Source organism: Montanilutibacter psychrotolerans, from assembly GCF_003719825.1.
GTDB classification, from domain to species: domain Bacteria; phylum Pseudomonadota; class Gammaproteobacteria; order Xanthomonadales; family Xanthomonadaceae; genus Montanilutibacter; species Montanilutibacter psychrotolerans.
The window spans coordinates 747,939-860,631 of sequence record NZ_RIBS01000001.1; the positions used below are offsets into that span (position 1 = coordinate 747,939).

Annotated in this window: 93 protein-coding genes, 1 tRNA gene and 1 pseudogene (1 of these 95 running past the window's edge); 59 read left to right on the forward strand and 36 right to left on the reverse strand. The window is 67.5% G+C overall.

Annotation, left to right across the window (positions count from 1 at the left end; genetic code table 11):
• The 9 genes from EER27_RS03125 to EER27_RS03165 all read left to right on the forward strand — a co-directional run.
• Positions 1 to 827, forward strand: the 3' portion of a protein-coding gene (locus EER27_RS03125) for an argininosuccinate synthase (protein WP_123086682.1). Its footprint begins 367 nt before the window's first position; the window shows 827 of its 1,194 coding nt (coding positions 368-1,194); the start codon falls outside the window, past its left edge; its stop codon occupies positions 825 to 827.
• A 137-nt stretch (positions 828 to 964) separates the two neighbouring features.
• Entirely contained in the window at positions 965 to 2,074 is a 1,110-nt protein-coding gene (locus tag EER27_RS03130) for an acetylornithine deacetylase (RefSeq protein WP_123086683.1), read from the forward strand.
• Positions 2,071 to 3,402: an acetylglutamate kinase gene (locus EER27_RS03135; RefSeq protein ID WP_123086539.1), complete on the forward strand. Its 1,332-nt coding sequence runs from the start codon at positions 2,071 to 2,073 to the stop codon at positions 3,400 to 3,402. Before EER27_RS03130 ends, EER27_RS03135 begins: the two co-directional genes overlap by 4 nt.
• Complete coding sequence (locus EER27_RS03140) at positions 3,399 to 4,007, forward strand: GNAT family N-acetyltransferase (RefSeq protein ID WP_123086540.1); 609 nt, start codon at positions 3,399 to 3,401, stop codon at positions 4,005 to 4,007. The genes EER27_RS03135 and EER27_RS03140 overlap by 4 nt, the downstream gene beginning before the upstream one ends.
• The gene (gene argC, locus EER27_RS03145; RefSeq protein WP_123086541.1) at positions 4,000 to 4,977 is read left to right on the forward strand and encodes an N-acetyl-gamma-glutamyl-phosphate reductase; all 978 of its coding nucleotides are present in this window, start codon (positions 4,000 to 4,002) and stop codon (positions 4,975 to 4,977) included. The genes EER27_RS03140 and argC overlap by 8 nt, the downstream gene beginning before the upstream one ends.
• Complete coding sequence (gene argH, locus EER27_RS03150; protein ID WP_123086542.1) at positions 4,970 to 6,262, forward strand: argininosuccinate lyase; 1,293 nt, start codon at positions 4,970 to 4,972, stop codon at positions 6,260 to 6,262. The genes argC and argH overlap by 8 nt, the downstream gene beginning before the upstream one ends.
• The gene (proB, locus tag EER27_RS03155) at positions 6,259 to 7,422 is read left to right on the forward strand and encodes a glutamate 5-kinase (RefSeq protein ID WP_123086543.1); all 1,164 of its coding nucleotides are present in this window, start codon (positions 6,259 to 6,261) and stop codon (positions 7,420 to 7,422) included. Before argH ends, proB begins: the two co-directional genes overlap by 4 nt.
• Positions 7,419 to 8,717, forward strand: a complete 1,299-nt coding sequence (locus EER27_RS03160) for a glutamate-5-semialdehyde dehydrogenase (protein ID WP_123086544.1) — start codon at positions 7,419 to 7,421, stop codon at positions 8,715 to 8,717. The genes proB and EER27_RS03160 overlap by 4 nt, the downstream gene beginning before the upstream one ends.
• 74 nt (positions 8,718 to 8,791) lie before the next feature.
• Positions 8,792 to 9,079 carry a DUF6916 family protein gene (locus EER27_RS03165; RefSeq protein ID WP_123086545.1) on the forward strand — a complete coding sequence of 96 codons (288 nt, stop codon included), beginning with the start codon at positions 8,792 to 8,794 and terminating at the stop codon, positions 9,077 to 9,079.
• A gap of 66 nt (positions 9,080 to 9,145) precedes the next feature.
• On the opposite strand, the gene EER27_RS03170 is transcribed toward EER27_RS03165, so the two are convergent.
• The 4 genes from EER27_RS03170 to EER27_RS03185 all read right to left on the reverse strand — a co-directional run bounded on the left by EER27_RS03170 (position 9,146) and on the right by EER27_RS03185 (position 11,452).
• Positions 9,146 to 9,721: a GNAT family N-acetyltransferase gene (locus tag EER27_RS03170; protein ID WP_123086684.1), complete on the reverse strand. Its 576-nt coding sequence runs from the start codon at positions 9,719 to 9,721 to the stop codon at positions 9,146 to 9,148.
• Between the two features lie 13 nt (positions 9,722 to 9,734).
• Entirely contained in the window at positions 9,735 to 10,265 is a 531-nt protein-coding gene (locus EER27_RS03175) for a phage tail protein (protein WP_123086546.1), read from the reverse strand.
• A 73-nt stretch (positions 10,266 to 10,338) separates the two neighbouring features.
• On the reverse strand, positions 10,339 to 10,869 hold the full coding sequence (locus tag EER27_RS03180) for a phage tail protein (RefSeq protein WP_123086547.1): 531 nt from the start codon (positions 10,867 to 10,869) through the stop codon (positions 10,339 to 10,341).
• A gap of 52 nt (positions 10,870 to 10,921) precedes the next feature.
• Positions 10,922 to 11,452, reverse strand: a complete 531-nt coding sequence (locus EER27_RS03185) for a phage tail protein (RefSeq protein ID WP_123086548.1) — start codon at positions 11,450 to 11,452, stop codon at positions 10,922 to 10,924.
• A 355-nt stretch (positions 11,453 to 11,807) separates the two neighbouring features.
• Between EER27_RS03185 and EER27_RS03190 the strand changes: the two genes are divergently transcribed.
• Entirely contained in the window at positions 11,808 to 19,820 is an 8,013-nt protein-coding gene (locus EER27_RS03190; RefSeq protein WP_190285618.1) for a putative Ig domain-containing protein, read from the forward strand.
• A gap of 360 nt (positions 19,821 to 20,180) precedes the next feature.
• The gene (pgi, locus tag EER27_RS03195; protein WP_123086550.1) at positions 20,181 to 21,701 is read left to right on the forward strand and encodes a glucose-6-phosphate isomerase; all 1,521 of its coding nucleotides are present in this window, start codon (positions 20,181 to 20,183) and stop codon (positions 21,699 to 21,701) included.
• A 498-nt stretch (positions 21,702 to 22,199) separates the two neighbouring features.
• On the opposite strand, the gene EER27_RS03200 is transcribed toward pgi, so the two are convergent.
• Positions 22,200 to 22,276, reverse strand: a tRNA-Pro gene (locus EER27_RS03200).
• A gap of 139 nt (positions 22,277 to 22,415) precedes the next feature.
• Here EER27_RS03200 and hisS point away from each other — a divergent pair.
• Together hisS and EER27_RS03210 are read left to right on the forward strand one after the other, a co-directional pair.
• Positions 22,416 to 23,801, forward strand: coding sequence for a histidine--tRNA ligase (gene hisS / locus EER27_RS03205; protein ID WP_123086551.1), 1,386 nt, complete (start codon positions 22,416 to 22,418; stop codon positions 23,799 to 23,801).
• 121 nt (positions 23,802 to 23,922) lie between these two features.
• On the forward strand, positions 23,923 to 25,812 hold the full coding sequence (locus EER27_RS03210; protein ID WP_123086552.1) for an HAL/PAL/TAL family ammonia-lyase: 1,890 nt from the start codon (positions 23,923 to 23,925) through the stop codon (positions 25,810 to 25,812).
• 78 nt (positions 25,813 to 25,890) lie between these two features.
• Here EER27_RS03210 and EER27_RS03215 read toward each other — a convergent pair whose 3' ends face one another.
• Positions 25,891 to 27,714: a sensor domain-containing diguanylate cyclase gene (locus EER27_RS03215; protein WP_123086553.1), complete on the reverse strand. Its 1,824-nt coding sequence runs from the start codon at positions 27,712 to 27,714 to the stop codon at positions 25,891 to 25,893.
• 252 nt (positions 27,715 to 27,966) lie between these two features.
• On the opposite strand from EER27_RS03215, the gene EER27_RS03220 reads away from it, so the two are divergent.
• The 11 genes from EER27_RS03220 to EER27_RS03270 all read left to right on the forward strand — a co-directional run bounded on the left by EER27_RS03220 (position 27,967) and on the right by EER27_RS03270 (position 38,038).
• On the forward strand, positions 27,967 to 28,281 hold the full coding sequence (locus tag EER27_RS03220) for a YerC/YecD family TrpR-related protein (protein WP_123086554.1): 315 nt from the start codon (positions 27,967 to 27,969) through the stop codon (positions 28,279 to 28,281).
• A gap of 17 nt (positions 28,282 to 28,298) precedes the next feature.
• Positions 28,299 to 29,213: an ATP phosphoribosyltransferase gene (gene hisG, locus EER27_RS03225; RefSeq protein ID WP_123086555.1), complete on the forward strand. Its 915-nt coding sequence runs from the start codon at positions 28,299 to 28,301 to the stop codon at positions 29,211 to 29,213.
• Positions 29,210 to 30,511, forward strand: a complete 1,302-nt coding sequence (hisD, locus tag EER27_RS03230; RefSeq protein WP_123086556.1) for a histidinol dehydrogenase — start codon at positions 29,210 to 29,212, stop codon at positions 30,509 to 30,511. Before hisG ends, hisD begins: the two co-directional genes overlap by 4 nt.
• Before the next feature lie 41 nt (positions 30,512 to 30,552).
• The gene (gene hisC, locus EER27_RS03235) at positions 30,553 to 31,635 is read left to right on the forward strand and encodes a histidinol-phosphate transaminase (protein ID WP_123086685.1); all 1,083 of its coding nucleotides are present in this window, start codon (positions 30,553 to 30,555) and stop codon (positions 31,633 to 31,635) included.
• Positions 31,632 to 32,777: a bifunctional histidinol-phosphatase/imidazoleglycerol-phosphate dehydratase HisB gene (hisB, locus tag EER27_RS03240; RefSeq protein ID WP_123086557.1), complete on the forward strand. Its 1,146-nt coding sequence runs from the start codon at positions 31,632 to 31,634 to the stop codon at positions 32,775 to 32,777. Before hisC ends, hisB begins: the two co-directional genes overlap by 4 nt.
• A 13-nt stretch (positions 32,778 to 32,790) precedes the next feature.
• The gene (gene hisH / locus EER27_RS03245) at positions 32,791 to 33,390 is read left to right on the forward strand and encodes an imidazole glycerol phosphate synthase subunit HisH (protein WP_123086558.1); all 600 of its coding nucleotides are present in this window, start codon (positions 32,791 to 32,793) and stop codon (positions 33,388 to 33,390) included.
• A complete protein-coding gene (locus EER27_RS03250) occupies positions 33,387 to 34,160 on the forward strand; it encodes a 1-(5-phosphoribosyl)-5-[(5-phosphoribosylamino)methylideneamino]imidazole-4-carboxamide isomerase (RefSeq protein ID WP_123086559.1) in 774 nt (257 codons plus the stop codon). Before hisH ends, EER27_RS03250 begins: the two co-directional genes overlap by 4 nt.
• On the forward strand, positions 34,154 to 34,951 hold the full coding sequence (gene hisF, locus EER27_RS03255) for an imidazole glycerol phosphate synthase subunit HisF (protein ID WP_123086560.1): 798 nt from the start codon (positions 34,154 to 34,156) through the stop codon (positions 34,949 to 34,951). The genes EER27_RS03250 and hisF overlap by 7 nt, the downstream gene beginning before the upstream one ends.
• Positions 34,948 to 35,577, forward strand: coding sequence for a bifunctional phosphoribosyl-AMP cyclohydrolase/phosphoribosyl-ATP diphosphatase HisIE (hisIE, locus tag EER27_RS03260; RefSeq protein WP_123086561.1), 630 nt, complete (start codon positions 34,948 to 34,950; stop codon positions 35,575 to 35,577). The genes hisF and hisIE overlap by 4 nt, the downstream gene beginning before the upstream one ends.
• Positions 35,578 to 35,787: 210 nt before the next feature.
• The gene (locus tag EER27_RS03265; RefSeq protein ID WP_123086562.1) at positions 35,788 to 37,437 is read left to right on the forward strand and encodes a calcineurin-like phosphoesterase C-terminal domain-containing protein; all 1,650 of its coding nucleotides are present in this window, start codon (positions 35,788 to 35,790) and stop codon (positions 37,435 to 37,437) included.
• A 4-nt stretch (positions 37,438 to 37,441) separates the two neighbouring features.
• Positions 37,442 to 38,038, forward strand: a complete 597-nt coding sequence (locus tag EER27_RS03270) for a YdeI/OmpD-associated family protein (RefSeq protein ID WP_123086563.1) — start codon at positions 37,442 to 37,444, stop codon at positions 38,036 to 38,038.
• Between the two features lie 68 nt (positions 38,039 to 38,106).
• Here the strand turns inward: EER27_RS03270 and mtnC are convergent, their stop codons facing one another.
• The 4 genes from mtnC to EER27_RS03290 all read right to left on the reverse strand — a co-directional run bounded on the left by mtnC (position 38,107) and on the right by EER27_RS03290 (position 41,812).
• Positions 38,107 to 38,799 carry an acireductone synthase gene (gene mtnC, locus EER27_RS03275; protein ID WP_123086564.1) on the reverse strand — a complete coding sequence of 231 codons (693 nt, stop codon included), beginning with the start codon at positions 38,797 to 38,799 and terminating at the stop codon, positions 38,107 to 38,109.
• Between the two features lie 178 nt (positions 38,800 to 38,977).
• Positions 38,978 to 39,535 carry a 1,2-dihydroxy-3-keto-5-methylthiopentene dioxygenase gene (locus tag EER27_RS03280; RefSeq protein ID WP_123086565.1) on the reverse strand — a complete coding sequence of 186 codons (558 nt, stop codon included), beginning with the start codon at positions 39,533 to 39,535 and terminating at the stop codon, positions 38,978 to 38,980.
• Positions 39,532 to 40,167: a methylthioribulose 1-phosphate dehydratase gene (locus EER27_RS03285; RefSeq protein WP_123086566.1), complete on the reverse strand. Its 636-nt coding sequence runs from the start codon at positions 40,165 to 40,167 to the stop codon at positions 39,532 to 39,534. The genes EER27_RS03280 and EER27_RS03285 overlap by 4 nt, the downstream gene beginning before the upstream one ends.
• Positions 40,168 to 40,264: 97 nt before the next feature.
• Complete coding sequence (locus EER27_RS03290; protein WP_123086567.1) at positions 40,265 to 41,812, reverse strand: amino acid permease; 1,548 nt, start codon at positions 41,810 to 41,812, stop codon at positions 40,265 to 40,267.
• Positions 41,813 to 41,963: 151 nt separating this feature from the next.
• Between EER27_RS03290 and EER27_RS03295 the strand changes: the two genes are divergently transcribed.
• Entirely contained in the window at positions 41,964 to 42,539 is a 576-nt protein-coding gene (locus EER27_RS03295; RefSeq protein ID WP_123086686.1) for an NUDIX hydrolase, read from the forward strand.
• A gap of 582 nt (positions 42,540 to 43,121) precedes the next feature.
• On the opposite strand, the gene EER27_RS03300 is transcribed toward EER27_RS03295, so the two are convergent.
• The 9 genes from EER27_RS03300 to EER27_RS03340 all read right to left on the reverse strand — a co-directional run bounded on the left by EER27_RS03300 (position 43,122) and on the right by EER27_RS03340 (position 52,460).
• Positions 43,122 to 43,448 (reverse strand): hypothetical protein, encoded by a 327-nt coding sequence (locus EER27_RS03300; protein ID WP_123086568.1) that lies wholly within the window; start codon positions 43,446 to 43,448, stop codon positions 43,122 to 43,124.
• A gap of 37 nt (positions 43,449 to 43,485) precedes the next feature.
• Complete coding sequence (gene yeiP, locus EER27_RS03305; RefSeq protein ID WP_123086569.1) at positions 43,486 to 44,052, reverse strand: elongation factor P-like protein YeiP; 567 nt, start codon at positions 44,050 to 44,052, stop codon at positions 43,486 to 43,488.
• Between the two features lie 108 nt (positions 44,053 to 44,160).
• Positions 44,161 to 44,931, reverse strand: coding sequence for an SDR family NAD(P)-dependent oxidoreductase (locus tag EER27_RS03310; protein WP_123086570.1), 771 nt, complete (start codon positions 44,929 to 44,931; stop codon positions 44,161 to 44,163).
• Between the two features lie 162 nt (positions 44,932 to 45,093).
• Entirely contained in the window at positions 45,094 to 45,522 is a 429-nt protein-coding gene (locus EER27_RS03315; RefSeq protein ID WP_123086571.1) for a GNAT family N-acetyltransferase, read from the reverse strand.
• Between the two features lie 56 nt (positions 45,523 to 45,578).
• Positions 45,579 to 48,212: a sensor domain-containing protein gene (locus tag EER27_RS03320; RefSeq protein WP_123086572.1), complete on the reverse strand. Its 2,634-nt coding sequence runs from the start codon at positions 48,210 to 48,212 to the stop codon at positions 45,579 to 45,581.
• Positions 48,209 to 49,108: a hydroxymethylglutaryl-CoA lyase gene (locus tag EER27_RS03325; RefSeq protein WP_123086573.1), complete on the reverse strand. Its 900-nt coding sequence runs from the start codon at positions 49,106 to 49,108 to the stop codon at positions 48,209 to 48,211. The genes EER27_RS03320 and EER27_RS03325 overlap by 4 nt, the downstream gene beginning before the upstream one ends.
• A 1-nt stretch (position 49,109) precedes the next feature.
• The gene (locus EER27_RS03330) at positions 49,110 to 51,140 is read right to left on the reverse strand and encodes an acetyl/propionyl/methylcrotonyl-CoA carboxylase subunit alpha (RefSeq protein ID WP_123086574.1); all 2,031 of its coding nucleotides are present in this window, start codon (positions 51,138 to 51,140) and stop codon (positions 49,110 to 49,112) included.
• Between the two features lie 70 nt (positions 51,141 to 51,210).
• Positions 51,211 to 51,612, reverse strand: coding sequence for a VOC family protein (locus tag EER27_RS03335; RefSeq protein ID WP_123086575.1), 402 nt, complete (start codon positions 51,610 to 51,612; stop codon positions 51,211 to 51,213).
• 65 nt (positions 51,613 to 51,677) lie between these two features.
• Positions 51,678 to 52,460, reverse strand: coding sequence for an enoyl-CoA hydratase-related protein (locus EER27_RS03340; protein WP_123086576.1), 783 nt, complete (start codon positions 52,458 to 52,460; stop codon positions 51,678 to 51,680).
• Positions 52,461 to 52,609: 149 nt separating this feature from the next.
• On the opposite strand from EER27_RS03340, the pseudogene EER27_RS03345 reads away from it, so the two are divergent.
• The 3 genes and pseudogenes from EER27_RS03345 to EER27_RS03355 form a co-directional block, all read left to right on the forward strand.
• Positions 52,610 to 52,855, forward strand: a pseudogene (locus EER27_RS03345) (FeoA family protein); the annotation flags it as partial.
• A 65-nt stretch (positions 52,856 to 52,920) separates the two neighbouring features.
• Positions 52,921 to 54,804: a ferrous iron transport protein B gene (gene feoB / locus EER27_RS03350; RefSeq protein WP_123086687.1), complete on the forward strand. Its 1,884-nt coding sequence runs from the start codon at positions 52,921 to 52,923 to the stop codon at positions 54,802 to 54,804.
• A gap of 2 nt (positions 54,805 to 54,806) precedes the next feature.
• Entirely contained in the window at positions 54,807 to 55,055 is a 249-nt protein-coding gene (locus EER27_RS03355) for a DUF6587 family protein (RefSeq protein ID WP_123086578.1), read from the forward strand.
• Between the two features lie 199 nt (positions 55,056 to 55,254).
• Here EER27_RS03355 and EER27_RS03360 read toward each other — a convergent pair whose 3' ends face one another.
• The 4 genes from EER27_RS03360 to EER27_RS03375 all read right to left on the reverse strand — a co-directional run bounded on the left by EER27_RS03360 (position 55,255) and on the right by EER27_RS03375 (position 59,378).
• A complete protein-coding gene (locus EER27_RS03360; protein WP_123086579.1) occupies positions 55,255 to 56,865 on the reverse strand; it encodes a carboxyl transferase domain-containing protein in 1,611 nt (536 codons plus the stop codon).
• A 260-nt stretch (positions 56,866 to 57,125) separates the two neighbouring features.
• Positions 57,126 to 57,506, reverse strand: a complete 381-nt coding sequence (locus EER27_RS03365) for a hypothetical protein (RefSeq protein WP_123086580.1) — start codon at positions 57,504 to 57,506, stop codon at positions 57,126 to 57,128.
• 183 nt (positions 57,507 to 57,689) lie between these two features.
• Positions 57,690 to 58,079: a hypothetical protein gene (locus EER27_RS03370; protein ID WP_123086581.1), complete on the reverse strand. Its 390-nt coding sequence runs from the start codon at positions 58,077 to 58,079 to the stop codon at positions 57,690 to 57,692.
• Between the two features lie 123 nt (positions 58,080 to 58,202).
• Positions 58,203 to 59,378, reverse strand: a complete 1,176-nt coding sequence (locus tag EER27_RS03375; RefSeq protein WP_123086582.1) for a thiolase family protein — start codon at positions 59,376 to 59,378, stop codon at positions 58,203 to 58,205.
• 362 nt (positions 59,379 to 59,740) lie between these two features.
• Here EER27_RS03375 and EER27_RS03380 point away from each other — a divergent pair, with 362 nt between their 5' ends.
• Positions 59,741 to 63,541: a sensor histidine kinase gene (locus EER27_RS03380; RefSeq protein ID WP_123086583.1), complete on the forward strand. Its 3,801-nt coding sequence runs from the start codon at positions 59,741 to 59,743 to the stop codon at positions 63,539 to 63,541.
• A 191-nt stretch (positions 63,542 to 63,732) separates the two neighbouring features.
• On the opposite strand, the gene EER27_RS03385 is transcribed toward EER27_RS03380, so the two are convergent.
• The 3 genes from EER27_RS03385 to EER27_RS03395 all read right to left on the reverse strand — a co-directional run bounded on the left by EER27_RS03385 (position 63,733) and on the right by EER27_RS03395 (position 67,711).
• Positions 63,733 to 64,890 (reverse strand): isovaleryl-CoA dehydrogenase, encoded by a 1,158-nt coding sequence (locus tag EER27_RS03385; RefSeq protein ID WP_123086584.1) that lies wholly within the window; start codon positions 64,888 to 64,890, stop codon positions 63,733 to 63,735.
• 122 nt (positions 64,891 to 65,012) lie between these two features.
• The gene (locus EER27_RS03390; RefSeq protein WP_123086688.1) at positions 65,013 to 66,116 is read right to left on the reverse strand and encodes a Glu/Leu/Phe/Val dehydrogenase dimerization domain-containing protein; all 1,104 of its coding nucleotides are present in this window, start codon (positions 66,114 to 66,116) and stop codon (positions 65,013 to 65,015) included.
• Positions 66,117 to 66,421: 305 nt separating this feature from the next.
• Positions 66,422 to 67,711 (reverse strand): 2OG-Fe(II) oxygenase, encoded by a 1,290-nt coding sequence (locus EER27_RS03395; protein WP_123086585.1) that lies wholly within the window; start codon positions 67,709 to 67,711, stop codon positions 66,422 to 66,424.
• A gap of 156 nt (positions 67,712 to 67,867) precedes the next feature.
• On the opposite strand from EER27_RS03395, the gene EER27_RS03400 reads away from it, so the two are divergent.
• The 11 genes from EER27_RS03400 (at position 67,868) to EER27_RS03455 (ending at position 82,638) form a co-directional block, all read left to right on the forward strand.
• Complete coding sequence (locus tag EER27_RS03400) at positions 67,868 to 71,380, forward strand: methylmalonyl-CoA mutase family protein (protein WP_123086586.1); 3,513 nt, start codon at positions 67,868 to 67,870, stop codon at positions 71,378 to 71,380.
• A 216-nt stretch (positions 71,381 to 71,596) separates the two neighbouring features.
• Complete coding sequence (locus tag EER27_RS03410; protein WP_223807139.1) at positions 71,597 to 72,145, forward strand: REP-associated tyrosine transposase; 549 nt, start codon at positions 71,597 to 71,599, stop codon at positions 72,143 to 72,145.
• A 203-nt stretch (positions 72,146 to 72,348) separates the two neighbouring features.
• Positions 72,349 to 72,879 carry a hypothetical protein gene (locus tag EER27_RS03415; RefSeq protein ID WP_123086587.1) on the forward strand — a complete coding sequence of 177 codons (531 nt, stop codon included), beginning with the start codon at positions 72,349 to 72,351 and terminating at the stop codon, positions 72,877 to 72,879.
• Positions 72,880 to 73,124: 245 nt separating this feature from the next.
• Positions 73,125 to 73,553 carry a VOC family protein gene (locus tag EER27_RS03420; RefSeq protein ID WP_123086588.1) on the forward strand — a complete coding sequence of 143 codons (429 nt, stop codon included), beginning with the start codon at positions 73,125 to 73,127 and terminating at the stop codon, positions 73,551 to 73,553.
• Between the two features lie 132 nt (positions 73,554 to 73,685).
• Positions 73,686 to 74,540: an amidohydrolase family protein gene (locus tag EER27_RS03425; protein ID WP_223807140.1), complete on the forward strand. Its 855-nt coding sequence runs from the start codon at positions 73,686 to 73,688 to the stop codon at positions 74,538 to 74,540.
• Between the two features lie 491 nt (positions 74,541 to 75,031).
• Positions 75,032 to 75,661, forward strand: coding sequence for an REP-associated tyrosine transposase (locus EER27_RS03430; RefSeq protein ID WP_223807141.1), 630 nt, complete (start codon positions 75,032 to 75,034; stop codon positions 75,659 to 75,661).
• Positions 75,662 to 75,910: 249 nt separating this feature from the next.
• Positions 75,911 to 76,894, forward strand: a complete 984-nt coding sequence (locus EER27_RS03435; protein WP_123086589.1) for a hypothetical protein — start codon at positions 75,911 to 75,913, stop codon at positions 76,892 to 76,894.
• Between the two features lie 454 nt (positions 76,895 to 77,348).
• Positions 77,349 to 78,734: a DUF2867 domain-containing protein gene (locus EER27_RS03440; RefSeq protein ID WP_223807142.1), complete on the forward strand. Its 1,386-nt coding sequence runs from the start codon at positions 77,349 to 77,351 to the stop codon at positions 78,732 to 78,734.
• A gap of 285 nt (positions 78,735 to 79,019) precedes the next feature.
• Positions 79,020 to 79,451, forward strand: coding sequence for an SRPBCC domain-containing protein (locus tag EER27_RS03445; RefSeq protein ID WP_123086591.1), 432 nt, complete (start codon positions 79,020 to 79,022; stop codon positions 79,449 to 79,451).
• A 505-nt stretch (positions 79,452 to 79,956) separates the two neighbouring features.
• Positions 79,957 to 81,648: a hypothetical protein gene (locus tag EER27_RS03450; protein ID WP_190285620.1), complete on the forward strand. Its 1,692-nt coding sequence runs from the start codon at positions 79,957 to 79,959 to the stop codon at positions 81,646 to 81,648.
• 681 nt (positions 81,649 to 82,329) lie between these two features.
• Positions 82,330 to 82,638, forward strand: a complete 309-nt coding sequence (locus tag EER27_RS03455) for a putative quinol monooxygenase (RefSeq protein WP_123086593.1) — start codon at positions 82,330 to 82,332, stop codon at positions 82,636 to 82,638.
• Between the two features lie 51 nt (positions 82,639 to 82,689).
• Here EER27_RS03455 and EER27_RS03460 read toward each other — a convergent pair whose 3' ends face one another.
• Positions 82,690 to 82,986 (reverse strand): hypothetical protein, encoded by a 297-nt coding sequence (locus tag EER27_RS03460; protein ID WP_123086594.1) that lies wholly within the window; start codon positions 82,984 to 82,986, stop codon positions 82,690 to 82,692.
• 101 nt (positions 82,987 to 83,087) lie between these two features.
• The gene (locus EER27_RS03465) at positions 83,088 to 84,092 is read right to left on the reverse strand and encodes a trypsin-like serine peptidase (protein WP_223807143.1); all 1,005 of its coding nucleotides are present in this window, start codon (positions 84,090 to 84,092) and stop codon (positions 83,088 to 83,090) included.
• Positions 84,093 to 84,594: 502 nt separating this feature from the next.
• Here EER27_RS03465 and EER27_RS03475 point away from each other — a divergent pair.
• The 3 genes from EER27_RS03475 to EER27_RS03485 all read left to right on the forward strand — a co-directional run bounded on the left by EER27_RS03475 (position 84,595) and on the right by EER27_RS03485 (position 88,742).
• Entirely contained in the window at positions 84,595 to 85,149 is a 555-nt protein-coding gene (locus tag EER27_RS03475) for a YdeI/OmpD-associated family protein (protein WP_123086596.1), read from the forward strand.
• A 991-nt stretch (positions 85,150 to 86,140) separates the two neighbouring features.
• Positions 86,141 to 88,129 carry a M13 family metallopeptidase gene (locus EER27_RS03480; RefSeq protein WP_190285621.1) on the forward strand — a complete coding sequence of 663 codons (1,989 nt, stop codon included), beginning with the start codon at positions 86,141 to 86,143 and terminating at the stop codon, positions 88,127 to 88,129.
• 25 nt (positions 88,130 to 88,154) lie between these two features.
• On the forward strand, positions 88,155 to 88,742 hold the full coding sequence (locus EER27_RS03485) for a DUF6151 family protein (RefSeq protein ID WP_223807144.1): 588 nt from the start codon (positions 88,155 to 88,157) through the stop codon (positions 88,740 to 88,742).
• Positions 88,743 to 89,208: 466 nt separating this feature from the next.
• Here EER27_RS03485 and EER27_RS03490 read toward each other — a convergent pair whose 3' ends face one another.
• Complete coding sequence (locus EER27_RS03490) at positions 89,209 to 89,778, reverse strand: dihydrofolate reductase family protein (protein WP_190285622.1); 570 nt, start codon at positions 89,776 to 89,778, stop codon at positions 89,209 to 89,211.
• Between the two features lie 348 nt (positions 89,779 to 90,126).
• Between EER27_RS03490 and EER27_RS03495 the strand changes: the two genes are divergently transcribed.
• Positions 90,127 to 90,684, forward strand: a complete 558-nt coding sequence (locus EER27_RS03495; protein ID WP_123086600.1) for a DUF3228 family protein — start codon at positions 90,127 to 90,129, stop codon at positions 90,682 to 90,684.
• 345 nt (positions 90,685 to 91,029) lie between these two features.
• Here the strand turns inward: EER27_RS03495 and EER27_RS03500 are convergent, their stop codons facing one another.
• Entirely contained in the window at positions 91,030 to 92,343 is a 1,314-nt protein-coding gene (locus EER27_RS03500) for a hypothetical protein (protein ID WP_223807145.1), read from the reverse strand.
• Between the two features lie 290 nt (positions 92,344 to 92,633).
• On the opposite strand from EER27_RS03500, the gene EER27_RS03505 reads away from it, so the two are divergent.
• The 4 genes from EER27_RS03505 (at position 92,634) to EER27_RS03520 (ending at position 97,842) form a co-directional block, all read left to right on the forward strand.
• Entirely contained in the window at positions 92,634 to 93,677 is a 1,044-nt protein-coding gene (locus tag EER27_RS03505; RefSeq protein ID WP_123086601.1) for a helix-turn-helix domain-containing protein, read from the forward strand.
• 91 nt (positions 93,678 to 93,768) lie between these two features.
• On the forward strand, positions 93,769 to 94,980 hold the full coding sequence (locus EER27_RS03510) for a nuclear transport factor 2 family protein (RefSeq protein WP_148040913.1): 1,212 nt from the start codon (positions 93,769 to 93,771) through the stop codon (positions 94,978 to 94,980).
• A 37-nt stretch (positions 94,981 to 95,017) separates the two neighbouring features.
• Positions 95,018 to 96,133, forward strand: a complete 1,116-nt coding sequence (locus EER27_RS03515) for a serine hydrolase domain-containing protein (protein ID WP_123086603.1) — start codon at positions 95,018 to 95,020, stop codon at positions 96,131 to 96,133.
• Positions 96,130 to 97,842, forward strand: a complete 1,713-nt coding sequence (locus tag EER27_RS03520; RefSeq protein WP_223807146.1) for a serine hydrolase domain-containing protein — start codon at positions 96,130 to 96,132, stop codon at positions 97,840 to 97,842. The genes EER27_RS03515 and EER27_RS03520 overlap by 4 nt, the downstream gene beginning before the upstream one ends.
• A 100-nt stretch (positions 97,843 to 97,942) precedes the next feature.
• On the opposite strand, the gene EER27_RS03525 is transcribed toward EER27_RS03520, so the two are convergent.
• Entirely contained in the window at positions 97,943 to 98,353 is a 411-nt protein-coding gene (locus EER27_RS03525; RefSeq protein ID WP_123086604.1) for a winged helix-turn-helix transcriptional regulator, read from the reverse strand.
• 122 nt (positions 98,354 to 98,475) lie between these two features.
• Between EER27_RS03525 and EER27_RS03530 the strand changes: the two genes are divergently transcribed.
• Entirely contained in the window at positions 98,476 to 99,366 is an 891-nt protein-coding gene (locus EER27_RS03530) for an NAD(P)-dependent oxidoreductase (RefSeq protein ID WP_123086605.1), read from the forward strand.
• 72 nt (positions 99,367 to 99,438) lie between these two features.
• Here the strand turns inward: EER27_RS03530 and EER27_RS03535 are convergent, their stop codons facing one another.
• The 4 genes from EER27_RS03535 to EER27_RS03550 form a co-directional block, all read right to left on the reverse strand.
• Positions 99,439 to 101,394: a M66 family metalloprotease gene (locus EER27_RS03535; RefSeq protein WP_223807147.1), complete on the reverse strand. Its 1,956-nt coding sequence runs from the start codon at positions 101,392 to 101,394 to the stop codon at positions 99,439 to 99,441.
• Positions 101,395 to 102,007: 613 nt separating this feature from the next.
• Positions 102,008 to 102,475 carry a hypothetical protein gene (locus EER27_RS03540; RefSeq protein ID WP_123086606.1) on the reverse strand — a complete coding sequence of 156 codons (468 nt, stop codon included), beginning with the start codon at positions 102,473 to 102,475 and terminating at the stop codon, positions 102,008 to 102,010.
• Between the two features lie 3 nt (positions 102,476 to 102,478).
• Complete coding sequence (locus EER27_RS03545; protein ID WP_123086607.1) at positions 102,479 to 102,700, reverse strand: helix-turn-helix domain-containing protein; 222 nt, start codon at positions 102,698 to 102,700, stop codon at positions 102,479 to 102,481.
• A gap of 3 nt (positions 102,701 to 102,703) precedes the next feature.
• A complete protein-coding gene (locus tag EER27_RS03550; RefSeq protein ID WP_190285623.1) occupies positions 102,704 to 103,237 on the reverse strand; it encodes a DUF2975 domain-containing protein in 534 nt (177 codons plus the stop codon).
• A gap of 471 nt (positions 103,238 to 103,708) precedes the next feature.
• On the opposite strand from EER27_RS03550, the gene EER27_RS03555 reads away from it, so the two are divergent.
• From EER27_RS03555 to EER27_RS03575, 5 genes are all read left to right on the forward strand, one after another.
• Positions 103,709 to 104,242 (forward strand): helix-turn-helix transcriptional regulator, encoded by a 534-nt coding sequence (locus EER27_RS03555; RefSeq protein WP_123086609.1) that lies wholly within the window; start codon positions 103,709 to 103,711, stop codon positions 104,240 to 104,242.
• Positions 104,239 to 104,643, forward strand: a complete 405-nt coding sequence (locus EER27_RS03560) for a VOC family protein (RefSeq protein WP_123086610.1) — start codon at positions 104,239 to 104,241, stop codon at positions 104,641 to 104,643. Before EER27_RS03555 ends, EER27_RS03560 begins: the two co-directional genes overlap by 4 nt.
• 92 nt (positions 104,644 to 104,735) lie before the next feature.
• Entirely contained in the window at positions 104,736 to 104,954 is a 219-nt protein-coding gene (locus tag EER27_RS03565) for a hypothetical protein (protein ID WP_123086611.1), read from the forward strand.
• Positions 104,955 to 105,118: 164 nt separating this feature from the next.
• Entirely contained in the window at positions 105,119 to 105,616 is a 498-nt protein-coding gene (locus tag EER27_RS03570; protein WP_425480806.1) for a DUF1801 domain-containing protein, read from the forward strand.
• 119 nt (positions 105,617 to 105,735) lie between these two features.
• Positions 105,736 to 106,107 (forward strand): hypothetical protein, encoded by a 372-nt coding sequence (locus tag EER27_RS03575; RefSeq protein WP_123086612.1) that lies wholly within the window; start codon positions 105,736 to 105,738, stop codon positions 106,105 to 106,107.
• A 48-nt stretch (positions 106,108 to 106,155) separates the two neighbouring features.
• On the opposite strand, the gene EER27_RS03580 is transcribed toward EER27_RS03575, so the two are convergent.
• Positions 106,156 to 106,551: a hypothetical protein gene (locus EER27_RS03580; RefSeq protein WP_148040914.1), complete on the reverse strand. Its 396-nt coding sequence runs from the start codon at positions 106,549 to 106,551 to the stop codon at positions 106,156 to 106,158.
• A gap of 497 nt (positions 106,552 to 107,048) precedes the next feature.
• Between EER27_RS03580 and EER27_RS03585 the strand changes: the two genes are divergently transcribed.
• The 5 genes from EER27_RS03585 to msrA all read left to right on the forward strand — a co-directional run bounded on the left by EER27_RS03585 (position 107,049) and on the right by msrA (position 112,516).
• Entirely contained in the window at positions 107,049 to 107,723 is a 675-nt protein-coding gene (locus EER27_RS03585; RefSeq protein ID WP_148040915.1) for a carboxypeptidase regulatory-like domain-containing protein, read from the forward strand.
• Positions 107,724 to 107,739: 16 nt separating this feature from the next.
• Entirely contained in the window at positions 107,740 to 110,085 is a 2,346-nt protein-coding gene (locus tag EER27_RS03590) for a putative bifunctional diguanylate cyclase/phosphodiesterase (protein WP_123086615.1), read from the forward strand.
• On the forward strand, positions 110,085 to 111,332 hold the full coding sequence (locus tag EER27_RS03595) for a hypothetical protein (RefSeq protein WP_148040916.1): 1,248 nt from the start codon (positions 110,085 to 110,087) through the stop codon (positions 111,330 to 111,332). The genes EER27_RS03590 and EER27_RS03595 overlap by 1 nt, the downstream gene beginning before the upstream one ends.
• A gap of 216 nt (positions 111,333 to 111,548) precedes the next feature.
• Positions 111,549 to 112,010 (forward strand): peptide-methionine (R)-S-oxide reductase MsrB, encoded by a 462-nt coding sequence (gene msrB, locus EER27_RS03600; RefSeq protein ID WP_123086617.1) that lies wholly within the window; start codon positions 111,549 to 111,551, stop codon positions 112,008 to 112,010.
• Entirely contained in the window at positions 112,007 to 112,516 is a 510-nt protein-coding gene (msrA, locus tag EER27_RS03605) for a peptide-methionine (S)-S-oxide reductase MsrA (protein WP_123086618.1), read from the forward strand. Before msrB ends, msrA begins: the two co-directional genes overlap by 4 nt.
• Positions 112,517 to 112,693: the final 177 nt, after the last annotated feature.

Sequence of the window (112,693 nt, forward strand, 5' to 3'; positions counted from 1 at the left end):
ATCAGGTGCGCTTCGACCTGGCGGTGAAGGCGCTGGGCGACTACGAGATCGTGGCGCCGATCCGCGAGATCCAGAAGGAAAACACAGAGGTCCGCGCCTACGAACAGAAATACCTCGAACATCGTGGCTTCGGCGTGCGCGCCAAGCAGCAGGCCTACACCATCAACGAGAACCTGCTCGGCCTGACCATGTCCGGTGGCGAGATCGACCGCTGGCAGGCGCCGGGCGAGGGTGCGGCGGGCTGGTGCAAGCCGCGCGGCGAATGGCCGTCGGCGCCGCTGCGCGTGCGCATCGGCTTCGAGAAGGGTGAGGCCGTCACGCTGGACGGCGAACGGATCGACGGCCACACGATGCTGGCCAAACTCAATGGGCTGTTCGCGCAATACGGCGTCGGTCGCGGCCTGTACACCGGCGACACCACGATCGGTCTCAAGGGGCGGATCATCTTCGAGGCTCCGGGCCTGACGGCGTTGCTCGTGGCGCATCGTGCGCTTGAGGAAGCGGTGTTGAGCAAGCAGCAGAACCGCTTCAAGCCCGACATCGCGCGCAAGTGGGTGGAGCTGGTGTACGAAGGCTTCTTCCACGACCCGCTGAAGGCCGACCTGGAAGCGTTCCTGGCGTCGAGCCAGGCCACCGTCAACGGCGAAGTGGTGCTGGAAACCCAGGGCGGCAGCGTCGGCGCGGTGGCGATCGACTCGCCGCACATCCTCAACGCCAAGGGCGCGACCTACGCGCAGGCGGCCGATTGGGGCGTGGCGGAAGCCGAGGGCTTCATCAAGCTGTTCGGCATGAGCAGCACGCTGTGGGCGGAGATCAACCGCAAGTAGTCGAGCCCGGTCGTGCGAGCGGCCGGGGCGCGTGCTTGCTGCGCGATCCGTCCGCCCCACACCGCAGTCACCCACACCATGGCAAGCCGCTGGCCGACATCGCGGCTGGGGCCGCTCCCACGGAAATGGAACAGAACATGCTTTCCGACGTCACGCTTTCCGACGTACTTCGCCATCTCGAAGCGCTGGTGTCGTTCGACACACGCAACCCGCCGCGTGCCATCGGTACCGGCGGCATCTTCGACTACCTGCGCGCGCAGCTGCCGGACTTCCGCGTCGAGGTCACCGATTTCGGTGACGGCGCGGTGTCCCTGCTGGCCGTGCGCGGCAATCCGACGCGCCTGTTCAACGTGCACATGGACACCGTGCCGTCCTCGCCGGCGTGGACGGCCGACCCGCACACCCTGCGCGTCACCGCCGATCGCGCCATCGGCCTGGGCTCCTGCGACATCAAGGGGGCCGCGGCCGGTCTGTTGGCGGCGGCGTCGGCGACGCAGGGCGATGCCGCGTTCCTTTTCAGCAGCGACGAAGAGGCCAACGACGCGCGCTGCATCGCGGGCTTCCTGGCCAGCAGCCACGGTTTCAAGGACGTGATCGTGGCCGAGCCGACGAAGTGCGAGGCGGTGCTGGCGCATCGCGGCATCAGCTCGGTGCTGATGAAGTTCCGTGGCAGTGCCGGGCACGCATCCGGTGCCAACGCGATGCACGCCAGCGCCCTGCACCACGTGATGCGCTGGGGCGACGCCGCGCTGGATTTCGTGGAGTCGCAGTCGCACCAGCGCTTTGGTGGACTCACCGGCCTGCGCTTCAACATCGGACGGGTCGAGGGCGGCATCAAGGCCAACATGATTGCGCCGACAGCCGAAGTGCGCTTTGGTTTCCGGCCACTGCCGTCGATGTCGATCGACGCTTTGCACGAGCGCCTGGGCACGCTCTGCGCGCCCGGAGCGATCGAGCGGTACGAAGAAACCTTCCGCGGCGACGCGCTGCCGTCCGGGGACGTGGCCACGGCCGAGGACCGCCGCCTCGAAGCGCGCGACCTGGCCGATGCGCTCGGCCTGCCCATCGGCAACGCGGTCGACTTCTGGACCGAGGCGGCCTTGTTCTCGGCCGGTGGCCTCAACGCGATCGTCTATGGCCCGGGCGACATCGCCCAGGCCCACACCGCCGACGAATGGGTGGCGCTCGACCAACTCCAGCGCTATGCCAGCAACGTGACCCGCATCCTGGGCGAAGCCAAGCAATGACCAACGTGCACGACCTCCAGACCCGCCAGACCATCGTGCGCCTGCTCTCCAGCATGGGCAGCGCGAAAGAGATCTCGCAGTACCTCAAACGCTTCTCGCAACTGGACGCGGCGCGATTCGCCGTGGTCAAGGTGGGCGGCGCGGTGCTGCGCGACGACCTCGAGGCGCTGACTTCGTCGCTGGCCTTCCTGCAGGACGTCGGCCTGACTCCGATCGTGATCCACGGCGCGGGTCCGCAGCTCGACGAGGAACTCGCCGCGGCCGGCATCGAGAAGCAGACCGTCAACGGCCTGCGCGTGACCTCGCCCGAAGCATTGGCGATCGTTCGTCGCGTGTTCCAGGCGCAGAACCTCAAGCTGGTCGAGGCCCTGCAGGCCAGCGACGCGCGCGCGACCTCGATCGTGTCCGGCGTGTTCGAGGCCGACTACCTCGACCGCGAGGTCTACGGCCTGGTCGGCCAGGTGCGGCGCGTCGACCTCGCGCCGATCCAGGCCAGCCTGCACGCCGGCTCCATCCCCGTCATCGCCAGCCTTGGCGAAACCGCCGGCGGGCAGATCGTCAACATCAACGCCGACTTCGCCGCCAACGAACTGGTGCAGGTGCTGCAGCCGTACAAGATCGTGTTCCTCACCGGCACCGGTGGGTTGCTCGACGCCGACGGGAAGGTCATCGATTCGATCAACCTGTCGACCGAGTACGAGCACCTGGTCGCGCAGCCGTGGATCAACGGCGGCATGCGCGTGAAGATCGAACAGATCAAGGACCTGCTCGACACCTTGCCGCTGTCGTCGTCGGTGTCGATCACGCGTCCGGCCGAGCTGGCCAAGGAACTGTTCACCCACAAGGGCTCGGGCACGCTGGTGCGGCGCGGCGAGCTGGTGCGCGAGGCGACGTCGTGGGATCAGCTGGACCTGGTGCGGCTGCGTTCGCTGATCGAGTCGGCATTCGGTCGGCCGTTGTACGCCGATTACTTCGACACCACCCCACTCAAACACGCCTACGTCAGCGAGAACTATCGCGCTGCAGTGATCCTGACCGACGAGGGCGGGCACACCTACCTCGACAAGTTTGCCGTGCTCGACGATGCGCAAGGCGAAGGCCTGGGGCGTGCGGTCTGGCAGATGATGCGCGAGCAGAACCCGAGCCTGTTCTGGCGCTCGCGGCGAGGCAATCCGGTCAACGCGTTCTACTACGCCGAATCCGACGGCTGCATCAAGCAGGAGAAGTGGAAAGTGTTCTGGTATGGGCTGCAAGGCTTCGAGGAGATCGGCCATTGCGTGGAGCATTGCCGCACGCGCCCCGCGTCGCTGAAGGAGCAGCAGGCATGAGCGGCACCGGTGCCTGGTCCGCCGCACCACGCCTCCAGGGCAAGCATGTGCTTTTGGAGCCTCTGCAGACGGCGCACGCACAAGCGCTGCGCGAGGCGGTCACCGACGGGGAACTGTGGAACCTCTGGTACACCAGCGTGCCAAGGCCGGAGGCCGTCGACGCCTACGTCGATGAAGCCCTGGCGATGCAGTCGGCCGGCAAGGCGCTCGCCTTCGCCGTGCGTGATGTCCACGGCGTGGTGGTCGGCACCACGCGTTACTACGATCTCGACGCGGCCACGCCGCGGCTGCAGATCGGCTACACGTGGTACGCGCGCAACGCGCAACGCACCGGGCTGAACACCGAGGCCAAGCAACTGCTGCTCGCACATGCGTTCGAGACCCTGGGCTGCATCGCCGTCGGCTTCCAGACCAGCTGGTTCAATCACGCCTCGCGCGCGGCCATCGCCAGGCTGGGCGCGAAGCAGGACGGAGTGATCCGCAATCACCTTCGCCATTCCGACGGCAGCATCCGCGACACGGTGACGTTCTCGATCATCGATTCGGAATGGCCAGCGGTGAAGCGCCACCTGCAGGCGCGCCTGGAGGAGTACGCCCATGGCTGAGCACGACAGGCCGATCCGGATCGGGCTGGTTGGCGCGCGCGGCTACGTCGGCGGCGAGCTGATCCGCCTGCTGGCCGCTCACCCGCGGTTCGAGCTGGGCTTCGTGTCCTCGCGCGAGCGCGATGGGCAGCGACTGGCCGATCACGAAGCGGGCTATTGGGGCGATCTTCGCTACGTGGCCCACGGGCCGGCCGAGGCGGCCGGGCAGGGCATGGATGCGCTGGTGCTGGCGTTGCCCAACCAGAAGGCGGCACCGTTCGTGGCGGCGGTGGATGACATCGCGCCCGGCACGTTGGTCGTGGATCTTTCGGCTGACTACCGCTTCGACGACAACTGGTTCTACGGCCTGCCGGAGCTGACGCGCAGCCGCTACGCCGGGCAGCGTCGCATCAGCAACCCGGGTTGCTACGCCACGGCGATGCAGCTGGCGATCGCGCCGATGCTCGACGCACTCGAAGGCCCGGTGCAGTGCTTTGGCGTGTCCGGATGGTCGGGCGCCGGCACCACGCCGTCGGACAAGAACGACCCCGACAAACTGCGCGACAACCTCATGCCATACGCGTTGGCTGGCCACGTGCACGAGCGCGAAGTCGCCCGACAGTTGCGTCATCCGATCGAATTCATGCCGCACGTCGCGCCGCATTTCCGGGGCATCACGCTCACCGCCAACCTGCATCTGGCGCAGGCCATGGCGCGCGACGACGTGCTGACTCGTTATCGAATGCGCTACGCCGGCGAGCCTTTGCTGCAGGTGATCGACGACGCGCCGTGGGTCAGCCGCATCGCCAACGCCCACCACGTCGAACTGGGTGGATTCACCCTGGCCGACGACGGTCGCCGGCTGGTCGTCGTGGCCACCGTGGACAACTTGCTCAAGGGCGCTGCGACGCAGGCGTTGCAGAACCTCAACCTGGCCTTCGGGCTCGACGAAATGGCGGGCATCCCCGCCGCGGAGCATCGCAATGGCTGAGCTGCTTTGGCAGAAACCCGGCGTCAAGGTCGACGACCGCATCCAGCAGTTCTGCGCTGGCGACGACGTGATCCTCGATCGCGAGTTCTTCCTGTTCGACATCGACGCCAGTCGCGCGCATGCCCAGGGCCTGCAGCAGATCGGCATCCTCGACGCGGACGAGCTGTCGGGCCTGGAGCACGAACTGGGCGTTCTGGCGCAAGACTTCCGCAGCGGCGCGTTCGTGCTGGATGGGCGCTACGAAGACGGTCATTCGGCGATCGAGGCACGCCTGATCGAACGACTCGGCGACGCCGGCCGCAAGATCCACACCGGCCGCAGCCGCAACGACCAGGTGCTGGTTGCGACGCGGCTGTGGCTGCGCGACCGGCTGGCTACGCTTGCCGCGTTGTGCCGTGAGACCGCGCAGGTCGCGCTCGCGCGGGCGCAGGCCGAGGCATCGCTGCCGCTGCCGGGCTACACCCACCTGCAGCGCGCCGTGGTGTCGTCGGCAGGCATGTGGTGGGCCGCGTGGGCCGAGGGCTTCATCGACAACGCCGTGCGTGCGCGGCAGACGCTGGCGTGGGTGGACGCGAATCCGCTCGGCAGCGCCGCCGGATACGGCGTCAACCTGCCGCTGGCGCGCGAGCACACCACCGCCGCGCTTGGGTTCGGTCGCATGCAGGTGTCGGCGGCGTATGCGCAGCTGTCGCGCGGCAAGTTCGAGATGGCGGCGATCGAGGCGCTGGCTTCGGCGTTGCTGGACCTGCGCCGGCTGGCGTGGGACCTGAGCCTGTTCACCACGGCCGAGTTCGGCTTCGTCGCACTGCCGGCGCAGTACACCACCGGCAGCTCGATCATGCCCAACAAGCGCAATCCCGACGTGATCGAGCTGATGCGCGCCAGCTACTCGGCCGCGGCCGCCGCGCGCACCGAGATCGAACAGCTGCTGTCGCTTCCCTCGGGCTACCACCGCGATCTGCAGTTCTCCAAGGGCGCGATCTTCCACGCCTTCGGCCGGGGCCTGGGCGCGCTGGAACTGCTGCCCGACCTGTTGCGCAACCTGGAGTGGAAGCCCGACGCGATGCGTGCCGCGCTCGATCCGTCGATGTACGCCACGGACCTCGCGGTTGACCTGGCCCGCGACGGCCTGCCGTTCCGCGAGGCCTATCGACTGGCCGCCGATCCGGCGCGCTGGTCGCAGGGCGATCCCGCGGCGAGCCTTGCCGCGCGCGTGTCGCCCGGTGCCGCGGCGGACCTGCGCCTGGACGCATTGCGGCAGCGCCTGGTCGAACTGGAGGCATGACCGTGCACGGCAATGGATTGCATGCATTCGGCGAACAACCGTTGCCGCCGTGGCGGCGGGCCGTGCTCAAGGTGGGCAGCAGCCTGCTGGCTGCCGACGATGGCGGGCTGACGGATCGTTTCGCGGCCGACCTGGCGCGCTTCGTTGCCGATTGCCGCGCGCAGGGACGGGAAGTGGTGATCGTCTCGTCGGGCGCGGTGGCCGCCGGTCGCGGCCTGCTGCACACCGATGCCGCGGGCCTGACCCAACGCCAGGCGCTGGCCGCGCTCGGGCAGGCGCCGATGATCGCGCTGTGGCAGCGGTTGTCCGACGTGCCGGTAGCGCAGGTGCTGCTCAGCCACGACGACGTGCGCAATCGCCGCCGCTATCTCAACGCGCGCGCCACCTTGCGCGAGCTGCTGCGCCTGGGTGCGCTGCCGGTGGTGAACGAAAACGACACCGTCGCCGTGGACGAGCTCAAGCTCGGCGACAACGACAACCTAGCCGCAGTGGTAGCCGCGCTGGTGGATGCGGAGGTGCTGTTGATCGCCACCGACATCGCCGGGCTGTACAGCGGCCATCCGCTGCGCGATCCGCACGCACGACCGGTACCGCGGGTCGACGCGATCACCGCCGAAACCCACCGCATGGCCGCTGGCGACGCCGGCGCCATCGGTACCGGCGGCATGCGCACCAAACTGGAGGCTGCCAGCAAGGCGGCTGCCGCCGGCATCGGCACGGCGCTGTTCTGTGGTCGCGACGCGGACACGGTGGCGGCGCTGTCGCGCGGCACCCTGCATGGTACCTGGATCGCCGCGCACGGGGATCGACTGCTCGCCCGCAAGCTGTGGATGCGCCATGCGCCTGCCGGCTTGCACGGCGTCGAGGTGGACGCAGGCGCGGCGCAGGCGCTGGGCGTGCGCGGCGCATCGTTGCTGCCCGGTGGCGTGGTCGAGGTGAAGGGCGAGTTCGGCCGCGGCGACCTGGTCGAAGTGCGCCTGGCCGGTGACGCCACGGCGCGTGTGCTGGCGCGCGGCCTGGTGCAGTACAACGCGACCGACCTGCGCCGCATCGTCGGTCGCCACAGTCGCGACATCGAATCGATCCTCGGCTATCGCTATGCCGAATCCGTGATCCACCGCGACGACCTCGTCGTGCTGCCGCAAGAGGATGCCGCATGACCTCGAACATACCGCAGGGCCCCGTCCGCAAACTCGCCGAGGCCGCACGCGATGCGTCGCATGCCGTTGCGGCACTGCAGCCCGCCCAGCGCCGGCACCTGATCGAAGCGATGGCTGATGCGGTGGACGCGGACCGCGATACAGTGCTCGCCGCCAATGCCAGCGATCTCGCGCAGGCACGCCGCAACGGTGCCGGCGCGGCGATGCTCGATCGCCTCGCGCTGGATGCCGCGCGCATCGACGGCATCGTGGCCGGACTGCGCGAGATTGCCGCGCTGCCCGATCCAGTCGGTCAGGTGACGCGAAGCCAGACGCGGCCCAATGGGCTGATCGTCGAACGGGTACGCGTGCCGTTGGGCTTGATCGCGATGATCTACGAAGCGCGCCCCAATGTGACCGCCGACGCGGCCGCGTTGTGCCTGAAGGCCGGCAACGCGGTGATCCTGCGCGGTGGCTCCGAGGCGCTGTCCAGCAACCGTGCAATCGCCGCGAGCCTGCACCGCGCATTGCGCGCCTGCGACCTGCCCGAGGCGGCGCTGGTCCTAGTCGAGAACCCGGCGCGCGAGCACGTGCTGGAGCTGCTGCAGCTGACCGACCTGGTCGACCTGGCGATTCCGCGCGGCGGCGAGGGACTGATCCGCTTCGTCGCCGAGCACGCGCGCGTGCCGGTGATCAAGCACTACAAGGGCGTGTGCCACCTGTATGTCGACCGCGCCGCCGACACGGCGCGCGCGACGCGCCTTCTGCTTGACGGCAAGGCCTCGCGGCCCGCGGTGTGCAACGCGCTGGAAACGCTGCTGGTGCATGCCGACATCGCCGGGGAGTTCCTGCCCGATGCCTTGGATGCCCTGCAACGTCGCGGCGTCGAAGTGCGCGGTTGCGAACGCACGCGCGCACTGTACCCCGCAGCCGGCATCGCCGAAGACGCCGACTACGCCGCCGAGTTCCTGGACCTGGTGATCGCCGTGCGGGTGGTCGACAGCCTCGACGCGGCACTGGCGCACGTCGCGCGTTACGGCTCGGACCACACCGAGGTGATCGCCACCGAAGACACGCAGGCCGCGGCGGCGTTCGTGCGTGGCACGCGCAGCTCGGCGGTGATGGTCAACGCCTCGTCGCGTTTCAACGACGGCGGATCGCTCGGTCTGGGCGCGGAGATCGGCATTTCGACCACGCGTCTGCATGCCTACGGGCCGATGGGGCTCGAGTCGCTGACGATCGAGCGCTACGTCGTGCGCGGGGCAGGGCAGGTGCGGCATCCGGATCTGCTCGAGGCGTTCACCGACGCCCCGTGACGCAGGTCCTCAGGCCGACTGGCTTGCATCAAACGGCAGGCGCGGCGACGATGCCGGCCTGACCGGGAGAGGCCATGGAACTGCTGACGCTGCAACACTTCAGTGCGCATGTGAACGAAACCTTCAATGCACAACTCAACGACAGCGAAGTGCCGTTCGTGCTCGTCGAGGCGCGGAGCGTGCAGGGTTCGCCGGGCGCGATGCGCGAGCCGTTCTCGCTGTTGTTCCGCAACGGCTCGTCGTTCCTGTTCCCGCAGCAGACCTACGTGATGCGACATCCCGGCCTGGGCGAGGTCGGGATCTTCCTGGTGCCGGTGGCGCGCGAACGCGAAGGTTTCCTCTACCAGGCGGTATTCAACTGATCGTCTGATCGTCCGGACGGGCGGGGTCACCGCCCGTTGACCGACAACGCGTCGCCCGGCCGCCGATCAGCCGCGTGGGTCCCAGCGCAGCCGCTGGTAGGCGCCCTCGTCGGCGACGACGGAAAACCCGAGCCGCTGGTAAAGGCGCGCAGCGCCAGTGTTGTCGCATTGCACGTGCAACTGCATGCCGCGGCCGTGGCGTGCAGCCTGCCGCTGGCTGTCGCCGATCAACGCGGTGGCCAGTCCCTGCCCACGCACCGCAGGGCCCAGGCTGATGTCGATCAGCAGATCATCGCCGGGCACCTCGTCGTGGTGTGCCCGCGATGCGTCGCCGCGCTGCAGGTAGTAGCGACCGACCGGGTCGCCGTGTTGCTCGATCACCAGGAAGGCGGCCTGCGGGAAGTGATTGACGTAGTGCAGGTGCTGCAGCGCGAACTGGCTGTCGAGAAACGCCTGCCTGGCCTGAGGTGGCCACGCGACCTGGGCGAGCTCCTGCTCGCGGGTGCTGGCGTACAGCTCGCGCAGGTAGGGAAGGTCGCTGGACTGCGCGTGCCGCAAGGCGATCCCGCGTCCGGTCAGGGACGCGGGAGTCGCGATGCCGTCATCGCGGTGCGCGGGAAACGCCAGCGATGTCGGTGCCATCATTCGCGTGACTTCAAGGGAACGACGGGAAGATGCCCTGCAACGCGATGCAGAAGTTCAGCGCGAGGTAGGGCTGCTGGTTCTCGTGTGGTTGCCCGCCGCCGCTCAGGCCCACCGCGTTCGGCGCGAAGCCCGCGGGAGTTCCTGCGGCGATGAACGGCGAGCTGGAGTTGGGGTTGCTGAGTGAGTTGCCGGCGCTTGGGCCGCTGGCGCGCTTGGTCGGATCGGTCTGCGCGTACAGCGTGACGCCGTGTACGTGCGCCGGCATTTCGGTGATCAGCACGGTCACGGATTGCTCGCCGAACGTCTCGCCGATGAGGCGGTTGGTGAGGCCGGGCGCCTGGCCCTGGTTGCAGCCTCCGCGGCTGGCCAGGTTGGGCAGCGCGAACGTGGTCGTCCCGTTGCCCCCGTACTGCGTGCCCAGCAACGCGAACAGCGCGGTGTTCTGCTGGATCGCCAGGACGGCGCCGTTGCATTGCGCCCAGCCGCGCGGCGGGAAGTTGAAGCCGTAGATCTGAATCTCGCCGATGAATGGTTCGGTCATGGAATTCCCCTTGTCTATGGACCGCAGCGGATCGCCACGGTATGCGCCGTCATGGCGCTCGAGCCTGTGGCGGTCAGCTTTGCGACGGGAAGATGCCGGCCCACGCGATGCAGTACTGCACGGTCAGCGTGGGCATCAGGTTGTCGTGCGGCTGGGTGCCGCCGGCGGGGGTAACCGACGCCGGTGCCAGCGTGACCTGGGTGGCGCCGGCCAGGTCGGTGACGTACATCGTGTCGGGGCTGATCGAACCCAGGGTCACCGTCGGACCAATCGCCGTGGCGCTAGCCGTGGCCGTGGTGGCCATGACCGCGTGCGAGTGCGCGGGCATCTGGTTCTGGGTGAGGGTGACGCTTTCGCTGCCGCCTCCTTCGCCAATCACTCGGGTGGTGAGCCCCTGGCCGGTGCCCCAGTGCAACGGCAGCTGGCCGCGCAGGTCGGGAAGGGCGAACGTGGACTGGCCGTCACCGCCGTAGGTGGTGCCGATCAGGGTGAACAGGACCTCGTATTCGGAAATCGGTTGCAGGCTTCCATCACAGGAAAACCAGCCGTTGGGAACGCGGGAAAAGCCAAAGATCCGGATCTCGCCGACGTAGGGTTGGCTCATGGCAGTACTCCATTTTTGGGCGCTGGCGCGCGGCCGAAGGTGATCGAGGGTTTCAGTTGCGCGACGGGAAAATGCCCTGCAGCGCGATGCAGAAATTGATCACCTTGTACGGCTGCATGTTCTGGTGCGGCTGGGTGCCGCCGGCGGGTGCCAGCGTGTCGGCATTGAGCGCCACCAGTGCACTGCCCGACGAGGCGTACAGCGAGGCGGTGTTGGTGCCGTAGAGCTTGTCGGTGGGATTGCGCGACGTGCCCGCGACACTGGTGCCCTGCAGCAGGTGGTTGTGCGTGGGCAACTGGGTCACAAGCAACGTCACCGACTCGACGCCCCCAGTCTGGCCGATCGACAGCACGGGTGGCTGCCATGCGCCATCCACCGACGATCCGAACCCGACCGGTACGCGCCCCTGCAGGTTGGGCAACGCGAAGTTGGTCTGCCCGTTGCCCCCGTACTGCGTGCCCAGCAGCGAGAACAACGCGGTGTTCTGGCTGATCGCCAGGAGCTGTCCGTTGCACAGCGCAAAGCCGCGCGGCGCGAACTGGAACCCCGTCATCATGATCTGCCCGAGAAAAACCTCAGTCATCGTCCATCCCCCAATTGAGGCGATCCGTCATGGATCGCGTCGGCACTGTCGCCTTCGCGTTTTCAAATGACAATAGAAAAGTTTCGTGAAGCCGGATGCGGAAAGTGTGATCCGGTAGGCACTTTCGTCCGGCCGGATTTCCTGTTGGAATGCGTGGAAGTGTGGGAAGGGGTGCAGCCCGGTGCTTGCCGGTGCCTGCCGGACACGGATCAGTTCGACACCGACGACGTCGGTGAGGGTGCGTCCACTCGACGCGACCCTAGAATCAGGGGAAGCAGGTATGCAGCAGCACCGGTCAGCGCAGCGCGCGGGCACGCCGATGGTTTCGCGTGCCGGTGGTTCACCATGGATGGCGATGCTGCGGTGGTTCGCGGTGTTGTTTCTGGCCATCGGCATGTCGGGCAACGCATCGGCCGCCTGCGCGCCGGTGGAGACGGCCTCGATCGCCTCCGGCGGCACCGCCACGTTCGGCTGCTCCCTGTTCGGGTTCAATTTCACGCCCGTCACGGCCCCCAGCCACGGTTCGCTGACGTTCGGGACGCCGACCAACGTATCGGCCGTCGTCTACACCAACAACGGCGACGGCGCGCCGTCCGACACCTTCGTGCTGTTCGACTTCGACGACGACACGAACGTCACCTTCAACATCACGGTGGGGCCGGCCAGCTCGATCGTCGTCAGCCCCGCGAGCCTGCCCAACCCCTTGGTGGGCGTGGCGTACAGCCAGACCTTGAGCACGACCGGCGGAACGTCGCCGTACACGTATTCGCTGGGGTCGGGCAGCATTCCTCCGGGCATCACGCTGTCGTCCGGCGGCGTGATCTCGGGTACCAGCACCGCTTCGGGCCCGCACACCTTCACCGTCAGCGTGATCGATTCGGCGCTTCCGACGCCGGCGACCGCCAACAAGACCTACGCGGTCACCATCCCGGCGCCCGTGCTCGACCTGCTGCCGGACAATCCGCCTGCCGGCGTCATCGGCGCGGCGTACAGCATGCAGTTCTCCACCACGGGTGGCACGGCGCCTTACACCTACACCATCGAGTCTGGCCTCGGCACTTTGCCGCCGGGCTTGAGCATGTCGACCGCCGGCCTGGTATCAGGCACGCCGACGGCGCTGGGAACCTACACGTTCTCGCTGCGCCACGATGACAGCACCACCATCTCGACCGGCGGTGAACACTTCCGCGCGCAGATGGTGTCGATCACGATCAATCCGCCGCCCACCATCTCGGTCAGCCCGACCAGTTTCCCGGCTGCCACCGTGGGCACGGCCTACAGCCAGACGGTCACTGCCAGCGGCGGCACTGCGCCGTATACCTTCGCGGTGACGGCCGGCGTGCTGCCGGCCGGACTCAGCCTCAACGGCACCAGCGGTGCGGTGACGGGCACGCCGACGGCGGCGGGCACGTTCAATTTCACGGTCACGGCCACCGACAACAACAGCTTCACCGGATCGCGGGCCTATGCGCTGACGGTCAGTGCGCCGACCATTTCGATCGCGCCCACCACGCTGCCTGGGGCAACGGTTGCCGCCGCGTACAGCCAGACGATCACGGCCAGTGGTGGCACCGCGCCTTATTCGTACGCTGTCACCGCAGGCGCGCTGCCTGCCGGGCTCAGCCTGGCCAGCAACGGTGCGCTCACCGGCACCCCGACAGCCGGGGGCACGTTCAATTTCACCGTCACGGCAACCGACAGCAGCACCGGGACCGGCCCGTTCACCGGCAGCCGCGCGTACTCGCTCACGGTCAGCGCGCCCACGATCGCGGTGGCGCCCACCACGTTGCCCGGCGGCACGGCCGGCACCGCCTACAGCCAGACGATCACTGCCAGCGGCGGTACCGCGAGCTACTCGTTTGCCGTGACCGCTGGCGCCTTGCCGGCTGGCCTGGCGTTGTCGTCCGCAGGTGCCCTGTCGGGCACGCCGACGGCAAACGGCACGTTCAACTTCACCGTTACTGCCACCGACAGCAGCACAGGCACTGGCCCGTACACAGGATCGAGGGCGTACTCGCTGAGCATCGCCGAGCAGGCGCCGGTGGCGAATCCGGTCTCGGCAACCGTCGCCCAAAGCAGCGGTGCCAATCCGATCACACTGAACATCACCGGCGGTGTGCCGACGTCGGTTTCGATCGCCAGCGCGGCCAGCAACGGCACGGCCATTGCCTCGGGCACGTCGATCACCTACCAGCCCACGGCCGGTTACGCCGGCCCCGACAGCTTCACCTACACCGCGACCAACGGCGCAGGCACCTCGGCGCCTGCAACGGTCACCATCACCGTCAGCAACCCGACGATCTCGGTCGTCGCCTCCGGACCGCTTGCCGCGCAGATCGGCGTCGCCTACAGCCAGACATTCACCTGGTCGGGCGGCACGGCGCCGTACACCGGCTTCGACGTGACCGGCCTGCCAGCCGGCTTGGCGATCACCAGCAGCACCACCGACAGCGTCACCGTCTCGGGCACGCCGACCCAGACCGGATCGTTCGCGCTGATTGCCAGTGCCACCGACAGCAGCACCGGCAACGGTCCGTTCTTCCAGTCGCAGGGCTTCACCCTCGACGTGATCCCACCGACGTTGGTGCTCACGCCGCCGACGGGCACGCTGACGGCGCCCTACGGCGCTGCCTACAGCCAGGCCTTCACCGCCAGCGGCGGAACCGCGCCCTACAGCTATGCCCTCAACAGTGGCTCGCTGCCCACCGGCATGACGTTCAACGCCGGCACCGGAACGCTGTCCGGCACGCCAACCCAGACCGGCAATTTCCCGATCACGGTGATGGCCACCGACAGCAGCACCGGTGCCACCGCACCGTACTCGGTGACGGTTGGCTACACACTGGAGGTTCCGGCACCGACGATCGTCATCGCGCCGGCGGCGTTGCCGGATGGCACGGCCGGGACGGCTTACAGCCAGACGATCACCGCCAGCGGCGGCATCGGCCCGTACACCATCTCGCTGGCGGCCGGGACGTTGCCCGCGGGCGTGACGTTGTCCTCCGGCGGTGACCTGAGCGGCACGCCCACCGACTCGGGAACGTTCAACATCACCGTCCAGGCGCAGGACGCCAACGGCGAGACCGGATCGCGGGCGTATTCACTGACGATCGCCGCGCCCACCCTGACCCTGTCGCCGGCAACCCTGCCCAATGGCACGGCGGGCGTTGGCTACAACCAGGTGTTCAGCACCACCGGCGGAATCGCGCCCTACAGCTACGCCGTGACCGCTGGCGCGCTGCCCGCGGGCCTGACGTTGTCTGCCGCGGGAACGCTCTCAGGCACCACCACCGCAACCGGAACGTTCAACCTCACCGTCACCGTCACCGACAGCACGGGCGGAACCGCGGCGACGGCCAGCAATGCCTACGCCCTGGTGATCGACGCACCGGTGATCACGCTGAGTCCGGCCACGTTGCCTGACGGCTCCACCACCGCCGCCTACAGCCAGACGATCACCGCCAGTGGCGGCACCGGCCCGTACACCTTCGCGCTGCTGTCGGGTTCGCTTCCGGCGGGCATGAGCTTCAGCTCGGCCGGCCTGCTGTCGGGTACGCCCGTCAATGCGGGCGCGTTCTCGCTGACGGTGCAGGCGACCGATGCCAACGGTTTCACCGGAACGCTGGCCTACACGCTGACGATCGCTGCGCCGACAATCACCCTGGCGCCGGCGGCACTGCCCGATGGCCTGGCGGGCACCGCGTACAGCCAGACGATCACCGCCAGTGGCGGCACCGGTCCGTACACCTTCGCGCTGCTGTCGGGTTCGCTTCCGGTGGGCACGAGCTTCAGCTCGGCCGGCCTGCTGTCGGGTACGCCGATCAGCGCAGGCGCGTTCTCGCTGACGGTGCAGGCGACCGATGCCAACGGCTTTACCGGAACGCAGGTGCACACGCTGACGATCGCCGCGCCGACGATCACCCTGGCGCCGGCGGCACTGCCCGATGGCCTGGCAGGCACCGCCTACAGCCAGACTGTCACGGCCAGTGGCGGCACCGCGCCGTACACGTACTCGTTGCTCAGCGGTTCGTTGCCGGTGGGGATGTCCTTCTCGTCGGCGGGCGTGCTGTCCGGAACGCCGGTGATGGCCGGTACGTTCAATTTCACGGTAAGGGCCACGGATGACAACGGTTTCACCGGTGACCACGCCTACAGCGTGACGGTGGCGAGCGCGACGATCACGATCGCCCCGCCCACGGTGCCATCGGGCACGGCCGGCGTCGCCTACAGCCAGGCGTTCAGCGCCGGCGGCGGCGTCGCGCCGTACACGTTTGCACTGGGCGGTGGAGCGCTGCCGCCAGGGCTTTCGCTGTCCGCTGCCGGTGCGCTTACCGGCACGCCCAGCGTGGCCGGCAGCTATTCGTTCGACGTGACTGCCACCGACAGTTCCGTGGGCACCCCGGCAACCGCCTCGCGCAACTACACGCTGGCGATCGCGACTGGAGTCACGGCCGTCGGCGACGCCTTCGCCACGGCTCAGAACGTCGCGTTGAGTGACAACGTGGGCACCAACGACACGTTCCCGGTCGATTCGACGTTCGCGTTGGCCACCGCGCCGACCAATGGCACCCTGGTGCTTAGTGCCGATGGCAGCTTCACCTACACGCCCGCCACCAACTTCAGTGGCAGCGATGCGTTCACCTACCAGTTGTGCCTGCCCGCGCCCAACACCGGCGTGTGCGATGTCGGCAACGTGACCCTGACGGTTGGCGGCAACACGGTGGTTGCCAATGACGACGCGGCCAGCACGCCGCGCGACACCGCGGTCAGCGTGGCGGTGCTCGGCAACGACACCGTCACCGGTGCGCCGTTCGATCTGTCTTCACTGTCGGTGTTGACCAACCCCGGCAACGGCACCGCCGTCTGCGATGGCGCAGGCAACTGCGTCTACACGCCGACCACCGGCTTCTCGGGCGTGGACAGCTTCCGCTACCAGATCTGCGACAGTTCGGTCCCGACGGCGGTCTGCGTCGACGCGCTGGTGTCGATCACCGTCGACAACGCTGTCATCGACGCGATCAACGACAACTTCAGTGGCACGCCGGTGAATGGCAGCGTCGGTGGCACGGCCGGCAACGCCTTCGTCAACGACACGCTGGACGGACTGCCCGTCAGCGCGGCCAACACGGAGGCCACCGTGCTGACGCCGGCCACGGATCCGGGCGTCAGCCTGGACGTCGCTTCCGGCGATGTCACCGTGGCAGCGGGATCGGGCGCGGGTAGCTACACGATTGTCTACCGCCTGTGCGAAACGGGCGCCCCGGGCAATTGCGACGACGCGACCATCCAGGTGGAGGTCGCGGTGAACGTCCTGACCGTGGTTGCTGACTCGGCCAACACGACGCAGAACACCGCCGTGGCGATCAACGTGCTGGCCAACGACAGCAGCACCGGCGCACCGCTCGACCCGGCAACCGTCACCGCACCCACGCCGCCGGGCAACGGCACGCTGAGCATCGACGCCGGCACGGGCGTGATCACCTACACGCCGGCCACGGGCTTCAGCGGCAACGACAGCTTCACCTACCGGGTCTGCGATGGCAGCAGCCCAGGCGCGGTCTGCGGGACCGCCACGGTGTCGATCGTGGTGGCCGATCCGACCATCACCGTGACCGCGACCGGCCCGCTCAACGCGACGGTGGGCGTGTCCTACAGCCAGACCTTCCGTTGGTCTGGCGGCACGGCGCCGTACAGCGGTTACAGCGTCACCGGCCTGCCTGCGGGCCTGACGGTGACCGCCAGCGACACCGACAGCGTCACCGTCAGTGGCGTGCCGACCGCGGCCGGCAGTTTCACCGTGCTGGCCAGCGCAGACGACAGCAGCACCGGCAACGGTCCGTTCACCACGGCCCAGTCGTTCACCCTGGTGGTTGCCACGCCGACGCTGGTACTCGACCCTCCGGGCGGGCCGTTGAACGCGGCTTATGGCGTGGCCTACAGCCAGGTGTTCAGCGCCAGCGGTGGCATTGCGCCGTACAGCTATTCGCTGACCGGCACGCTGCCGCCGGGTCTGACATTCGACGCGGCCAGCGCCACCTTGTCGGGCGTGCCGAGTCAACCGGGTACCTTCGCGTTCTCCGTCAGCGTCAGCGATGGCAGCACGCCGCTGGTGGGGCCGAGCTTCACGACGGTCAACAACTACACACTGACCGTCGCGGCCCCAACCATCGTGCTGGCGCCTTCGACCTTGCCTGACGGCACCGTCAACGCCGCGTACGACCAGACCATCACCGCGACCGGTGGCATCGCCCCGTACCAGTTCACCGCATCGGCCGCCAGCCTGCCCAGCGGACTGGTTCTGTCGCCGGGTGGCGAATTGACCGGCACGCCGACGACCAGTGGTGTGTTCACCGTCCTCATCACCGCCACCGACAGCAACGGTCAGGCCGGCAGCCGTGCCTACACGCTGACCATCGCCGAGGCCGTGCCGGTTGCGGTCGACGACGCGGCCAGCACGATCGCCGGGCAGCCTGTCACGGTTGCGGTCACCGACAACGACGAAGGCGTGATCGCCAGCGTCGCCGTCGCCACCGCGCCGGCAAACGGCACTGCCGTGGTCAGCGGCCTGGGCATCGTCTACACGCCCAATCCGCTGTTCTTCGGAAGCGACAGCTTCACCTACACGGCCACGGGCCCGGGCGGCACGTCCGCTGCGGCAACGGTGGCCGTGACGGTGGCGCCGCTGCCGGTGCCGGTGGGTGTTCCGCAGACGGTCAGCACGCTGGCCGGGCAGCCGGTCACCATCGAGGCGTCGACCGGCGCGAGCGGTGGTCCGTTCACTGGCGTCACGGTGCTCGACGCCCCGGCGACCGGAACCTTGGTGGTTACCGGCACCGCGCTGGTCTATACGCCGGCCGCGGATGCCTCGGGCAGCGTGTCGATCCGGTACACGCTCAACAACGCGTTCGGCGCATCGGCGCCGATCACCTCGACGGTCAACATCAATCCGCTGCCGGTGGCGCTGTCGCGCCGGATTCCGGCGATCTCCGGCATCGCCGTGCAGGTCGAGCTCACCGACGGCGCGCGTGGTGGTCCGTTCACCGGCGCCGACCTGGTGTCGGTGCTGCCGGCCGACGCAGGCACGGCGGCGATCGAGGCCAGCGGCAGCGGCGGATTCCGGTTGACGTTCAAGCCAGCGGCCGATTTTGTCGGAGCGGCCGAGGTCGTGTTCACCCTCGACAATGCCTTCGCCACGTCCGAACCGGCGACGATCACCATCGACGTCACCAACCGTCCCGACCCGTCGGCCGACGCCGAAGTGCTCGGCGTGCTCGGTGCCCAGGCCTCGGCAACGCGTCGTTTTGCCAACGCGCAGATCGGCAATTTCCAGCAACGCATGGAAGGTCTGCACGACGGCGGCAACCGTGGCGGGTTCCAGAACGGGATCAGCCTGTCCATCGACCCGCATTGCGAGCAGGGGCCGCGGCGTGCTGCGGGCGAGACCTGCCGCCGCGAGCCGCTCGCGGACGAGGATGCGCCGGTTTCGGCGCCGGCCGCGACGGGCAATGGCTCTGGCTACGGGGCGACCGGCTCGGCTGCCACGTTCTGGACGGCGGGTGTGATCAGCAGCGGCGACCGCACCGACCGCCGCGGCGGCGACGCAGGCTACGAGTGGGAGACCAGCGGCCTCAGCGCAGGCGCGGACTATCGCGTCAGTCCGGGGTTCGCGATCGGTGGCGGCATCGGTTACGGCCGCGACGACACCGAGGTGGGCGAGAACGGCACCCGCAGCGACGCCACCGCCTACAGCATCGCGGCGTATGCGAGCTGGCACCCGGGCGAGGCGTTCTTCCTCGACGGTCTGCTGGGCTACCAGTGGCTGTCGTTCGACTCGGTCAGGCACGTCACGGGCACCAGCAGTTCGGTCCGTGGCGAGCGCGACGGCACGCAGTGGTTCGCGTCGGCTTCGGCCGGCTACGATCACCGCAACGACCGGCTCACCGTCTCGCCGTACGCGCGCCTCGACCTGGCCCGTGCACGTCTGGATGCATACACCGAGCAGGGCGATCCCACCAACGCGCTGCATGTCGGCGACCAGGATGTCGACACCACCACCGGCAACCTCGGCGTGCGCATGGACTACCGCATCCCGACCGGCTGGGGTTCGATCTCGCCGCAGTTGCGCCTCGAGTACCAGCACGACTTCGACGACGACAGCTTCGCGACGCTGAACTACGCCGACCTGATGACCGGGCCGTTCTACCGGGCACGAATTGCCGGCATGGACCGCAGCCGATTCATGTTCGGGCTGGGAGCGATCCTGCAGACCGAGCGCGACTGGCTGCTGCGGGTGGAGTACCGCGGTCTGTTCGGCGTGGAGAACGGATCCGACCAGTCGATCCAGCTGAACATCGAGAAGAAGTTCTGATCCAGCCCCGGGCGCGCCATCGCGCCCGGGGTGTTTCCGGTGTGACCGGCGGCCCCGCAGCCCACAGGGTCATGGCCGTGCCACCGGGTCCCGGCGACATGACGGCGAGACGCTGCCGGCTTCGCCTTGCGTGACATGAACGCGTGGCAGGGGCGATGAGAACATCGGCGTGCCCATCGGTGCCGTGATGTGAAGTGTCGGCGGCGGCCCGGAGTGCCCGCCCAAAGGTGCGGGCCCGGCGCATTCGCGGGGGGTAGTCCGTGTACCGTCCGGCAACGGCCAGGGCGCATACCTGTTGACCGCGGCGCGCCCGGTCGACACCCTTGCTCGCCTGCGGCCAAGGGGTCGACGGAGTCCTGCATGACCAATCCTGCTGCATCGCACGATGCGATGCGTACCCACGCTACGCGCCTGCAGACGACATCCCTGCGATCGCTGGTCGAAGGCGACCCGGCGCGCGCGACGGATTTCGCGTTCCGGATCGGTCCGCTCTACGTCAATTTCGCCCGCCAGGGCTATGACCGCGAGGCGCTGGATCAGCTGTTCTCGCTTGCCGAAGCGAACGATCTGGCGGGGCGCATCCGTGCGCTGTTCGATGGCGAACCCGTCAACACCACCGAACACCGGCCGGCGCTGCACACCGCGTTGCGCAGCGATCTGTCGGACGCGCCCGTGGCCAAGGCGGCCCATGCCCAGGCCATCGATGTGCGAGCGCGCATGCGTGGCTGGGTGCAGGCACTGGCAGCGGGACCGGTGACGGACATCGTCAGTATCGGCATCGGCGGTTCCGACCTGGGTCCCAGGCTCGCGGCAGGTGCTCTGTCCGAGCCCGCCGCAGGCCGTTTCCGCCTGCATTTCCTTTCCAACATCGACGGCAACGCCGTCGAACGCATGCTGGCCGAACTGGATCCGGCCCGAACCGCGGTCCTGCTGGTCTCCAAGAGCTTCGGCACCCGCGAAACCCTGCTCAACGGCGAGATCCTGCGCGACTGGCTAGACGACGCCTCGCGTCTTTACGCCATCACCGCCAACGTCGATCGCGCCCGCGAGGCCTTCGACATCCCGGCCGAACGCGTGCTGCCGATGTGGGACTGGGTGGGCGGGCGTTACTCGTTGTGGTCGGCCGTCGGTTTGCCGGTGGCGCTGGCCATCGGCATGGACGGCTTCGAGGCCATGCTGGCCGGCGCAGCCGAAATGGACGCGCACGTGCTGCGCCAACCGTTGCGCCAGAACGTCGCCGTGTGGCACGCGCTGACGGCGGTGTGGAACCGCAACGCGCTGGGCCTGTCCACGCAGGCGGTGCTGCCTTACGACGACCGCCTCAAGCTGCTGCCCAATTACCTGCAGCAACTGGTGATGGAGAGCCTGGGCAAGTCGGTGCGTGCCGACGGCAGTCCGGTGACCTGCGACACCGTTGCGGCGTGGTGGGGCGGCGTCGGCACCGACAGCCAGCACAGCTTCTTCCAGGCGCTGCACCAGGGCACCCAGGTCGTGCCACTCGATCTGATCGGCATCGCGGACCCGGGCCACGACTACCGCGCCAACCGTGATGAACTGCACGCCAACCTGCTGGCGCAGTCGGAAGCGCTGGCCAACGGCGATTCGCACGATGATCCGCACCGAGTGTACCCCGGCGGTCGGCCAAGCACGTGGCTGCAGCTCGATCGCCTGGAACCGCGGGCGCTGGGCGCGTTGCTGGCCTTGTACGAGCACAGTGTCTATCTGCAGGGCGTGATCTGGGGCATCAACCCGTTCGATCAGTTTGGCGTGGAGCTGGGCAAGCAGCTCGCCAGCCAGTTGCTTCCGGCATTGGCCGGTGACGCCGATGCCTCCGATCCGGTCACGCGCGAGCTGCTGGCCCAGTTGCGCGGCAGGGCGTAACGCGAGGATAGGCACGGGCACGCGAGAACTAGACGCGGGGAGTAGCCGGACCGGAGCATGCCCGACCAGAGCATGCCCGACGGGAGCGGGGCGATTGGCGGGACGGGCCGGCGCGTTCCCGCCACGGCGGCGCCGCTGTTCATCAATGCACCGACGTGACCGCGGGTTTTCCCGCGGCGAGCCCGAGCGGGCTTCAACACCGTCGCGCGCGGATGCCCAGCTTCGAACGGTCTGCGCATCCTGCCGGTACGCCGCGGACGCAACCGGTAGCGCGGGACATGGCCGGGAGCAGGGCGGGCCACTGCAGCCGTCATCGTGGAGGGGCCGGTCGATCCGGCCGGTGACCTTTGCCAATGGCAAGGTGCATGGGCGACACCGGCCGGCCAGACAAGCCTGCGCCACAACGACGATGTGACCGGAATGCACCGCAGATACAAAAAAACCGCCTCGAGGGCGGTTTTTTGTGGCGATCGTCATATCGACATCGCTTGCCAGCATTGGTCGGGGAGACAGGATTCGAACCTGCGACCTCTACGTCCCGAACGTAGCGCTCTACCAGACTGAGCTACACCCCGACAGCTGAGCCGCGCATTCTAAGGATCGATTCGGGGCTAGGCAAGTTTTTTTTCGTTCGGCGTACACACGGCGGCGGATGCGGGGGGCGGCCCTATAAACTGTCGGCCTTTCGACTCAGCGTCACCACTGGAGCCCCGCTTGATCAAGCCGCGTACCCCGCCCGGGGTCATGGAGCTGCTGCCTCCTGACCAGATCGCCTTCCAGCGCATGTTGGACACGATCCGCCGCAACTTCGAGCGGTTCGGCTTTCTGCCGGTGGAGACGCCGGTAATGGAACTGTCCGAGGTGCTGCTGACCAAGTCCGGAGGCGAGACCGAACGCCAGGTGTACTTCGTGCAATCGACCGGCGCGCTGGAAAAGGCCGCGCAGTCAGGTGGCGAAGGCACCCCGGAAATGGCGCTGCGCTTCGACCTGACGGTGCCGCTGGCGCGTTACGTCGCCGAGCACGAACACGACCTCGCGTTCCCGTTCCGCCGCTACCAGATGCAACGTGTCTACCGCGGCGAACGTGCCCAGCGCGGTCGTTTCCGCGAGTTCTACCAATGCGACATCGACGTGATCGGCAAGGACGCACTCAGCGTGCGTTTCGATGCCGAGCTGCCGGCGGTGATCTTCGCGGTGTTCTCCGAACTCAACATCGGCGCGTTCACCATCCAGCTCAACAACCGCAAGCTGATGCGCGGCTTCTTCGAGCAGCAGGGCGTGGCCGAGCCGGAACTTCAGGCGCTGGTGCTGCGCGAGGTCGACAAGCTCGACAAGCGCGGCGCCGACTACGTGCGCGAGACATTGGTGGGCGAGGGCTTCGGCCTGTCCGCCGAGGCGGTGGCCAACATCCTGGCCTTCGTCGAGGTGCGTTCGACATCGCACGACGACGCGCTGGCCAGGCTGGACGCGCTGGGTGACGGCAACGATGCGCTGCGCGACGGAGTGTCCGAACTGCGCGAGGTGCTGGAGCTGATCCGCGCACTGGGCGTGCCCGAGGCGAATTACGCCCTGAACTTCTCGATCGCGCGCGGCCTCGACTACTACACCGGCACCGTGTACGAGACCACGCTCAACGACTACCCGGGTATTGGCTCGATCTGCTCGGGTGGCCGCTACGACGATCTCGCCAGCCACTACAGCAAATCCAGGTTGCCCGGCGTGGGCATTTCGATCGGCTTGACGCGGTTGTTCTGGCAGCTGCGCGAAGCCGGCATCATCGACACCGCGCAAAGCACCGTACAGGTTCTGGTCACGCAGATGGACGCCGCGCACTTGCCGCACTGCCTGGCCATCGCCAGCGAGCTGCGGCACGGCGGCCTCAACACCGAAGTGGTGATGGAGTCGTCCAAGCTGGCCAGGCAGTTCAAGTACGCGGACCGCGCCGGCATCCGGTTCGTGGTCGTGCTGGGCGAGGACGAGCTCGCCAAGGGCACCGTGACGGTGAAGGACCTGCGTCGCGAGGATCAGTTCGAGGTGGCGCGCGGTGAGCTGGCGCGCGCGCTGCGGGTCGAGCTGGAGCAGTCGCGGGCAATGCGGTGACGCAAGCTCGGTACCGTTTCGTCGAACAATCCATGCCCGAACGGGTCTGGCTGGGCACCTCGGTGGCCGGCGAGCACCGGCGGTGCGAATCAATGCAGTCGTGCACTGCGAGGAAACCTGAGTGACCAAGATCCAGCTTGATGGCCTTTCGCTGACGCGCGCGCAACTGGTGGCCGTGGCCTACGGTGCGCAGGTCGAACTGGCCGCCGCGCAGCTGCCCGCGGTCGCACGTGCGGCCGACTTCCTGGCCGAGCAGGTCGCACGCGAAGAGCCGATCTACGGCGTGTCGACGGGATTCGGCAGCAACGCTGATCGTCTGCTTGGCGGTCATCGCCTGCGCGATCAGCTGCCCGGCGCCCAGAAATCGCAGGAGACGCTGCACGAAGAACTGCAGCGCAACCTGGTGGTCACCCATGCGGTCTGCGTCGGCGAGCCGTTTGCCGCCGAGATCGTCCGCGCGATGCTGTGCATCCGCATCAACACGCTGATGCGCGGTCACTCCGGCATCCGCGTGCAGACGCTGCAGGCGCTGGCCGCGATGCTCAACGCCGGCGTCGTGCCGGTGGTGCCGCAGCTGGGCTCGGTGGGCGCGTCGGGCGACCTCGCGCCGCTGTCGCACCTGGCGATCGTGCTGCTCGGCGGTGGCGAAGCCTTCTACGAGGGCGAGCGCATGCCCGGCGCCCAGGCGCTGGCGCGGGCCGGCCTGGCGCCGGTCACGCTGTCCTACAAGGAGGGCCTGGCGCTCAACAACGGCACGGCGCAGATGCTCGCCTGTGGCGTGTTGGCGCTGGCCACGCTGGAGGATCTGCTGGACACCGCCGACCTCGCCGCAGCCATGACCATCGACGCGTTCGCCGGTCGCCTGGGCGCGTTCGCCGAGGCGGTCCACGCGTTGCGCCCGCACCCAGGCCAGGTTGAGGTCGCCGCGCACCTGCGGCGTCTGCTGGAGGACTCGACGCTGTCGGACATCCCCTATCACCTGGTGCCGCGCTTCCGGACCTGGTCGCCGTCGAGCTGGGATACCGCGTCCTCGCAGCAGCTGCGCTTCGACATCGGCTGGGACTGGGTGCCGTTTGCACAGCGCCACGGTCGCGAGAAGTTCTACACCCGCTTCCGCCCGTTCCGCGGCGGCAAGAAGCACCAGCCGCAGGACAGCTACTCGCTGCGCTGCATCCCGCAGGTGCACGGCGCGGTCCGCGATGCGGTGGCGCAGGCCGCACGCGTGCTGGAGATCGAACTCAACTCGCTGACCGACAACCCCATCGTGTTCCCGGACGCGCAGGCCGAGTTCGTCGAGCAGCAGGTGATCTCGGCCGGCCATTTCCACGGCATGCCGCTGGCGCTGGCGATGAGCTACCTGAAGGCCGCGATTCCCGTGCTGGCCAGCATCTCCGAGCGTCGCCTCAACAAGCTCGTCGACCCGGCCACCAACGACGGTCTGCCGGGCTTCCTGATCGGCAACGAGGACTCCACAGAGTCGGGCCACATGATCGTGCAGTACACCGCCGCGGCGATCGTCAACGATCTCGCCAGCCGCGCGCATCCGGCGTCGGTCTATTCGATCCCGACCAGTGCCAATGCCGAAGATCACGTCTCGATGGGCGCGAACGAAGCGCGCCACGTGCTGGCCATGGCCGACGACCTGGGCAAGGTGATCGCGCTGGAGCTCTACACCGCGGCGCAGGCGCTGGACCTGCGTCGGGACATGATCAACGCCGCGCGCGACCTGGCCGACCGCGGCGACGCTGCCGCGCTGGCGGCGAAGGTGCACGGCGGGCCACTCCCGGGCGATGCGGCGTATGCGGATTTCCTTGCCGAAGTGGAAGGCTTGCGCAGCGAGCTGGCCACGGCCGCCGAGTTCCGTCCGGGCAAGGCGGTGGCCGCGGCGCACGCGGTGATCCGCGAGGAAATCGCGTTCCTCGATCGCGACCGCGCGCTCGATGGTGAGGTCGCACTGGCCGTGCGTCTTGTTCGCGACGGCAAGGTGCTGGCGGCCGCGCGCCTGGCCTGAGGTCGTGCAAAGGTGCGACGGGCCGCCTGTGCGCCCGTCGCGCCGTCTACTGCGGCGCCCCCTGACCCGCGATCGGACTCACGCCGCGAGTGCGGAGCAGCGCACGCAATCGCGACCTTCCGCCTTGGCGCGATACAGCGCCTGGTCCGCCAACTGGAATGCCGCATCGATCGGTTCGTCGTGGTCGATGTCGATACGATGAACGCCGATGCTGACCGAGCAGCAGATCTGGTGCTGCTGGTGCTGGAACGGCCGCGCCCGAAGGCTCATCCGCAACGCCTCGGCCACGTCCAGTGCGGACGTCGCGTCCTGGTCGGGCAGGGCGACCACGAACTCTTCGCCACCGAAGCGCGCGATCAGCGCGCCATGCGGCATCAGCACGCGGCGCAGCGTCCGGGCCGCCCAGCGCAGGCACTCGTCGCCCGCCAGGTGGCCGTAATGGTCGTTGACGCGCTTGAAGTGGTCCAGGTCCAGGATCAATAGCGACACCGGTCGGCCGCTGCCGCGGTGGTCGTCGACCATGCGCTGCAGTGCGTCGTGGAAATAGCTGCGGTTGTGCAGGCCGGTCAGCGAGTCGCGCTGGCTGGATTCGCGCAGCCGGTCGTGCGCGTTCTCCAGCTGGTGCAGCGCGCTGAGCAGTTCGCGCGTGCGCATCTGGACCTTATGTTCGAGCTGGTCCTTGGCATCGCGCACGATCTGCTCGTTCTGGTTGCGCAGCACGGCATAGCGATAGCCCAGCGCCACCGACAGCAGCAGCATCTCCAGCGCCGAGCCGATCTGCACGCCGTACTCGGTCACGAACGTCTTGGGAAGCAGCGCGAACGCAATCGCGGTGAACATTGCAGTGCCCAGCAGGAACATCGACCAGGCCAGCAGGAAAAGTTTGGCCGGCTGGTAACCCCGACGGATCGCCACCGCAATCTCGACCGCGATCCACACAATGTTTGCCAGCACCGCCGCGGAGGCCAGTGGCGTGGAGACGTTGTACGGCAGCTGGGTGGCCGCGACGCCGAGCAGTACGAAAAATCCGATCAGCGCCAGGCCGATCCGGTCGCCGACGGGCCAGCGTTCGCGCAGGCCGAGGAACGTGCGCGAGAACTGCTGCATGCCGATCTGCGCCAGGCAGATCGACATCGGCACCGACTTGTCGGCCAGCCAGGGCGAACGTGGCCACAGGTACTCGAAGGCGAGGCCGTTGAGGGTGAACAGCACCAGCCCGAACGCGCCGATGTGCAGCAGGTACCAGAAGTAGCTGGAATCGCGGACGCTGATCCACATCACCAGGTTGTAGACGAACAGCGCCAGCAGGATGCCGTAGTACAGGCCGATGCCGAACTGCGCGTCGCGTTCGGCCTCGATGAAGGCGCTGGGCGTGTACAGCGATAGCGGCACCTGCATCGAGCTCTGGCTGCGGATGCGGACCAGCAGTTCGACCGGCTCGCCCGGCGGCAGGTTGAGCCAGAAGTTCGGGTGGCGGTAGGGAAGGCTGCGCGCGGAGAAAGGCAGCGCGTCGCCGCCGACCTGGTGCAGCACGCGACCGTCCCCGTGGCGCAGATAGACGTCGATGTGGTCGCTCAGGGCGTACTGCTGCACCAGCAGCCAGCGGGTTTCCCGTGGGTTGCGATTGATCAGGCGCGCATGAAACCAGTAGGCACCGGGCTGAAAGCCAAACGCGGCGTTGCCGTTGGGCAGGGGGTGGAACTCGCCCTGCAGCGCGCGCATGCGGGCGCTGCCCGGGTCGTCGCTGGCGTCGAAGTCGTGGCGGTAGCTGACATGGCGGGCGAGGTCGTAGTGCCCGGCATCGCCCAGGTCGAGTGGGGCTTGGGCGTTGCTGCTGCCGGCCGCCAACAGCAGGCATAGGGTCGCCAGGATCGGCCAAAGCAGCTTGCAACAAGCGTGCATGCGGTTCTCCTGCCGCGGCCCGAGCGTGTTGGTGATTGCGCCCTTCCCGAGGACGCGAGGGCAGTGTAACCCCGTGCGGGATCGTCCGGCCGACGGCCCCCGGGCGGTTTGACACGCCTCGCAGCGCCCTGTTAGTGTATTAACGCGTTAATACATTGATACGAGCAGAAGCGGGCCGGAAGTCGGCCCGGCGCTCGCCCGAAGAGCCCCCGAAATGCCCCACAGATGCGCCGAAGTCCGGCCGGAGCCAGCATGAAACGTCGACCCAACGATGCCGACGAAACCGAGGATGCAATCAGTGCCTTGGCCGAGGCCTTTCTGGGCCTGCGCAGTTCCGCGCAGGTCCGTGCCTTCCTCGAGGACCTGTGCACGCCGGCCGAGCTGGAGGCACTCAGCGATCGCTGGCGCGTGGTGCCGTTGCTTGTCGAAGCAGTGCCGTATCGCGAGATCCACGACCGCACCCAGGTCAGCGTGACCACGATCGGGCGTGTCGCCCGCAGTCTCGAACGCGGTGCCGGCGGCTACGCCGTCGCCCTGCAGCGGCGCTCGCTGCGCAATCGCCAATAGCCTCCCAGGAATCCCCGATGAACCCTGCAACTCCCACGGTGGCGCGAGATCGCCTGCGCATCGCCATCCAGAAGTCCGGCCGCCTCGCCGAGCCGGCACGTGCATTGCTCGCGTCGTGCGGATTGAGCTGGCGGGAAAGCCGCGACCGGTTGTTCTGCTACGGCGAGACCCTGCCGGTCGACCTGCTGCTGGTCCGCGATGACGACATCCCGGGCCTGATCGCCGATGGCGTCTGCGACCTTGGCGTGGTCGGTCGCAACGTGCTGCTCGAACAGGATGCGGGACGGCGAGGCGACGGCCGTGCAAGTGCATTCCGCGAGTGGCGCGCGTTGGGCTTCGGAAGCTGCCGGCTGGCGCTGGCGGTACCCGAAGGCTGGGAGTGGCAGGGGGCCGCCCAGCTGGCCGGCAAGCGCATCGCCACCAGCTACCCGGCGTTGCTGTCGCAGTGGCTGGTCGCGCAGGGTGTCGCCGCGGATGTGGTGCTGCTGTCCGGTTCGGTCGAGATCGCACCGCGCCTGGGCCAGGCAGAAGCGATCTGCGACCTGGTATCGAGCGGCGCCACGCTCGCGGCCAACCAGCTCAAGCCGGTGCAGACGGTGATCGAAAGCGAAGCGGTGCTGGCCGGGCCGATCGGCGGGTTCGACGACGTGCGCGGTGAGCTGGCCGACCTGTTGCTGCGCCGTCTCGACGGCGCGCTGCGCATCCGGCACAGCAAGTTGCTGATGTTCCAGGCGCGGCGCGAGTCGATGGCCGGCCTGCTGCCGCTGCTGGCCGACGCCGAGGCACCCACGGTGACGCGCATCGACGGCAGCGACGACCTGGCGCTGCAGGCGCTGTGCCACGGCACGGTGGGCTGGCAACGTCTGGAAGAACTCAAGCGCGCGGGTGCGCGTGGCCTGCTGGTGTTGCCGGTCGAGGGCATGCTGGCATGAGGCGCACCGACTGGAACGCCGCCGATGCGGCGACGCGCGCGGCGTTGCTGCGACGCCCGGTGCAGGTCACCGCGGCAATCACCACCACCACCGTTGCGGCGATCATCGACGAAGTGCGCGCACTCGGCGATGCGGCCCTGCGCGCCTATGGCGAGCGCTTCGATGGCGTCGTGCTCGACGACTGGCGCGTTGGCGAGGCGGAGTTCGCCGCGGCGGAGACCGCGCTGGACGCCGAGCTGCGCAACGCGATCGACGAGGCCGCCGCCCGCATCGAGTCCTTCCACCGTGCCGGCATGACGAGTGCCTACGCGCTGGACACCGCACCGGGCGTTCGCTGCGAGCGCGTGCTGCGGCCGATCCGCCGCGTGGGGCTGTACGTGCCGGCAGGCTCGGCGCCGTTGCCGTCGACCGCGCTGATGCTGACGATACCCGCGACGCTGGCCGAATGCCCCGAGATCGTGCTGTGCACGCCACCACGACGCGACGGCAGTGCCGATCCGGCCGTGCTGTACGCGGCCCGGCGCAGTGGCGTATCGCGCGTGCTCAAGATCGGCGGCGCCCAGGCCATCGCCGCAATGGCGTTCGGCACCGCGTCAGTGCCTCGGTGCGACAAGCTGTTCGGTCCTGGCAACGGCTTCGTCACCGAAGCCAAGCGCCAGGTCGCGATGCTCGAAGGAGGCGCGGCGATCGACATGCCGGCCGGACCGTCGGAGGTGCTGGTGATCGCCGATGCCGGCGCCAATGCCGCCTTCGTCGCCGCCGACCTGCTGTCCCAGGCCGAGCACGGCCCCGACTCGCAGGTCCTGCTGATCAGCGACAGCGATGCGCTGCTGGACGCCGTCGCCGCACAGGTGGATCTGCAACTGGCCGTGCTGCCGCGTGCCGACATCGCGCGTCGCGCGTTGCAGTCGTCACGCCTGCTGCGCGTGGACTCCCTGGCGCAGGCATTCGAGATCAGCAACGACTATGCCCCCGAGCACCTGATCCTGGCACTGCGCGATGCGCGCGCGTGGTTGCCGCGGGTGCAGGCGGCCGGTTCGGTGTTCCTGGGCGACCTGTCCGCAGAGGCGCTGGGCGACTACTGCAGTGGCACCAACCACGTGCTGCCCACCAGCGGCGCGGCGCGATTCACCGGCGGGCTCAACGTCGCCAGCTTTCAACTCGCCATCACCGTGCAGGAAGTCAGCGCGCAGGGCATCGCCGCGATCGGTCCGTGCGCGGTTGCGCTTGCCGGCGCCGAAGGCCTGGATGCGCACCGCAATGCGGTGGCGCTGCGCCTGCGGGAGTGCGTGGCATGAGCGCCCCTGCACAGGACGATCGCGTTCAGGACGAGCCGGCGATGCCTGCCGGTAGCGACCCGCTGGCGCTGGTGCGCGACGACCTGCGCGACTTCGCCGGGTACCGGTCCGCGCGCACCGAGCGGAACGAAGGCAGCGTCTGGCTCAATGCCAACGAATCGGCCTGGGCGAATCCGGCCGACGCGGCATCGACATTGCGTCGCTACCCGCAGCCGCAACCCCCCGACCTTCGCGCGGCATTGGCGGCACTGTACGGCTGCCAGCCGGCCCAGTTGCTTGCCGGGCGCGGCAGTGACGAATGCATCGACCTGCTGTTGCGTGCGGTGTGCAGGCCGGGCCTGGATGCCGTGGTCACCACACCGCCGACCTTCGGCATGTACGCGGTCTGCGCGCGGCTGCACGGGTGCCGCCTGCTGGAGGTGCCATTGCTCGACCGCGGCGGGCGGATGGACGTCGACTTCGCGGTCGTGGCCGATACCGCCGAACGCAGCGGCGCGAAGCTGGTGATGCTGTGCTCGCCCGGCAATCCGTCCGGTACCGCGCTGCCGGTGCAACAGATCGAAGCGTTGGCGTGGCGGTTGGACGGTCGCGCGCTGGTCGTGGTCGACGAGGCCTACGGTGAGTACTCGGACGAGCCATCGTCGGTCGCGTTGCTGGAGCGGCTTCGCAACGTGGTGGTTTTGCGCACGCTGTCCAAGGCGCACGCGTTGGCCGCGGCGCGCATCGGCAGCGTCATCGCCGATCCGGCACTGATCACCGTCCTGCAGCGTTGCCAGGCGCCGTATCCGCTGCCCCAGCCCTGCGTCGATGTGGCGCTGTCTGCGCTGTCGGCACCGGCGCAGGCGCAGACCGGGGATCGCGTGGTGCAGGCAACGCGCGAGCGCGAGTGCCTGCAGGACGCGCTTGCCGGGCTGTCGTGCGTCCGCGCGGTGTATGCCTCCCAGGCCAACTTCGTGCTGGTGCGATTTGCCGACGCGCAACGCGCGCTCGAGGCGCTGCTGGCCGCTGGGATCGTGGTGCGCGACATGCGCGCGCAACCTCGGCTGGGCGATGCGTTGCGCATCAGCCTGGGCACCCCCGAGCAGAACAGCGCCGTGCTGGACACGCTGGCAGGTCTGGCATGAGCACGACGCCGATCCTGTTCGTCGATCGCGATGGCACCTTGATCGAGGAGCCAGAAGACTTCCAGATCGACCGTTACGAGAAGCTGCGTTTCGTTCCCGGCGTGATCCCGGCCATGCTTCGGCTGCGCGATGCGGGCTGGCAGTTCGTGATGGTCACCAACCAGGACGGACTGGGCACGCCGGCTTACCCGCAGGCCGATTTCGACGGCCCGCACGCGTTGATGATGCAGGTGTTCGAGAGCCAGGGCATCGTGTTTCGCGAGGTGCTGATCGATACCAGCTTCCCGGCCGACAACGCGCCCACGCGAAAGCCCGCCATCGGCCTGGCACTGCACCTGCTGCGCGAGCGCGGCATCGACTGGACCCGCTCCGCGATGGTGGGCGACCGCGAGACCGACAACGGCTTCGCGCGAAATCTTGGTGTGCGCGCGTTCCAGTTGCGGACGGCGCAGTTCGGCGGCGAATGGGATTGGCCGTCGATCGCGCACGCGCTGGTGGATGCGCCGCGCGTGGCGACCGTGCAACGCGACACCCGCGAAACGCGCGTGCGCGTCGTCGTCGATCTGGACGAACGCGCGGAGCCGTGGATCTCGACCGGGCTGGGCTTTCTCGACCACATGCTCGAACAGCTCGGCAAGCACGGCGGTTTCGCATTGCAGCTGGAATGCGAGGGCGATCTCCAGATCGACGAACACCACACCGTCGAGGACAGTGCGCTCGCGTTGGGGCAGGCATTGCGCGAGGCGTTGGGCGACAAGCGGGGGATCGGTCGCTACGGCTTCGACGACGCCCAGGTCCTCACCCAGGAGGCCGATGCGACGCTACCACCGGTGGTGGCGGCGTCGTTCACGCTGCCGATGGACGAGGCGCTTGCGTGCGCCGCGCTGGATTTCTCCGGGCGGCCGTACTTCGTGTTCGACGGCCGGTTCCGGCGCGAGTGCGTCGGCGATCTGCCGACCGAGCTGGTGCCGCACTTCTTCCGTTCGCTGTGCGAAGGCGCCGGACTCAACCTCAACCTGCGCGTCAGCGGCGACAACGACCACCACCAGGTCGAGGCCTGTTTCAAGGCCGTCGCGCGCGCGCTGCGCCAGGCGGTGCGCCGCGAGGGTCGTGAGCTGCCCAGCACCAAGGGCGTGCTGTGATGGAGTGCAGGCGATGAACGTGGTGCTGGTGGACTCCGGCGGTGCCAACATCGGTTCGGTGCGGCATGCGTTCGCGAGGTTGGGCGTGGATTCGGTGCTGTCGGCGGATGCCGAGGCGATCGCCCGCGCCGACCGCGTGATCCTGCCGGGTGTTGGTGCCGCCGCGCCGGCAATGGCGCGACTGCGCGCGTTGGGCCTGATCGAGGTGATTCGCGGGCTGCGCCAGCCTCTGCTTGGCATCTGCCTGGGCATGCAGTTGTTGTTCGAGTCGTCCGAAGAAGGCGAGGGCGACTGCCTGGGCCTGTTGCCTGGACGCGTTCGAAAGTTGGAAGCCGAGGTGGGCGTGCGTGTTCCGCACATGGGCTGGAACGGGTTGCTGCCGCGCGCCGCGCACCCGCTGCTGACGGGAATCGACGCCGGCGCGCAGGCGTACTTCGTGCACAGCTATGCCGCGCCGATGGGCGAGCACGTGCTTGCCGCGTGTTCGCACGGCAGCGAGTTCGCCGCCGTGGTCGGTCGGGGCAACCGCTTCGGTGCGCAGTTCCATCCCGAGCGCTCGGCCGATGTCGGTAGCCGTCTGCTCGCCAATTTCCTGTCCGGATCGTTCTCATGAGTTACACGCTGTATCCCGCAATCGATGTGCGCGACGGCCGCGTGGTGCGACTGCGCCAGGGCGACTACGCGCAGGAAACCCGTTACGCCGATGAGCCGCTGGCGGTTGCCTCGCGCTACGCGCGCGACGGTGCGGACTGGCTGCACCTGGTCGACCTGGACGCGGCGCGCGGCGGTGGCTACGCGCTCGGGCCGCTGCTTGCGGCGATCCGCGAACAGACCGGCTTGCGCGTGCAGACCGGCGGCGGCGTGCGTGGGGAGGGCGATGTCGAGGCGATCCTGGCCGCGGGCGCGGAGCGCGTCGTGGTCGGCTCGCTCGCCGTGCGCGAACCGCGCCGCGTGGTCGACTGGATACGTGACTACGGTGCCGACTGCATCACCGTCGCACTCGACGCACGCCAGCACGCCGATGGTCGCTGGTTGCTGCCGACGGCCGGCTGGACACAGGACAGCGGAGCCGAGTTGAACGCCTTGCTGGCGCAGTACGCCGATGCGGGCCTGTGTCACCTGCTGTGCACCGACATCGCGCGCGACGGCATGCTGTCCGGGCCGAACTTGGACCTGTACCGCCGCATTGTCGCGTTGGCGCCGGGGCTGCGCGTGCAGGCGTCCGGCGGCGTGCGCGACCTGGCCGACATCGCCGCCTCGCGCGATGCCGGATGCGAAGGCGCGGTGCTGGGCAAGGCGCTGCTGGACGGACGCTTCGGGCTGGCGGAAGCCGTCGCTGCAACCCGTGCTGCGCGCGACGACGAAAGGACGCGACCATGCTGAGCCGTCGAATCGTTCCGTGCCTGGACGTGCGCGACGGCAAGGTCGTCAAGGGCGTGCGCTTCCGCGACCACGAGATCGTGGGCGATATCGTCGAACTGGCCCTGCGATACCGCAACGAAGGGGCCGACGAACTGGTGTTCTACGACATCACCGCCAGTCCGGAAGGTCGCCGCGCTGACGCCGGCTGGGTGGATCGGATCGCCCGCGTCATCGACATCCCGTTCTGCGTCGCCGGCGGCATCGCCAGTGTCGAGGACGCACGAGCGTTGTTGTACGCCGGCGCGGACAAGGTCTCGGTCAACACACCGGCGCTGATGCGGCCGGCGCTGGTGTCCGAGCTCGCCGCCGAGTTCGGCGTGCAGTGCGTGGTGGTCGGCATCGACAGCCTGCGCGACCCGGACGGCCACTGGCGCGTGCGCCAGTTCACGGGTGATCCCTCGCGCACGCAGGCACTCGCGTGGCGCACGCTGGACTGGGTGATTGAGGCGCAACGGCTCGGCGCCGGCGAGATCGTACTGAACTGCATGGGCAGCGACGGGGTTCGCGACGGCTACGATCTCGAGCAACTGCGCGCGGTGCGTGCCGTGTGCGAGGTGCCGCTGATCGCGTCCGGTGGTGCAGGCGACGCCGGCCATTTCGTCGACGTGTTCCGCGATGCCGATGTCGACGGAGCGCTGGCCGCCAGCGTTTTTCATTCCGGCGCGCTGTCGATCGCAGCGCTGAAACACGAGCTGCAGACGGCGGGCATCGCCGTTCGCGCCGTCGGCAACCCGGCAGGGACCACACCATGACACCGGAACAGATCGACACCCTTGCCTGGGACAAACAGGCCGGGCTGCTGCCCGCGATCGTGCAGGACGCGGACAACCGTCGCGTGCTGATGCTGGGCTACATGGATCGCGAGGCGTTGGCGGTGACGCTGGCGACCGGCCGGGTGAGTTTCCACAGCCGCAGCCGGCAGCGGCTGTGGACGAAGGGCGAAACCTCCGGCGACTGGCTGCAATTGGTGTCGCTGGAGGCCGACTGCGACAACGACACGCTGCTGGTGCAAGCACTCCCGGCCGGCCCGACCTGCCACCTCGGGCGGGTGAGCTGTTTTGCCGATGCGCCGGCGGACTTTCTTGCGCAGCTCGACGCCCTGGTGGCGCAGCGTGAACGCGAACGGCCGAATGGCAGCTACACCACGCGCCTGTTCGACGGTGGCGTGCGTGGCGTCGCCCAGAAGGTGGGCGAAGAGGGCGTGGAGGTGGCGCTGGCGGCGGTGGCGCAGGACGACGCGGCACTGTGCGGCGAGGCAGCCGACCTGGTGTTCCACCTGCTGGTACTGCTGCGCGCGCGCGGGCTGGCGCTGTCGGACGCGGTGGCCGTGCTGCGCGATCGGCACGCGATCGATCGGGCGAGTGGCGTCGCGCGATGAGCGAGACGTGTTGCGCAGCCGGTTTTGAACGCAGTGCCCTGGACCCTTCGCCTTGATCGGCGACAAGACGGTCCAATCGGCGAAGCGATCGGTCGGGCGCAACGACGATGGTCTGCGCGGTCGCGCGCATTTCCGTGGACCGACGTCGCCGGGGTGAGAATCGGCCGCTGGCTTGAAGTAGTCTTTGCCGTCGCCACAGCCGCACGCACCATGAGCCCTGCACGCCTTTCGTCGTTGCCCGTCCTCGGGCTGGTTTTCGCGCTTGCCTGTGCGACCCCGGCCCATGCCGGCGAGATCGCTGGCGATTCCACCTGCGACGCCGGTGTCGTGTACGAGGACCGCGATGCCGACGGCCGCCGCGACGACGGCGAACCCGGCATCGCCGGCGTGCGTCTGTCCGATGGCGTGCGGCTGGTCACCACCGACAGCGCGGGTCGCTACACGCTGGCGCCGCGCGATGGCGCCAGCCAGTTCCTCATCAAGCCGGTCGGCTACGCGCTGCCAATGCGCGACGACGGGCTGCCGGACTTCTGGCAGAACCAGCAGCTGAGCCCCGGGCCGCAACTCCGATACGGCGGCATGGCGCAGACGGGCGCCACCTGCCGCGACTACGCCCTGGTCCGCCAGCACGACGTGGGCGGCAATGGCACGCTCGATGTGCTGGTGTTCGCCGATCCGCAGGTCAAGTCGCTGGTCGACGTCGACTACTACCGGCGCGACATCGTGGAACCGCTGCTTGCAGGTGGGGAGGGCGGGGCGCCGGCGCAGCTGGGACTGAGCCTGGGCGACATCGTCAACGACGATCTGGCGCTGTATCCCGCGCTCAATGCCGTCACCGCGCGCCTGCGGGTGCCGTGGCTGCATGCGGCCGGCAACCACGACCTCGACTTCGACGCGACCCGCGATGAAGACTCGCTGCTCACGTTTCGCCACCACTTCGGTCCGGACACGTTTGCGTGGGAAGAACCGCAAGCCAGCTTCGTCGTTCTGGACGACGTGATCTATCGGCCGGATGCCGACCCGAAGGTGATTGGCGGCCTGCGCGAGGACCAGTTCGCCTTCCTCGAGCGCTACCTGCCCACCGTGCCGAAGAACCGCCTGCTGGTGCTGGCCGTGCACATTCCGTTCTTCGACTCCGCCGTGGGCCGCGAGACGTTTCGCCGGGCCGATCGCGAGCGGCTGTTCGGCCTGCTGGCGGGCTTCCCGCACGTGCTGCTGCTGAGCGGGCACGCGCACACCCAGCAACACGTGTTCCATGGCCCGTCGAGCGGTTGGCACGGCGCGCAGCCCCTGCACGAGTACAACGTCGGCGCGTCCTGCGGTGCGTTCTGGTCCGGAGCGAAGGACGCGCAGGGCATACCCGCGGCCACCATGGCCGACGGCACGCCCAACGGCCACGCGCGCCTGCAGGTTGGCGCCGCTGGCGACTACGCGCTGCGCTGGAGTCCCGCGCGCGTCGATGCCGGTGATACGGCCGCGACGCCGGCGATGTCGCTGCATGCTCCTCGCGTCCTTCGCCGTGGCGCGTACCCGGCCTGGGCGGTGTACGCCAACGTGTACATGGGCATGCACGACAGCCGCGTCGAGTACCGCATCGACGGCGGTCAGTGGCGGGCGATGAAGCGTGTCGAACAGCCGGATCCGAATCTGCTTGCCGAGAATCGGCGCGATGACGAGGCCATCGCGCTGCGCGGCTACGACCGCTCGCCGGAAGCGTCGCCGTCGAAGCACCTGTGGCGCGGCACGCTGCCGACCGACCTGGGCGCCGGCATGCATCGCATCGACGTGCGCGCGTTCGATCGCTGGCAGGGCGAACAGCACGCCAGCACCGAATACCGTCTCGACGAGGCGAAGGAGTAGCGCCATGGCGACGGAATTGCCCGACAACCTGCCGATCAAGTTGTTCCGCGATGCCAGCGCGTTCGAGACGTGGCTGTGCGCGCACGTCGATGGCAAGGGCGTGTGGCTGCAGATCGCCAAGAAGGGCGCGGGGCTGGAGTCAGTGAGCTACGTCGAGGCGCTGGACGTGGCGTTGTGCCACGGCTGGATCGACGGCCAGAAACGCGGCCTGGACGCGCAGTATTTCCTGCAGCGCTTCACGCCGCGCCGCGCGCGCAGCCTGTGGTCCCAGATCAACATCGGCAAGATCGAGCGCCTGATCGCCCAAGGCCGCATGGGCGAGGGTGGGTTGCGCGAGGTCGAGGCGGCCAAGGCCGATGGTCGCTGGCAGGCGGCGTATGCGAGTTCGACGACGATGGACGTGCCGCCTGAGCTGGCCGAGGCACTGGCGGCCAACCCCGAAGCCGCCGCGTTTTTCGAGCAGCTGGACAAGACGAATCGGTACGCGTTCTGCTGGCGCGTGCACACGGCGAAGAAGCCCGAAACCCGGCTCGCGCGTGCGCGCAAGTTCGTGGAGATGATGGCGAGCGGCGACAGCATCCACCCACGCACCAAGGTCTGATATCGCGGCCGCTCTGGCCCGGCCGCCGTGACGCCGACCACCCGCCGGCGCCCGCACGATGTTGCTTGTCAGGCGTCGACCTGGGCGAACGACTCGGCCCGGGTATGGCCGTGCGTGGCTTCGCCCAGGCGCGGCTGCGGGTAGTCCTCGAGGCGGTCGACCAACACCGTCGCCAGGCCCGCCTCGCGTGCGGCGTCGAGTTCTTCCACGACGTCCGACAGGAACAGGATGTCACCGGCCGGCTGGCCGATCGCCTCGGCGATGCGGCGGTAGCTGTCGGCCTCGCGCTTGCCGCCCATCTCGGTGTCGAACCAGCCCGAGAACAGGCCGGTGAGGTCGCCAGCATCGCTGTGGCCGAAGAACAGTCGCTGCGCCGGCACGCTGCCCGAGGAGTACACGTACAGCGGCAGCCCGGCGGCGTGCCAGGCGCGCAACGCCGGCGCCGCGTCGGGATAGATGTGCGCGCTGAAATCGGCGTTGCGGTAGCCGTCGGCCCAGAGCATGCCCTGCAAGGCCTTGAGCGCCGTGTGCTTGCGGTCTTCGTCGATCCAGCCCTGCAGGACTTCGATGACCATCGCGTCGTCGCACATGCCGCCGTTGTCGGTGGCCACCGCGTCCAGCCACTTGCGCACGGCGGGCTCGTGGCCGCGCGCCTTGACGAAGCCAGGCAACGCGCGGCGCGCATACGGGAACAGCACGTCCTTGACGAACGAGATGCTGCTGGTGGTGCCTTCGATGTCGGTGAGGATGATGCGGGCCATGGACGTGCCTGATTGGGTCGCGGACTTCGTCTCGCCGGCGATGTGCGGCGAGGCGGGTGTTGCCCGGGTGCCCGGTGGTGCCGGCAGCGACTGCCTGGTGCCAGCGGCGGGAACGCGGGGCGGGGTGTTTGCGAAAGGGTGCGGGCAGTACCGGCCCTGCGCAGGCAGGGCCGGTGGGTCAGCCCGCTTGTCCCGGCTCGTAGCGCGGGAAACGCTGGGCAAGGTCGGTACCGGTGAAGTAGCCGACCCAGCCATCGGGCTCGGTGAAGAAGCGGATCGCCACGAAGCTGGGCTCCGGCCCCATGTCGAACCAGTGCCGGGTGCCATCGGGCACGGACACCAGGTCGCCTTGTTCGCACAGGATCTCGTACACGCCGTCGTCGACGTGCAGGGTGAACAGGCCGGAGCCGGCGACGAAGAAGCGCACCTCGTCTTCCTTGTGGAAGTGCTCGTCGAGGAACTTGGCACGCATCGCGTCGCGCTGCGGATTGTCCGGCGCGATGCTGACCACGTCGACGCTCTTGAAGCCGCGCGTCTGGACGAGGCGATCGATGTCATTGCGGTACGCGGCCATGATGGCCTCTGACGCATCGCCCGGCGCCACCGGCGCGTTGGCCTGCCACTGTTCGAACCCGACGCCGATCTTGGCCAGCTCGCTGGCCATGTCGGCATGGTCGCTGGTCGCCAGCAGCGGCCGGGTGGTGTTGTCGACGTTGAAGATCCGCAGGCGGCTCATCGCAGCTTCCTCAGTTCCAGCTCGCACGACAGCAGGAAGTCGAACGCCTCCAGGTGCCGGCGCGCTTCGGCGACGTCGCGGCCCCAGGCATACAGGCCGTGGCCGTCGATCAGGTAGCCCCACAGCGGGCCCTTGTCGAGCAATGCATCGACCTGCGCGGCCAGCGTGTGCATGTCCTGGCTGTTGGGCAGCACGGGGATGTCCAGCTCGGTTTCGTGGGTGTGGGTGCCCGGAAACGCCTTGAGCAGTTCGTAGCCTTCCAGGTGCAGGTGGCCGTTGCCGGCGTACAGCCGCGAGGCCACGGTCTGGTTCTGCGAGTGCGTGTGCAGCACGCAGCCGATGCCGGGATCGCGCTTGTAGAGCTGGGTGTGCAGCAGCGTTTCGGCCGAGGACCGGGCGGTGGTGGCCACCGGCTGGCCCTCGAGGTCCACGACCATGATGTCGGCCTCGGTCAGCCGGCCCTTGTCGCGTCCGGAGACGGTGATGGCGACATGGTGCTCGTCGATGCGGGTGGAGAAATTGCTGCTGGTCGCCGGTGTCCAGCCGCGTGCGGCCAGCTCACGGGTGCAGACGATGATCTCGCCGGCGCAATGCGCCAGGCGGTTGGGGTCGTAGGGCAGGGGCGCGTTCATGCAGGAAGTGTAGCAATCCGGCCCGTTGGTGCAGAGTCGACGACGGCAAAAGAAAAGCCCGGCCGGAGCCGGGCTTTTCGGGGAACGCTCGGATGGCTTACGGACCGGCGCTGGGGCCTTCCTGGATCAGCGGATCGGCCGGCAGCTTGTTGTCGGCGTAGCCATGCAACAGACCCTCGTTGCCCGGAGCCAAGTGGCTGCTACGGCGTGCGTACAGGAAGTACACGATCAGGCCGAAGATCGCCCAGCCGCAGAAGAACTTGATCGTCGGATTCCAGCCCAGGCTGAAGAACAGCAGCAGGCAGCCGGCCATGGCCAGCGGGCCCACGATCCACACCAGCGGGGTGCGGAACGGGCGCGGGCGGTTCGGTTCGGTCTTGCGCAGCACCATCACGCCGGCGGCGACCATGAAGAATGCGAACAGCGTGCCGGCGTTGGAAATGTCCGCCAGGATGTCCACCGGGAACAACGCGGCGAAGAAGGCCACGAACACGCCGGTGATCCAGGTCACCACGTGCGGGGTGTGGAACTTCGGGTGGACCCGCGACAGCTTCTCCGGCAGCAGGCCGTCGCGCGACATGGTGAACAGGATGCGGGTCTGGCCGAACATCATCATCAGGACGACCGACGGCAGCGCGATGATCGCGGCGCCGGCGACCCAGTCACCAACGACCGGCCAGCCGATCGTGCGCAGCACGAAGGCCAACGGCTCCTGGGACTGCGACAACGGGCCACCCGGCTGTGCGCCCATCGAACCGACTGCCGTGTAGGCGACCAGCAGGTAGAAGACGGTGCAGATGCCCAGCGAGCCGATCAGGCCGATGGGGATGTTCCGGTTGGGGTTTTTCGTCTCCTCGGCGGCGGTCGACACCGCATCGAAGCCGACATAGGCGAAGAAGATCGACGCCGCAGCGCCCAGCACGCCCACGCCGCCGAGCGGCGTGCCCCAGCCGTTGGGCAGCATCGGCTCGAAGTTCGCCGAATCGACCGCCGGGAAAGCGAGCGCGATGAAAGCGGTCAGCGCCGCGATCTTGACCATCACCAGCACGGCCGTGACCTTGGCCGACTTCGACGTTCCGACGGCCAACAGCGCGGTCACCACGAGTGCCAGCAGGAAGGCGATCAGGTTGAAACCGCCCTTGTGCTCGACGCCATCGACCATGTGCACCGCCTGGGTGCCATTGGCGAGGGTCTCGGTGTAGAACGGCCCCGCCGTCAGGATATCGGGCAAGCCGAATCCATGATGCGCGAGGAAACCGTTTGCGTAGCCGGACCAGCCGACGGAGACCGCCCCCGCGGCCACCGCATATTCCAGGATCAACGCCCAACCCACCATCCAGGCGATCAGCTCACCCAGCACCGCGTACGAATAGGTGTAAGCCGAACCGGAGACCGGCACCATCGCCGCGATCTCGGAGTAGATCAGCGCGGTGAGCGCGCACACGATGCCCGCGATGACGAACGAGTACATCATGCCCGGGCCGGCCTTGTTCGCTGCAACGGCGGTGAGCACGAAGATGCCGGTACCGATGACGGCGCCGATGCCGAGCATCATCAGGTCAAAGGCACCCAGTTGGCGTTTGAGCGACCGCTTTTCTGCGGTTGCCAAGATCAAGTCAAGCGGTTTTCTACGCTCAAACAGCATCGCGTTCTCCTAGGCGAATTCCGGACGGCCCCGTACTGGTACGGGGTCGTGCTATCCCGCCGAACATAAACCGCAGACAACCGCCGCACAAGCTCCGTGATGGCCACGTACAGGGATAATGTGCGGCCTCCCCAGCATGGCGCGATGCAACATGTCCGATGAAACCGACGGCGGCTCCCTGCACGTCCACCTGTTTGCGTACCGGCGCCAATGGCCCGAGGAGGGCGTGGTGGTGGACGAGTTTGCCCAGCTGCTCGACGATGCCGCCGACCCGTTCGTGCGCGAGCGCGATGCCGGTCACTTCACCGCATCGGCTTGGCTGGTGGACCTCTCAGGTCAGCGCGTGCTGTTGACCCACCACCGCAAGCTCGGCCGCTGGCTGCAGCTGGGTGGCCATGCCGATGGCGACCGAGACCTGGCGAATGTCGCGCTGCGGGAGGCCGAGGAAGAATCCGGGCTGTCCGGCTTGTCGGTGGATGCGGGAATCTTCGATCTGGACCGGCACTGGATCCCGGAGCGCGGCGACGTCGCCGGGCACTGGCATTACGACGCGCGCTACGTGGTGCGCGCGGGGGCCAACGAGGCGTTCGTGGTCAGCGAGGAATCGCTGGCGCTGGCGTGGCGCGACATCGCCGCGATCGATGCCGACGACAGCGCCGATGCGTCGATGCGGCGCATGGCGCGCAAGTGGTTGCTACGGCAGTCGCAGGCCGTGCAGGCGGGTTGAGGTCGGGCGTCGCGCTGCGACCTTGCAGGCGGCAAGGCGCGACGCAGCACAACACCATCTGGACGCCGCTGATCAGCCACGCGTTCAGCGACGTAGGATGGGGCGAGCGAAGCGATACCCATCAACCGGGGTACGGGAGGGGGAAGGAGCAATCCTCGCAAATGCCGGAGCTGTCAGGCCGTTCCGCCCCGACCGCGGGATTGCGGCTGGCGCATTTTGGCCGCCATGGCGTGCGATGGGTATCGCTGCGCTCAACCCATCCTACGAAGGCTCCTCGGTGGCCGGCACACCCGGACGAACAACCCACTGAGAGGTCACGGCTAGATGCCGACGGCGAGGAAGTGCTCGCAGCGACGTAGGATGGGTCGAGCGAAGCGAAACCAGCAACCGGGGTACGGGCGGGGGAAGGAGCAATCCTCGCAAATGCCGGAGCTGTCAGGCCGTTCCGCCCCGACCGCGGGATTGCGGCTGGCGCATTTTGGCCGCCATGGCGTGCGATGGGTATCGCTGCGCTCAACCCATCCTACGACGGCTCCTCGGTGGCCGGCACACCCGGACGAACAACCTACTGAGAGGTCACGGCTAGATGCCGACGTCGTCGCCGTACGCGTCCAGCATGCGCAGGACCGCGGGCCGGTCGCGATGACGCTTGCGCAGCCGCGCGGTTTCCGCATCGAGGCCGCGGCAGTACGTCTCGACGGCGGCGTTGATTTCGCGGCGCCGTTCCTCGTCGTAGGGTTCTTCGCCGAGGAAGTGCTCGCAGGTGTTGCGGCGCACGACGTAATCGCGCGCCGCGACGGGCAGCTCGCAGAAGCCTGCCCGCTGCTCGGGCAGCACGTCGGCCGGGATCGTGCAGGCCGGCGCGGTCAGCGCCGAGACTGCCATCACGATGGTCGCAAGCAACGGCATCGTCGTGTCCCGCGTGGTGTGTCGCGCGGGGCGCGAATCAGTCGGCGCGACCGGCGAACTCGCCGGTGGTGGTGTTGACGATCACGCGCTCGCCGTTGCCGATGTACTCCGGGACCATGATCTCGATGCCGGTCGACAGCTTGGCCGGCTTCGGTCGCTTGGTCGCGGTGCCGCCCTTGAGTTCCGGCGGGGTTTCGATGACTTCCAGCACCACGCTCTGCGGCAGCTGCAGCGCCACCGGCTGGTCGTCGATGATCTGCACGTAGCAACCGGCGAGGTCGGCGACGATGTAGCCGGCGTCATCGCCGATCACGTCGGCATCGAGCGTGTAGGGGGTGTAGTCCTCGTCGTCGAGGAACACGAAGGCCTCGCCGTCCTTGTACGAGAACGTGGCCTGGCGGCGGCTCAGTTCGACTTCCTTGAGCTCGTCCTCGGCACCGACGCTGAGGTCGTACTTCAGGCCACCGGGCACCGAGTACATCGTGAAACGGAACTTGACGTTGCCGCCACGACCCTGCGGCGAGCTGCGCTCGATGTCGCGGATCTGATAGACGGTGTTGTTGTGTTCGACAACGTTACCTTTCTTGGCGTCGTAGGCTTTCATGTCTGGGGCCGGATGATGTGGGTTGGAAGGTGGGGGAGGGTCGCACGCGCGGGCTGAGAGCGCGGACTGGCCGTCACGACGGTGCGTGCCGGCCGGTCCCGACGCCGGTTACTTCGGCGCCAGGCGCGTTGCGCCGTCGAGGCGGATGGTCTCGCCGTTGAGGTAGGTGTTGCCGAGGATGTACGCCACCAGGTCGGCGAACTCGGCCGGCTGGCCCAGGCGCGACGGGAACGGGATCGACGCGGACAACGACTTCTGCACGTCGTCGGGCATGCCGTCGACCATCGGGGTCCAGAAGATGCCGGGCGCGACGGTCATGACGCGGATGCCGAAGCGCGCCAGTTCGCGCGCCATCGGCAGGGTCATGCCGACCACGCCGCCCTTGGAGGCCGAGTACGCGGCCTGGCCGACCTGGCCTTCGAAGGCCGCGACCGACGCGGTGTTGACGATCACGCCACGCTCGCCGTCGACGCCTGCGTCGTTGTGCTGCATCAGCTCGGCGGCGGCCTTGGCGACATTGAAACTGCCGACCAGGTTGACCATCACCGTGGTCTGGAACTGCGACAGCTTCATCGAGCCATCGCGGCCCAGCACGCGCCCGGCACCCAGGATGCCCGCGCAGTTGATCGCCGCATTGAGCCCGCCCAGGAACGCCTTCGCCTCGGCGACGTTGGCGGCCACCGAGGCCTCGTCGCTGACGTCGGTCTTGAAGTAGCGGGCGTTGTCCGCACCCAGTTCGGCGACCGCGACGGCGCCCTTGTCGTCGTTGACGTCGAACAGGGCGACCTTGCCGCCGTGCTTGACCAGGTGCTGGGCGACGGCGAAGCCGAGGCCGGAAACGCCGCCGGTGACGACGGCGCGGACGTTGTCGAGTTGCATGGGGAAGCCCTGCCCGAGGAAAGGGCGGGATTTTACTTGGTTCCGGAGGCGGTCGATGCCGCAGGGGCGGGACCCGCCTGCGCGATTGGCGTGACCGGGCCGTCGGGCGGCGCGCAGTGGGCGCGGACGGGCAGCCGGCCCGATGACCCCGCTTGGCTGGGCCTAGGCCGGTGGACCGCCGAGATCGCGCAGGTAGAACGCGTTGCAGCCACCGTGGCCGGTGTCGCCAAGCGGTGCAGCCAGTCGCGTGAAGCCGCGGCGCTCGTAGAGGCGGATGGCCGCGTCCATGCCGCGCAGGGTTTCGAGGTAGCAGCGGCGGAAGGCGAAATCGCGGGCGGCCAGCAGGCAGCGGTCGATGATCGCCGCGCCCGCACCGAGGCCACGCGCTTCCGGCAGGAAATACATCTTGCGCAGTTCGCAGGTGTCGCCGTCGCCGCCGGCTAGCGGCGCCAGGCCGCCGCCGCCCACCACGACGCCGTCGCGTTCCACCACGAAGTACGCGCTGCGCGGCGCGGTGTAGGCGCGCTGCATCCAGTCGACCTCTGGATCGTTGATCGCAAATCCGTCGCCCACGGCGCCGAACTCGGGCATCACGGCGCGGATGATGGCCGCGATGGCGGCGTCGTCGCGCGGCTCGATCGGACGGATCAGGCAGCTGGCGTCGATGTCGAACCTCCTTCGCGGTGGAAAGGGAAGGCCTGTTGCTCTGCCCGCAGGACGCCAACGCGCGCGCAATATGAGGCCAGATCGTCCGGCTTGAGGCCCGCCGCGAACAGGAAGCCCTGTCCGACCGGGACCTCGAGTTGCAGCAGGAACCGGCGTTGCTCCTCGGTCTCCACGCCCTCGGCGATCAGGCTCAGGCCCAGGCTGCGGGCGATGCCGGTGACGGCCTGGCACACCGCCACGTCGGACTGGTTGTCGGGCACGCCCTGAACGAACAGCTGGCTGAGCTTGAGGCCATGGATCGGCAGCCGGCGCAGGTAGTTCAGCGCACTGTAGCCCTCACCGAAATCGTCGATGGTCAACGTGACGCCAAGCGCGCGCAGTGCCGCGAACGTGCGCAGCGTATCGGGCGCATCCTCGATCAGCACGCGTTCGGTGAACTCCAGCTCGAGCGCGCTGCCGGGCAACCCCGCATCGGCCAAGGCCGCCGCGACGCAGCTGGCGAGGTCTTCGCCCAGGAACTGCCGGTAGGACACGTTGACCGCGACGCGCGGAATGTCCAGGCCCTCCTGGCGCCAGCGTTGCATCTGTAGGCAAGCCTCCTGCAAAACCCAGCCGCCGATGCCGACGATGTCGCCGGTGGATTCGGCGTGGTCGATGAAGCGGTCCGGGCGCATCTCGCCCAGCGATTGATTGCGCCAGCGGATCAAGGCCTCGACCGCCACCAGCGCGCCGCTGCCCAGGTCGACCTGCGGCTGGTACACCAGGTGGAACTCGTCGTTGTGCACGGCGCGGCGCAAGTGGGTTTCCAGCTGCAGGCGCTGCAGTTGCTGCTCGGCCAGTTCGGGCGTGAACGCCTGCCAGCCGTTGCGTCCACGCCGCTTGCTGTCGTACATCGCCACGTCGGCGCTCTGGATCAGCTGCTGTGAACGCACGCCGTCGAAGGGTGCCTGGGCGATGCCGATGCTGGCGGTGATGCTGAATTCCTCGCCGTCCATGCGAAAGCTGTCGCCGAACGTTTCAAGGATGGCGTCGGCGAGTCGCTCGGGCCGGGTGGCGTCGTCGGAGGTATCGCAGATCACCAGGAACTCATCGCCACCGAAGCGCGCAATCGAGGCCTCTGCGCCGACCGCACGCTGGATGCGGCGCGCGGCCGAGCACAGCAGGCGATCGCCGGCGGCGTGGCCGAGCACGTCGTTGACGACCTTGAAGCGGTCCAGGTCGATGTACAGCACCGCCAGCGCGGCGCGTTCGGGGTCGTCGAGCCGGGAGACCATTTCCGACAGCGCCGCGTCCCGGTTCAGAAGGCCGGTCAGCGGATCGGTGCGCGCCTGCACGCGCAGCGATTCTTCCGCGCGCTTGCGTTCGGTGATGTCCTGAAGCGTGCCGGTCAGGCGCGACTTGAGCGATTCGCCACCCTCCACCTCGCCGATCACGCGGACCCAGAACACGCGGCCATCGGGATGGGTGCCTTGCAGTTCGAGGTCGAGGTGGCGGCCACCGGCCATCGTCAGCTCGACCGCGTGGCGAAGGCGGCTGCGGTGCGGTTCGTTGAGGCAGGCCAGCATGTCCTCCAGCGTTTCCAGCGCTGGCACGCGGCCGAGGATGCGCTGCGCCTCGTCGGTCAGGTACAGACGTTCGCGGCCCGCGTCCCAGTCCCAGCCGCCGATGTGGGCCAGCGCCTGGGCACGGTCGAAAAGATTGCTGTCGCGCTTGAGCTCGGTCACGTCCGAGAACAGCGACAGGACCTGCTCGGGATGATCGCCGCCGGCCGGGAACTGCGGCACCGACGTCACCGACAGCCAGCTCAACTCGCGGCGATCGCGGTGGTAGAGGCCCAGCACGGTGCTACCGGTGATCTTGCCGGTGTTGAGCGCGAGCTGGTGCGGCAGGCGGTCGGGCGGAAGCTCGCGGCCGAATTCGTCGAGCACCAGCCAGCGGTCCGGGCGCAGTGCGTCGGAGAGTTGCTGGCCTTCGCCCACGCCGAGCATGCGCATCGCGGCGACGTTGGCGTGGACGACGTGGCCCTGGGCGTCCTGCACGACGATGCCCTTGTCGATCGACTCGATCAGCTCGCGGTAGCGCAGCTCGGCCGTGCGGCGTCCGCTGAGGTCGCGCGCGACGGCGACGATGCACTTGCGGCCCTCGTGCGCGAAGCCGGCCGAGTGCACCTCGACGGGGAAGCGCGAGCCGTCGCTGCGCATGTTGGTGACTTCGATGACGTAGGTATCGCCGCGGTCCAGGCTTTCCCAGACGGGATTGAGGTGGTCGCGCGGGAGGTCCGGATTCAGCACGTGGATCGGGCGGCCCACGATCTCCTCGCGCGAGCGCTTGTACGCGGCCATGCCGGCCTTGTTGAGATCCAGCACCGTGCCGTCCCAGTCGATGATGCTGACCGGGTCGGGCACCGCGTCGAACAGCGCGTGGTAGCGCCGGTGCGCGGATTCGGCATCCAGGCTGGACGTTCGCAGCGCATCGGCAGCGCGTTGCAGCAGTTCGCGGGTGGCCTCGGGCAGGGCGTCGTCGTTGCAGGCCAGCTGCAGCGCCACCAGCGTGGCTTCGACGTCCACCGGGTCCGGTGGGGTCGAGAGCCAGGCCGATGGCGCCTTGTCGTTCATGGCTGGGCGAGCGCCTTGCCGACCTTGCTTCCGGTGTCCCGGCCAAGCCGCTCGGCGAGCCATCGGCCGGTCTGCGCCAGTAGCGGCAGGTCGATGCCGGTGTCGATGCCCAATCCGTGCAGCATGTAGACCACGTCCTCGCTGGCGACGTTGCCGCTGGCGCCTCGCGCGTACGGGCAACCACCCACCCCCGCCACCGCCGAGTCGACCACCGCGACGCCTTCCTCGAGGCAGGCGAGGATGTTCGACAAGGCCTGTCCGTAGGTGTCGTGGAAGTGCACGGCAAGTGCGGGCATCGGTACCTGCGCCGCCACCGCGCGCAGCATCGCGCGTGCCTTGTGCGGCGTGCCCACGCCGATGGTGTCGCCCAGCGACACCTCGTAGCAGCCCATCTCGTGCAGGGCGCGGGCGACACGCACTACGTCGTCCAGCGGCACCTCGCCCTGGTAGGGGCAGCCGAGCACGGTGGAGACGTAGCCGCGGACCTTGACGCCGTCGGCGCGCGCACGCGCCATCACCGGCGCGAAGCGGGCCAGCGACTCGTCGATCGAGGCATTGATGTTGGTGCGGTTGAACGCCTCGGACGCCGCGGCGAACACGGCGATCTCCTCGACGCCGACCGCGCGGGCGCGCTCATAGCCCTGTTCGTTCGGCACCAGCACCGGGTAGCCGACGCCGGGCCGGCGCGTGATCGCGGTGAACACCTCGGCCGCGTCGGCCAACTGCGGCACCCACTTGGGGCTGACAAAACTGGTGGCCTCGATGCTGCGCAGGCCCGTCGCAGACAGCCGGTCGATCAGCTCGACCTTGTCGGCGGTGGCGACCTGGGTCTTCTCGTTCTGCAGGCCGTCGCGCGGACCAACCTCGACGATGCGCACGGCGGGAGGTGTCGACATCTCAGCCCTCCGATGCCAGCAGCAGCAGAGCGGCGTCGGCCTCGACGAAGTCACCGGCGGCGGCGCGGATTTCCGTGACCGTGCCCGCGCGCGGCGCCTTCAGGCTCAACTCCATCTTCATCGCCTCGATCACCATGACCTCCTGGCCGGACTCCACGCCGTCGCCAACGGCCGCGCGGACCACCACGACCCGCCCCGGCATCGGCGCCACCACCTTGTCGCCGGTGCCGGCGGTGGCGGCCTGTTCGTGACGATACATCGCCACCGGCTCCAGGCGCAGCCGGCGTGCGCCGTCGTGCACCACCACGCGGGGCTCGGCCGTGGCCGCGCCGATGGCCGTGTCATCGGCCAGCACGTCGAAGCGGCGCGCGCGGCCGTCGATGCGAAGGCTCAGGCCGGCGCCTTCGAGGCGCGCGCCGAGAATCTCGTGGCGCTGTCCGTCGTGCTCGATCCGGTAGTCGCCGCCGCTGCCGTGGGCATGGACCTCGACGCGACCGGCGCGCCCGAGGAATGCCAGGCTGCGACGACCGCCGTGGCCGAGGCGCCAGCCGTCGGCGATCGCCCACGGTGAGCCCGGGTCGCTGGAGGCCGTGGCGCGTGCCGCGGTGGTGCGCTCCTGGGCGATGAGCTGGGCGACGCTGGCGGCCAGCAGCAGGTCGCTGTCGGTGGCGTGGGCCTGCGGCATGAACTCGTCCAGGTGCCGGTCGAGGTAGCCGGTGTCGATGGTGCCGGCGACCACTGCCGGGTGCCGGGCGAGGTGTTCGAGAAATTCGATGTTGGACTTCGGCCCGGCGATGTCGCATTGCGCCAGCGCATCGCGCAGCCGCGCGAGCGCCTTGGGACGGTCGGCGTCGAACACGATGAGCTTGGCGATCATCGGGTCGTAGAAGATCGTGACGGTGTCGCCCTCGACCACGCCCGAGTCGATGCGCACGTGCGCGTCGGTGGCCGGCAGGCGCAGGCGTTCGAGTTTGCCCGAACCCGGCAGGAAGCCCGCTTCCGGGTCCTCGGCGTACAGGCGCACCTCGATGGCGTGGCCGCGCTGCACGATCTGCGCCTGCGTCAGCGGCAGGGGCTGTCCGGCGGCAACGCGCAGCTGCCATTCGACGAGGTCCTGGCCGGTGACCAGTTCGGTCACGGGATGCTCGACCTGCAGCCGCGTGTTGATCTCCATGAAATAGAACCGGCCATCCTGGCCGACGATGAACTCTACGGTGCCGGCGTTGACGTAGTCGATCGCGCGTGCGGCCATCACCGCCGCTTCGCCCATCGCCTGGCGAAGCTCGGGCGTCAGGAACACCGACGGCGATTCCTCCAGCACCTTCTGGTAACGGCGCTGCGCCGAGCATTCGCGCTCGTTGAGGTGGATGGCGTTGCCGTGGGTGTCGCCAAACACCTGGATTTCGATGTGGCGGGGACGTTCGACGTAGCGTTCGAGCAGCACGCGATCGCGGCCGAACGCGTTGCGTGCCTCGCGCTGGCAGCTCTCGAGGTTGGCCAGGAACTCATCCGAATCGCGCACGATGCGCATGCCCTTGCCGCCGCCGCCGTGCGCGGCCTTGATCATCAGCGGGTAGCCAATGGCATCGGCCTGGGCGTGCAGGTGGGTGGGGTCCTGGTCGGCGCCGGTGTAGCCCGGCACCACCGGAACGTTGGCGGCCTGCATGAGCTCCTTGGCGCCGGCCTTGCTGCCCATCTTGCGCATCGAGGTTCCCGACGGGCCGATGAATGCCAGGCCCGCCGCCGCCACGGCATCGGCGAAGTCGGCGTTCTCGGACAGGAAGCCGTAGCCCGGGTGGATGGCCTGCGCACCGCAGTTGCGCGCCACCTCGATGATCGCGTCGCCGCGCAGGTACGACTCCTGCGGTCGCGGGCCGCCGATGCAGTACGCCTCGTCGGCCTGGCGCACGTGCTGGGCGTCGGCGTCGGCCTGGGAATACACCGCGACGGTGCGGATGCCGAGCCTGCGCGCGGTGCGGATGACACGGCAGGCGATCTCGCCGCGGTTGGCAATCAGGATCTTGTCGAACATACGGGTCTGTCGATCTCGCTGGCGAAGGTGACTGCCGCCCGGGGACGGTGATCTGTCTGCGGGCTTGCGGCTATTCCGGGAAGTGGCAGACCGCTTCGAGGTTGTGACCGTTGGGGTCGATCACGAACGCGCCGTAGTAGTTGGGGTGGTAGATCGGGCGAAGCCCGGGGGCGCCGTTGTCGCGCGCACCGGCGGCAATCGCCGCGGCATGGAAGGCATCGACCTCGGCGCGGCTGCGCGCCACCAGGGCGATGTGCAGGCCGCTGCGGGTGACCTGGCCGGCGTCGTCGGCGGTGCCGATCCAGAACGCGGGCTTGTGGTTGGAGCCCAGCCCGCAGTGCCAGCTGTCGGTGCCGGTCATCTCCGGCGTCACTTCCATCACCAGGCCGTGGCCCAACGGTGCCAGTGCTGCCAGGTAGAACGCCTTGCTGGCGGGGTAGTCGGAAACCTTGAAACCGAGGTGGTCGAGCATCCGGGCAATCCTTCAGATCAGGGGCAGTCGGGGGCGGGCCATGGTGGTGGGAGCGGTGGCTGCGGTCACTCGCACCAGTGCGGCTTGCGCTTGTCGAGGAACGCGCCCAGGCCTTCCTGACCCTCCGTCGAGACGCGCAGCGAGGCGATCAGCGCCGCGTTGTCGGCATCGAGGCGGTCGCGGTCGGTCTGCGCGGTGACGCGGCGCACCAGCGATTTGGCGTGCGAGGCGGCGAACGGCCCGGCCTTGAGCAGCAGTTCGATCTGGCGCTGAACGGCATTGTCCAGCGCCGTGGCGTTGCTGACGTGATGCAGCAGGCCGATCCGGCAGGCCTCGGCGGCGTCGAAGATCTCCGCGGTGGCGAACCAGCGGCGGGCCTGGCGGGCGCCGATCGCTTCGATCACATACGGCGAGATCACCGCCGGCAGCAGGCCGAGTTTGCTTTCGGTCAGGCCGAACTTGGCCTCGTGCGCGCCGATGGCGATGTCGCAGCAGGCCACCAGGCCGACGCCGCCACCGAACGCTGCGCCGTGGACGCGGGCGATGGTGGGCTTGGGCAACTCGTCCAGCGTGCGCATCAGGCGGGCGAGGGCGAGCGAGTCGGCCAGGTTCTGCGCTTCGCTTGCGGCGGCCATGCCGCGCATCCAGTTGAGGTCGGCACCGGCCGAGAACGAAGCGCCTTCGCCTTCCAGCACGACCACACGTACCGAATCGTCCCGCCCCAGCCCTTCCAGCGCACCGGTCAGCGCCGCGATCAGCATCGGGTCGAAGGCGTTGTGCAGGTCCGGACGGTTCATGCGAAGCCGTGCCACCGGGCCTTCGCGCAGGTTCAACAGCGGGTTGCTCATCGAATGCAGTCCATGCCGGGCATGCGGCGATGATAGCCGGTGGGCTCCGTTGCCGGGTTGCGGATGGCCCGGGCGGGTGGTCCCGGGCCAAGCAGGGGCGGGCCTGCGGATGGTAGGATGAGAACTATTCCCATTTGCCGGATTTGCCCTTGAAGCTGTCGGAATTGCCGCGCCGCACCCTGGCCACGGTCGGCCTGGTCGAGGACCAGAGCCCGAACGACCCGATCGCGCGGCGCCTGCGCGAGCTCGGCTTCGTCGACGGTGAACAGGTCGAAGTGGTGGCGGCCGGGCCATTCGGCGCCGAGCCGCTGCTGGTGCAGGTCGGCTTCACGCGATTCGCGCTCCGTCGCAGCGAGGCGGCGCGTATCGTCGTGGCTGTCGCCGTCGCGGCAGAATCGACGGGTTCGTGCGCGTCGGCATCCGCGCGGCCTTCGACGGCCGCGACCACGGTGGAGCCGGCATGAGCGCCGCCACCGCCGTCGCCCGCCTGGCCCTGGTCGGCAGCCCGAACTGCGGCAAGACCGCGTTGTTCAACCTGCTGACCGGCAGCCGCCAGAAGGTTGCCAACTACGCCGGCGTCACCGTCGAGCGCAAGGAGGGCCGCTTCAACACGCCGTCCGGGCGCCACTGCGCCGTGCTCGACCTGCCCGGTGCCTACAGCCTCCATGCCGCCAGCCTCGACGAGGCCGTGACCCGTGACCTGTGCCGCGGCTTCTACCCCGGCGAACCGGTTCCCGACGTGCTGGTATGCGTGGTCGACGCGACCAACCTGCGCCTGCACCTGCGGTTCCTGCTGGAACTGCGCGAGCTCGACCGGCCGATGGTGGTGGCGGTCAACATGATGGATGCCGCGCGTCGCCGTGGCATCGAAGTCGACTTGGCGGTGCTCGAACGCGAGCTCGGCGTCCCCGTCGTGCCCACGGTGGCCGTGCGCCGGCACGGCGCCGACGAACTGCTGACCCGACTCGACGCACTCGTCGAAGCGCCGCATCCCCCACGCCCGCGCCTGGCGGCCGAGCAGCCCGAAGGCATGACGCCCGAGCAGGCGTTGCACGCCGAGACCCGCCGCCTGCTGTCGCTGGCGGTGACCATGCCGCGCCGCACCGCGGTGATCGACGACACGCTCGATCGCTGGCTGCTGCACCCGGTGCTGGGACTGGTTGTGCTGGCCGTTGTGATGTTCCTGATCTTCCAGGCGGTGTACGCCTGGGCCACGCCGTTGATGGACCTCATCGATGCCGGGACCGGCGCGTTCGGTGGCTGGGTGGGAGGGGCGCTGCCGGAAGGACCACTCAACAGCCTGCTGGTCGATGGCGTGATCGCCGGACTGGGCGGCGTAATCGTCTTCCTGCCGCAGATCCTGATCCTGTTTGCATTCATCCTCGCCCTGGAGGAGTCCGGCTACCTGCCGCGCGCTGCGTTCCTGCTGGACCGCATGATGGCCGGCGCCGGGCTTTCCGGTCGCTCGTTCATCCCGCTGCTGTCCAGCTTTGCCTGCGCGGTGCCGGGAATCATGGCCACGCGCTCGATCCAGGATCCGCGCGATCGCCTCGCCACGATCATGGTCGCGCCGCTGATGACGTGCTCGGCGCGCCTGCCGGTGTACGCGTTGCTGATCGGTGCGTTCATTCCGCAGAAGCAGGTGCTGGGCGTGTTGAACCAGCAGGGGCTGGTGCTGTTCGCCCTGTACGCCGCCGGTGTGCTGAGCGCGCTGGCGGTGTCGTGGGTCATGAAGAAGTGGCGTCGCGACAAGGGCGAGCACCCGTTGCTGATGGAATTGCCGTCGTACCGTGTTCCGCACCCGCGCGACCTGCTGCACGGCCTGTGGGAGCGCGCGTGGATCTTCCTGCGCCGGGTGGGCGGCATCATCCTCGCGCTGACTGTGCTGCTGTGGTTCCTGCTGTCGTTCCCCGGTGCGCCGGAGGGCGCAACCGGACCGGCCATCGACTACAGCTTCGCCGGCCGCATCGGCCATGCGATGACGACCGTCTTCGCGCCGCTGGGTTTCAACTGGCAGATCTGCATCGCGCTGATCCCGGGGCTGGCCGCGCGCGAGGTGGTGGTGTCGTCGCTGGCCACGGTGTACGCGTTGTCGGCCGCCGACGACGAAGCCGCCAGCCAGGCGCTGACCCCGCTGATCAGCGACGGCTGGTCGCTGGCCACGGCGTTGTCGCTGCTGGTGTGGTTCATCTATGCGCCGCAGTGCATCTCCACGCTGGCGACGATCCGCCGCGAGACCCGCTCGTGGAAGCAGGTGGCGATCAGCACCGGGTATCTGTTCGGCCTGTCGTATCTCGCCTCGTTCGTGACCTACCAGGTCGCGGTCGCGCTGGGTGCCGGCTGACCGTGGACGCCGGCCTGCTCGCGCAGTACGCCGTGATCGCGTTGGCGGTGCTGGCCAGCGTGGCGTTCGTCTTCAAGCGCCAGTTCCCGGGCGCCACCCGCCGGCTGCGGATCGCCTGCGCACTGCCGCTGTTGCGCGAGGGCCGGGCCGATTGGTTGCGTCGGCTCGGTCGCCGGATCGCGCCACCGAGTCTGCTGTCCGGCGATGATGGCTGTGGCGGCTGCAACAGTTGCGGGCCGAAATCTCGCTAGCGTGGCGCGTGGCACGTCTGCAATTCACGATCAGATGACTTCGCGCGGGCAGGCCCCGCGAACGCATCCGTCGGCTCGCCGGACAGGCGCTGGCGATGGATTGCCGGTTCGGGTCAGATGCCGTCGACCGATCTGAACGGGGCCAAGGCGGCCCGAGCTGCGTGACCGCCGCCATGGATCCGGATCACATCCGGAGCGATTACATCCGGAACACGCCGAATCGCGTGCGCGCCTCGATGGGGGCGTTGAGGCTGGCCGAAAGGCCCAGGCCCAGCACGCGGCGCGTGTCTGCCGGGTCGATGATGCCGTCGTCCCACAGCCGCGCGGTGGCGTAGTACGGGTTGCCCTGCGACTCGTACTGGTCGCGGATGGGGGTCTTGAAGGTTTCTTCCTCGTCGGGCGTCCACACACCACCACGCGCCTCGATGCCATCGCGCTTCACGGTGGCCAGCACGCTGGCGGCCTGCTCGCCGCCCATCACGCTGATGCGCGCGTTGGGCCACATCCACAGGAAGCGCGCGCCGTACGCGCGTCCGCACATCGCGTAGTTGCCGGCGCCGAAACTGCCGCCGATCACCACCGTGAACTTGGGCACGTGCGAACACGCCACCGCGGTCACCATCTTGGCGCCGTCCTTGGCGATGCCTGCCTGTTCGTACTTCTTGCCGACCATGAAGCCGGTGATGTTCTGCAGGAACACCAGCGGGATGCCGCGCTGGTTGCACAGCTCGATGAAATGCGCGCCCTTGAGCGCGCTCTCGGCAAACAGAATGCCGTTGTTGGCGACGATGCCAACCGGGTAGCCGTGCAGGTGCGCGAAGCCGGTCACCAGGGTCTTGCCGTAGCGGGCCTTGAATTCCTGGAAGTCGCTGCCGTCCACCACGCGCGCGATGACTTCGCGGATGTCGAACGGGCGCCGCGTGTCCTTGGGCACGATGCCGTACAGCTCGTCGGCCGCGTACAGCGGCTCGCGCGTGGACTGCACGGTCACCGGCAACGTCTTGCGGCGGTTGAACGAGGCCACGATGTCGCGCGCGATCTGCAGCGCGTGGCGGTCGTCCTGCGCGAAGTGGTCGGCGACGCCGGAGATGCTGGTATGCACGTCGGCGCCACCCAGGGTTTCGGCGTCGACGACTTCGCCGGTGGCCGCCTTCACCAGCGGCGGACCGCCGAGGAAGATCGTGCCCTGTTCCTTGACGATGACGCTCTCGTCGCACATCGCCGGCACGTACGCACCGCCGGCCGTGCACGAGCCCATGACCACCGCCACCTGCGGGATGTTCTCGGCCGACAACCGCGCCTGGTTGTAGAAGATCCGGCCGAAGTGCTCGCGATCCGGGAACACTTCGTCCTGCAGCGGCAGGAAGGCGCCACCGGAGTCGACGAGGTAGACGCAGGGCAGGTTGTTCTCGCGCGCGATTTCCTGCGCGCGCAGGTGCTTCTTCACCGTCATCGGGAAGTAGGTGCCACCCTTGACGGTGGCGTCGTTGGCGACGATCACCACTTCCTGATCCATCACCCGGCCAATGCCGCAGACCATGCCGGCAGCCGGTGCCGCGTCGTCGTACATACCCTCGGCGGCCAGCGGTGCGATTTCGAGGAACGGCGATCCCGGGTCGAGCAGCGCGGTGATGCGATCGCGTGCCAGCAGCTTGCCGCGCTCGGTGTGCTTGTTGCGCGCCTTCTCGCCGCCACCGTCCGCGGCCCGTGCCAGGCGCGTGTCGAGCTCGTCGACGAGGGCGCGGTGATAGCGGACGTTGTCGAGGAAATCCTGCGAACGGGGGTCGAGCTGGGAAGTGAGCGCGGGCATCGGTTCGTGGGCTGGCGACAGAACGCGGCATCAAACCACAAAGCGCATCGACCGACAAAGAATGCCTGGGAATGGTTGGCCGCGCGTGCGTCAGCGTATGTACCGGGCCGGTGCACGCTGCGGCGTCGGCTCAAACTGGAAACCCGCAGGGTCCGCACGGAAATCGTGCGTATTGCCTGGCGACGATCGATGTCATTGTTCACGCAAAAAAAAGGGCCCGCTTGCGCGGGCCCTTCGGGTATTGCCTGACGCGAAGTCGATTACTTCTTGACTTCTTCGGCAGCGGCTTCGGCCTTGTCCGAGACGTCCTTGGCGGCGTCGGCGGTGGCCTGCGCAGCGTCGGCGGTCGCGCCAGCGGCAGCGGCGGTCGCTTCGGCAGCAGCGGCAGCGGCGGTGTCGGTGGCTTCGGTCACGGCAGCGCCGGTCTCGGCGACGGCTTCGCCGGTGGCGGCAGCAGCGGCGTCGGCGCCTTCAGCGGCGGCGGTGCCGGCAGCGGCAGCGGCGTCAGCGGCAGCGGCGCCAGCCTGGTCGGCAGCGGCGGCGGCTTCAGCGGCTTCGCCCTGGGCGGTGGCGGTTTCGTTCTTGCAGGCCGAGAGCGACAGGACGGCGGCGGCGAGCAGGATGGCGAGCTTCGTATTCATGGATGTCTCCGGAGCGGTAGCTGGTGATTGATTCGGGCCGATCGTTGGATCGGTGTCAGGCACTGCCAGTGCGCGCGGCAATCCGGCGAGGCCGGGTCCGATCGTTCACTGACCACTTGCAGAATAAGAACAGCCGCCGGAAACCCGGCGGCTGCTCCGTGTTGCAAACCCGCGAGCGGGTTATTACTTCTTGACTTCTTCGGTCGCTTCAGCGGCCTGCTTGGCAGCGTCAGCAGCCTGACCGGCGGCGTCGGCAGCCTGGCCAGCGGCGTCGGCAGCGGCGTCAGCGGCCGGAGCGGTGGTGGCGGCGCCAGCGGCGTCAGCGGCCGTGGCGGCGGTGTCAGCAGCAGCGGCAGCGGCGTCGGCCGAAGCCTGGGCAGCGTCGGCGCCAGCAGCGGCGGTGGCGTCAGCCGGCATGGCGGCGGCGTCGGCAGCGGCGGTGTCGGCGGCAGCAGCGGCTTCGGTCGAAGCAGCGGCAGCGTCGGCAGCGGCGTTGTCAGCCTGCTGGGAGTTGGTGCAAGCGGTCAGGGCGAAGCCCAGGGCCAGAGCGATCAGCGCCTTGTTCATGGTCATGGTACGGTTTCCTCGTCAAAGAATTTGGGCAACGCGCAAGTGCGCGCCGATAACATGATGACAAGCCAGTGACGTGTGTCAAGCGGCTGGCCGGTTTTTTTTTGTTATTACGTTGTTAGCGCCTTATGCCAATTCAATCGCAATCGCAGTGGCTTCGCCACCTCCGATGCAAAGCGATGCGACGCCGCGCTTGCAACCACGGCTGAACAGCGCGTTCAACAGGGTCACCACAAGGCGGGCGCCGCTGGCGCCAATGGGGTGTCCGAGGGCGCAGGCACCACCGTTCACGTTGATCTTGTCGTGGGGGATGCCCAGGTCCTTCATCGGCGCCATTGCCACGCAGGCGAAGGCTTCGTTGACCTCGAACAGGTCCACGTCGGCGACGCTCCAGCCGGCCTTTTCCAGCACATTCGAGATGGCCTTGACCGGCGCCGTGGTGAACCACTCCGGCGCCTGTGCGTGACCGGCATGGGCGACGATGCGCGCCAGCGGCTTGAGGCCGCGGCGAGCGGCTTCGTCGGCGCTCATCAGCAGCGTCGCGGCGGCGCCGTCGGAGATCTTCGACGACGAGGCCGCGGTCAGCACGCCGTCCTTGCCGAACGCGGCACGCAGGGTGGGGATCTTGCTGGTGTCGATCTTGCCGGGCTCTTCGTCGGTGTCGACCACGACCTCGCCCTTGCGGCCCTTCACGGTGACCGCAACGATCTCGTCCTTGAAGGCGCCGGACGCCTGCGCGGCCTGGGCGCGCTTGACGCTCTCTTCGGAGTAGGCGTCCAGCGCGGCGCGATCGAAGCCGTAGGTGTTGCAGGCCATGTCGCCGAACACGCCCATCGCCTGGCCATCGTAAGGGTTGGTCAGGCCGTCGAAGGCCATGTGGTCGATGAATTCGGCGGCGCCGTAGCGGATGCCGTTGCGCGAACCGTTGAGCAGGTGCGGTGCGTTGCTCATCGACTCCATGCCGCCGGCAATCACGACGTGCGCCGAGCCTGCCTTGATCAGGTCGTGGGCGAGCATGATCGCCTTCATGCCCGAGCCGCAGACCTTGTTGATGGTGGTGCAGCCGGCCGAGGTCGGCAGGCCGGCGCCGAGAGCGGCCTGGCGCGCCGGCGCCTGGCCGAGGCCGGCGGGCAGCACGCAGCCCATGATCACTTCGTCGACCTGGTCGGCGGCGACGCCGGCATGCGCCAGGGCGCCATTGATGGCGGCGGTACCCAGCACAGGCGTCGGCACGCCATTGAACTGGCCGAGGAATGAACCGATGGCGGTGCGCTTGGCACCGACGATGACGACGTCGGACATGGGAACTCCTGGAAGTAATGACGGCTGGCGCCGAACCCTTCGATTATGCGTCGGCATGCTGCGCTGCCGCAAATCCTCCCCGTGCCGTGCGACAGCGGTGTTTACGCCCTGCGACAGACCGCCTTCCGGTGCCGGCTCCGGCCGCCCGCCGGCGGCTGGCCATCCGTGCGCCCAGGCCGGCGGCGCACCGGAAGCGCAGGGCGCCCGGGCTCCGGTGGCACCGGGTGGCGTCCGCCGGTCGGGGGCGGGCATAGGGCGCGCTGGCATCGATCATGCCGACGCCGCAGGCGCGACCCGCGGTGGTCGTACGCGATGGCGCGTCCGGCTTGTAGTCGCCATGGCCGGGCGATAGCCTCGACCGCATGGGGGGCACTCGGACAAACGCCGCGCTGGCGGCCGCTTTCGCGCTGTTGGCAGCGCTGTCGGGCCACGCCGCGATGGCCCAGCCCCGGACGCCCGCGCCCCGCGCGATGGTGAGTTACGACGACGTCCGCTTCCAGCGCTTCAGCGTCGGCGACGGGCTGTCGCAACCGACGGTCAAGGCCATGGTGCAAGACGCGGCCGGTTATGTCTGGCTCGGCACCCAGGACGGATTGAACCGGTTCGACGGCTACCAGTTCCGGGTCTACCGCAACCGCACCGACGACCCTGCCAGCCTCCCCGACAACAACATCCAGACGCTGGTGCCCGCGCGCCGGGGAGGCTTCTGGGTGGCCACCCGCGGCGGCGGCCTCGCCCGGTTCCTGCCGGGGCAGGACCGGTTCGAACGCCATTCGGCCGACGGACGCCCCGGCGCTTTGGCCAGCAACGAGCTGAGCACGATCCGTGAGGATGCCAAGGGCCGGTTGTGGGTCGCCGGCAGCGCCGGCCAGCTGCAATGGCTTGCACCCGCGGGCGACCGATTCACGTCCGTCCCGTCCTCGGTCACCCAGGTGCTCGGGCAGGTGCTGACGATCGAGCCTTACGGTCGGGATTTTCTGATCGGCTCACGGCGCGGCCTGTTCCTGATGAGCCATGACGGCGCCAGTGCCCGCGTGTGGGGCGACGGATCGGTCGAGGACGTGGAGGCGATCGAGGTCGATCCGCTCGCTCGTGGCGTCTGGGTCGGCAGCGATGGCGGTGGCGTCACCCTGTTCGACGACCGCGGTCATGTCCAGCGGCGCTGGGGGATCGCCGAGGGCATGTCCGACCAGATCCGCGACCTGGTCGTCGACGGCGGCGGCCGGTTGTGGGTGGCGATGTTCCATGGCCTGGCCCGGCTGGATTCCGTCGAAACCACCGTACGCAGCTGGCGCTTTGGCGACGGCCTGTCCGGTGCGGTGTCGTCGAGCAACGTGTTCCGACTGATGCTCGATCGCGATGGCCTGCTGTGGGCCGGAACCTGGATGAACGGCGTCAACGTCTACGTGCCGGAGACGCGCAAGTTCGGCGAAGTCCAGGTGCGCGATCTCAGCACCCGCAATCCGTCGGCCGTATCGATCCACGCCCTGATGGTCGACAAGGACCAGACGCTCTGGCTGGCGGCAGGCGAGGGCATGAGCCTGCTCCACTGCGACATCCGCGGTGGCCTGATCGCCCAGTACCTGCACGACCCGGCGGTTCCCGGCTCGCTGCCGGACGCACGGGTGACGCACATGCTGCGCGATCGCGACGGCCGGGTCTGGGCGGCGACCGGGCGCGGCCCGGCGCGACTGGAAAACGGGCGCTTCACGCTGTTCCCCATCATCGATGAAGACGGTCGTGCGCGCGGCACCAGCGCGCATCGTCTCTATCAGGATCACGACGGCACGATCTGGGCGGCGACCCGCGATGGCGCGCTGGCCGCGCTGTGCCCCGGCTGCAACCGATTCCGGGTGTACCGACTTACCGCCAACCGCAGCGAGGATCCGCGCAACGGCAATGTCGCCGAGGCGATGTTCGAAGACAGCCGCGGCAACTTCTGGGTGGGAGGCCGTGTCGGCGGCCTGCTCCGGCTCGATCGGGCCAGTGGCCGGATCGAGCGATTCGCCGCGGGCAACGGCACACCGGGCCGGCTCCGGCACAACACCATCACCGCGATCGTCGAGGACCGGCGCGGCCGCTTGTGGCTGGGCACGCAGGGCGGCGGCGTCAACCGGCTCGCCTTCGATCCCAAGGGTCGGCCCGTGTTCACGGCCTATGGCATGCGCGAGGGCCTGGCGACCGAGGCCGTGGGCGGCATCGTCGAAGACGACGAAGGCATGCTGTGGGTCAGCACCTCGGCCGGGGTCAGCCGACTCAACCCGGACACCGGGCAGATCGTCAATTTCGGCTCGAGCGCGGGCACCCAGGAGACGGGTTACTTCGTCGCCTCGTACGGGCGGCTGGACGACGGCCGCATCCTGTTCTCGGGCATGCACGGGGTCACGGTGTTCGACGCGCGCGAAGTCGAACCCTTGCCACCGCCCCACCGGGTCGAGCTGACCGAGCTGCGCCTGCTGCGCATGGAGGGAATGGCGGGCCCGTCCGACGAAACGTCGCGCCGCGATGCGTCCGGCGCCCTGACGCTGCCACCCGAGGGCGACGACATCAGCCTGGCGTTCTCCGCATTGAGTTACGTCGCGCCGCGCGAGCTGCTGTACGCGTACCGGCTGGATGGCGTGAACGAACGCTGGATCGAGGTCGACGCGCACCGTCGGGTTGCCAGCTACAACAACCTTCCTCCCGGGCGGTACACGTTCCGCGCGCGTGCGCGCTATCCCGACGGCAGTTGGGGCGAAGAGCTGAGCATCCCGATCGTCCTGGAAGCGCCATGGTGGAGAACCGCGTGGGCGCGCGGCGCGCTGCTGCTGCTGGCGGCGCTGTTGGTGATCGTGGTGGCGTGGCAGATGCGCCAGCGCTGGATCGAGCGCGACCAGGCGCGGCGCCGCATCGCCGACAGCGAAGAACGCCTCAAGCTGGCGCTGTGGGGCACCGGCGACGAGCTGTGGGACCTGGACGTCAAGCGCAGGGAGGTCCGCAGGCTCAACCCGTTGGATCAGCCCGATCTGGGCGGTCAGGAACTGGTCGAGCAGCTCGGCTCGATGCGCGACAGCGTGCACCCCGAGGACCTGGCCCGCTTCGACGCGGCCGTCGAAACCCACCTGGCCGGCAGCGCCGACGTGCTCGACCTGTCCTACCGGGTGCTGGATGCCGACGGCCAGTGGCGCTGGATCCGCAGCCGCGGGCGCATCACCGCGCGCGACGAACAGCACGTGCCGGTGCGCATCACCGGCACGCACAGCGACATCACCAAGATCAAGCAAGGCGAACAGGCGCTGGAGCGCATCAACCTGGAACTCGAATCGCGCGTGCGCCTGCGCACCGATGCCCTGCACGAAACCAACGAAAGCCTGCGCAACACGATCGACGAGCTGCGCCTGGCGCAGAACCAACTGGTGGAAGCGGAAAAGATGGCCGCCCTGGGCAGCCTGGTGGAGGGCGTCGCGCACGACCTCCATACGCCGCTGGGCATCGGTGTCACCGCGGCTTCGAACCTGGAACTGCAGGCGCGCAAGTTGGGCGAGCTGATCAAGAGCGGGCGCGTGGACGATGCGGTCCTGGAGCAGTTCCGGCGTACCACCGGAGAGAGCTCGCAGCTGATCCTGCGCAACCTGATGAGCGCCGACCGCATGGTGCGCAGTTTCAAACAGGTCGCCGTCGACCAGTCGAGCGAGACGCCACGTCGGATCGAGCTGGGTGCCTACCTCGAAGACGTGCTGGTGTCGTTGAAGCCCAGCCTGCGCCAGGGCGGGCACTCGGTCAGCGTGGAATGCCCGCAGCCGATCACCTTCGAGACCTACCCTGGCGTGATCTACCAGATCGTCTCGAACCTGGTGTTGAACTCGGTGATGCATGGCTTCGAAGACCGCGCCAATGGCCACATCCGCCTGCACGCTCGCGTGGCGGACGACCAGGTGCTGCTGGACTACCGCGACGACGGAGCGGGCATGCCCCCCGACGTGCGACGGCACGCGTTCGAGCCGTTCTTCACCACGCGCCGCGGCAAGGGCGGTTCCGGACTGGGGCTGCACATCGTCTGGAACCTGGCGACCCAGGTGCTGGGCGGCAGCATCGACTGCGAAAGCACGCCAGGCGAAGGCACCTGCTTCCACTTGCGGATCCCGTGCCGGTTGCCGTTGAAGACACCGCCGCCGCGCCACTAATCCCGCGACTGAACCGACGCGACCAGACCGGCGACCTGCTCGGCGGACGCAAGCTCGCGCGCCGCCCGGTTCAGTCTGAAATTCGGCGCGGCCCGCGCGCGCTGCATCGCGACCGGCTGTCGCCAGCCGATTCCGGACCGGTACGTCGTGGGGCGCGGGTGGGCTGCCGGTCAACGGCAGCCCACGAACGCTCAGCTGCGACCGTCGAACAGCTCGCGGCCGATCAGCATGCGGCGGATCTCGTTGGTGCCCGCGCCAATCTCGTAGAGCTTGGCGTCGCGCAGCATCCGGCCGGTGGGGAACTCGTTGATGTAGCCGTTGCCGCCCAGCGTCTGGATCGCCTCGAGCGTGACCTTCACCGCCGCCTCGGACGCGTGCAGCAGGCAGCTGGCGGCATCGACGCGGCTCTTGTAGCCGTTGTCGTAGTCGCGGGCCACCTGGTACGCAAATGCACGGCTGGACTGCAGCGCGGTGTACATATCGGCGATCTTGCCCTGCATCAGGCCGAACGTGCCGATCGCGGCGTCGAACTGGCGGCGCTCGCGCGAGTACGGCAGTGCGACATCCAGCGCGGCCTGCATCAAGCCGATGGGGCCGCCCGACAGCACCAGACGCTCGGTATTGAGCCCGCTCATCAGCACCTTGACGCCCTGGTTGACCTCACCGAGCACGTTCTCGGCGGGGATCTCGCAGTCGACGAACACCAGTTCGCAGGTGTTGGAGCCGCGCATGCCGAGCTTGTCGAGCTTCTGCGCCGTGCTGAAACCCTTCATGCCCTTTTCGACGATGAAGGCAGTCATGCACTTGCTGCCCGCGTCCTTGCCGGCCGTGCGCATGTACACCACCAACACGTCGGCCTCGGGGCCGTTGGTGATCCACATCTTGTTGCCGTTGGCCACCCATACGTCGCCCTTCAGTTCGGCGCGGCAGCTCATCGAGCCCACCACGTCCGAGCCGGCGCCCGGCTCGCTCATGGCCAGCGCGCCCTTCCATTCGCCACTGCACAGCTTGGGCAGGTACGCGTGGCGTTGCGCCTCGTTGCCATTGGCATAGAGGTTGTTGACGCACAGGTTGGAGTGCGCGCCATAGCTCAGGCCCACCGAACCGGACGCGCGCGAGATCTCTTCCATCGCCACCAGGTGGGCGAGGTAGCCCATCTCGCTGCCGCCGTATTCGGCCGGCACGGTCAGGCCGAGCAGACCCATCTCGCCGAGCTTGGGCCACAGGTCCTGCGGGAACCAGTTCTCGTGGTCGATCTTCTCGGCACGCGGTGCGATCTCGGCTTCGGCGAAGCGGCGCACGGCATCGCGCAACGCATCGATTTCTTCACCCAGCGGGTAGGGACGCATCGGCACTCCAGTCCTGTTTCGTTGCCGCGCCGGCATGGTGCCGCGTGGCGGGTTCCGGATAACACGACGGGGCACTGGGCCCCGTCGTGGATGGTGGTGTCTTCCTTGTTGCGCGCGACCGGTCAGTGACCGCCGCGGATGCGACCCTGGAAGCGCGGCGCGGCGCGGCCGAGCGGCAGCTTGAGCTTGCCGATCGCGGTGATGCGCTCTTCCGCCAGACGGTCGGCGGCCTTGTAGGTCGGGATGCCGTCACGCTCGGCGATCTCGAAGATGCGGCCGAGGTTATGGTAGATGGTGCGCATCATGCGCATCGCGCGTTCGCGGTTGTAGCCGTCGATCTCGAGCGAGACGTTCATGACGCCGCCAGCGTTCACGGCGTAGTCGGGGGCATACAGGATGCCGCGCTTCTGCACTTCATCGCCGATGGCGTTGTTGGCCAGCTGGTTGTTGGCCGCACCGCAGATCACCTTGGCCTTGAGGCGAGGCAGGGTGCTCTCGTTGACAGTGCCACCCAGCGCGCACGGCGAGTACACGTCGGCCGGAACGTCGTAGATCTCGTCCAGGCCCACGGCCTCGGCGCCGTACTCGGACACGGCCTTGTCGACCAGGCCCTTGTTGATGTCGGTCACGAAGATCTTCGCGCCGCGCTCCTTGAGCAGCTTCACGTACTCCATGCCGACGTGGCCCAGGCCCTGCACGGCGTAGCTGTACTTGCCCACTTCCTCGTCGCCGAAACGCTTGTTGAGCGTGGCCATCAGGCCCTGCAGCGCGCCGTAGGCGGTGAACGGCGACGGGTCGCCCGAACCGCCGTGGACCTGGTGCACGCCGGTGACGTACTCGGTCTCGCGGTACACGAATTCCATGTCGTTGACGTCGATGCCGACGTCTTCGGCGGTGATGTAGCGACCGCCCAGCGACTCGACGAACTGGCCGAACGCGCGGAACAGCGCTTCGGACTTGTCGACGGCCGGGTCGCCGATGATCACCGCCTTGCCACCGCCGATGTTCAGGCCCGCGACCGCGTTCTTGTAGGTCATACCGCGCGACAGGCGCAGCACGTCGTTGAGCGCGTCGGCCTCGGTCTTGTACGGCCACATGCGGGTGCCACCCAGCGCGGGGCCCAGCACCGTGTTGTGGATCGCGATGATGGCCTTCAGGCCAGCGTCCTTGTTATGGCAGAACACAACCTGCTCGTGACCGAAGGTGTCAAGGGTTTCGAAAATCATCGGGTGCTCCGCATCGACGTGGGGACCGTTCTTGACGATCCGCGCCAACAGTGGTTGGTAAGTGGTTGAATTCTTGGGAATTCGTCGCTGAGGACAAGGTCTGGCCCGGCCCGCAGGGGCGGTAGTCTAAAGCAATCCCCAGATACGGTTGCGTATGTTGAAACGCGAACCAGATCTCAGTGCGACCACCATCGCCGTCGCGTTACGACGCGTGGCCAAGGCAGGCCGGCGCGCCGGATCCCGAGGTGCTGATCGGGTGGCGAAATCCGACCTGCCAACGGGCAGGAACCCGCGCATTCGACGCGTCAGAATCCGCGGTATCGCCGCTGCCGCAGCCACAGCGTTGCCAACCATTTCTCGCCAGCCAATACAGGTAGGCCGGCGTGCAGCGAGTCGGGGTCGGGGCGCCCATCGGCCAGCAGGTTGTCGAACACCACGGCCGACCCGGGGCGCGGGGCGATGCGCACGCCCGCAACGGGAAACTCGGTTTCGCCGCCCGCCTCGACGTCGTTGAGGTAGACGCAGATCGTGCGTTGGCGGTTGCCGGCTTGTGGCTGGTCGCGCTCGATCGCGCCGGGTGGCACGTAGTCGCGGTGCGGGCGGTACTGCTGGCCCGGCTCGTAGCGCAGCACGGTGAGGTGCTCGCCGTTGACCATGGCCATGCCCGCCGCGCTGGCCATGCGCAGTTGCACCGCACGCAGGGCGAAGTCCTCCAGCACCGGATCGAGGCTGGCGTCGCTGCTGGTGCGCACTTCCACTTCGATGGGCAGGCCGCTCTCGGGATCGACGGCGTTGGAGCGCCGCAGCTGCGGGCGCGCGCTGGCCACCAGCAGGCGGCATTCGTCCGCCGACAGCAACCCGTCGACGCGTGCCACGCGCGGCTGGCGCGACAACACGCTGGCACTTGCCGGCTGCAGGGCGTCCTCGAAGGCGAATGTGCCCGGCGGCAGTGCATCGGAAGCGGAGGGCTGCGCCCGGTCGACGCGGATCATCGGCAAGCGGGGCACGCCATGCCGGTCGAGTTGCGCCAGCAGTTCGTCCGCCGCGGCCGGCTGCGCCTGGCAGCCTTCGCCCAGCGCCAGCCGCTGCGCGAGCAGTTGCGCCGCGGTGACGTCGCCGCGTTGCGCCGCGCGTTCCAGCAGCTGCAGGCACAGCGTCTGATTGGTGTCTCCGGCACGGCGGCCGAAATGGAGGGCCGCAGCGCGCACGGCGGGTGGGTAGTTGGCCTGCACCGCGGCCAGCATGCGCTGGTTGACCTGGGCGTCGAGCGGCAACAGCACGCCGCCCAGCCCGATCAACGCCAGCTGATAGCCCGCGGCCGCGTGGCCGGCGCGCTCTGCCGACAGCATCCTGTCGAGGCCGCGGGCCGGATCGGCATCGCCGCCGACACCCAGCAGCAGCATGCGTGCGTGCTCGAACTGCGCGCCCGAGTGGCCCGATTCGGCGGCGCGTCGGTACAGGTCGAACGCTTCTTCGGGATGGCGCCGGACCACCAGCGCGGCGGCCAACTCGAACAACGCCTGCGGTGCGCCGCCCGCGGCGGCGGCGCGCAGGTTGGACAGGACGGGGTCGCTGGCGATCGTCGTAATGGGCATGCGCCAAGGGTAGCGGGGGAACCGGGCCGTGGGCGCTTTTCCGAGCCGGCGCGCGTGCCTCCGCTTGTGCGCTGGTGGCTCCCAGCCACGTCCCCGGAGGCACCACGCCGCCCCACGCTACAATCCGGAAATCCCCGATTTCGTATCGAGCGCACGATGAGCACTGTCGCCAGCAACCTGCCCGAAACCCAGAACCCGCAGACCGAGGCCACCTCGCCGCTGCGTTTCGTCACCGCCGCCAGCCTGTTCGACGGCCACGACGCTGCGATCAACATCATGCGCAGGCTGATCCAGGGGCAGGGCGCCGAGGTGATCCACCTGGGCCACAACCGCTCGGTCGAGGACGTGGTGCGCGCCGCGCTGCAGGAAGATGCCGACGGCATTGCGCTGTCCAGCTACCAGGGCGGCCACGTCGAGTACTTCAAGTACATGGTCGACATGCTGCGCGAACGCGGCGCCGGCCACATCAAGGTGTTCGGCGGCGGCGGCGGCACCATCACCCCCGAAGAAATCCGCGAGCTGCAGGGCTACGGGGTCGAGCGCATCTACCACCCCAACGACGGCATGCACATGGGCCTGGTGGCGATGATCGAGGACGTGGTGCGTCGCGCCGCCGATGGCCGCCGCGCGGACACCGCGCCGGACAAGCCCGCCGCGATCGACGACGAGATCACCATCGGCAAGACCCTCAGCGCCATCGAGGAGGGCCAGTACGACGAGACCCAGCTGGCCCACCTGCGCAAGCAGTGGCAGCTGGCCGGCGGCAAGACGCCGGTGGTCGGCATCACTGGTACCGGCGGCGCCGGCAAGTCGTCGGTGACCGACGAGCTGCTCAACCGCTTTCTGCACCATTTCCCGCAGATGCGCATCGCGGTGATCTCGGTCGATCCCACCCGCCGCCGCACCGGTGGCGCGCTGTTGGGAGACCGCATCCGCATGAACTCGCTGCGCAGCCCGCGCGTGTACATGCGCTCGATGGCCACGCGCCGCCAGCACGCGGCCACCAACGTGGTGCTCAAGGATTCGATCGGCTTCCTCAAGGGGCTGGGCTACGACCTGGTGATCGTCGAGACCGCCGGCATCGGCCAGAGCGATTCGGAGATCGTCGACCTGGTCGATTTCCCGATGTACGTGATGACCAGCGACTTCGGCGCGCCCAGCCAGCTCGAGAAGATCGACATGCTCGATTACGCCGAGCTGGTGGTGCTCAACAAGTTCGACAAGCGCGGCGCCGAGGACGCCCTGCGCGACGTGCGCAAGCAGTGGAAGCGCAACCGCGTGGCGTTCCAGATGAAGGACGAAGACGTCCCCGTCTATCCCACCATCGCCAGCCAGTTCAACGACCCCGGCATCAGCTGGATGTTCGCCAACCTGTGCCGCCTGCTGCGCGACAAGCTGTCGCTGCCGGCCGACCACTGGACCCCGCAGCTCGACACCACGCTGAAGGAGCCGCGCGCCACCGTGCTGATCCCCGGCAGCCGCGTGCGCTACCTGGCCGAGATTGCCGAGCAGGGCCGCGCCATCAACACGCGCATCGAGAGCCAGGCCGAAACCGCCGACCGCGCCCAGTCGTACTGGCAATCGCTGCACGACCTGTCTGACGACGCGCTGCCCGGCGCGCTGGATCTCTACAGCGCCGATCACGTCGTAGGGTGGGCTCAAGCCCACCATCGGGAAGGTTCGGCGCACGGTGGGCTTGAGCCCACCCTACCGATCGACCGCACTCTGGTCACCCTGCGCCAGCGTTACAACGACGCCATCCAGTCGCTGTCGTCCGACGCACTGCGCCTGCTGCGCGAATGGCCGGCGCGCCTGAAGTCGATCACCGACGAGATCACCGAGTACGAAGTGCGCGGCAAGAAGATCCGCGTCGAGAACTACCGCGAGTCGCTCAGCCACCAGCTGATTCCCAAGATCGCCGCGCCCACCTACAAGAGCTGGGGCGAGCTGCTGGTGTTCCTGCAGAAGGAAAACCTGCCCGGCTACTACCCGTACACCGGCGGCGTCTACCCGTACCGCCGCACCGGCGAAGATCCCATCCGCATGTTTGCCGGCGAGGGCACGCCCGAGCGCACCAACCGCCGCTTCCACTATCTCAGCGTGGGCCAGCCGGCCGCGCGCCTGTCCACCGCGTTCGACTCGGTGACGCTGTACGGCGAAGACCCGGCCGTGCGTCCTGACATCTTCGGCAAGATCGGCAACTCCGGCGTCAACATCGCCTCGCTCGACGACATGAAGAAGCTGTACTCCGGCTTCGACCTGTGCGCGCCCACCACCTCGGTGTCGATGACCATCAACGGCCCCGCGCCGATGATCCTGGCGATGTTCATGAACACCGCCATCGACCAGCAGGTGGAGAAGTACCTGCGCGAGGACCAGGCGCGCTGGGACGAGGCGCACAACCGCATCGAGGCGATGTTCGAAGGCCGCCAGCGCCCGCAGTACAGCGGCATGCTGCCCGAGACCAACGACGGCCTGGGCCTGGGCCTGCTGGGCGTCACCGGCGACCAGGTGGTCGCCCCGGAAATCTACGAGAACATCAAGGCCCACACGCTGGCCACCGTGCGCGGCACCGTGCAGGCCGACATCCTCAAGGAAGACCAGGCGCAGAACACCTGCATCTTCAGCACCGAGTTCGCCCTGCGCATGATGGGCGACATCCAGCAGTACTTCGTCGACCGCAACGTCCGCAATTTCTACTCGGTGTCGATCAGCGGTTATCACATCGCCGAAGCCGGCGCGAACCCGATCAGCCAGCTTGCCTTCACGCTGAGCAACGGCTTCACCATCGTCGAGTACTACCTCGCACGCGGCATGAAGATCGACGACTTCGCGCCCAACCTGTCGTTCTTCTTCAGCAACGGCATGGATCCGGAGTACACCGTCATCGGCCGCGTCGCCCGCCGCATCTGGGCCCGCGCGATGCGCGAGCGCTATGGCGCCGACGCCCGCAGCCAGATGATGAAGTACCACATCCAGACCAGCGGCCGATCCCTGCACGCGCAGGAGATCCAGTTCAACGACATCCGCACCACGCTGCAGGCGCTGTACGCGCTGTTCGACAACTGCAACAGCCTGCACACCAACGCCTACGACGAAGCCATCACCACGCCGACGGAAGAATCCGTGCGCCGCGCCGTGGCCATCCAGATGATCATCAACAAGGAGCTGGGGCTGAACTTCAACGAGAACCCCTGGCAGGGCAGCTTCATCGTCGACAAGCTCACCGACATCGTCGAAGAAGCCGTCTACAAGGAGTTCGAGGCCATCAGCGAGCGCGGCGGCGTGCTCGGCGCCATGGACACCATGTACCAGCGCGGCAAGATCCAGGAAGAAAGCCTGTACTACGAGCACAAGAAGCACGACGGCAGCCTGCCGCTGGTGGGCGTCAACACCTTCCTGCCGAAAGACCACGGCGGCGACATCGTCACCGAGATCGAACTGATCCGCTCGACCGAAAGCGAGAAGGGCCAGCAGATCGAAAACGTCGCCGGCTACCAGTCCAACCGCAACACCTACGCCGCCGAGGGTCTCAAGCCCCTACAGGCCGCCGCGCGCGAACGCCGCAACGTGTTCGCCAGCCTGATGGAGGCGGTGAAGACGCACAGCCTGGGGCAGATCAGTCACGCGCTTTACGATGTGGGTGGGGAGTATCGGCGGAATATGTGAATCGGCCAGCCTAGGAGGGGCGGCTTCTCCCGTCGCCTGCCCGCGGACGAGCGTAGAAGCGCCGGGCGCATGGCCCGTCGCGAACGGGGCATATGGCAACGCGTAAGGCGGACTTGAGCCCGCCCTACGGCTTCCCGCTCAACCTCCCGTCGCGACGAATGCGTAGGGTGGGCCCTGGCCCACCGCTTTGCGGCCGCGGAGTTCTCCGACGGTGAGGTGTGCGGTGCGCTGATGCTTCGGCGCGATGGCGTGCACCACGCTGCACCGATGTCGAACTATCGTCGGATGTGGGTGCCGGGTGGCACCTACTTCTTCACCGTCAATCTGCTTGAACGCCGCCGCCGATTGTTGGTGGATCGGGTCGGTGACTTGCGCGCGGCATTCCGGTCAACGCATGCGGTGCGACCTTTCGAGATTCTGGCCATCGTCATCCTTCCCGATCACCTGCATTGCCTGTGGCGATTGCCGCCGGGAGACACCGACAACGCCAACCGGTGGGCGCAGATCAAGTCGGGCTTTTCGCGCCGCCTGCCTGCCGACGAGCACAGGACTCCAGGGAGAGCGGCGCGCCGGGAGCGCGGGATCTGGCAACGTCGCTACTGGGAACATGTGATCCGGGACGACAATGACCTGCGCCGGCATGTCGAGTACATCCACTTCAACCCGGTGAAGCACGGGCATTCGCGGCGTGCGATCGATTGGCCCCATTCGTCGTTTCGCCGGTGGGTTGAGGGTGGCGAGTATCCGGCCGATTGGGGCGGGTGAAGCGGCGAGGGCGGAGGTGGGCTTGAGCCCACCCTACGACCGCAACGCGACCCTGCGACTTTCCATGATGCGTAGGGTGGGCCCTCGCCCACCGTTCTACGACGGTCGGTGGGCGTATGTCCCGCCCACGGTGCGCCGGCTACACTCCGACCTCATCACGACTTCCCGGTGGATTGATGGAGTCATTCAAACGCGCGCAGGTCATGCAGGCTTTCCTGGCCGAGGCGCTGGCCGCGCAGGGCTTCCGCCCGAGTGCCATCCTGCCGGACGACCGCGGTGCGCCGGTGCATGTGGGCGTGCTCAAGAACGGCGACGAGGCTGATGCCATCAAGGTGGTCTTCGTCGTTTCGCAGTTCGATGCGTTCACGCCCTTGGCCATCACCGACCTGGACGCGGGGAAAGTGGCCGATCCGTTGCTCGCGGCGATCGCGCAATCCCGCGGCCCCGATAGCTGGGCGATCGGCAGGGTGTACGACGTCGTCGGTTCCGACTACCTCGCCGCCCGCGACGTGACCGGCTTGCTGCTGCTGGCGCCGGAAACGGCAAATCTGTTTTTGGATCTGACCGAGACCATGACCCTCGCGGGCCAGGCGTTCGCGCTGCGCCTGGCGATCTATCTCAAGGGTGACGAAACCCGCGCCGCGCGCGCCGACTTGGTCGCGTTGCTGGACGAGTTCGACGCAACTGGGCGCGACATCTTCCTACTCGAAGCCCCGGCTCCCGAAGGCGCATGACCTGAGACCGCAAACGGGCACGACCCACGTAAGACGGGCGCAAGCCCGCCGTACGACCACTCGTTCAAATGCCCCCGTGGCCATGTGTCGGCGGGACACGTGAACGTCTGCCGATAGCACGTGCGATGAGGCCCGCTCCGGCGGGCCGTTTTCTTCGGGAACGCATCACTCACCGTCTTGATCCGTCGCGAACGCTCCGCGTGCTAACCCGTTCCTCGGAATACCTGGCCACCACCGGAGCTCCCATGGAAATCAACGAACTCCACCGCGGTCGACTCATCGATCATGTCCAGCTGGTCGTGCGTGACCTCGAAGCGAGCCGCGCGTTCTACGCCGCGGTGCTCGAGGTTTTGCAGGTGCCCATGGGCGGCGAACAAGACGGCTTCTTCTGGGCCGACGAGTTCTGCGTATCGACCGCCGACAGCGACGCGGCAGAGGGTCGGCTGACGGGGCCCACCCACGTGGCGTTCCAGGCCGCCGACCGCGCGATGGTCGATGCCTTCCACAAGGCTGCCCTTGCGCACGGCGGCAAGGACAACGGTGCCCCGGGCGAGCGCCCCTACCACCCGGGCTACTACGCCGCCTTCGTTCTCGACCCCGATGGCAACAACATCGAAGCCGTGTACCACGGGGAGGCGAAGCGCAGCGCGGCGTCGGTGAAGATCACGTTCTGAACGAAATAGGCGTTCGAAGCCATCAGCGAACGCGGCGAGGTCCTCGACGCCATGTGCCCGAGGCAACCTCTGTGCGTCTGCAACGAACGTGCCGGGTAGACTGCCGAATCTTCGCTGCTGGAACCCGCCATCGTGCCGCGCATTCTCTTGATCGCGTTCTGCTTCGTGGTGTTGGTTTCGGTTTCGGTTTCGGCGTCTGCAAAGGAGCCGGTCTTCGACGTGCATGTCCATCTGCGCGAGGGCGAGGCGTCGCTGCACGAATACCAGGCGGACGTCGCCGCGTCGGGCGTCGAGTTGGATGGACTGGCCGCGATGTGGTTCGGCGGGCCGCACCAGGCCCTGCATGGCGAGCTGGACAAGGTCCGCACCGGCAACGACGCGATCATCGCGCTCGCTGCGAAGCAACCGCAATTGCTGCCCGTGGCCACGGTGCATCCCTACGACGGACAGGCCGCGCTCTACGAGTTGACGCGCGTGGCCGGGCGCGGCGTGAAGGTGCTGAAGATTCATCCGCACACGCAGAAGTTCGACGCCGACGACCCGCGCGTGCTGATGCTGGTTCGGCATGCCGGCGCGCAGGGCATGACGGTGCTGATGGACAATGCCAACATCCTGCCGGGCGACAGCGAGCGCCTGTTCAACCTGGCAATCCAGGCGCCCAAGACGAAGTTCATCTTCGCCCACATCGGTGCAATGAATTTCCGGTTCTGGAACATGCTGGCCCTGGCGCGAACCGCTGATGACTTCTTCGCTGACAACATCTACTTCGACATCTCCGCGACGGTGGTGCTCGTCGCCGATTCGCCGATAGAGCCCGAGTTTGTCTGGACCCTGCGCAATGTCGGCATCGACCACGTGCTCCTGGGTTCCGACTATCCCCAACTGGGGATAGGCAAGGCCGTGGACGCGCTCGAACGGCTAGACCTGACGGACGAAGAGAAGGCGAAGGTCCGCTCGGGGAATGCGCGCAGGCTTTTCGGCCGCTGACGACTGAAGCAAAACACGGGTCATAGTCGACTTTTCCTAACCCGCGGGCTTGAGCCCGCCCTACGGCCACAACGCACGCTCGTACACCTTCCCGCCGCGACGATGCGTAGGGTGGACCCTGGCCCACCGATTACGGAGGTCGGTGGGGCGTTCTCCTACTGCGCGAGGCGGGGTGCGTTGATATCGCCCCGTGCAGGGATCGGACACGCTGCGGGGATGTCGAACTATCGTCGCACGTGCCGCACTCGTCGTTTCGCCGCTCGGTCGAGCGGGGCGCCTATCCGGCTGAGAGGGGTGGGCGACGCGTGCTGGGCGAAGGCGGGCTTGAGCCCGCCCGACGACCGCAACGCACGCTCGCACACCTCCACTGCGCGACGATGCGTAGGGTGGGCCCTGGCCCACCGATTACGGAGGTCGGTGGGGCGTTCTCCTACGGCGCGATGCGGGATGGGCCGATATCGAGCGGTGCCGGGATCGGACACGCTGCGGGGATGTCGAACTATCGCCGTATGTGGGTGCCCGGTGGCACCTATTTCTTTAGCGTCAACTTGCTCGATCGGCGGCGCCGGTTGCTGGTGGATCGGATCGCGGATCTGCGGATGGCGTTTCGAGTGGCGCAAGCGGTGCGGCCGTTTGACGTCCATGCGATCGTGGTCCTGCCGGATCACCTGCATTGCCTGTGGCGATTGCCGGCGGGAGATGTCGACAACGCCAATCGCTGGGCGCAGATCAAAGGCGGGTTTTCCCGTCGCTTGCCGGTGGATGAGCGCAGGAGCGCCGGGCGAATGGCCCGTCGCGAACGGGGCATCTGGCAGCGCCGCTATTGGGAGCACCTGATCCGCGACGAGAACGACCTGCGTCGACACGTCGAGTACATCCATTTCAACCCGGTGAAGCATGGACATGTGGTGCGCGCGCTGGATTGGCCGCACTCGTCGTTTCGCCGCTGGGTCGAGCGGGGCGCGTATCCGGCTGATTGGGGTGGTGAACAGCGTGTTGTGATGGGCGAAGGTGGGCTTGAGCCCACCCTACGGTCCTCTCCGGATGATTGGGGTGGTGAACAGCGACGCGTGGTGGGCGAAGACGGGCTTGAGCCAACCCTACGGTCCAGCTTGTGGTGAACAGCGTGTTGTGATGGGCGAAGGTGGGCTTGAGCCCACCCTACGATCCAGCTTGGGGTGAACAGCGTGGTGTGATGGGCGAAGGTGGGCTTGAGCCCACCCTACGGTCCTACGGCACGGTACGCCCGAGCCCAACGGATCCCGCGTAAGGCGGGCTTGAGCCCGCCCTGCCGGTCATGAAGCAGTACCCATATCGCCCACGCGCGCTAACGTGTGCGCCCCTGTCTCGTACCGATCAACGTACTGCCTATGGAAATTCCCGCCTATTGGGCTGAAGCGCGGTTGCAGCACCGTGACGCTCGGCGCCAGGTCACTGTTCGTCGCTTCGGCTGGTCAGAGGTCAGCCTGGCCGAGGCAGAGGCCCATGCACACGAGCGAGCGTGCGATGCGCTCGCGACGGTTGTGTCCGGAACGGACAGTCTCAAGCGGGAACCGAAGGTGCCCTATAACGGGGCCATCGGATTGCCGATCCGCGAGGAGGTGCTGGAACGTCTCGACGGCTGCGTCATTACGCGCAACTCGTATGGCGCGCACTGCCTCAACACCCCGAACGTCCTGATCGCCGATATCGATGCCGCACTGCCGGTCCCCGGAATCCATTACGTCATTTCCCTGCTGGGCCTCTTGATTGGCGCGGGGGCGACATGCGCGGGCCTCGACGCATGGAGTCCACGCGTGATCGTTGCCCTGGTCCTGGCGAGCCTTGTCTTCTTCGCCCCGCTGACCGGGTTGCTTCACCGGCTATGGGTGGCTCTGCATGGCGGGGCAAATCGAATGGCCTTGCAGCGGGTGGAGCGATTCGTCGAAGCCCGACCGGATTGGCGGGTCAGGCTTTATGACACGCCCATGGGCATGCGCCTGATCGCTATGCACCGGGTGTTCGATCCGCTGGAAGATGCCGTGACCGACTGCTTCACGCGCCTCAAAGTGGATCGCCTCTATGCCCTCATGTGCCGCAACCAGCGGTGCTTCCGGGCTCGTCTCACAGGGAAGCCCTGGCGCATGGGCATCGCCTCGCACATGCGGCCGCGTCCCGGGGTTTGGCCGGTAGCGCCCGAACGCATGCCGATGCGACAGGCCTGGGTGGCCGACTATGAAGCCGCCGCGGGTGGTTTCGCCGCCTGCCGCTTCCTGAAGGACATTGGCGGCGCGCCCGTCGACGCGGCGGTGCGTGCGGTTGTGGACGTGCACGATCGCGAGAGTCGTGTCGAAAGCACACTCCCGCTTGCCTGACCCGAACCCAGAACCGGATCCCAGAACCGGATCCCAGAACCGGGTAAAAGCGGCGGGCATTGCTTGCCATTCGAAATCAGCGCACCGCGCCTCTCGCCGTAAGAGGGCGCCAGCGCCCCGGAGAGCCGGTGGGCCAGGGCCCACCCTACGCAGCGCGAACGGCGCTGGGATTGGACGCGCTGCGGGGAGGCGAGCGATCGCCGCGCGCGCGTGCCGGGCGACCTTCCACTGGCTCATTGCGCTGCCAAGCCTGGGAGTTGACGTGGACTGGCTTGAGAGGTAAATAGTTAACAAATTAGTTAAGTACACAATTGCTGTGGATTGCGCCTTCGAAGCCCTTCTTCCTATCCCGGTCGTTGGGCCAACCAAGCGCGAGAGCCGCGCCAACGCACGCAAGAACAGCCAGCCCGCCAGCTGATCCAACAATGCAAAGAGGGTGCATGTTGTGCTCACATTGACCAGGACCGTCGACACCTTTCCTACCGCCCGCATCCGATCGCATTCGGGTGGGTTGCCGGTCGAGGTGGCATTGATCGCACAGTTGGGCATCGGCTACGGCGACCAGCTGATCGCTGGCGCTTCGATGCGACAGCGTGGGCACGAGACCTACGTCGATGCGCTTGACGAGCCCTCTGCGCGCATCGGCGGCGTGGACATCGAGCGTGGCGATGCGACTTCGCTGTACACCTTCGCCGTCGGCGCGAAAGGGCATCCCTTCCATCGACATGCAGGGCACCGCGTCTTCACGGCGATTTCGGGCAGCGGCGGAGCGCAACTGCGCTTCTCGACCGCGTCGCCCGCACAGATCGATGAGGATCCCCAGCATTTCGTGCGCGGATTGCACCACGTCAACATCCCGGCCGACAGTCTGTTCACGGTGCGCTTCGGCGGTGGGACCTGGCACCAGTTCGCGCCGCTGCATGGGCGCTCGCCGCATTCGGCGCTGTTCGCGCTGTCGTGCCACACCAACGAATTCGGTGGCGACCTCACTGGCGAGCTGCGTGAACGCGTGGCGGCGAATGAGGCCGACATTCCCTCGCTGACCGAAGTGCTGCCCGACGCGCTGCGCGACGTGCTCGCGGCGCTGGATCCGGTTCGCGTACCTACCGTGGCGTTGTCGCTGCATGCCGCGCCGGTCTCGCTGACAGGGAGGATCTGCGCGTGGGCGAGAAGCGCGTCGGGGCGCGTTCGTGGCGGGTGGGGCAGGTGGCGGGGAGCGAAGGGATTTCTGGCCCACAACGGCGGCGGTCGCGTGGTGGCCGAGCAGTCGGCACCGCCCGCGGATTCGCTGTTGCGTTCGCAACTCCCGGATGCATTCGATCACGAGGACAGCTTCAGCCTGGTCACGGATGCAGGTGAGCTGGGGACCACGTCCGCACGCGAGGCAATGGCCGCGGTGCTCGAAGGCTTCATCGAGAACAACCCTCCCGGGGTCTCACGGCTGATGGCGCTTCGCAACGTTCTGGTCAAGCCGCTCGGATTGCGCACCTCGCCGCTGGGGTGTCCGGTGTCGTCGCTGTTGTCGCCACAGGCCGATGTGTTGTTCGCCAACCGCTTCCCGGTGATCGCGCAACGCGGCAATGCCGCCGATACGCGCGTCGAAGTCGTTCTGGGCGCCGACGACAAACATCTTCGCTTCCGCTCGTGCGTCGGCGTTGACCTATGCGGCGATGGACGCGCGGTCGTCACGCTCGGCACGCGGGTGCGGACGACCAATCTGTTCGGTCGCTCCTACATGGCGCTGATCGACCGCGTGCACCGGCGCTACATCACGCCCACCATGTTGAGGCTGGCGGTTGATCACGCGGTGCGGGGGCTTGGAGCTTCCGGGGCGGGTTGACCCCCGGGCAACCGGGCAAGGTGGGCTTGAGCCCACCCTACGTCCGCAACGCACGCTCGTACAACTTCTCGCCGCGGCGATGAGTAGGGTGGGCCCAGGCCCACCGCTCTGCGGCAATCGGTGGGCGTTCTCCTACGGCGCGAGGCGGGGTGCGCTGATATTGAGCATCACAGGAGATTTTTTCGGAGACGTGTCGATTCCAGACCGCGTCGTTCGTCGTCCCATTGAAGGCCAGCGTTTTGCGGGCCTGAATCGATGAAGTCAATCCAACAAGGAGAGTTCCGCATGTCTGCAACTGCATCTGTTACCAAGATCACCGTCGAGGCCCTGGTCAAGGCCACGCCCGAAGCCATCTGGCACGCCTGGAACAGCCCCGAGGCCATCAAGCAATGGAACACCGCGGTGGAGGATTGGCACACCACCAGCAGCACCGTCGACCTGCGTGAGGGCGGCAGCTTCTCGTCGCGGATGGAGGCGAAGGACGGCAGCATGGGCTTCGACTTCGCCGGCACCTACACGAAGGTCCTGCCGCACCGGCAGATCGACTATCGGATGGCGGACGGCCGCGAGGTCACCAACGAGTTCATCGACGGAAGCGACGGCGTCCTGGTGCGGGTGACGTTCGACGCGGAAACCGAGAACTCGCTGGAGCAGCAGCGCTACGGATGGCAGGCAATCCTGGACAGCTTCGCTCGGTACGCCGAACTCGCTCGGTAAGAGGGCGACGCGTAGGGTGGGCCCAGGCCCACCGCTTGGCGGTTCCCGTTGTGAATCCGGCGAAGGCGGGCTTGAGCCCGCCCTACGCCCGCCCTACGCCCGCCCTGCGACTATCCGCTGCGGTGATGCGTAGGGTGGGCCCTGGCCCACCATTCCGCGGCGGCCGGTGGGCGTTCCCTTTGGGTGAGGGGCGGGGTGCGCTGATGTCGAACGGTGGAGCGCTAGGAACAACGATAGAGGCAACGCCCGCATACGCGGGCGTTGTTCATTCCGGCAGCACCACGAAGGGCATGGCGCGGTTGGCCGCGGCAGACACACGTACCGAAGCGGGCAGTCATTCCCAGCGGTGACCTGTTTTCGCCCCGTCCCGCGTTCGTTCGCGCGTAACGGGGCTACTCCAGTCGTTGTCGCGGCACCGCCATGCGCAATGTCCGCCGACCCCATCACGGTTTTCGCGCTGCCTGCGCGCCATTCGCCGAGGCCACCCGTGTCCCAGCTGCCCGCCATGCGTCCTCTCATCCTATCCTGCGCCGCGTTGCTGGCGCTGTCCGCCTGCCGTAACGCCGGCCCAGTGGTCGATGCCGCAACGGAGCCGGCGGTGTCGCCGCCGCAGATGGCGATGGTCGGTGCGCACCTGCTGGAAGGGCTCGGCAACTACCACTTTCCGGTGACCAGCAAGCACCCCGAGGTGCAGCGCTGGTTCGACCAAGGGCTGATGCTGACGTTTGGCTTCAACCACGACGCGGCGGAACGCAGCTTCCTCAAGGCCACCGAACTCGATCCCGATTGCGCCATGTGCTGGTGGGGCGCTTCGCTGGTGCTGGGTCCACACGTCAACGCGGCGATGGACCCGCAGAACAACACCAACGCCTGGACACGGCTGCAACGAGCGCAGAAGCTGGCGCCGCAAGCCAGCGAGCGCGAGCGTGCCTTCATCCAGGCGCTCGCGACACGCTATGCCCAGGATCCGCCGGCTGACCGTCGCGCGCTGGATCAAGCCTACGCCGAGGCCACGCGCACGCTGATGCAGCAGCGTCCGGACGATCTCGACGCCGCAGTGTTCCACGCCGAAGCGCTGATGGACCTGCAGCCCTGGGACTACTACGACGCGCAGCTGCGCCCAAAAGGAAACACCGCGGAGATTGTATCCACGCTGGAATCGGTCATGGCGCGCAATGCCGATCATGCCGGCGCGTTGCATTTGTACGTGCACGCGGTGGAAGCCTCGTCCGCACCCGAGCGGGGCGCCGCCGCAGCCGATCGACTGCGCACTCTGATTCCAGGTTCCGGGCACCTGGTGCACATGCCCGCGCACATCTATGCCCGTGTCGGGCGCTGGCACGATGCGGTGGTTGCCAACCTGCGTGCGATCGAAGCCGACGACGCCTACCTGGCGCTGTGTCGAGGCAACACCAAGGGGGTGTACCCGCTGGGTTACGTGCCGCACAACTCGCACTTCCTATGGTTCGCCGCAAGCATGGAAGGCAGCAGCGCCACGGCGCAGACGGCGGCGCGCACGACCGCCGAGCGCACCAACCTGCCGGAGCTCATGCGCAAGGAGGGATTTGCTGGTCTGCAGAACTACTGGATGACGCCATGGTTCGAGCGCGTGCGCTTCGGGCGCTGGGACGAGATCGCCAACGCGCCTAACCCGGCGCCGGATCTGCCTTACGTCACCGCCATCTGGCACTACGCCCAGGGCATGGCGGCAGTGCGGCAGAAGCGTTTGGACGCGGCGCAGGAGCACCTCGATGCAATGCGCCCGATCGTGGCCGATCCGGGGATGGACAAGATGATGGTGTGGGACCGCTACCCGTTGGCCTACTCGGCACGCATCGCCGAGCGCATGGTCACCGCCGAAATCGCGGCGGCGCGCGGCCAGCACGATGCCGCAGTGGCAGCGTTGCAAGACGCGGTGAAGATCGAAGACGGCATCCCCTACGACGAGCCGCCCGGCTGGCACGCACCAGTGCGACATACATTGGGTGCGGTACTGCTGGACGCCGGCAGGGCCACCGAATCCGAACGTGTCTATCGCGAGGAACTGCGCCGCAATCCCGGTAATGGCTGGTCGCTGTTCGGTCTGGCTCAGAGCTTGCGCGCGCAGCACAAGGACGCCGAAGCGGCGAAAGTGCAAGGCGCCTTTGCGAGCGCTTGGCGCAACGCCGACGTGCGATTGGCTTCGTCTCGGATGTGAGCGATCGATGTGGGGCAGGCCGTGTGGTGGAGCCTGCGAGGCGTTGTTCTTCCCCGCGCGCCGGGAGGTCGTATGGAGTCGTAGGGTGGGCGGCCCTGGCCCACCGCTTGCGGTCATGGTGCGAGGGTGGACGAAGGTGGGCTTGAGCCCACCCTACGACCAACTACGCAACTTCCCGCCGCGGCGATGCGTAGGGTGGGCCCTGGCCCACCGCTTTGCGCGTGCGAGGGTGGACGAAGGTGGGCTTGAACCCACCCTACGACCACCTACGCAACTTCCCGCCGCGGCGATGCGTAGGGTGGGCCCTGGCCCACCGCTTGTGGTCATGGTGCGAGGGTGGACGAAGGTGGGCTTGAGCCCACCCTACGGCGGTGACCTGCTAACGAAAGCCGCCGACTCGAGGATTTCACTGGAGCAGCGATGCGTAGGGTGGGCCCTGGCCCACCGTTCTGTGGCGGTGTGTGAACTTCTTGTGCGGCGAGAGTCAGGGACGCTGAGTTCGAGCGGGGCAAATCGTGAAAGGCGGGCTTGAGCCCGCCCTACGCCCACCCTACGCCCGCCCTACGCCCGCACTGCAACGTCGATGACGGGCGATAATTCACGCGAGCCGAAGCCGCTTTGCGGCTCGGCTCAGTGCAGGCTCTACGCCTGACTCAACTCCCCGCCATTGAAGGTAGAACGATGACGCAAGCAGCACTCTTCGTGAAGCACAAGACCATGCCCGGAAAGCGTGATGAAGTTCGAGCCGTCTGGGAAAAGCACATGGCGCCTGCCATTGCCGCCAACGCTGGCCATACCGCGTACTTCTATTGCTTCGACGATTCGGACCCGGATTCCATCTGTGCGTTCCAGCAGTACGCCAGCGCCGAGGCGGCACAGGACTTCCTCAAGACGCCCAGCTATGCGGCCTATCTGAAAGAGGTCGAGCCGTTGCTTTCCGGCCCGCCGCAGCTGACACCGCTGACGCCGATGTGGTCGAAGGACGCCTAACAAGGGCCTGGGCAACTCGTCGGCAACGCGGTCAAGGCGTTCAGGCGCTCCCTAACGCAACCCGCCGACTCGAGGAATCCTGTTGAGCTCGTCGATGGTCTTCCGGGGCGCGCGCAGGCGGATCTGCACGGGAAAGGACTCCTGCACGACGACATCTTTCACGATGCCGGTCTTTTCCAGCTCCATGACCCTGACCAACACCGGGTCGGGAGATTCGGCGCTGCCGATGATGAGTGCACTCTCCAGCGGCTCATGCGCCATGGTCGGCTGATTGTTCATGGTCGGTTGATTGTTGTTGAGGCTGCAGCCAACACACAGCATCAGTGCCGCGATGAAAACCGTCTTCATGTTTTCCGCCTTGCACGTGGGACGATCCAGTGAAAACGTGATGCACCGGCAAGCCGGTGCATCACGAGTGGTTCACTCAAGCTCAAGCTGACGCTTGTCGATCAGTTGGGGTAGGTAGCGATCCAGTTCTGCAGCGTGCTGTAGACGCTGCTGGTCAGCCTGGTTCCGCAGTTCTGGCTGGCCGACCCGGTCGTGTGGATACCGCGGACGTAGACACCACCATCGCTGGCGATGCCGCTGCCGCTTTGCCCGCCGGCGGTGTCGATGGTGTAGCACAGCCGGTACGAGCCGCTGGTCCACACGCCTCCGGAATGCGTCCACATCGTGCCGAACGGCTTGTCGCCCGGGTAGCCGGTGATGGTGTGCGTGCCACCGGAGTACACGCCCCAACCGGCGTTGCCTCCATGGGGCGCCGCGCTAAGCACGATCAACGCATAGTCGTGGTTGCTGTCTGCGCTGTTGTGCCAAGCCGTCGTGGTGACGGCGCGAGTCCAGGTGGCCGTGCCCCACGGCTGATAGCTGCCGTTCTGGGCGGTGGTGAAGTTCAGGGCGGAGTACCAGGTGCCGGCGCCGTTGGACACGCAGTGCCCCGCGGTGAGGACGTGCTTCGGGGTGATCAGCGTGCCGGTACAACCGATGCCGATGCGGCCGATGTGCCAGAAGGGGGAAGCAACGGTATTGCCGATCTGCACGCGGTCGTCCGTGCCAATGACGACGGTGGGGGAGACCCTGCCGTTTGCACTACGGTTGAGAGTGGGGAACGTCGGGGGAGTGCTGAACGTGGTGGCGGTGCGGCCGACGGCTTCGAGATCGCGGATTGCCTTCTCGAAGATGGCAACGTCTTCCGGATTCATTCGCGATTCGTACTGGTCGCCATTGCGGGTGACCATGATGGTGCTCAATCCTGCCGCCTTCTGCCGCGGCGACTGCAGGCGGGCATCGGTCGCAACGCCTGTTTCCGGCAACGCACGGGTCACCAGATTGTCGCCATGGATGAACCTGGCTTTCGCGGGCAACTTCCGAAGTGTGGGTTCCTTGGCTTCCGCCGTATCCATCACCGGGGCCGAAATCAACAGCGCCAAACCAAGCACGGTTAGATATTTCATGACAGCTCCATTGTTGGTTGAATCGTCCTTTGGGGGTGGCGAGAAGCTGCATCCTGCGTCTTCTCAACCGGGCCAGTTCGGCACACGTCCGGACTGGCTGGTGACGAAACAGGCGCTAGCTTCCCGTCTCGTCGATGCGGCCGTCCCTGGCCGCGTGATCGGCGCTTTACTCAACGACTACGCTAAACGCGAGAGCTGCAGACTGGCGGTCACGCATGTGCCAGCGACGTAACGACTGCCTTCGACTTGGCCTTCCATGCGGGTGCCGTGTGGCGCCTATTTCCAATTCATTACCGTCGCCGTGTTCGAACGGCGCGATCGATTGCTGGTGGCTCGGATCCCAACCCGCCTACACTTGTCCGACTCGCGGGGCGAGTACACCTGCAAGATGCAACAAGGTCCCGCCGTCGACCCCGACAAGGTCCAGCACCAACGCGGGCTTCACGAGAAGCAGGGTAGGTCTTGGCCCACCGTTTCCGCAGTGTTCTGGTAGCGTCCGGCCATGAACGAGCGCATCGACACGATCCACTTCAAGGCAAAACTGCTCCGGCCGGCGACGCCGAAGAACGCGTCCTGGAGTTTTCTCGTGCTGCCCGCACAGGCCAGCGCGAAGTTGCCCACGCGTGGGATGACGAGCGTCGATGGTGTTCTTGAGGGGCATCGGTTCAAGGCCACGCTCGATCCGGACGGGCGGGGCAGCCACTGGCTCAAGGTGCCCCGCGCATTGCGTGAGCAGGCCGGCGTTGGCGTCGGCGACACGGTCGCGATTGCGATCACGCCTGCATCGGTAGAACCCGAACCGCGCGTCCCCACCGATCTTCGCAAAGCCCTCGCCACAGTGCCGGAAGCGCGGGCGCAATGGACCCGCCTCACGCCTGCCGGGCGGCGGGACTGGATCCAGTGGATCACCTCGGCGAAGAAGGCGGAGACACGTGCGCGGCGGATCGTGAATGCGTGCGACATGCTCGCCTGCGGGAAGCGGCGCGCATGTTGCTTCGATCGGTCGGGGATCTACAGCAAAGCTCTCGGCGCGCCCGAACCTGCGGAATCCGCGTAAGGCGGGGTTGGACCCCGAAGGTGGGCTTGAGCCCACCCTACGGTCCTACGGTTCAACCACTTCCCGCCGCGGCGATGCGTAGGGTGGGCCCTGGCCCACCGCTCTACGGCGGTCGGTACGCGAAGGTGGGCTTGAGCCCACCCTACGGTTCAACAACTTCCCGTCGGGACAATGCGTAGGGTGGGCCCTGGCCCACCGGTTTGCGGCCGTCGGTGTGTGAAGGTGGGCTTGAGCCCACCCTACGGTCCAACAACTTCCCGGCGCGACAATGCGTAGGGTGGGCCTTGGCCCACCGGTCTGCGGCGGTCGGTGTGTAAAGGTGGGCTTGAGCCCACCCTACGGTTCAACAACTTCCCGCCGTGGCGATGCGTAGGGTGGGCCCTGGCCCACCGGTCTGCGGCGGTCGGTGTGTAAAGGTGGGCTTGAGCCCACCCTACGGTTCAACCACTTCCCGCCGCGGCGATGCGTAGGGTGGGCCCTGGCCCACCGGTTTGCGGCCGTCGGTGTGTGAAGGTGGGCTTGAGCCCACCCTACGGCCCAGCAACTTCACGCCGCGGCGATGCGTAGGGTGGGCCCTGGCCCACCGGTTTGCGGCCGTCGGTGTGTGAAGGTGGGCTTGAGCCCACCCTGCGGTCCAACAAACTCACGCCGCGTCGATGCGTAGGATGGGCCTTGGCCCACCGCTCTACGGCGGTCGGTGTGTGAAGGTGGGCTTGAGCCCACCCTACGGTCCAACCACTTCCCGTCGCGGCGATGCGTAGGGTGGGCCTTGGCCCACCGCTCTACGGCGGTCGGTGTGTGAAGGTGGGCTTGAGCCCACCCTACGGTTCAACCACTTCCCGTCGCGACAATGCGTAGGGTGGGCCTTGGCCCACCCACCGCAGCCTCGATTCGATCGGGCGGAGTGGCGGGAAGGGGGCGCTATAGTGACCGGAATCATTCCAGCAAGGACGTTGCCGTGATCAGGTCCAGCCTTCCGCTAGTCGTTTTGTTGGCCGCAGCCACCACCGCATCCGCCGGCGCCTTGCACGGGATCCATCCCGAAGACCTCAACCGCAACGGCGACGCCTGCACCGATTTCTTCGACTACGCCAACGGCGCGTGGCGAGCGCAGAACCCGATCCCGAACTACATGGATCGCTGGAGCCGCCGCTGGCAATCCGGCGAGGTCAACAAGGAACACGTCCGCGACATCCTCGCCGAGCTCTCGGCGCGCACGGACTGGCCACGGGGCAGTGCAGGGCAGCTCGCCGGCGACTTCTACGCCGCGTGCATGGACGAATCCCGGGTCGACGCGCTGGGCAGCAAGCCGGTCCAACCTTGGCTTGCCGACGTCGACGCCATCGGCGACAAGGCCGACCTGCAGCGCATGATCGGCAAGCTGCACGACGTTGGCGTGAACGTGCCCTTCATCGTCTACGCCGGCGAGGACCTGCACGAGCCGTCCAGGACCATCGCCCACATCTACGCCGGTGGCCTGGGCATGCCCGACCGCGACTACTACCTCAAGACCGAACCGCGATTCGTCGAGTCGCGCGCGAAGTACCTCGAGCACGTGGCGAAGATGTTCGAGCTCGCCGGCGCCGCACCGGAACAGGCCAGGCAGAACGCCCAGACCGTGTTCGCCTTCGAAAAGCGCCTGGCCGAAGCCTCGTTGGACAACGTGCAATTGCGCGACCCAAAGCTGCAGGACAACCCGACGGCGTTCGCCGACCTGCCAAAGCTTGCGCCCGCCTTCGACTGGGGCACGTACTTCGACGCTGCCCAGATGCCGCGCGACGCGGTCAACGTGACCCAGCCGAAGTTCCTGCAGCAGGTAGAGAAGGAACTGGCCACGACCCCGCTCCCGCAGTGGAAGACCTACCTGCAGTGGCACGTGCTCAACACCGCCGCGGACTCGCTGTCCACGTCATTCGTCGAGGAGAACTTCGCCTTCAACGGCAGGTTCCTCACCGGTGCCACCGAGATCAAACCGCGCTGGAAGCGCTGCGCCGAAGCCACCGATGCCCAGCTCGGCGAAGCGCTGGGCCAGAAGTACGTCGAGAAGTATTTCCCGCCGGAAGCCAAGGTCAAGATGCAGGAAATGGTGAAGAACATCCTGCTGGCGATGGACGACACCATTCGCGAACTGGACTGGATGGACGAAGAAACCAAGAAGAAGGCGCTGGAGAAGCGCTCCACCTTCTTCCCCAAGCTCGGCTATCCGGACAAGTTCAAGGACTACAAGGGCGTGGTCGTCTCGCGCGATTCGGCGTGGGACAACCTCGTCGCCGCCTCGCGCTGGAACGTCGCCGACAACCGCAGCCAGGTCGACAAGCCGACCGACCGCAGCCGCTGGGGCATGTCGCCGCCAACGTCGAATGCGTACTACAACCCGTTGCAGAACGAGATCGTGTTCCCGGCCGGCATCCTGCAGCCGCCCGCGTTCGACCTGACCGCCACCGACGCCGTCAACTACGGCGCGATCGGTGTGGTCATCGGCCACGAGATCAGCCACGGCTTCGACGACCAGGGCGCGCAGTTCGACGCGCAGGGGCGCCTCGCCAACTGGTGGACGGCCGAGGACAACACGCAGTTCACCTCCAAGGGCCAGTGCGTGGTCAACCAGTTCGAGGGCTACTTCATCGAACCGGGCGTCCACCACAACGGCAAGCTGGTGCTGGGAGAATCCATCGGCGACCTTGCCGGTGCCAAGCTCGCCTACCGCGGCTACCTGAAGTCGCGCGAAGGCAAGGGTCCGGAGCCGACCATCGACGGCTTCACCCCCCAGCAGCAGTTCTTCATTGCCTGGGGGCAGTGGCGCGGTGATGAAACGCGCATCGAAACCCAGCGCACCATGATCCAGGGCGACCCGCACCCGATCGCGAAGTACCGGGTCAATGGGCCGTTGTCGAATCTGCCCGAGTTCCGCGAGGCGTTTCAATGCAAGGCGGATGCGCCAATGGTGCGACCGGAGGCTGATCGCTGTGAAGTCTGGTAACCACGGAGATTCAAAGATCATGACGATGCAACTGAGATGCCGCTGTGGCGCGGTGAGGGGCGACATGGATGCCGCCCGCGCCTTCATTCGGGCAACCTGCTATTGCAAGGATTGCCGTGCCTTTGCGCGCTTCCTCGGGCAGCCGGACGTGCTGGATGCCAGTGGCGGCACCGACATCGTGCCGACCGCGCCGGCCACGGTGCGGTTCACCGCCGGTTCCGAGCACGTGGCCTGCATGTCGCTCAGTCCCAAGGGCCTGCTTCGCTGGTACGCGTCGTGCTGCCGCACGCCGCTGGCCAACACGCCGCGCGATGCGAAGCAACCGTATGCGGGCCTGGTGACAGCCTGTTTCGATGCCGCGCCGCAGGCGGTGGACGCGGCCTTTGGGCCTCGCGATCGCATCGTGCTCAACACCGGATCGGCAACCGCGCCGGTGCGTTCCACGCCGCTCACCTTCGTGACGGGTGGCTTGCGCATCCTGGCCGGCGTCATCGGCGCCCGTCTGCGTCGTGAGCGCACCTCGCCGTTCTTCGATGTCAGTGGGCAGCCAGTGGCGGCGCCGGAGGTGATCAGTTTCGAGCAGCGCGCCGCGCTCGAGCGTGACGTTCGGTGATGCGTAGGGTGGGCCCCGGCCCACCGCTTGGAGGTGCGGAGGGGGTGGGCTTGAGCCCACCCTACGTCGCTGGAGCGCGACGTCCGGTGATGCGTAGGGTGGGCCCCGGCCCACCGATTGGCGGTGCGGCGGTGGTGGGCTTGAGCCCACCCTACGTCGCTGGAGCGTGACGTTCGGTGAAGCGTAGGGTGGGCCCCGGCCCACCGATCGGCGGTGCGGCAGTGGTGGGCTTGAGCCCACCCTACGTCGCTTGAGCGTGACGTTCGGTGATGCGTAGGGTGGGCCCCGGCCCACCGATTGGCGGTGCGGCGGTGGTGGGCTTGAGCCCACCCTACGTCGCTGGAGCGCGACGTTCGGTGATGCGTAGGGTGGGCCCCGGCCCACCGCGTGGAGGTGCGGCGGTGGTGGGCTTGAGCCCACCCTACGTCGCTGATGTAGACCATCGCGCCCGGGTTGCGCTCGGGCGTTAAGTAAACCGGTACTGCAGTACGACAAATCCGCGCGGGTAGGTTTTGCTGTGTTCAAGCACGAGTTCGCGCTGGCCAAGGTCGTGGGGAGCGAATGATCGGCCGGCGCCGATCAGGCGTGGGACGATGCGCAGACGCAGCACGTCGACTTCGCCGGCGCGCATCAGCGCCTCGGTCAGCGTCAGACTGCCCCATACGACGAGGTCGCCGTCGATGCGCGACTGCAGGGCGCGCACGCTGTCCACGCCGTCGCCGTGCAAGACCTGGGCCGGCGCGTGTCGGCCCCAAGGGGCGTCGTCGAGCGTGTTCGACACCACGTATTTGGGAATGGTGTTTATCGGCACGGCTACCGGTTCGACAGCCGGGTCCGCGTCCGGCCAGTAGTCGGCAAACATCCGGTACGTGGTGCGGCCGAGGACGATGGCGCGCACCGACTCGAGCATGCGCAGCTGGTCCCCGTCTGCCTCGTTGATGCCGGTGACATCACTTTCGAAAAAGCCGATGCCGCCGTCTGGCTCAGCAGCGTAACCGTCGGCACTGACGATCTGTTCAACGATGAGCTTGCCCATGGAACGACCTCCTTTCGATGGCTTCATCGGGTACGACGAACCAAGGCGGGGCGAATCGACATCGGGGCGGGGGTAGCCTGCCGGACCTGCTCAAGACGGAAGCGTAGGGTGGGCCCTGGCCCACCGTGTGCCCAAGGCGGGCTTGAGCCCGCCCTACGCCCGCCCTACGCCCGCTCTACGACCATCCGTTCAACGTCGCGCCGCGACGATGCGTAGGGTGGGCCCTGGCCCACCGCTCTGCGACAAATGGATTTCCTGCGGCGAGAGGCGGGTGCTTTCCTGGGGGAGTCACGAGACCCACAACGCCCGTGCCCCGATAATGCCGCGCCCCCGACTTTCCCTTGCCGCATGTCCATCATCCTCACCGACTTCGCTCGCCCCCGCTTGTTTCCGCGCGAGCCGCGGCGCAACACCATCCAGGACTGCACGCCCGAGGCGTTCGAGCGGCACCTCAACGAGGTGTCGCCGTTGCAGGTGCTGGACGGCTACGCGTCGTTCTGCAAGTTGCACGTGCATCGCAACTGGACGTCGACGCGGTGCCTGGCGGTGCCGATCACCGACGACAACCGGCACCTGCTGCGCACCCAGTACGAGGCCCGGACCCGAGACGAGCTGCCGGTGCTGGTGCGCTGGTTCGAGGGGATCGAACCACCGGTGGCGAACTACCTGGTCGTCATCCTCTACAGCCGGGAGCAGCTGGCGAAGGAGGGGACGGTGACCACGGCCGACTGGGGCGTGGTGGGCTGCATGTACACCGCCGAGCCGATCGAGACGCCCATGGCCCCGGTCACGATGATGCGCAACGCACTCGGCGTGGAGGAGGGCGGCTCGGGTGTACCGCTGGACCGGGAGGCATATCGGCGCAGCGTCGAGTTCTGGAGCACGCATGCCAATTGGCGGGGGTAGGGGTTGTGGTGGCGTGGCGCTTGGAAGGCGGAAGGCGGAGGCCGGAAGCCGGAAGGCGGAAGGCGGGCTTGAGCCGCCCTACGCCCGCCCTACGCCCACCTACGACTTCCGCCAGGACGATGCGTAGGGTGGGCCCTGGCCCACCGCTTGCGTGACCCACACGGAAGGCGGGCTTGAGCCCGCCCTACACCCGCCCTACGCCCGCCTACGACTTTCGCCAGGACGATGCGTAGGGTGGGCCCTGGCCCACCGCTTGTGAGACCCACAAAGGCCGGCGGGCTTGAGCCCGCCCTACGCCCGCCCTACGCCCGCCTTACGCCCTCCGTGCGCCCGTGCCTATGTCGGTTAGGGCTGGCTGTCGTCGCGCACTAGCGTCGAATCCCCGGCGCGCGCGCCCGGTGCGATCTTCCAGCCGGGCTTCAGCGTGAGCGTCCAGCCGTCGCCGCGCAGGCCGCCGTCGCGGGGCAGCGGCACCGTTGCGCGCTTCATGTCGGCTTGCACCAATGCGCCGTTGCGCTCCACCACCAGGTCGCCCCAGGCGTCGGTGAGGCGCAGGGTGGGGTACACGGTGCCTGCGTCGTCCAGCGGCACCAGCGTCTGCGGGTTGAACTGGAAGTTCGACTTCGCCAGCGGCAGCACCAGCAGCGGGCCCTCGATCAGCGCGACGCGGTAGGCATCGACGCGGGCGATGCGTTCCCCGTCGCGGCGGACCTCCGCTTCGCGCAGGCTGCCGTCGACGTCGTATCGGCGCTTGCGCGCATCGAGGTCGGCGGACACGGCGGCACCGGTGTTGTACGCAGTCGCCAGCAGCGCGCCCAGGTTGGCGCTGGCGGAAATCTTGCCGCGCCACTCGGGATCGGCATCGTCCAGCAGCAGGCCGTAGGCGGGGCCGCTGGCGTATGCGAACGAGCGCACGAAGCTCGGTGCGTCGAGGAAGCGCGACAGGTCGAAGATTGCATACGCCTGCCGCTCGTCCAAGCGTGCCAGGCCGAGCCGCACGCCGGTGTACTCGGCGATGCCTTCGTTGATCTCCAGCGCGGCCTCGTCGCCGGCGGCATTGGCGAACAAGCCGTGGCGCGCGTGCCGGAACGCGAGTGCATCGGTGACGTGGGCGCGGCGGTCGTCTGCATCGTCGGCCATCAACGCCTGCGCCAGTGCGCGCCATTCCAGTTGCAACAGGTAGCGGCCTTCGAGCGTGTCGAGGTGGCGGTTGCCCGCCTCGGGCCGGGTCAGGCCGAGGTCGGGCTGGATGCGGTGGAACATTTCGTGCGCGAGCGTGACCCGGCGGGTCGTGGTCTCGAACGACACCGGCCACAGCAGTTGCGTCCAGCGCGTGCCGGACCACTCGACGCGTGTGTTGGCCATGATGGCGCCGGTCGGCAGCGTCCCGGTGAATACGTTGCCGCCCGCCGTCAACGCATTGCCCGGGTCTTGCTGGTTCGCGATCGCGGCGCGGTCCATCGGATCGACGATCAGGATCGGACCGCACAGCGAACGTCCCCACAATGCGCCGGCGTCGCGATCGCAGATCGTTCGCGCCTCGTCGAACACCAGGTTGGCGCCGTCGCGATCGACCGTCGCTGCGGCGGGTACGCTCTGAAGGCACGCGGCGAGACCCGCGCAGGTGAGCAGGGTGGTGCGGAAGAAGGGAGTCGACATCTCATGGTCCGTGCGTGAAATGGAGCGCGATTGTGGCGCAGATCAAGCGCTACGGTGGCGCGGTGCACTGCTACGCCAGAACGCCAGGTGGGGCCGCACAAACCAGGCCAGTGATCGTGCCGCCCCTGCCTCGCGGCAGATTGGGGCAATGGCGCGCGGGGCAGGGGCGAAAGGGCTTCAGGTTCGAACCAAGTCGATGAACCCGGAACCATTTCGTCGAAGCAGGCGGTATCGTGTGCGGCGGAGACAATCCAAGTCCTTCGGGGCTTCCCTCGTTGGCATCGTCAACCATGCTCAAGTCGCATCTGCTGTTCTTCTTTGCCGGCCTGGGCGCATTCAATGGCTTGGCACTGTCGCTCTATCTGCTCTGGCGACAACCGGCAACGCCGGCGCAACGGTGGTTGGCCGCACTGGTGCTGATGCTCAGCATCCGAACCGGAAAGTCCGTGCTGTTCTACTTCTGGCCCGAGGTTTCCAAGCTGGTCCTGCAGGTCGGCCTGACCGCCTGCTTGCTCATTGGCCCCTGCCTGATCGGCTTCGTGCGCGCCTGGGCAGATCCGCAACGACGGCACACCCGGAAGGATCCGCTTTTCGGATGGGGCTTGCTCGCGCTGGCAACCGGCTTTGGCGTGGCCTTCCCGTATGCCGACCACGTGGGTTTGTGGGCAGGGGCGGTCTGGCGCTGGATCCAGTTTGGCTGGCTGGCGTGCCTGCTGGTGGCCGGTGGGCTGTTTGTCCGTGCCACCCGGCAGCAGGACAGCCACGACGCAGGCGACGGATTGGCCCGCGGGCATGTCGCGGCGGTGGTCGCGGGTGTGGCGGTGATCTGGCTGGCCTATTTCACCGCCGGGTTGACCTCGTACATCGTGGGCGCGCTGTCGTTCTCGCTCGTGCTGTACCTGAGTGCCATCGTGGCCCTCGCCCAGCGTAGGAAGCGCCGCGCTGCGGCGCCTTACCAGGACCGCAAGATCGCCCCGGGCGAAGCCGAGGCGGCATTGCAGTCTCTGCACACGTTGATGGCCCAGGAGCACCTGTACAAGGACGCCAGCCTGACCCTGGCCAGGCTGGCCCGGCGACTCAACATGACCCCGGCGCGCTTGTCGCAGCTGCTGAACGACAACCACAAGACCGCCTTCCGGCAGTACCTGGTGCAACTGCGGGTCGAGGCGGCCAAGGGGCTGTTGAGCACGCCCGACCTGGTGTCGATGGAGCAGGTCGCCGAAGCCTCCGGGTTCCTGTCCATGTCCACGTTCTACACCAGCTTCAAGAAGGTGGAGGGCACGACGCCGGCCGCTTGGCGGCAGATGCAACTGCGGTCGAACGCCGACTCCTGAAACGTGTTTCCGGAGTCCGGAAGCGTGTTGCAACATACTGTTTGCCAAGGGAAAACATCAGCATGTTGGTCTTCCCCAACAGGAGTCCACCGTGCCTGCACCTCCCGCCATGCCGACGACCATCGGTGCCGTTTCATTCCGCGCAGTGCTCGTCCAACTGCTGGGCAGCGTCCTCATCGTGCTGTTGATGAGCGGCTGGGCCCAGGCCCAATCGCTCCCGGATGACCGTCGGGTTGCCGCCGTGATCCAGGACTACCTGGAGGGCAGTTCCTACAACCGGCCCGAACAGCTTCGGCGCGCGTTCCACCCCAGTGCCCGTCTGTACCTCAGCCAGGGCGTGAGTGGCATGCGGGAGGTGAGTGTCGATCAGTACGTCGGCGGGTTCACCCGGAACCCGGGCCAGTTCAACGGGCGATTCGGCCGACTGATCAGCGTGCAGGTCGAGGGCAGCATCGCGACCGCGAAGGCGGAGATCCTGGTCGGCAAGGATCAGGCACGCTTCATTGACTTGTTCCTGCTGAAGAAGCTCGGCGAAGACTGGCAGGTCATCAGCAAGACCGCGACCCGCTTCCAGGCGCCGGCTCACGGCCGTCAGGTGGTCCTGGTCGTGTCCAACGTCACCACGATGCCCGGCACCCAACTCAGCGCCGGCAACAGCTTTGCGGAGCTGATCCATGCCTATTCCACGTTCCGCGACGCGGGCTACGGCGTGCAGTTTGTGAGCCCTGAAGGTGGGGCCGTGCCACTGGCCTACATCGACACCCGCGATCCGGAGCACACGGCCAGGATCTACGACCGCGACTTCATGTGGGCGTTGGCCAATACGCGCAAGCCCGAGGAGGTGAGTGCCGTCGACTACGCCGCGCTGATGTACATCGGTGGCAGCGCGGCGATGTATGGCGTCGCGGATCACGCCGGTCTCAAGTCCCTGGCGGCGCGCATCTACGAACAACAGGGCGGCATTGTCTCGGCGGTCTGTCACGGCAGCGCCGGTCTGGCAAACCTGATGCTGTCCGACGGCACGGCGCTGGTGAGCGGCAAGCGGGTCACCGGCTACCCCGATGCCTTCGAAGACAAGCGGGCGCCGTACTACAAGACTTTTCCGTTCTCGATCGAGCAGCGCCTGCGGGAGCGCGATGGCCTGTTCCGCTACGGTGCCCGCAACACCTCGCACGTGGAGATCGATGGCCGGCTCATCACCGGCATGAACTGGCAATCCACCCGCGACGTCGTCAAGGCCATCATCGCGCAGCTGGAGGCGCCAGGCCCGGCGGAAGCGACAACGCGAAATTCAACCCGCTGATCGTCACACCATTGGCCAGCTCGCCTCAGGAAGATTCATGTTGATTGGAAAGCACGGCCTCACAGCGATCATCGCTGCCGCCCTCCTGTCGCTTCATTCACTTGCTGGTGCCGCAAGCACATTGGACGAAGCGAACGAGCGGACCCGGAAGTTCATCCGGGAGACGATGGAGGACAAGCGCATACCGGGATTGCAGATCGCCGTCATCAAGGACGATCGCGTCGTGCTGTCCGAAAGCCACGGCTTGGCCAACGTCGAGAACCGCGTGCCTGCCACAAGCACGACGTTGTTTCCCATCAACTCGGCAACCAAGTCGTTTACCGGCGTCGCCATGATGCAACTGGCCGAAGCAGGGCTCGTGGATCTCAGCGCCCCGGTCTCTCGTTACCTGGGCGACTTGCCCGAGGCGTGGCGAAGCGTGCGTGTCCGTCAACTCCTGGCGCATACGTCAGGGCTCCCGGACATCCTCGACCAGCAAGGCCTGCTTGGAGGTGGCTCTGAACTGGACGCGTGGAAGGCGGTGAAGCTGCGGCCGATGGACGCGCCAATCGGCGAGAGGTTTGCCTACAACCAGACCAACTACGGCTTGCTGGCACAGATCATCGTCAAGCAAACCAAGATGCCGTATGAGCGGTACCTCGCGAAGCGTCAATTCGATGTGGCAGGCATGCCCTTGTCCACCTTCGGCGACAGCTACGACCTCGTTGCCAACGCAGCCACCATGTACAGCTACCTCCCGCGCAAGACCGACGCTGAGGGCGACGACGAGCGCCTGTCGCATTGGTTCTACGACATGCCGCATGGTCTTTGGGCCGGTGGCGGCATTCAGACCACCGCAGATGAAGTTGCGCGTTGGATCATCGCGCTATCGAGTGGCCAACTGATCAGCGCGGCCAATGTTCAGAACATGTGGATGCCAGAACCATTGAACAGTGGCGCTAAGGGGCGTTGGGCGGCGGGATGGCCGGTGCTGGGAACGTCTCCCAATCGGCAAGTGGCAGGCATGGGGGGTGCCCGTGCCGCATTCGTGATCTATCCGGATGATCGGCTGGCCATCGTCGTGCTGACCAACCTGGTTGGGGCCAATCCCCAGGACTTCATTCCGAAGATCGCCGAGTTCTACAAGCCAATGCAGCTTAGGCGTTCGCCATGAGTCCGATCAGGCGATGGGCCTTCTTGATGGCGATCATCGCCGCCTGGGCCACGCCGTGCGTTGTCCACGCTCAGTCCGCCAGCGCCGCGCCCACTGACCGCCACCAGCAAGTGGATGCGATCTTCGTGCCCTGGAACAGCGCAACCACACCCGGGTGCGCCGTGGGCATCTCCCGAGACGGCGTGCTGGACTACGCGCGCGGTTACGGCATGTCGAGCCTCGAGTACGACGTCGCCATCACCCCGGCATCGATTTTCCACGTCGGTTCCATCTCCAAGCAGTTCACGGCCTTCTCGATCGCACTGCTGGCGCAGGAGGGCAAGTTGTCGCTGGACGATGACATCCGCAAGCACGTGCCGGAGATGCCGGACTTTGGCAAGACGATCACCATCTCGCACCTGATCCATCACAGCAGCGGACTGCGAGAGCAGGGACAGCTTCTGTACCTGGCCGGCTGGCGCAGCGACGACATGATGACCGAAGCCGACATGTTGTCGGTCGCGGCGAAGCAGCGCGGGCTCAACTTCGCTCCGGGGACCGAAACGCTCTACAACAACCTCGGCTACACGTTGCTGGCAGTGATCGTGAAGCGTGTGTCCGGCAAGCCGCTGTGGGCCTTCGCCGACGAGCGGATCTTCCAGCCGCTGGGCATGACCGACACGCACTTCCAGGACGACCACACGCAGATCGTTCGGCGGCGTGCTGCGGGCTACCAGGCGCACAAGGACGGCGGGTGGCGCATCAGCATCCCGACGTCCGACTACTACGGCCCGACCGGTCTGTTCACCACGGTTGGCGACCTGCTGAAGTGGCAAGAGAACCTCGTCCACGCGCGCGTTGGCGGACAAGCGTTGGTGGCATCCGTGCAGACTTCGGCTACTTCGAACAACGGCGCGGCGACCGGCTACGGTGCCGGAGTCTTCGTCCGAAATTTTCGCGGTCTGCGCACGGTGGGGCACGACGGCGTGCACGCCGGATACCGCGCGGATGCCATCGCCTTCCCGGATCAGCGGCTGGCCATCGTGACGCTGTGCAACGGTGCCACGATTGCTCCCGCAGAGCTCGCCCAGAAGATCGCTGCCGTGTACCTGGGCGATCGCATGACAGCCAATGCGCCCTCGGTGAGCGTGCCGGACGCGGAGTTGTCGGCGCTGGCGGGCGTCTACTGGAGTCCGTTGACGGATGAGGTGGTACGGGTGGAGGCGAAGGACGGCGCGCTACGCCCCACTGGCGCACCGTCTCGCCTCGAACCGCTCGGCAACGGCGCATTTCGCATGGGCGAAACGACACGGTGGCGATTCACCGCCGACGTCCCCGGAGCACGCGAGCTGCGAATCTGGGATGTCTGGCCAACGCCGAGAATGTTCACCCGCGTCACCGAGCCGCTGCCCGCTGCCCCGGCACTGGCATCGTTCACGGGCCAGTACCGCATCGACGAGGTCGACATGACGTACACGGTGCTCATGGCGGACGGCACGTTGACGATGCGTTGGCCGCGACAGACGGATCTCCTGCTCGAAGCCGTCGGCGGTGATCGCTTCGTCAGCGGCGCGTGGACGGTGACCTTCACGCGCACGGCGTCGGGCGTCGTGGATGGATTGACGATCACTGCACGCCGCCTGCGGCGTTTGCGGGCGGAACGGCTCACGACAGCGCAGACACCCACGCGACGAGTGGGCACCGGCGCCTCGGAGATTCACGCCCGCTGACAGCGTGGCGTTCCACGGAGCTGGAACCCATCGAGGCGCGAAGTTCCGTGTGCAACCGCCTCAGTGGGTTGCGCCCGCCGGGCAGCAACGACGGCGCGGCTCAACCGGACGCGCTTTCGGCCCGTGCGCTTGCCAACGGTTCGTTCGACGGATGCGCCACTGCCGACGAATCGGACGCAGGGGCTGGGTATCGGCCGGTTGCACGTGCGAACGCTTCGCCCCAATCGGCGATCGGTGCCAGTGCGGCGTTCAAGCTCACACCCCATTGCGTCAGCGCGTATTCCACGCGCGGCGGCACCTCATGAAACACCGTGCGACTGATGAGTCCATCGCGATCGAGCTCGCGCAGCTGCTGTATCAGCATCTTTTCGGTCACGCCGGACACCTTGCGCTTGAGTTCACCGAATCGAACGCTGCCAAACGATAGCTCCCACAGGATGGCCACCTTCCATTTGCCGCCGATCGCCTCGAACGCCGGCCCGATTCCACAGTCGTAATGCGTGTTCGCCATTTTCGAACTCCCGTTGCGATACAAATCTTACCAATCCGTAAGTACCTTACTTTTTTGTCCGTACTTGTTGCACGACAAGGCAGTACCTACCGTAGTTCGCACCTTCCAACTGGAATTCGAAGATGACGAACGTAACGGTAATTGGCTTGGGCCCCATGGGGCATGCACTGGCTGACTTGCTGCTCAAGGCGGGGCAAACGGTCACCGTGTGGAATCGCAGCGCCGACAAGGCATCGGCGCTCGTCGAGCGCGGCGCCACGATGGCGTCCTCGCCTGCAGCGGCCATCGCCGCCAGTCCCATCACGATTGTCTGCGTACTCGATTACGCCGGCGCAGAAGCGATTCTCGCAAGCGAAGGCGCTTCGTCGGCGATGAAAGATCGCCTGATCGTGAACCTCGGCACGGGCAGCCCCAGCGACGCCCGGCACCTGGAGTCCCTGGTGCATCAGCACGGAGGCCGCTATCTCGACGGTGCGATCCAGGCCGCTCCCAGTCAGATGGGCCAGGACGATACGCCGCTGTTCGTCTCGGGGCGCCGGCCGCATTTCGATGAGGCGCAATCGGTGCTGCGCGTGTTCGCGGGCAACGTGGAATTCCTCGGCGAGGAGATCGATGCGGCCGCGTACATGGATCTGGCCACGCTGTCGTATGTCTACGGTGCGTACGCCGGTTTCATTCACGGGGCCAACATCGCCGGCGCGACCGGCATCGACGTTGCCACGTACGGTCGCCTGGTGAACTCGATCTCGCCCAGCTTCGGCGCGTTTTTCCAGCACGAAGGCAACGTCATCGCGTCCGGAGATTTCCGCGTTACCGAAAGCCCGCTGCGGATCTCCATTCCCGCGGTGCGGCGCATCCTGCAAGCGTCCCAGCAGCTGGGCATCGACACGCAGGTGCCGGCGCTCGTCGACGGCTGGCTGCAGCGCGCCGACGATGCGGGGCTGGCCAATGAAGAGCTCGCCGCGCTGATCAAGGTGGTGCGTCAACGTCAGTCGATCAGCGCCGCAGCGTGATACGTGAAAGCGGGGCCAGCGCGCTTTCTCAAGCGTTCGCTGGCCCCGGCAGACATCTGGCTGGCGTGCCCGTCAGTGCCTGAAGGCGCTTAGCCTGGCGGGCAGTTGAGGGGGCAGGCAGTTCGTGCCAGGAACGCACCCACACCCCCCCATCACCACCCGCACGCACTTCGGGGCGGGTGCCGCCGAGGCCGGCACTGCCACGGTGGGTGGCTCGACGCAGACTGGCGTGGCCGTGCTGACCTGGCGCGAGGCCAGCACAACCGGACTGGCGGGCAGGCCGTCCCACAGCATCGGCGTGTCCAGCAGTTCGATCTTCCGCAGCGGTTTGTCAGCGGGCACGTTGACGCCGAACAGGCGGAAGCTGTCGCCGCTGAGCGGATTGCTCGCATTGGCACCCGGCGCGGTCTTCGGACCCCACCATGGGCGGAAGCCGCCCTGGATTGCCACATGACGGACGCTGCCGTCGGCGTAGGTAACGCGCACGGTGTAGTCACAACCGCTTGCATGGCAGTACCACGGGTTGGAACTCGTGTTGGGCACGATGCTGGCCCGCTCCGCCGCCTTGGTCGGATCGATGTAACGAATCCGGTTGCCGAAATACGCAAGCGGCGGATAGATCTGGGTCACACCCGGCGTACCGGCACGGCTGATGGTGAGAAGGATCGAGTAGACCGGCAGGTCGTGCTGGACCGGCAGCCCGCCGTCGAAGCCGTAGAGCCCCTTGTCGGTGGTGGCCGGAGTGACGTTGACCCAACGGCGATCGATCCCGTCCCAGCGCCGGTAGCCACCCGGATAGGCCATGTCACGGATCACGGCGCCACCGCTGTAGGTGTGTTTGCCGCTGCTGTCGGTGCCTGTCCTGCCCTCCAGGTGTCGCTGGAAGACGGCGGTGCTGAAGTCGGAGAAAGTTGCGTAGGCATACCCTTGCGCCTGGTCGCCCGCGCCGCTCTGCATCGGGTCCTGTTTCACGCAGCGTCCCAGAGTGTCGAGCTGCCGCGGCGTGCCATCGAACGTGTGGCTGGTGCAACCGTTGTAGCGCGATGCGCTGGTGGGCACGAAGGGGCCCAGGAACTGCCTGCGCAGGCTGTCGTAACCCCACGCAGAACCGGCGAGGCTGCCGCCCACGTAAGGATAGCTGCCGTTCTTGTAAGCCCCTCCCACGTGCGGCAGGCCCATGGCGTGCCCTTGCTCGTGGATGAAGATGCCCTGGTAGTGGTGATCTCCGGTGCCGACGTTGCCGCCTCCCAGTCCGCCACCGGGCGATCGATAGACGCCCTGCGCGTCGAGCATCATCAACGGTGCGTAGTACTGGGTGTTGTCGATTGCCTCGCCGTTGGCTTCGCGCAGCTTGCCCAGGATGCCCAGCACGGCGCTCATCGTGGCATAGCCATCGCGTTGCTGGCTCATGTTGGACACCACGTACGCCGGCCCGCCCGAGCGCGGACCGATGACCATCTGGGGCCAGACGATCCGGATGGCGGCATGTGTCTGCGCGACGACGCTCGCCGCTGGCCACTTGGCGAAGATCTCGTTTGCGGTTGTCCGCGCTGGCCTGGATGACAGGTTCATCGGTACCGAGTTGCCTTCGTTGGCCCCGAACAGATAGAACGGCAAGATGCGCAGGTTGATCGGCACGTCCGCACCGATGGACGGGCGGCGCGGCGCACCGGCCGCGTAGTTGTCGGCAAACGCACGCAATGTCAGGCCCGGGCGCATCCAACCGGCCGGCAGCGTTGCGCTGTAGCGGTTGCTGGCAAACGCCGGTCCCTGGGACTCCGTCGGCGGCAAGGCCGAGGGCCGCGCCAACGCCACGGCGCCCAGCTGGACCTCACCCAACCAGGCTTCGAGTTTCGGATTCACCGCATTGCCCACCGGCAAGGTCACCAGGGCCAGCGATTCGCGTCGACCGACCAGGTGGAGACGTTCGTTGGCCTTGGGAAGCGACCAGCTCAGGCCTGCCTCGGGCAGCACGTGTGTCTGGGCGATTTCCAGCGATCCGATCTCGAGCGAACCGGCAATCGCCATCGACGTGACCTGCGCCGATGTGGCGCTGTCGTCGTTGGACCATGGCCCGACGACGACATTGCGGGGCCGGCTTGCAAGAACGATTGGCGCGCTGGAATCGCTGTACGCCGGCGCGGCATGCGCGCTGGGCGCAGGAGCGGCCCCATCCGGATCACATGCGCTCAATCCCAGCGGCAGGGCCAGGGCGATCAACGCCCGTCGAAAGAAACCAGGAAAAAAAATCGACTCACTCACAGCAACCCCCTGTTGCCGTTGCTGCCCGAAGCAGCGGATGGATTGAATCGGCAGGCAGCCACTCCGAAACCCGGAGGATCGGAGCGGTCGGCGCGATGGCGCCGAAAAACTGATGAACTTACTGCCCCCCGACGTGCGTCTCGGAGCATCCCCGATAGCCGCGGATTTTATGCGGTCGTCGACATGGGGAAGGGGACTGGGTTCACGAATGCCGCTAACGCAGGTGCAGTGCGCTTTGCATGAGCTTCACTCATGCAGGGCATTTGACGTCGCGTCGCGTCGCGATACATGCGACGGCGACGTCCGACGCTTGGATTTCCTTGTCCCATCACGCGAGGCCAAGCCGGTCAGCCGACGCCTGGCGATGACTCGGTCACCACTAGGCGGCAGGGTTCGGCAACAGTTGTGTGGCGTTGCCGCGTGGCCACCGCACGTAGGTGCGGTACGCATAGCCCCACGGCACCACGGCTGCCATCAGGGGGATGCCGATGAACGCGTTCGCGATTTCTTCCGCGGGCGAGCCGGCCAACGTGCCCGCTTGCCACAGCGGCAAGGCGATGAAGCCCAGCCACAACGCCTTGTAGACGATGGTGAAGAACATCAGCGGCAGCCAGCGCAGCGGATGCACGAGCCCGAACACGGCAAGCGAGGGGTAGGCGGCCCAGACGCAGACGGTCACCGCGCGTACCGGGTCCCATGGCCCCTCGTGCGTCAGCAGCCCCTGGAACGCCACCGGCGCGACAAAGATCAGCATCAGGAAATAGAACAGGCGCAGACCCCAGATGTTGAATGGGCGGACGCCTTCGTGGCGCTGCGGGTTGGAGGTGAACGCGTAGGCGAGGTTCATGACTCACTCCTGGGGTGGTTGGGTGGGATCGAAGGCCAGCAAGTCGCCGGGCTGGCACTGGAGGACGGCGCAGACCGCCTCGAGCGTGGAAAAGCGGATCGCCTTGGCCTTTCCGGTCTTCAGGATCGACAGGTTGGCGACGGTGATGTCGACCCGCGCGGCCAGTTCGGTCAGCGTCATGCGCCGCGCGTGCAGCAGCTCGTCGAGTTGGATGACGATGGCCATTGGTTACACCGTGCCTTCGAGGTCGGCGCGCATGCGGGCGCCCTGTTCGAACACGCGTGCCAGCACGAACAGCAGCAGCACGGCCAGCCAGGGGGCAAACGAGAACCCGATGTCGAGGTCGAGGTCGATGCCCATCGACGACAGGGAACCGGAGACGGACCAAGCAGTCATGCCGATCAGCAGCCGCAGCGCCTCGCCAACCAGCACCCACCAGGCGATGGCCTGCAGGCGGCGGGCGTTGTCGACGACGAACGGATCGCCGCTGCGTACCGTGTCGACGATAGCCAGCAGCTCGCGCAGCACGCGATGCACCACGTACGCGGCGATCAAGCCCAGGACCACGACGGCGCGCAGCGCGGCCCGCACCTCCCACGGGGTCTGGCCGTCGGTCATGCCGAGGGCAGCCGAAAGCACTGGCGGGTAAAGCAGGGTGGCGACCAGCAACGCACCGATGGCGAAGGCATACAGCGCGTTGAGCACTGTCAGGCCGAGAAGGAGCGGGCGGGTCAGGGCGAGGGCGTTCGGGGAGGTGGTCATGGCACTGTCGCCTGTTGGATATCGTGGATCGATATATACGATATCGAAAAACGATATGCAATAGGACGCAAGTAACGGGTGGGCGGACCCCGGGAACGGGCGTGCCCGGTGCTCGACCTGCCGATGCCACCAAGTGGTGCGGCTCCCGGTACGGCGTGCCCGTCGGCGTCCGTTTGGTCGGCGACCGGTTCCTTGAAGGCTTCGCCACCCGGCCACACCGCATTGGCCCCACGAATTGTCCCCATGGCCCATGGCGAACGGGCGCCAGCACATCCGCGACGCACGCGAAGCCGATAAGCTTGGCCAAGCCCAGCGTGCCCGTTGGGCGACGCAAGCCGGCGGGGCGAGGCCCCAGCCCGGCAAAACGTCGATTCGTCACCGTCGGCGGGGTGCAGACGCCGTGCTGCTGTCATCCTGTCGCGCGGCGCGCGAGGCGATGCGACGCTTGACGAGGACACCGATCGGTCGCTCATGGAAACAGAGCCCACAAACGCACCAGAACGCGCGCATGCAGGCCTCGACCCCGAGTTGTTGCGCCGGCTGCTGCGCGCGAAGGACCGGATCGACGCCGCGTCACATGAGGACTGGCCCGTCCAGCGCCTGGCGCGCGTGAGCAGCGTCTCCGCGGCCCACTTCGCGCGATCGTTCAAGGAGGCGTTCGGCCTCCCGCCGCACCGTTACCTGCTTACGCGTCGACTGGAGCGGGCCAAGGCGCTGCTGCGCGACACCGACCTGCCCATCCTCGACATCGCCTTGCAGACCGGGTGGAACAGCCTGGGGACGTTCGGGCGCACGTTTCGCGACGTGACCGGCTCCAGCCCCGGTGAGCTGCGCGCGCGCGAAAAGGCCGCTTTGCATGCACTCGAGTGGGTGCCTGCGTGTTTCGTCAGTGCTGCCCACCGACCCGACCTCACTATCGCAGTTTCGGAGAAGCGGCGGCAGGCCGAGGTCGGCAAGAATGTGGCCACGCACGAATCGCGTGCAGACCAAGCGGAGATCACATGAGTCAGGGAGTTGGCGTTACCGGGTTGTACGTTCGGGATCAGGACGAAGCCCTTCAGTTCTATGTCGAGAAGCTCGGCTTCCAGGTCCACACCGATGCGCGCAACGGCGACTACCGTTGGCTCACGGTGCAGCACCCGGACCAGCCGTCCTTCCAGCTCGGTCTGTTCGTCCCGCAGGCGCCGATGGTCGATGACGCCACTGCGCAGACCCTGCGCGAGGCCGTGGCGAAAGGCGCGATGCCGCCGCTGGTGCTGGTCGTCGACGATTGCCGCGCCGCCTGCGACCGGATGCGCGGCCGCGGCGTCGAGATCACCTCGGGGCCCGAGGAACGTTACGGCACCGTGGACGCCAGCTTCCGTGATCCGTCGGGGAACGGGTGGAAGATGATCCAGGCGCGCTGATTGTGCGTCGCCCGCCGGCCCCTCACCGGGTCGGCGGGCGAACGGGGCGCTCCCGCCGGAGGCAGTTGGGCTGCTCTCTACAGGAGGTCACATTGAACTGGAACAAAGGGACTCGGCAGGTTCATCGCTGGCTGTCCGTCGTCTTCCCGGTGGCCGTCATCGTCAACATGATCGTCATCGCGCAAGGGCAGTACGTGGCGTGGGTGGGCCTGCTGGCGGTTGCACCGCTCGCGTTGCTGCTGCCAACCGGTCTGTACCTGTTCGCGCTGCCGTATGTCACGAGATGGCGCGGCGGACGGGCCACCGGGTAGGCGGACACCACGAGCGCGCCCCGTCACACGTGCACAAGTTGGCATGCGGACGACTGCCGGCGCTTCGCACCTCCATCGGCACGTCCGCACTGTCTTCCAACGACCCGGTCGAGGTCGAAACCACCGCAATTCTGGAGAGAAACGCAATGGCCAGTGAGACGTCCGTGAAGCCAAGGAAGGTGGCCGAGAAGACCGCCGCCAAGCGGGTCGCCACGAAGGCGGCCGCGCCGCGCAAGGCAGCCGTCAAGGCATCGGACACCCTGAGCGCGTCCGAGCGCATCGACCGGAAGATCGCCAGCCTGGGCGACTGGCGTGGCGAGCGCCTGGCGCAGATCCGCGCGCTCATCCATGAGGTCGATCCCGAAGTGGTCGAAGAGTGGAAGTGGATGGGTACTCCCGTCTGGTCGAACGGCGGCATGTACGTGCTCGCCAACGCCCACAAGGACAAGGTGAAGCTCACGTTCTTCCATGGCGCGCAGCTCGCCGATCCCAAGAAGTTCTTCAACGCGGGCCTGGACGGTGGCAAGTGGCGTGCGACGGACCTGCGCGAAGGCGACAAGATCGACACGGCCGTGCTCAAGGCATTGCTGCGCGAAGCGATCGCGTACAACACCACCCACGCGGTACCCAAAAGCAGGGGATCGCGATCGCCGGTGAAATGAATCGTCACCGAACCCCGGGCGCGTAGCGTTATCGGAGCGTCAAACCCGCCGGCATCTCTCACCGGCGTTTCACCTTGGCGCCGGTATTGGACTTCCATCCACTCTGGAGGGAGGTTGTCATGCGCAAGTTGCTGATTGGAATCTGTCTTGGACTGGTGGCGTCGGTGGCCGGCGCCGATGGCGTGGAAAACAAGTGGCGCCTGGAGTTCAGTGGCAACGCCGAGTCCGCAGGCAGGATCGTGCTGGCGTTGGCGCCGGCGCAGGGTGATCCGATCCGCGCCACCGTCGATGTTCCGTACGGACGCGCAGAGAACGACGTGGCCAGGGACGTGCGCGATGCGCTGCAGGCCCAGTCGGGCAAGCGGTACAGCGTCGAGGTCGACGACGGAGAAGACGTGCTGGTGAAGAAGCACGAAGGTGAGCGCGATTTCGTCATCACCATCGTCGAGAACAGCGTCCAGGGCGTGCGCATCAACATCGGCGCCGAGTAACCCCGCCGATGCAGGCCCATGCCGGCGCATCGCCGCCGGGGAGGGCGCCTATTTTTCTGCCTTGGTCCTCTCCGCTGCCTGCGTGGCGCGCACCACGGCGATCTCGGCCGGCAACTGGCGCTGCAACAGGGCGAGCAGCTCCGCCACCGCATCACTGTCGATCGGCTTGCCGGCCTGCGTGGTGGCGGTGACCCTGGTGGTCAGACGCCGGATCGTCTCCGACTGCGGCAGCGCCTTGGTCAGGATCAAGAACGCCTCGCCCCGATAGCGCAGGCTGTAAAGATCGAGCATCTGCGCGCGACCGTCGTACTCCACGCCCGCCGTCCGCACCGCGATCTGGCCAACGGCGTTCCAGGTGTCGAGCTTGTCGGCTTCGATCAAGAACTCGCCGCGCGTCGTGAGTGGTGGCAGGACGATCTCAGCGGGAGGCAATTCCACCTTCATGGGCTCGCCCATCGTGCGACAGCCGGCGAGCAGCACTGCCGGCACGATCGCGATCAGGATCGCGTAAGTCGGGGGCAGGAAGATGAGTCGAGCAGACACCGGCGTCCTCCATCGGACGACACTGTTTTGGCACCACCGACGTGAAGGGGACGGAAACTTTCGGCCCTCGGCGTGCGCGCATGGAGCATGCGTTTACTTGCCAGTATGGGAGTCGCGAACGCGACTGTGTTGCCGCCAACATCGGACCACGGTTCTGCAATGCACGTCGCTCCGCGCAGTGGCCGCATGGCGCGTGGGGCGCGGCGTGCACGGCTTGGGCGAACGACGGATCCGGCAGCGACGCGGGCACTGTGACGATGGTCTTCACCTCGGCGTTGCCGAGGTACTGATACCTCTGTTGTCGCTCGCGGCAAATGTCGGAATTGGCAGGAGTGCTACGCTCGTGGCACCGGGGCTGGGTTGGCCCGTCCGCCAGTGGCGTCTTCGGAGGAAGCGGCATGCGGAACCGGAAGCAGGGAATGCTGTTGGGCATCCTGGTCTTGGTCGGCGTCACGGCCGCTGCGGCGGCCGAACTCGAGGTGCGCGTCAACGATCGACGCGGTGGGCCCGTCTCCGACGCCGTCGTGACCGTGGTCGTTCGCGGCGTGTCGCCGCCCACGCCCAACACGCCCGTCCGTCCGGCGTCCGGATCCCAGCGGGTAGTGGACCAGAAGGCCTTGGCCTTCACCCCGTACGTCGAGGTGTTCCGACCCGGCGACGAAGTCGTCTACAGCAACAGCGATCGCACCCGCCACCACGTCTATTCCTTCTCGCCCATCAAGGCCTTCGAGTTGGTGCTCGCGCCTGGGGCGAAGTCGGCGCCGCTGAAGCTCGAGCGTTCCGGGGTGATCGCGGTGGGCTGCAACATCCACGACGGGATGATCAACTACCTGTACATCTCCGATGCGCCGTGGGCCGCCCGCACCGATGCACGTGGCGTGGTTGCGTTCCGCGGCCTGCCAGCGGGCGCATTTGATGTGCGCGTCTGGCAGCCCCGACTGCCGCCCAAGCGGCCCGACCTGGTGCAGTCCGGCATCACCCTGCGTGCCGCCGACCGCCGCAGCCTGACCTTTTCGCTGTCGCTGCTCCCCGACTCGCGCCTGCAGTTCGACCGCGAGCACACGCGGTACTGACGCCGAGGCGACGCGCATGGGCTTCCGCTTCCGCCTGGCATCGTTCTTCGTCGTCGCCCTGATCCTCGTGCAGGGCCTTACGGGCGTGCTCGTCTACCAGGTCACCCGGCACGAGCTCATCGGCGAAGGGCAGCGCCAACTGCAGGAGTCCGCGCAGTCGTTCGCGCACCAGTTCCAGGACATGTCCGACCGTGCCGCTGCCAGCGTGCAGGTCCTTGCGCTCGACTTCGCGTTGCGCTCGGCCGTAGCACAGCGCGACGAGGCGACGCTCACCTCGGCGCTGCGCAACCACGGCCGCCGCGTGGGTGCCACGCAGATGCTGGTGATCGGCGTCGACGGCCGCGTCGAGGTGGATACGGCGGGGCAACTGGCGGCGGGCACGCCGTTCCCGCATGCCGATCTTGTCGAGCGTGCGCTGCAGGCACCGGCCGCGGCGACCGTGACCTGGAAACAGCGTGCCTATTGGATGGTGGTCGTGCCCGTGTTCGCTCCGGACCTGGTGGGCTACATCGGCGCCGCCATCCCCGTGGACGATCGCGTCCTGGCCCGGCTGCAGCAGCAGTCGGCGCTGCCTGACAGCATCGAGCTCGCCGCCGCGGACGCGTCGGGCCGACTGGTCGTGCTGGCGCGTGGCCGCGATCCCAGCCAACTGGCCGTGCCGCTGGCCGCACGCGGCAGCCTGCCGACAGCGCCGGTCGTGGTCGACGTCGGCGGACGCGAGTTCGTCTCGCAAGCGGTGTGGCTGCGTGGCGCGCGCCACAGCCCGCGAGTCGCCGCGGTCCTCGGGTTTTCCGTCGACGAGGCGCTCAGGCCGTACCGCCCGGTGGCTGCCGCGTGGGCGGGCCTGCTCGCGTTCGGCCTGACGGTGGGCCTGGTCTGCGCGTGGCTGATCGCACGAAGCGTGTCGCGCCCGATCGAGGAACTGGCGGCGCTGGCGCGACGGATCGCCTCTGGCGACTACAGCCCGCCCGAGGCGCCGGCACGCACCGACGAACTCGGGCAGTTGGCCAATGCGTTCGGCAACATGGCCCACGCGATCCGGGAACGCGAAGCGCGGATCCTGCACCAGGCCGGCCACGACCACGTGACGGGCCTGCCGAACCGGGCGTACACCGAAACCGCGATCCAGCACGCACTTGCCGCGCGCCCGGACGGGACAGCGGCGCTGCTGATGCTGGGCCTTGGGCGGCTGCCGGAGATCATCAAGACGCTCGGTCACGTGGTGTCGGACCGGCTGATGCACGAAGCGGGCGTGCGCCTGCAGCAGCCGGCGGACAGCGGCCTGGTCGCGCGGGCGACGGACACGCAACTGTCGATCTTCCTCCCCGGGGCCGGTCGAGGCGAGGCGATCGAGGTCGCGCACCGCATCGTCGAAGCGCTGGGCGAGCCGTATCGCGAAGCCGACCTCACGCTGGACTTCGCACCGGCCGTCGGCATCGCGTTGGCGCCGCAGCACGGCACCGACGCCAGCGGGCTGTTGCGCCGCGCGGAAGTCGCGATGCTGGGGGCGCTGCATTCCGACGATCCGACCGCCCTCTACGATCCGTCCACCGATCCGCATCGGCCCGAGCGCCTGTCGTTGATGGCCGACCTGCGTCACGCGCTCGAGAACGAGGGCATCAGCCTGCACTACCAGCCAAAGTTGAACCTCCGCGAAGGCCGCATCGACAGTGCCGAAGGCCTCATCCGCTGGCGGCATCCGATCGTGGGACCGGTGGCCCCCGATGCCTTCATCGCGCTGGCCGAGGAAACCGGCAACATCCGCCGCGTGACACGTTGGGCGCTGGGCGCCGGCATTGCCCAGGCGGGCCGGTGGAAAGCCGAAGGTCATGCGGTTCGACTGTCCATCAACGTCTCCGCACGCGACCTCGACTCCCCGGACCTGCCGGCTCGCATCAACGAACTGCTGCGCGTGCACGCCGTCGCACCCGCGCAGATCGTGCTGGAGATCACCGAGAGCGCCATCATGGGCAAGCCGGAGGCGGCGATCGCCGTGCTGCGTCGTCTGGCGGACGACGGCATCGACCTGGCCATCGACGACTTCGGTGTGGGCCAGTCCTCGTTCGCGTACCTGCGTCGGTTGCCGGTGCGCGAGCTCAAGATCGACAAGACCTTCATCACGCATCTGGCCCACTCCCGCGAAGACCGCATCATCGTCAGCTCCATCGTCGAACTCGGCCACCACCTGGGGTATCGCGTCACCGCCGAAGGCGTCGACGATGCGGCCGCGCTGGACTACCTGCGCGAAATCGGCTGCGACCACGCGCAGGGCTATCTGATCGCGCCCCCGCTGGCGGTGGACGACTTTGGACGACTGCTCAACACCGCGCGCTGGCCACTGCCGGCGGCAACGGAGACCTGATGCGAAGGACGGCAGTGGCGTTGGCGTTGGTGGCAGGGCTGATGCAGTGGGTCGCGCGGCCCGCGTACGCGCAGTCGGTGGAGTGGGAGGGCTACCTCGATCTGCGTGCAGCGGCTCCGTCCGACGAAACGAGTTGGCTCAAGGGCGGATCGGGCAAGACGCGCTTTGGCGGCGGTGGTGACGCCGCGTCCGACGACGCCCTGACCGGCGGTGCCGCGCTTGCTGCGATCTTCCAGGTGACGCCGGCGCTGCTGGCGACAGCGACCGTGCAGTACCGGCCCGAACTGGAGCGTCCGTTCGACCTGCTCGAGGGTTACGTCCGCTATCGCCCGGTGTCGACCACGCCGTGGCGCTGGTCGGCCAAGGCCGGCGCGTTCTTCCCGCCGATCTCGCTCGAACACGACGGCATCGGCTGGAGCACTACCCGGACGCTGACGCCCTCGGCGGTCAACTCCTGGGTGGGCGAGGAGCTGCGCACGTTCGGTACGGAGCTGCACGTCGAGCACCGCGGCCGGCACGGTACGCTGGATGCCCGTGCCGCTGTCTTCTTCAAGAACGATCCTGCCGGCGAGCTGCTCGCCTCGCGCGGTTGGGCCATGGGCGATATCGCGCCAGGCGTCGACGGCAGCCTGCGGCAGCCGGACGTGCATGCGCCGGTCGCACGCTCGCCGGTGCCGATGCGGTTCCGCCCGTTCGTCGAGATGGACGATCAACCCGGCTACTACGCCGCGCTGGGGTGGCAGCCATCGTCACAGCGACGCGTCACCGCGCTGTACTACGACAACCACGCCGACCTGGCCGAATCGGTGCGCTACTCAGGCCGCACCGTGCGTGCCTGGCGCACGTACTTCTGGAACGTCGGTGCCGAACAACGCATCGGCGAGTGGGTGCTGCTGGGCCAGGCGATGCACGGCTCGACCATCTTCGAACCCGCGCCCGGCCGGCTGCGGCTCAATACCGAATTCAACGCCGGTTACCTGATGCTGTCCCGCGAGCAAGGCGCCTGGCAACCCGCGCTGCGCGTCGACCTGTTCCAGTCGCAACAGCGCCCTGCGGCACTGTCGCCTCCGTTGAGCGAGCACGGCAACGCGGTGACGGTTGCGCTGAACTGGCGGCCACATGAGCACCTGCGCGTCACCGGCGAAGTGCTGCGCATCGATAGCACGCGCAACCAGCGGCGTCGCGGGGGACTGGAAGCGCGCCAGGTCGACGTGCAGGTCCAGTTGGGCGTGCGGCTGTTCTTCTGACGCCGCGGTTCACCTCTGCAATCTGGCGGCCAGGGCAGGCCGAATCCAAACGGCCTTTGGCGACCTCTCCAGAGTAGTGCGCGCCCGTGCGCGATGCGGTTGTCCCCGGTCCGCCCCGGCCTTGGAGTTTGCCGCACCGGGCCCCATTTCCAGAGAGTCCCGTTCCAGGCCCCATCGGACGGCCGTTCAAAACGTCCGGATGTACAGGAGTCCCCCATGAGTGCTGCCCCCAGCGATTACCGCAAGACCCCCGAGGCCCTCGCCGCGTTGACCCCGGAGCAATACAGCGTCACTCAGGAGGGCGCCACCGAGCGTCCCGGCACCGGTGCGTACCTGCACAACGATGCGCCGGGCATCTACGTGGACATCGTCTCGGGCGAGCCGCTGTTCGCATCGTCGGCCAAGTTCGAGTCCGGTTGCGGTTGGCCCAGCTTCACCAAGCCGATTGCGCCAGCTCACATCAACGAACTGCGCGACACCTCGCACGGAATGATCCGCACCGAAGTGCGCTCGACGCACGGTGACAGCCACCTGGGCCACGTGTTTGACGACGGCCCGACCGACCGCGGCGGACTGCGCTACTGCATCAATTCGGCATCGCTGCGCTTCATCCCGCGCGAGGAGATGGCGTCCGCCGGCTATGGCGCCTACCTGGATCAAGTGGAGGACGTGCGATGAGTACGCAGGAACGGGCGATCCTCGCCGGCGGTTGCTTCTGGGGCGTGCAGGACCTGCTGCGCAAGCGCGATGGCGTGATCAGCACCCGCGTGGGCTACAGCGGTGGCGATGTGCCCAACGCCACCTATCGCAACCACGGTAGGCATGCAGAGGCGGTGGAGATCGTGTTCGATCCCGCGCGGATCAGCTATCGCGACCTGCTGGCGTTCTTCTTCCAGATCCACGATCCGACCACGCCCAACCGGCAGGGCAACGACGTCGGCGCGTCCTATCGGTCGGCGATCTACACCACCACGCCTGCGCAACGGCAGGTCGCACTGGACACCATCGCCGACGTCGATGCATCGGGCCTGTGGCCCGGTGCGGTGGTTACGCAGGTCGCGCCCGCCGGCGACTTCTGGGAAGCCGAGCCCGAGCATCAGGACTACCTGCAGCGCTACCCCGCGGGCTACACCTGCCATTTCGTTCGCCCGGATTGGGAACTCCCACGCCGCGAAGCGGGCTAGCTGGCCGTCGAACCCAGATCTCGTAGTCCCGTCCGGCGCATTACGCCTTCGGCTAATGCGCCCTTGTATCTTCAACCCACCAGCGATGGGCTGGTGATCCGGGGGCACTCGGATCGGTGCAGGGAGAGACTGTTTGCGCCCTGAGACTGCGAGTCTGAAACGTAGATGAGCTCCCTG

Excerpts from the sequence above, each read along its gene's own strand:
- EER27_RS03130 (WP_123086683.1), top strand. The coding sequence starts at position 965 with ATGCTTTCCGACGTCACGCTTTCCGACGTACTTCGCCATCTCGAAGCG.
- EER27_RS03135 (WP_123086539.1), top strand. The coding sequence starts at position 2,071 with ATGACCAACGTGCACGACCTCCAGACCCGCCAGACCATCGTGCGCCTG.
- EER27_RS03140 (WP_123086540.1), top strand. The coding sequence starts at position 3,399 with ATGAGCGGCACCGGTGCCTGGTCCGCCGCACCACGCCTCCAGGGCAAG.
- argC (WP_123086541.1), top strand. The coding sequence starts at position 4,000 with ATGGCTGAGCACGACAGGCCGATCCGGATCGGGCTGGTTGGCGCGCGC.
- argH (WP_123086542.1), top strand. The coding sequence starts at position 4,970 with ATGGCTGAGCTGCTTTGGCAGAAACCCGGCGTCAAGGTCGACGACCGC.
- proB (WP_123086543.1), top strand. The coding sequence starts at position 6,259 with ATGACCGTGCACGGCAATGGATTGCATGCATTCGGCGAACAACCGTTG.
- EER27_RS03160 (WP_123086544.1), top strand. The coding sequence starts at position 7,419 with ATGACCTCGAACATACCGCAGGGCCCCGTCCGCAAACTCGCCGAGGCC.
- EER27_RS03165 (WP_123086545.1), top strand. The coding sequence starts at position 8,792 with ATGGAACTGCTGACGCTGCAACACTTCAGTGCGCATGTGAACGAAACC.
- EER27_RS03170 (WP_123086684.1), bottom strand. The coding sequence starts at position 9,721 with ATGGCACCGACATCGCTGGCGTTTCCCGCGCACCGCGATGACGGCATC.
- EER27_RS03175 (WP_123086546.1), bottom strand. The coding sequence starts at position 10,265 with ATGACCGAACCATTCATCGGCGAGATTCAGATCTACGGCTTCAACTTC.
- EER27_RS03180 (WP_123086547.1), bottom strand. The coding sequence starts at position 10,869 with ATGAGCCAACCCTACGTCGGCGAGATCCGGATCTTTGGCTTTTCCCGC.
- EER27_RS03185 (WP_123086548.1), bottom strand. The coding sequence starts at position 11,452 with ATGACTGAGGTTTTTCTCGGGCAGATCATGATGACGGGGTTCCAGTTC.
- EER27_RS03190 (WP_190285618.1), top strand. The coding sequence starts at position 11,808 with ATGCTGCGGTGGTTCGCGGTGTTGTTTCTGGCCATCGGCATGTCGGGC.
- pgi (WP_123086550.1), top strand. The coding sequence starts at position 20,181 with ATGACCAATCCTGCTGCATCGCACGATGCGATGCGTACCCACGCTACG.
- EER27_RS03215 (WP_123086553.1), bottom strand. The coding sequence starts at position 27,714 with ATGCACGCTTGTTGCAAGCTGCTTTGGCCGATCCTGGCGACCCTATGC.
- EER27_RS03220 (WP_123086554.1), top strand. The coding sequence starts at position 27,967 with ATGAAACGTCGACCCAACGATGCCGACGAAACCGAGGATGCAATCAGT.
- hisG (WP_123086555.1), top strand. The coding sequence starts at position 28,299 with ATGAACCCTGCAACTCCCACGGTGGCGCGAGATCGCCTGCGCATCGCC.
- hisD (WP_123086556.1), top strand. The coding sequence starts at position 29,210 with ATGAGGCGCACCGACTGGAACGCCGCCGATGCGGCGACGCGCGCGGCG.
- hisC (WP_123086685.1), top strand. The coding sequence starts at position 30,553 with ATGCCTGCCGGTAGCGACCCGCTGGCGCTGGTGCGCGACGACCTGCGC.
- hisB (WP_123086557.1), top strand. The coding sequence starts at position 31,632 with ATGAGCACGACGCCGATCCTGTTCGTCGATCGCGATGGCACCTTGATC.
- hisH (WP_123086558.1), top strand. The coding sequence starts at position 32,791 with ATGAACGTGGTGCTGGTGGACTCCGGCGGTGCCAACATCGGTTCGGTG.
- EER27_RS03250 (WP_123086559.1), top strand. The coding sequence starts at position 33,387 with ATGAGTTACACGCTGTATCCCGCAATCGATGTGCGCGACGGCCGCGTG.
- hisF (WP_123086560.1), top strand. The coding sequence starts at position 34,154 with ATGCTGAGCCGTCGAATCGTTCCGTGCCTGGACGTGCGCGACGGCAAG.
- hisIE (WP_123086561.1), top strand. The coding sequence starts at position 34,948 with ATGACACCGGAACAGATCGACACCCTTGCCTGGGACAAACAGGCCGGG.
- EER27_RS03265 (WP_123086562.1), top strand. The coding sequence starts at position 35,788 with ATGAGCCCTGCACGCCTTTCGTCGTTGCCCGTCCTCGGGCTGGTTTTC.
- EER27_RS03270 (WP_123086563.1), top strand. The coding sequence starts at position 37,442 with ATGGCGACGGAATTGCCCGACAACCTGCCGATCAAGTTGTTCCGCGAT.
- mtnC (WP_123086564.1), bottom strand. The coding sequence starts at position 38,799 with ATGGCCCGCATCATCCTCACCGACATCGAAGGCACCACCAGCAGCATC.
- EER27_RS03280 (WP_123086565.1), bottom strand. The coding sequence starts at position 39,535 with ATGAGCCGCCTGCGGATCTTCAACGTCGACAACACCACCCGGCCGCTG.
- EER27_RS03285 (WP_123086566.1), bottom strand. The coding sequence starts at position 40,167 with ATGAACGCGCCCCTGCCCTACGACCCCAACCGCCTGGCGCATTGCGCC.
- EER27_RS03290 (WP_123086567.1), bottom strand. The coding sequence starts at position 41,812 with ATGCTGTTTGAGCGTAGAAAACCGCTTGACTTGATCTTGGCAACCGCA.
- EER27_RS03295 (WP_123086686.1), top strand. The coding sequence starts at position 41,964 with ATGTCCGATGAAACCGACGGCGGCTCCCTGCACGTCCACCTGTTTGCG.
- EER27_RS03300 (WP_123086568.1), bottom strand. The coding sequence starts at position 43,448 with ATGCCGTTGCTTGCGACCATCGTGATGGCAGTCTCGGCGCTGACCGCG.
- yeiP (WP_123086569.1), bottom strand. The coding sequence starts at position 44,052 with ATGAAAGCCTACGACGCCAAGAAAGGTAACGTTGTCGAACACAACAAC.
- EER27_RS03310 (WP_123086570.1), bottom strand. The coding sequence starts at position 44,931 with ATGCAACTCGACAACGTCCGCGCCGTCGTCACCGGCGGCGTTTCCGGC.
- EER27_RS03315 (WP_123086571.1), bottom strand. The coding sequence starts at position 45,522 with ATGCCCGAGTTCGGCGCCGTGGGCGACGGATTTGCGATCAACGATCCA.
- EER27_RS03320 (WP_123086572.1), bottom strand. The coding sequence starts at position 48,212 with ATGAACGACAAGGCGCCATCGGCCTGGCTCTCGACCCCACCGGACCCG.
- EER27_RS03325 (WP_123086573.1), bottom strand. The coding sequence starts at position 49,108 with ATGTCGACACCTCCCGCCGTGCGCATCGTCGAGGTTGGTCCGCGCGAC.
- EER27_RS03330 (WP_123086574.1), bottom strand. The coding sequence starts at position 51,140 with ATGTTCGACAAGATCCTGATTGCCAACCGCGGCGAGATCGCCTGCCGT.
- EER27_RS03335 (WP_123086575.1), bottom strand. The coding sequence starts at position 51,612 with ATGCTCGACCACCTCGGTTTCAAGGTTTCCGACTACCCCGCCAGCAAG.
- EER27_RS03340 (WP_123086576.1), bottom strand. The coding sequence starts at position 52,460 with ATGAGCAACCCGCTGTTGAACCTGCGCGAAGGCCCGGTGGCACGGCTT.
- feoB (WP_123086687.1), top strand. The coding sequence starts at position 52,921 with ATGAGCGCCGCCACCGCCGTCGCCCGCCTGGCCCTGGTCGGCAGCCCG.
- EER27_RS03360 (WP_123086579.1), bottom strand. The coding sequence starts at position 56,865 with ATGCCCGCGCTCACTTCCCAGCTCGACCCCCGTTCGCAGGATTTCCTC.
- EER27_RS03365 (WP_123086580.1), bottom strand. The coding sequence starts at position 57,506 with ATGAATACGAAGCTCGCCATCCTGCTCGCCGCCGCCGTCCTGTCGCTC.
- EER27_RS03370 (WP_123086581.1), bottom strand. The coding sequence starts at position 58,079 with ATGACCATGAACAAGGCGCTGATCGCTCTGGCCCTGGGCTTCGCCCTG.
- EER27_RS03375 (WP_123086582.1), bottom strand. The coding sequence starts at position 59,378 with ATGTCCGACGTCGTCATCGTCGGTGCCAAGCGCACCGCCATCGGTTCA.
- EER27_RS03380 (WP_123086583.1), top strand. The coding sequence starts at position 59,741 with ATGGGGGGCACTCGGACAAACGCCGCGCTGGCGGCCGCTTTCGCGCTG.
- EER27_RS03385 (WP_123086584.1), bottom strand. The coding sequence starts at position 64,890 with ATGCGTCCCTACCCGCTGGGTGAAGAAATCGATGCGTTGCGCGATGCC.
- EER27_RS03390 (WP_123086688.1), bottom strand. The coding sequence starts at position 66,116 with ATGATTTTCGAAACCCTTGACACCTTCGGTCACGAGCAGGTTGTGTTC.
- EER27_RS03395 (WP_123086585.1), bottom strand. The coding sequence starts at position 67,711 with ATGCCCATTACGACGATCGCCAGCGACCCCGTCCTGTCCAACCTGCGC.
- EER27_RS03400 (WP_123086586.1), top strand. The coding sequence starts at position 67,868 with ATGAGCACTGTCGCCAGCAACCTGCCCGAAACCCAGAACCCGCAGACC.
- EER27_RS03415 (WP_123086587.1), top strand. The coding sequence starts at position 72,349 with ATGCAGGCTTTCCTGGCCGAGGCGCTGGCCGCGCAGGGCTTCCGCCCG.
- EER27_RS03420 (WP_123086588.1), top strand. The coding sequence starts at position 73,125 with ATGGAAATCAACGAACTCCACCGCGGTCGACTCATCGATCATGTCCAG.
- EER27_RS03430 (WP_223807141.1), top strand. The coding sequence starts at position 75,032 with ATGTCGAACTATCGCCGTATGTGGGTGCCCGGTGGCACCTATTTCTTT.
- EER27_RS03435 (WP_123086589.1), top strand. The coding sequence starts at position 75,911 with ATGGAAATTCCCGCCTATTGGGCTGAAGCGCGGTTGCAGCACCGTGAC.
- EER27_RS03445 (WP_123086591.1), top strand. The coding sequence starts at position 79,020 with ATGTCTGCAACTGCATCTGTTACCAAGATCACCGTCGAGGCCCTGGTC.
- EER27_RS03450 (WP_190285620.1), top strand. The coding sequence starts at position 79,957 with ATGCGTCCTCTCATCCTATCCTGCGCCGCGTTGCTGGCGCTGTCCGCC.
- EER27_RS03455 (WP_123086593.1), top strand. The coding sequence starts at position 82,330 with ATGACGCAAGCAGCACTCTTCGTGAAGCACAAGACCATGCCCGGAAAG.
- EER27_RS03460 (WP_123086594.1), bottom strand. The coding sequence starts at position 82,986 with ATGAAGACGGTTTTCATCGCGGCACTGATGCTGTGTGTTGGCTGCAGC.
- EER27_RS03465 (WP_223807143.1), bottom strand. The coding sequence starts at position 84,092 with ATGAAATATCTAACCGTGCTTGGTTTGGCGCTGTTGATTTCGGCCCCG.
- EER27_RS03475 (WP_123086596.1), top strand. The coding sequence starts at position 84,595 with ATGAACGAGCGCATCGACACGATCCACTTCAAGGCAAAACTGCTCCGG.
- EER27_RS03485 (WP_223807144.1), top strand. The coding sequence starts at position 88,155 with ATGCAACTGAGATGCCGCTGTGGCGCGGTGAGGGGCGACATGGATGCC.
- EER27_RS03490 (WP_190285622.1), bottom strand. The coding sequence starts at position 89,778 with ATGGGCAAGCTCATCGTTGAACAGATCGTCAGTGCCGACGGTTACGCT.
- EER27_RS03495 (WP_123086600.1), top strand. The coding sequence starts at position 90,127 with ATGTCCATCATCCTCACCGACTTCGCTCGCCCCCGCTTGTTTCCGCGC.
- EER27_RS03500 (WP_223807145.1), bottom strand. The coding sequence starts at position 92,343 with ATGTCGACTCCCTTCTTCCGCACCACCCTGCTCACCTGCGCGGGTCTC.
- EER27_RS03505 (WP_123086601.1), top strand. The coding sequence starts at position 92,634 with ATGCTCAAGTCGCATCTGCTGTTCTTCTTTGCCGGCCTGGGCGCATTC.
- EER27_RS03515 (WP_123086603.1), top strand. The coding sequence starts at position 95,018 with ATGTTGATTGGAAAGCACGGCCTCACAGCGATCATCGCTGCCGCCCTC.
- EER27_RS03520 (WP_223807146.1), top strand. The coding sequence starts at position 96,130 with ATGAGTCCGATCAGGCGATGGGCCTTCTTGATGGCGATCATCGCCGCC.
- EER27_RS03525 (WP_123086604.1), bottom strand. The coding sequence starts at position 98,353 with ATGGCGAACACGCATTACGACTGTGGAATCGGGCCGGCGTTCGAGGCG.
- EER27_RS03530 (WP_123086605.1), top strand. The coding sequence starts at position 98,476 with ATGACGAACGTAACGGTAATTGGCTTGGGCCCCATGGGGCATGCACTG.
- EER27_RS03535 (WP_223807147.1), bottom strand. The coding sequence starts at position 101,394 with ATGGCGATTGCCGGTTCGCTCGAGATCGGATCGCTGGAAATCGCCCAG.
- EER27_RS03540 (WP_123086606.1), bottom strand. The coding sequence starts at position 102,475 with ATGAACCTCGCCTACGCGTTCACCTCCAACCCGCAGCGCCACGAAGGC.
- EER27_RS03545 (WP_123086607.1), bottom strand. The coding sequence starts at position 102,700 with ATGGCCATCGTCATCCAACTCGACGAGCTGCTGCACGCGCGGCGCATG.
- EER27_RS03550 (WP_190285623.1), bottom strand. The coding sequence starts at position 103,237 with ATGACCACCTCCCCGAACGCCCTCGCCCTGACCCGCCCGCTCCTTCTC.
- EER27_RS03555 (WP_123086609.1), top strand. The coding sequence starts at position 103,709 with ATGGAAACAGAGCCCACAAACGCACCAGAACGCGCGCATGCAGGCCTC.
- EER27_RS03560 (WP_123086610.1), top strand. The coding sequence starts at position 104,239 with ATGAGTCAGGGAGTTGGCGTTACCGGGTTGTACGTTCGGGATCAGGAC.
- EER27_RS03575 (WP_123086612.1), top strand. The coding sequence starts at position 105,736 with ATGCGCAAGTTGCTGATTGGAATCTGTCTTGGACTGGTGGCGTCGGTG.
- EER27_RS03580 (WP_148040914.1), bottom strand. The coding sequence starts at position 106,551 with ATGAAGGTGGAATTGCCTCCCGCTGAGATCGTCCTGCCACCACTCACG.
- EER27_RS03585 (WP_148040915.1), top strand. The coding sequence starts at position 107,049 with ATGCGGAACCGGAAGCAGGGAATGCTGTTGGGCATCCTGGTCTTGGTC.
- EER27_RS03590 (WP_123086615.1), top strand. The coding sequence starts at position 107,740 with ATGGGCTTCCGCTTCCGCCTGGCATCGTTCTTCGTCGTCGCCCTGATC.
- EER27_RS03595 (WP_148040916.1), top strand. The coding sequence starts at position 110,085 with ATGCGAAGGACGGCAGTGGCGTTGGCGTTGGTGGCAGGGCTGATGCAG.
- msrB (WP_123086617.1), top strand. The coding sequence starts at position 111,549 with ATGAGTGCTGCCCCCAGCGATTACCGCAAGACCCCCGAGGCCCTCGCC.
- msrA (WP_123086618.1), top strand. The coding sequence starts at position 112,007 with ATGAGTACGCAGGAACGGGCGATCCTCGCCGGCGGTTGCTTCTGGGGC.